The organism is Pseudomonas sp. NPDC098740 (genome assembly GCF_044760065.1).
GTDB lineage: Bacteria > Pseudomonadota > Gammaproteobacteria > Pseudomonadales > Pseudomonadaceae > Aquipseudomonas > Aquipseudomonas rossensis.
Genome location: NZ_JBIWAM010000010.1, coordinates 118,323 through 207,272, shown reverse-complemented (window position 1 = coordinate 207,272; position 88,950 = coordinate 118,323). Strand labels below are relative to the sequence as shown.

General features: G+C 59.7%; 78 protein-coding genes and 2 pseudogenes (1 of these 80 cut by a window edge). 48 read left to right on the top strand and 32 right to left on the bottom strand.

Features of this window, described 5'->3' with window-relative positions:
• The first annotated feature begins 348 nt into the window (after positions 1-348).
• Together rhtA and ACIQU2_RS15325 are read left to right on the top strand one after the other, a co-directional pair.
• The gene (gene rhtA / locus ACIQU2_RS15330) at positions 349-1,236 is read left to right on the top strand and encodes a threonine/homoserine exporter RhtA (RefSeq protein ID WP_283181087.1); all 888 of its coding nucleotides are present in this window, start codon (positions 349-351) and stop codon (positions 1,234-1,236) included.
• Positions 1,237-1,404: 168 nt separating this feature from the next.
• Positions 1,405-1,686 carry a hypothetical protein gene (locus ACIQU2_RS15325; protein ID WP_008156219.1) on the top strand — a complete coding sequence of 94 codons (282 nt, stop codon included), beginning with the start codon at positions 1,405-1,407 and terminating at the stop codon, positions 1,684-1,686.
• Positions 1,687-1,701: 15 nt separating this feature from the next.
• On the opposite strand, the gene ACIQU2_RS15320 is transcribed toward ACIQU2_RS15325, so the two are convergent.
• Positions 1,702-2,262 (bottom strand): TetR/AcrR family transcriptional regulator, encoded by a 561-nt coding sequence (locus ACIQU2_RS15320; RefSeq protein ID WP_347806170.1) that lies wholly within the window; start codon positions 2,260-2,262, stop codon positions 1,702-1,704.
• A gap of 92 nt (positions 2,263-2,354) precedes the next feature.
• Here ACIQU2_RS15320 and ACIQU2_RS15315 point away from each other — a divergent pair, with 92 nt between their 5' ends.
• The 3 genes and pseudogenes from ACIQU2_RS15315 to ACIQU2_RS15305 all read left to right on the top strand — a co-directional run.
• Complete coding sequence (locus ACIQU2_RS15315; protein ID WP_347806169.1) at positions 2,355-3,083, top strand: SDR family oxidoreductase; 729 nt, start codon at positions 2,355-2,357, stop codon at positions 3,081-3,083.
• A gap of 36 nt (positions 3,084-3,119) precedes the next feature.
• The gene (locus ACIQU2_RS15310) at positions 3,120-3,710 is read left to right on the top strand and encodes a 2-hydroxychromene-2-carboxylate isomerase (protein ID WP_347806168.1); all 591 of its coding nucleotides are present in this window, start codon (positions 3,120-3,122) and stop codon (positions 3,708-3,710) included.
• A 26-nt stretch (positions 3,711-3,736) separates the two neighbouring features.
• Positions 3,737-3,982, top strand: a pseudogene (locus ACIQU2_RS15305) (LysR substrate-binding domain-containing protein); the annotation flags it as partial.
• Here the strand turns inward: ACIQU2_RS15305 and ACIQU2_RS15300 are convergent.
• The 4 genes from ACIQU2_RS15300 to ACIQU2_RS15285 all read right to left on the bottom strand — a co-directional run bounded on the left by ACIQU2_RS15300 (position 3,975) and on the right by ACIQU2_RS15285 (position 8,196).
• Positions 3,975-5,783, bottom strand: coding sequence for an aminopeptidase P family protein (locus ACIQU2_RS15300; RefSeq protein ID WP_403142149.1), 1,809 nt, complete (start codon positions 5,781-5,783; stop codon positions 3,975-3,977). The pseudogene ACIQU2_RS15305 and the gene ACIQU2_RS15300 sit on opposite strands and share 8 nt — an antisense overlap.
• Positions 5,784-5,848: 65 nt before the next feature.
• A complete protein-coding gene (locus ACIQU2_RS15295; protein ID WP_403142147.1) occupies positions 5,849-7,006 on the bottom strand; it encodes a cysteine desulfurase family protein in 1,158 nt (385 codons plus the stop codon).
• Positions 7,007-7,210: 204 nt separating this feature from the next.
• The gene (locus ACIQU2_RS15290) at positions 7,211-7,825 is read right to left on the bottom strand and encodes a LysE family translocator (RefSeq protein ID WP_403142145.1); all 615 of its coding nucleotides are present in this window, start codon (positions 7,823-7,825) and stop codon (positions 7,211-7,213) included.
• A gap of 101 nt (positions 7,826-7,926) precedes the next feature.
• A complete protein-coding gene (locus ACIQU2_RS15285; RefSeq protein ID WP_347806164.1) occupies positions 7,927-8,196 on the bottom strand; it encodes a hypothetical protein in 270 nt (89 codons plus the stop codon).
• 422 nt (positions 8,197-8,618) lie between these two features.
• On the opposite strand from ACIQU2_RS15285, the gene msuE reads away from it, so the two are divergent.
• The 4 genes from msuE (at position 8,619) to ACIQU2_RS15265 (ending at position 12,796) form a co-directional block, all read left to right on the top strand.
• The gene (msuE, locus tag ACIQU2_RS15280; protein WP_403142141.1) at positions 8,619-9,182 is read left to right on the top strand and encodes an FMN reductase; all 564 of its coding nucleotides are present in this window, start codon (positions 8,619-8,621) and stop codon (positions 9,180-9,182) included.
• Positions 9,183-9,192: 10 nt separating this feature from the next.
• Positions 9,193-10,338, top strand: coding sequence for an FMNH2-dependent alkanesulfonate monooxygenase (gene ssuD / locus ACIQU2_RS15275; protein ID WP_403142138.1), 1,146 nt, complete (start codon positions 9,193-9,195; stop codon positions 10,336-10,338).
• Between the two features lie 143 nt (positions 10,339-10,481).
• Entirely contained in the window at positions 10,482-11,669 is a 1,188-nt protein-coding gene (locus ACIQU2_RS15270) for an acyl-CoA dehydrogenase family protein (protein WP_403142136.1), read from the top strand.
• A 23-nt stretch (positions 11,670-11,692) separates the two neighbouring features.
• On the top strand, positions 11,693-12,796 hold the full coding sequence (locus ACIQU2_RS15265) for a sigma-54 dependent transcriptional regulator (RefSeq protein WP_347805445.1): 1,104 nt from the start codon (positions 11,693-11,695) through the stop codon (positions 12,794-12,796).
• Here ACIQU2_RS15265 and ACIQU2_RS15260 read toward each other — a convergent pair.
• On the bottom strand, positions 12,793-13,158 hold the full coding sequence (locus ACIQU2_RS15260; RefSeq protein ID WP_347805444.1) for an antibiotic biosynthesis monooxygenase: 366 nt from the start codon (positions 13,156-13,158) through the stop codon (positions 12,793-12,795). The two genes, ACIQU2_RS15265 and ACIQU2_RS15260, sit on opposite strands and share 4 nt — an antisense overlap.
• 95 nt (positions 13,159-13,253) lie before the next feature.
• Between ACIQU2_RS15260 and soxR the strand changes: the two genes are divergently transcribed.
• Entirely contained in the window at positions 13,254-13,721 is a 468-nt protein-coding gene (soxR, locus tag ACIQU2_RS15255; protein ID WP_403142131.1) for a redox-sensitive transcriptional activator SoxR, read from the top strand.
• Positions 13,722-13,830: 109 nt separating this feature from the next.
• Here soxR and ACIQU2_RS15250 read toward each other — a convergent pair whose 3' ends face one another.
• Both ACIQU2_RS15250 and ACIQU2_RS15245 read right to left on the bottom strand, forming a co-directional pair.
• A complete protein-coding gene (locus ACIQU2_RS15250; protein ID WP_403142128.1) occupies positions 13,831-14,565 on the bottom strand; it encodes a MetQ/NlpA family ABC transporter substrate-binding protein in 735 nt (244 codons plus the stop codon).
• Positions 14,528-14,989, bottom strand: a pseudogene (locus ACIQU2_RS15245) (acyl-CoA dehydrogenase family protein); the annotation flags it as partial. The pseudogene ACIQU2_RS15245 and the gene ACIQU2_RS15250, both read right to left, overlap by 38 nt.
• 342 nt (positions 14,990-15,331) lie before the next feature.
• Between ACIQU2_RS15245 and ACIQU2_RS15240 the strand changes: the two are divergent.
• The 9 genes from ACIQU2_RS15240 (at position 15,332) to ACIQU2_RS15200 (ending at position 22,471) form a co-directional block, all read left to right on the top strand.
• Positions 15,332-15,790 carry a VOC family protein gene (locus tag ACIQU2_RS15240; protein WP_347805441.1) on the top strand — a complete coding sequence of 153 codons (459 nt, stop codon included), beginning with the start codon at positions 15,332-15,334 and terminating at the stop codon, positions 15,788-15,790.
• A 387-nt stretch (positions 15,791-16,177) separates the two neighbouring features.
• Positions 16,178-17,377, top strand: a complete 1,200-nt coding sequence (locus tag ACIQU2_RS15235) for a PepSY-associated TM helix domain-containing protein (protein WP_403142167.1) — start codon at positions 16,178-16,180, stop codon at positions 17,375-17,377.
• On the top strand, positions 17,374-17,916 hold the full coding sequence (locus ACIQU2_RS15230; RefSeq protein WP_403142124.1) for a thiamine pyrophosphate-binding protein: 543 nt from the start codon (positions 17,374-17,376) through the stop codon (positions 17,914-17,916). The genes ACIQU2_RS15235 and ACIQU2_RS15230 overlap by 4 nt, the downstream gene beginning before the upstream one ends.
• A complete protein-coding gene (locus ACIQU2_RS15225; protein ID WP_347805439.1) occupies positions 17,913-18,242 on the top strand; it encodes a hypothetical protein in 330 nt (109 codons plus the stop codon). The genes ACIQU2_RS15230 and ACIQU2_RS15225 overlap by 4 nt, the downstream gene beginning before the upstream one ends.
• Positions 18,239-18,811 carry a DUF6162 family protein gene (locus tag ACIQU2_RS15220; RefSeq protein ID WP_403142121.1) on the top strand — a complete coding sequence of 191 codons (573 nt, stop codon included), beginning with the start codon at positions 18,239-18,241 and terminating at the stop codon, positions 18,809-18,811. Before ACIQU2_RS15225 ends, ACIQU2_RS15220 begins: the two co-directional genes overlap by 4 nt.
• A 35-nt stretch (positions 18,812-18,846) precedes the next feature.
• Positions 18,847-19,773 (top strand): metal ABC transporter substrate-binding protein, encoded by a 927-nt coding sequence (locus tag ACIQU2_RS15215; protein WP_403142118.1) that lies wholly within the window; start codon positions 18,847-18,849, stop codon positions 19,771-19,773.
• On the top strand, positions 19,770-20,648 hold the full coding sequence (locus ACIQU2_RS15210; protein WP_403142115.1) for a metal ABC transporter ATP-binding protein: 879 nt from the start codon (positions 19,770-19,772) through the stop codon (positions 20,646-20,648). Before ACIQU2_RS15215 ends, ACIQU2_RS15210 begins: the two co-directional genes overlap by 4 nt.
• Positions 20,648-21,547 (top strand): metal ABC transporter permease, encoded by a 900-nt coding sequence (locus tag ACIQU2_RS15205; protein WP_003226663.1) that lies wholly within the window; start codon positions 20,648-20,650, stop codon positions 21,545-21,547. Before ACIQU2_RS15210 ends, ACIQU2_RS15205 begins: the two co-directional genes overlap by 1 nt.
• Positions 21,548-22,471 carry a metal ABC transporter solute-binding protein, Zn/Mn family gene (locus tag ACIQU2_RS15200; protein ID WP_347805435.1) on the top strand — a complete coding sequence of 308 codons (924 nt, stop codon included), beginning with the start codon at positions 21,548-21,550 and terminating at the stop codon, positions 22,469-22,471.
• A 149-nt stretch (positions 22,472-22,620) separates the two neighbouring features.
• Here the strand turns inward: ACIQU2_RS15200 and ACIQU2_RS15195 are convergent, their stop codons facing one another.
• From ACIQU2_RS15195 to ACIQU2_RS15175, 5 genes are all read right to left on the bottom strand, one after another.
• Positions 22,621-22,848: an MbtH family protein gene (locus ACIQU2_RS15195; RefSeq protein ID WP_008152757.1), complete on the bottom strand. Its 228-nt coding sequence runs from the start codon at positions 22,846-22,848 to the stop codon at positions 22,621-22,623.
• Between the two features lie 81 nt (positions 22,849-22,929).
• On the bottom strand, positions 22,930-24,342 hold the full coding sequence (locus ACIQU2_RS15190) for an aspartate aminotransferase family protein (protein WP_347805434.1): 1,413 nt from the start codon (positions 24,340-24,342) through the stop codon (positions 22,930-22,932).
• Between the two features lie 77 nt (positions 24,343-24,419).
• Positions 24,420-24,905, bottom strand: coding sequence for a GNAT family N-acetyltransferase (locus ACIQU2_RS15185; protein ID WP_403142109.1), 486 nt, complete (start codon positions 24,903-24,905; stop codon positions 24,420-24,422).
• Positions 24,906-25,119: 214 nt separating this feature from the next.
• Positions 25,120-26,445 (bottom strand): ATP-binding protein, encoded by a 1,326-nt coding sequence (locus tag ACIQU2_RS15180; protein ID WP_403142106.1) that lies wholly within the window; start codon positions 26,443-26,445, stop codon positions 25,120-25,122.
• The gene (locus ACIQU2_RS15175; protein WP_074878741.1) at positions 26,442-27,125 is read right to left on the bottom strand and encodes a response regulator; all 684 of its coding nucleotides are present in this window, start codon (positions 27,123-27,125) and stop codon (positions 26,442-26,444) included. The genes ACIQU2_RS15180 and ACIQU2_RS15175 overlap by 4 nt, the downstream gene beginning before the upstream one ends.
• Positions 27,126-27,278: 153 nt before the next feature.
• On the opposite strand from ACIQU2_RS15175, the gene dsbD reads away from it, so the two are divergent.
• Genes dsbD through dsbG form a run of 3 tightly spaced genes read left to right on the top strand, consistent with a single transcriptional unit; the run spans position 27,279 to position 30,627 of the window.
• Positions 27,279-29,015 (top strand): protein-disulfide reductase DsbD, encoded by a 1,737-nt coding sequence (dsbD, locus tag ACIQU2_RS15170; RefSeq protein WP_403142103.1) that lies wholly within the window; start codon positions 27,279-27,281, stop codon positions 29,013-29,015.
• Positions 29,015-29,881 (top strand): prolipoprotein diacylglyceryl transferase family protein, encoded by an 867-nt coding sequence (locus tag ACIQU2_RS15165; protein WP_403142100.1) that lies wholly within the window; start codon positions 29,015-29,017, stop codon positions 29,879-29,881. Before dsbD ends, ACIQU2_RS15165 begins: the two co-directional genes overlap by 1 nt.
• Entirely contained in the window at positions 29,857-30,627 is a 771-nt protein-coding gene (gene dsbG / locus ACIQU2_RS15160; RefSeq protein ID WP_403142097.1) for a thiol:disulfide interchange protein DsbG, read from the top strand. The genes ACIQU2_RS15165 and dsbG overlap by 25 nt, the downstream gene beginning before the upstream one ends.
• A 94-nt stretch (positions 30,628-30,721) precedes the next feature.
• Here the strand turns inward: dsbG and ACIQU2_RS15155 are convergent, their stop codons facing one another.
• Positions 30,722-31,534: an alpha/beta fold hydrolase gene (locus ACIQU2_RS15155; protein ID WP_403142095.1), complete on the bottom strand. Its 813-nt coding sequence runs from the start codon at positions 31,532-31,534 to the stop codon at positions 30,722-30,724.
• A 155-nt stretch (positions 31,535-31,689) separates the two neighbouring features.
• On the bottom strand, positions 31,690-44,673 hold the full coding sequence (locus ACIQU2_RS15150; RefSeq protein WP_403142093.1) for a non-ribosomal peptide synthetase: 12,984 nt from the start codon (positions 44,671-44,673) through the stop codon (positions 31,690-31,692).
• Between the two features lie 373 nt (positions 44,674-45,046).
• Between ACIQU2_RS15150 and ACIQU2_RS15145 the strand changes: the two genes are divergently transcribed.
• A complete protein-coding gene (locus ACIQU2_RS15145; protein ID WP_149417501.1) occupies positions 45,047-45,595 on the top strand; it encodes an RNA polymerase factor sigma-70 in 549 nt (182 codons plus the stop codon).
• A 156-nt stretch (positions 45,596-45,751) separates the two neighbouring features.
• On the opposite strand, the gene ACIQU2_RS15140 is transcribed toward ACIQU2_RS15145, so the two are convergent.
• The 3 genes from ACIQU2_RS15140 to ACIQU2_RS15130 all read right to left on the bottom strand — a co-directional run bounded on the left by ACIQU2_RS15140 (position 45,752) and on the right by ACIQU2_RS15130 (position 48,390).
• The gene (locus tag ACIQU2_RS15140; protein ID WP_403142089.1) at positions 45,752-46,765 is read right to left on the bottom strand and encodes a GNAT family N-acetyltransferase; all 1,014 of its coding nucleotides are present in this window, start codon (positions 46,763-46,765) and stop codon (positions 45,752-45,754) included.
• A gap of 100 nt (positions 46,766-46,865) precedes the next feature.
• On the bottom strand, positions 46,866-47,672 hold the full coding sequence (locus ACIQU2_RS15135) for a substrate-binding periplasmic protein (RefSeq protein WP_403142087.1): 807 nt from the start codon (positions 47,670-47,672) through the stop codon (positions 46,866-46,868).
• Between the two features lie 91 nt (positions 47,673-47,763).
• Entirely contained in the window at positions 47,764-48,390 is a 627-nt protein-coding gene (locus ACIQU2_RS15130; RefSeq protein ID WP_403142085.1) for a TetR/AcrR family transcriptional regulator, read from the bottom strand.
• A gap of 190 nt (positions 48,391-48,580) precedes the next feature.
• Between ACIQU2_RS15130 and ACIQU2_RS15125 the strand changes: the two genes are divergently transcribed.
• The 8 genes from ACIQU2_RS15125 to ACIQU2_RS15090 all read left to right on the top strand — a co-directional run bounded on the left by ACIQU2_RS15125 (position 48,581) and on the right by ACIQU2_RS15090 (position 57,833).
• A complete protein-coding gene (locus ACIQU2_RS15125) occupies positions 48,581-50,371 on the top strand; it encodes an acyclic terpene utilization AtuA family protein (RefSeq protein WP_403142082.1) in 1,791 nt (596 codons plus the stop codon).
• 12 nt (positions 50,372-50,383) lie between these two features.
• The gene (locus ACIQU2_RS15120) at positions 50,384-51,253 is read left to right on the top strand and encodes an SDR family oxidoreductase (protein ID WP_403142080.1); all 870 of its coding nucleotides are present in this window, start codon (positions 50,384-50,386) and stop codon (positions 51,251-51,253) included.
• 3 nt (positions 51,254-51,256) lie between these two features.
• Positions 51,257-52,873: a geranyl-CoA carboxylase subunit beta gene (gene atuC, locus ACIQU2_RS15115; RefSeq protein ID WP_403142078.1), complete on the top strand. Its 1,617-nt coding sequence runs from the start codon at positions 51,257-51,259 to the stop codon at positions 52,871-52,873.
• A gap of 23 nt (positions 52,874-52,896) precedes the next feature.
• Positions 52,897-54,054, top strand: coding sequence for a citronellyl-CoA dehydrogenase (atuD, locus tag ACIQU2_RS15110; protein WP_403142075.1), 1,158 nt, complete (start codon positions 52,897-52,899; stop codon positions 54,052-54,054).
• Positions 54,051-54,848 carry an enoyl-CoA hydratase/isomerase family protein gene (locus ACIQU2_RS15105; RefSeq protein WP_403142072.1) on the top strand — a complete coding sequence of 266 codons (798 nt, stop codon included), beginning with the start codon at positions 54,051-54,053 and terminating at the stop codon, positions 54,846-54,848. Before atuD ends, ACIQU2_RS15105 begins: the two co-directional genes overlap by 4 nt.
• A gap of 55 nt (positions 54,849-54,903) precedes the next feature.
• Positions 54,904-56,865 (top strand): acetyl/propionyl/methylcrotonyl-CoA carboxylase subunit alpha, encoded by a 1,962-nt coding sequence (locus tag ACIQU2_RS15100; RefSeq protein WP_403142070.1) that lies wholly within the window; start codon positions 54,904-54,906, stop codon positions 56,863-56,865.
• Positions 56,866-56,936: 71 nt separating this feature from the next.
• Positions 56,937-57,479: an exonuclease domain-containing protein gene (locus ACIQU2_RS15095; RefSeq protein ID WP_403142068.1), complete on the top strand. Its 543-nt coding sequence runs from the start codon at positions 56,937-56,939 to the stop codon at positions 57,477-57,479.
• Between the two features lie 69 nt (positions 57,480-57,548).
• Entirely contained in the window at positions 57,549-57,833 is a 285-nt protein-coding gene (locus tag ACIQU2_RS15090; RefSeq protein ID WP_007940055.1) for a pyrimidine/purine nucleoside phosphorylase, read from the top strand.
• An 84-nt stretch (positions 57,834-57,917) separates the two neighbouring features.
• Here ACIQU2_RS15090 and ACIQU2_RS15085 read toward each other — a convergent pair whose 3' ends face one another.
• Positions 57,918-58,724 (bottom strand): MOSC domain-containing protein, encoded by an 807-nt coding sequence (locus tag ACIQU2_RS15085; RefSeq protein ID WP_403142065.1) that lies wholly within the window; start codon positions 58,722-58,724, stop codon positions 57,918-57,920.
• Positions 58,725-58,815: 91 nt separating this feature from the next.
• Positions 58,816-59,751, bottom strand: a complete 936-nt coding sequence (locus ACIQU2_RS15080; protein ID WP_046049189.1) for a chemotaxis protein CheV — start codon at positions 59,749-59,751, stop codon at positions 58,816-58,818.
• 462 nt (positions 59,752-60,213) lie between these two features.
• On the opposite strand from ACIQU2_RS15080, the gene ACIQU2_RS15075 reads away from it, so the two are divergent.
• The 3 genes from ACIQU2_RS15075 (at position 60,214) to ACIQU2_RS15065 (ending at position 62,576) form a co-directional block, all read left to right on the top strand.
• Positions 60,214-60,684 carry a hypothetical protein gene (locus ACIQU2_RS15075; protein WP_347804896.1) on the top strand — a complete coding sequence of 157 codons (471 nt, stop codon included), beginning with the start codon at positions 60,214-60,216 and terminating at the stop codon, positions 60,682-60,684.
• Positions 60,685-61,026: 342 nt separating this feature from the next.
• A complete protein-coding gene (locus tag ACIQU2_RS15070; RefSeq protein WP_347804905.1) occupies positions 61,027-61,920 on the top strand; it encodes a sensor histidine kinase in 894 nt (297 codons plus the stop codon).
• Positions 61,917-62,576 carry a response regulator gene (locus ACIQU2_RS15065; protein ID WP_403142057.1) on the top strand — a complete coding sequence of 220 codons (660 nt, stop codon included), beginning with the start codon at positions 61,917-61,919 and terminating at the stop codon, positions 62,574-62,576. The genes ACIQU2_RS15070 and ACIQU2_RS15065 overlap by 4 nt, the downstream gene beginning before the upstream one ends.
• On the opposite strand, the gene yegS is transcribed toward ACIQU2_RS15065, so the two are convergent.
• Entirely contained in the window at positions 62,560-63,477 is a 918-nt protein-coding gene (gene yegS / locus ACIQU2_RS15060) for a lipid kinase YegS (protein WP_347804897.1), read from the bottom strand. The genes ACIQU2_RS15065 and yegS overlap by 17 nt on opposite strands.
• A 228-nt stretch (positions 63,478-63,705) precedes the next feature.
• Between yegS and ACIQU2_RS15055 the strand changes: the two genes are divergently transcribed.
• Positions 63,706-64,020 carry a hypothetical protein gene (locus ACIQU2_RS15055; RefSeq protein ID WP_347804898.1) on the top strand — a complete coding sequence of 105 codons (315 nt, stop codon included), beginning with the start codon at positions 63,706-63,708 and terminating at the stop codon, positions 64,018-64,020.
• Positions 64,021-64,080: 60 nt separating this feature from the next.
• Here the strand turns inward: ACIQU2_RS15055 and glp are convergent, their stop codons facing one another.
• Together glp and moaB are read right to left on the bottom strand one after the other, a co-directional pair.
• Positions 64,081-65,307, bottom strand: coding sequence for a gephyrin-like molybdotransferase Glp (gene glp / locus ACIQU2_RS15050; protein ID WP_403142051.1), 1,227 nt, complete (start codon positions 65,305-65,307; stop codon positions 64,081-64,083).
• Entirely contained in the window at positions 65,291-65,830 is a 540-nt protein-coding gene (moaB, locus tag ACIQU2_RS15045) for a molybdenum cofactor biosynthesis protein B (RefSeq protein WP_403142048.1), read from the bottom strand. Before moaB ends, glp begins: the two co-directional genes overlap by 17 nt.
• A gap of 81 nt (positions 65,831-65,911) precedes the next feature.
• Here moaB and mobA point away from each other — a divergent pair, with 81 nt between their 5' ends.
• Positions 65,912-66,514: a molybdenum cofactor guanylyltransferase MobA gene (mobA, locus tag ACIQU2_RS15040; RefSeq protein ID WP_149629240.1), complete on the top strand. Its 603-nt coding sequence runs from the start codon at positions 65,912-65,914 to the stop codon at positions 66,512-66,514.
• A gap of 76 nt (positions 66,515-66,590) precedes the next feature.
• Complete coding sequence (locus tag ACIQU2_RS15035) at positions 66,591-66,812, top strand: YgdI/YgdR family lipoprotein (protein ID WP_282380102.1); 222 nt, start codon at positions 66,591-66,593, stop codon at positions 66,810-66,812.
• Positions 66,813-66,899: 87 nt separating this feature from the next.
• Here the strand turns inward: ACIQU2_RS15035 and ACIQU2_RS15030 are convergent, their stop codons facing one another.
• From ACIQU2_RS15030 to ACIQU2_RS15020, 3 genes are all read right to left on the bottom strand, one after another.
• Positions 66,900-67,790 carry a pseudouridine synthase gene (locus ACIQU2_RS15030; protein ID WP_347804902.1) on the bottom strand — a complete coding sequence of 297 codons (891 nt, stop codon included), beginning with the start codon at positions 67,788-67,790 and terminating at the stop codon, positions 66,900-66,902.
• A gap of 71 nt (positions 67,791-67,861) precedes the next feature.
• Entirely contained in the window at positions 67,862-68,179 is a 318-nt protein-coding gene (locus ACIQU2_RS15025; RefSeq protein ID WP_046049178.1) for a hypothetical protein, read from the bottom strand.
• Between the two features lie 169 nt (positions 68,180-68,348).
• Positions 68,349-68,585: a glutaredoxin family protein gene (locus ACIQU2_RS15020; RefSeq protein ID WP_111452360.1), complete on the bottom strand. Its 237-nt coding sequence runs from the start codon at positions 68,583-68,585 to the stop codon at positions 68,349-68,351.
• A gap of 208 nt (positions 68,586-68,793) precedes the next feature.
• On the opposite strand from ACIQU2_RS15020, the gene ACIQU2_RS15015 reads away from it, so the two are divergent.
• Positions 68,794-70,506: a monovalent cation:proton antiporter-2 (CPA2) family protein gene (locus ACIQU2_RS15015; RefSeq protein WP_347804904.1), complete on the top strand. Its 1,713-nt coding sequence runs from the start codon at positions 68,794-68,796 to the stop codon at positions 70,504-70,506.
• Here the strand turns inward: ACIQU2_RS15015 and ACIQU2_RS15010 are convergent.
• Complete coding sequence (locus tag ACIQU2_RS15010) at positions 70,503-71,711, bottom strand: ammonium transporter (RefSeq protein WP_403142038.1); 1,209 nt, start codon at positions 71,709-71,711, stop codon at positions 70,503-70,505. The genes ACIQU2_RS15015 and ACIQU2_RS15010 overlap by 4 nt on opposite strands.
• 306 nt (positions 71,712-72,017) lie before the next feature.
• Here ACIQU2_RS15010 and ACIQU2_RS15005 point away from each other — a divergent pair, with 306 nt between their 5' ends.
• The 9 genes from ACIQU2_RS15005 (at position 72,018) to ACIQU2_RS14965 (ending at position 83,855) form a co-directional block, all read left to right on the top strand.
• Entirely contained in the window at positions 72,018-72,332 is a 315-nt protein-coding gene (locus ACIQU2_RS15005; protein ID WP_046049174.1) for a YqjD family protein, read from the top strand.
• A 1-nt stretch (position 72,333) separates the two neighbouring features.
• Positions 72,334-72,723, top strand: coding sequence for a phage holin family protein (locus ACIQU2_RS15000; protein ID WP_008145878.1), 390 nt, complete (start codon positions 72,334-72,336; stop codon positions 72,721-72,723).
• Positions 72,720-73,061 carry a hypothetical protein gene (locus tag ACIQU2_RS14995; RefSeq protein ID WP_140683436.1) on the top strand — a complete coding sequence of 114 codons (342 nt, stop codon included), beginning with the start codon at positions 72,720-72,722 and terminating at the stop codon, positions 73,059-73,061. The genes ACIQU2_RS15000 and ACIQU2_RS14995 overlap by 4 nt, the downstream gene beginning before the upstream one ends.
• Positions 73,062-73,184: 123 nt before the next feature.
• Positions 73,185-74,348 (top strand): EAL domain-containing protein, encoded by a 1,164-nt coding sequence (locus ACIQU2_RS14990; protein ID WP_403142032.1) that lies wholly within the window; start codon positions 73,185-73,187, stop codon positions 74,346-74,348.
• Between the two features lie 69 nt (positions 74,349-74,417).
• Positions 74,418-75,746 carry a deoxyguanosinetriphosphate triphosphohydrolase gene (locus tag ACIQU2_RS14985; RefSeq protein WP_403142029.1) on the top strand — a complete coding sequence of 443 codons (1,329 nt, stop codon included), beginning with the start codon at positions 74,418-74,420 and terminating at the stop codon, positions 75,744-75,746.
• Positions 75,747-75,929: 183 nt separating this feature from the next.
• Positions 75,930-76,322, top strand: coding sequence for a response regulator (locus tag ACIQU2_RS14980; RefSeq protein WP_347805576.1), 393 nt, complete (start codon positions 75,930-75,932; stop codon positions 76,320-76,322).
• A gap of 255 nt (positions 76,323-76,577) precedes the next feature.
• Positions 76,578-77,204, top strand: a complete 627-nt coding sequence (locus tag ACIQU2_RS14975; protein WP_111452367.1) for a response regulator transcription factor — start codon at positions 76,578-76,580, stop codon at positions 77,202-77,204.
• Between the two features lie 8 nt (positions 77,205-77,212).
• A complete protein-coding gene (locus ACIQU2_RS14970; protein WP_403142023.1) occupies positions 77,213-80,857 on the top strand; it encodes a transporter substrate-binding domain-containing protein in 3,645 nt (1,214 codons plus the stop codon).
• Positions 80,858-80,906: 49 nt separating this feature from the next.
• The gene (locus ACIQU2_RS14965; RefSeq protein WP_403142021.1) at positions 80,907-83,855 is read left to right on the top strand and encodes an HD domain-containing phosphohydrolase; all 2,949 of its coding nucleotides are present in this window, start codon (positions 80,907-80,909) and stop codon (positions 83,853-83,855) included.
• On the opposite strand, the gene ACIQU2_RS14960 is transcribed toward ACIQU2_RS14965, so the two are convergent.
• Together ACIQU2_RS14960 and ACIQU2_RS14955 are read right to left on the bottom strand one after the other, a co-directional pair.
• The gene (locus ACIQU2_RS14960) at positions 83,856-84,338 is read right to left on the bottom strand and encodes a GAF domain-containing protein (RefSeq protein WP_403142012.1); all 483 of its coding nucleotides are present in this window, start codon (positions 84,336-84,338) and stop codon (positions 83,856-83,858) included.
• Complete coding sequence (locus tag ACIQU2_RS14955) at positions 84,335-85,225, bottom strand: ATP-binding protein (RefSeq protein ID WP_403142009.1); 891 nt, start codon at positions 85,223-85,225, stop codon at positions 84,335-84,337. Before ACIQU2_RS14955 ends, ACIQU2_RS14960 begins: the two co-directional genes overlap by 4 nt.
• Positions 85,226-85,391: 166 nt before the next feature.
• Between ACIQU2_RS14955 and ACIQU2_RS14950 the strand changes: the two genes are divergently transcribed.
• A complete protein-coding gene (locus ACIQU2_RS14950) occupies positions 85,392-87,713 on the top strand; it encodes a response regulator (RefSeq protein WP_347804681.1) in 2,322 nt (773 codons plus the stop codon).
• On the opposite strand, the gene ACIQU2_RS14945 is transcribed toward ACIQU2_RS14950, so the two are convergent.
• The 3 genes from ACIQU2_RS14945 to msrB form a co-directional block, all read right to left on the bottom strand.
• Positions 87,697-88,158: a MarR family winged helix-turn-helix transcriptional regulator gene (locus ACIQU2_RS14945; RefSeq protein ID WP_403141997.1), complete on the bottom strand. Its 462-nt coding sequence runs from the start codon at positions 88,156-88,158 to the stop codon at positions 87,697-87,699. The genes ACIQU2_RS14950 and ACIQU2_RS14945 overlap by 17 nt on opposite strands.
• Complete coding sequence (locus ACIQU2_RS14940; RefSeq protein WP_008002671.1) at positions 88,155-88,640, bottom strand: glutathione peroxidase; 486 nt, start codon at positions 88,638-88,640, stop codon at positions 88,155-88,157. Before ACIQU2_RS14940 ends, ACIQU2_RS14945 begins: the two co-directional genes overlap by 4 nt.
• Positions 88,641-88,853: 213 nt before the next feature.
• On the bottom strand, positions 88,854-88,950 hold the final stretch of the coding sequence (gene msrB / locus ACIQU2_RS14935; protein WP_403141993.1) for a peptide-methionine (R)-S-oxide reductase MsrB. The gene runs 299 nt beyond the window's last position; the window shows 97 of its 396 coding nt (coding positions 300-396); its start codon lies off the right edge, out of view; the stop codon is at positions 88,854-88,856.

Below are 88,950 nucleotides of genomic sequence, written 5' to 3'. Positions count from 1 at the left end.
GCGTTACTCGCTGCTGTCAACACCTCTTTTACACCGCTTTCGACCGAGAAGATCGAATCGTTAAAAGAGCCAAACAACACCACTCTTTCAACTCCCTTCTGGGCTTCGATAACCTGAAGCAACTCGCTGTCGAAAACTGCGCAACTCATTGTTTACCAAGGAGTTTTCCATTTCGACTGCGCCGGAAGTGGGGCGAATTATAGACTTCCAGAATCTGCCGTCAACCCTTAATTACGCTTTTCTATAAGGATGCTCAAAATCGCTGCTTATATATAGACGCGCCCGCCATGAATGCGCAGTATATTGCCCAATAACACTCTCGCTTCCTACTTCGGACGATGCCACGCCATGAATGACCAACCTCGCAGCCTTGCCTCGACCCTGTTTTCGGTTGGCCTGCTATTGATAGCCATGGCATCAATCCAGTCGGGAGCCTCCCTCGCTAAAAGCATGTTCCCCATTATCGGTGCGCAAGGGACCACCACCCTGCGGCTGATCTTCGCCAGCGTGATCATGATGTTGATACTGCGCCCCTGGCGAGCGAAGCTCACCGCAAAATCCCTGCGCACCGTCATCGTCTACGGAATGGCGTTGGGCGGCATGAACTTCCTCTTCTACATGTCCTTGCAAACCGTCCCCCTCGGTATCGCGGTTGCGCTGGAATTCACCGGCCCACTGGCGGTAGCCATCTATGCCTCACGTCGCGCGATCGACTTTTTGTGGATCGCCCTGGCAGCCGTCGGCTTACTGCTGTTAATACCTATGGGAGAAACGACCGCGGGGATCGATCTGGTAGGCGCCGGTTATGCATTGGGCGCAGGTGTCTGCTGGGCGCTGTACATTCTGTTCGGCCAAAAGGCCGGCGCCGACAATGGCGTGCAGACCGCGGCACTGGGGGTGATGATTGCGGCACTTTTTGTAGCCCCTATCGGCATCGTCCATGCTGGCGCCGCGCTGCTCACTCCCTCACTGATCCCCGTGGCCATCGCTGTCGCCATTCTGTCCACCGCCGTGCCCTACACGCTGGAGATGGTCGCCCTCACCCGAATCCCGACCCGGACATTCGGCACGTTGATGAGCATTGAACCTGCGATCGGCGCACTGTCAGGCCTGTTGTTTCTCCATGAGTACCTTTCACTGTCACAATGGATGGCCATCATGTGCATCATTCTGGCTTCCATAGGCGCGACCATGACCATGGGGAGTGCAGCCAAGCCTGCTGTCGCTGCAGATTGAGACAGGATTTGACGAGGGTCTGGTATTTGCCGCGCAATTAGGCCATGTTTAGACCCGTAACCCAGTGTCAGACATGGATTTTTCAGATAGGGATATCAGAACGCTTCAAGCGAAAGCGAATGCAGCCAAACCCGGGCGCAAAGATCCGGGGACGCTATAAGGACAGTAATGAAACGAATTTTGATACTGATCGCCGTACTTGCGGTTGCGGGCTGCGCGGCGACATCGAAAACCCAGGTAAAACACGGCAAGAGAGGGCTGCATATCAACTGTTCCGGGCTCTCGTCATCCTGGGACAAGTGCTACACCAGCGCTGCCAACTCGTGCGCTCCCAAAGGTTACAAGGTCATCGCCAAGTCAGGGGACGCTGTGGAAGAACCAGGCGATTACCCGTTCGGCCTCAACCCTGCAGGCTATACCAGCCGCAGCATGATCGTCATTTGCAAATAGATTGATGCCGTCTTGTCACGTTCGTGGACCTGCGATCTGGCGGCCAATCTCATCGTAACTGGACTTCAATACCGCGCGCTGAATGTCCGGCGTGGCCAGCATTCGCGCAATGACCAACGCACCGATACATTGCGACAGAATCGCCCATGCCAGGCTGTCGCTATCCAGAACTTGCGCCCAACTCTTCTGAAGCCGGCAAATCCAGTTCTCCGCCTGCTGACGAATCATCACGTCTGAACGTGCAATCTCAGCCCCCAATGCCGGCAAAGCACAACCGGATTCCGGGTGTTCGACATGAGCCATGCTCAGGTAGTGTTTCAGGCAGCGCTGGAACTTCTCAGGATTCTGATCCGCCCCTAAACGCTCCAGGCTTTGAGACAGCTCACGCTCGACGATTGAAGCGAACAGCTCATCCTTCGACGAAAAGTGACTGTAGAAAGCCCCGCCACTCAAGCCGATCGCCTTCATCAAACCGTCGACACCAACCGTTGAAAAACCAGACTTCTTGGCCGACACCGCACTGCTTTCAAGTAGTTTCTCTTTGGTTTCCAGTTTGTGATTGGCCGAGTAACGCATTGCCTTGCCCTCAGGATTGATCGCCTTGACGCTTGCCGAATCTTAGCATAACGTTCGTTTAGTTAACGATCGTTTAGCAAAGGGATCTACTCATGAATAACAAGAAGGTCGTACTGGTTGTAGGTGCCGGGGATGCCACCGGCGGCGAAATTGCAAAACGCTTTGCGCAGGAAGGTTTTGTGGCGTGTGTCACCCGCCGCAGCGCAGACAAACTCCAGCCGCTGGTGGATGCCATCAAGGCCGATGGCGGTGAAGCCCACGGGTTTGCCTGTGATGCGCGCAAGGAAGAGGACGTGATTGCGTTAGTTGAGCAGATCGAAAGCCAGATCGGCCCAATCGAAGCGTTCGTTTTCAACATTGGCGCCAATGTGCCTTGCAGCATTCTCGAAGAAACCGCGCGCAAATATTTCAAGATCTGGGAAATGGCCTGCTTCTCAGGATTTCTCAACGCTCGTGAAGTGGCCAAACGCATGGCCAAGCGTCAACGCGGGACTATCCTGTTCACCGGCGCTACCGCCGGCCTGCGTGGAGCCTCAGGATTTGCGGCGTTCGCTGGCGCCAAGCACGGGATTCGTGCCCTGGCGCAAAGCATGGCGCGTGAACTGGGGCCGATGAACATTCACGTCGCCCATGTTGTAGTCGACGGCGCCATCGATACCGATTTTATCCGCGAGAGTTTCCCCGAAAAGTACGCGACCAAGGACCAGGACGGCATTCTCAATCCAGAGCACATCGCCGAGAACTATTGGTACCTGCACAGCCAGCCCCGTGACGCATGGACCTTCGAGCTGGACCTGCGCCCCTGGAGCGAACGCTGGTAAGCCGTCCCCCACAATAATAAGCAGAGCACATTGACCATGAGCAAAACCGTGGAGTTCTATTTCGACCTCGGCAGCCCCGCCACCTACCTGGCCTATACCCAACTGCCGAAGATCTGCGAGCGGACCGACAGCCAGTTGATCTACATACCAATCTTGCTGGGCGGCGTCTTCAAAGCCACTGGTAACGCCTCCCCCGCGACCATCCCCGCCAAGGGCCGCTACATGTTCCAAGACCTGGACCGCTATGCCAAGCGCTATGGCGTGCCACTGAAGTTCAATCCCCACTTTCCTATCAACACCCTGATGCTGATGCGCGCCGTCACCGGCATGCAGTTGCGCCATCCCGAACGCTTTCAGGCATTCATCGATTGCCTGTTTCACGCCCTCTGGGTTGAAGGCCGCAGCCTCGATGACCTCGCAACCGTCGCGTCAGTACTGACACAGAACGGTTTCGATCCAAATGAGGTGCTGGCCCTGACCGCCGACGAGGAAGTCAAAGCCGCTCTCAAGGACAACACAGAGAAAGCGGTGCAACGGGGCGTATTCGGTGCCCCGAGCATGTTTGTCGATAATCAGCTGTTCTTCGGCCAGGATCGCCTGGACTTTGTCCTTGAAGCCCTGAGTTAAATCTCGACAACCAACCGCCCCTGCGCAGCTCCGAGGCACTCCGCGAGATGGTATTGGGGGGACTGGGGATTGCGCTGTCGCCGGTTTGGCTGTTCAGCGAGGACTTGAAGGCGGGACGCGTGACAGCGATTTTGCTGGAATACAGCGCCCAGTCGCTGCCGATTCATGCCGTGTCCCCGGCGAATCGTCGCCAATCCGCCAGGGTCAAAGCCTTTGTCGACTACATGAGCCAAGCGCTCGAAGAAGCGCCTGAACTCCAACCGATCAAATAGCCGCAGTGCGGGTGTTCAACCACTCAAGGGCTGCGCCGTCGAGCAACGGGCTCAAGCGCTGGCGCACCTCGGCGTGGTAAGCGTTGAACCACTGCTTTTCGTCATCGGTCAGCAGCGACGGTTCCAGGCAGCGAGTGTCGATCGGGCACAAGGTCAGGGTTTCGAACTTCAGGAACTCACCGAACTCGCTTTTGCCCGCCTCACGGTTCAACACCAGGTTCTCGATCCGCACACCCCAGCGCCCCGGACGGTAAGTACCCGGTTCGATGGACGTGATCATGCCCGGCTGCATGGCGGTTTGCGGTGACGCGGCGGCCTGATAGGCGATGACCTGCGGGCCTTCGTGCACGTTGAGGAAGTAGCCGACGCCATGACCGGTGCCGTGACCGTAATCAACGCTTTCAGCCCAGATCGGCGCGCGGGCAATCGAATCGAGCAACGGCGAGAGAATGCCACGGGGGAACTGCGCACGGGACAATGCAATCACGCCTTTGAGCACCCGCGTGCAATCGCGCTTCTGCTCAGCGGTCGGCGTACCGACCGGCACCATCCGCGTGATGTCAGTGGTGCCGCCCAAGTACTGGCCGCCGGAGTCGATCAACAACAGACCGTCGCCTTCGATCACCGCGTGTTCTTCTTCGGTGGCGTGGTAGTGCGGCATCGCGCCATTGGCGTTGAACGCAGCAATGGTGTTGAAGCTCAGCGATACATAACCCGGACGTCGGGTACGCGCGGCCGTCAGGTGTTCGTCGATGGTCAGTTCGGTGATGCGTTCACGACCCAACGCAGTGTCCAGCCAGGTGAAAAATTCGCACAGGGCCGCGCCGTCCTGCTCCATGGCCTGACGAATGTGCTCGGCATCGGCCAGGCTTTTCTGCGATTTGGCCAACGTCGTCGGGTTCAGGCCTTCGACCAGTTTCACGCCGCTATCCAGGTTATCCAGCAAGCCGGCGGTGACGCGCGCCGGATCGACTTGCAGACTCGCCCCGCTCGGTACGGCGAGCAAGGCGGCGGCCACTTCGCTGTAGTCGCGCAGGGTCACGCCGTCCTGTTCGAGAACTGCACGCAGCTCGGCATCGACCTTGCTCAGCGCCACGAACAGGGTGGCCTGCTGCTGGCTGATCAAGGCAAAGGAAACAAACACCGGGTTGAATGACACGTCACCGCCGCGCAAGTTGAACAGCCAGGCGATGTCATCAAGCGTGGCGATGAAATGCCAGTCGGCACCGCGATCTTTCAAAACCTCACGCAGCTTGGCCAGTTTCTCGCCGCGGCTGACAGTCGCCTGAGGCGGCAGGTGTTGATAGATCGGTTCGTTTGGCAGCGTCGGACGGTCGCTCCAGACTTCGCTCAACACATCGATGTCAGTGCGCAGACGAGCGCCGCGTTCTTCGAGCTTGCCACCCAACGTACGCGCCGAAGCCACGGCCATTACCGCACCATCTACCGCGACGACACCCCCTTCAGGGGTTTGCTCGGCCAGCCAGTCCAGCGGGCCGGGCTGACCCGGTTGCAGCTTGACCAGTTCGATCCCGCTGCCCTTGAGTTCCTTGGTCGCCTGTTCCCAGTAACGGCTGTCGGCCCAGACGCCGGCAAAGTCCGGCGTAACGATCAGCGTGCCGACCGAGCCATGGAAGCCCGACAACCATTGCCGCCCTTGCCAGTAACCCGGCAGGTATTCCGAAAGATGCGGGTCGGCCGACGGCACCAGCAGAGCGTGAATGCCCTCCCGGCTCATCAGTTCGCGGGTTTGCGCCAGGCGTTGGGGCACCGATCCATTGATCGAAGGCTGCGTACTCATCATGTCTCCTGCTAATCACTTCATCATTATTGTTGAGTGTCGATCAACGCCGACACTTTCAGATCTTATTGCCAAAATGCCGGAGCACTGGCGCAGGCCGCTTTAATCAGGTGTACCGCTTGGTCGATGTCTTGCTCGGTGGTGAACCGGCCGAGACTCAAGCGAATGGTGCGACTCGCCGAGCGGGCGTCATGCCCCAGGGCCAGCAGCACATGGGAGGGCGCATTGCTGGCGGAGTTGCAGGCCGAGGTCGCTGAAAACGCGATCGAGGTGCTCAACGCCGCGGAATTGAACTCGCCTTCGTTGAAGGTCAGGCTCAGGGTATGGGGGATGCGCTGGGTCGGACTGCCATTGAGGCGAACCCCGGGAATACTCAGCAGCTGTTCGAGCAGGCGCTCGCGCAACCGGACGATCGTGGCTTTCTCTTCATCGAACGAGGCGGCCGCCAACGCGAAGGCCACACCCATGGCGGCAATCTGGTGAGTCGCCAGGGTGCCGGAACGCAAACCGCCCTCGTGACCACCGCCGTGGATCTGCGCCTGCAAACGCTGTTGCGCGCGCGGGCCGACATACAACGCACCGATGCCTTTGGGACCATAGAGCTTGTGGGCGGAAAACGACATCAGGTCCACCGGCCACTCGGCCAGATCGATCGCCACTTTGCCCGCGCCCTGAGCCGCGTCGACATGGAACAACGCATCGCGATCACGCACTACCTGACCGATGGCCGGAATGTCGTTGACGGTGCCCAGCTCGTTGTTGACCAGCATCAGCGACACCAGAAAGGTGTCTTCGCGCATCGCTTCGCTGACCGCTTGCGGGGTAATCAGACCCTCGGCGTCAGGCACCAGATAAGTCACCGCAACACCGGCATCCTGCAACTGCTTCGCCGTGTCGAGAATCGCTTTGTGTTCGATCTGGCTGGTGATGATGTGGCCGCCAGAAACGCCGCGAGCCTGGGCCACGCCCTTGAGGGCAAGGTTGTTCGATTCAGTGGCGCCGGAGGTCCAGACGATCTGCTCCGCCTGGGCGCCGACCAGTTCCGCGACCTGGCGCCGCGCCTGCTCAACCGATTGTCGGGCCTGCTGACCGAACGCATGGGAGCTGGACGCCGGATTGCCGAAGTTGCCGGTAAAACCCAGACACTCGACCATGACCTTGATGACCCGCTCATCCACCGGCGTGGTGGCGGCGTAGTCGAAATACAGAGGACGTTTATTCATAGAAGACTCGCAGAGCATGTTCCGGGATCAGGAGGCTCGTCACTGAAACGTCAAAGCGCAGCCTCGTGAGCTGCGCCGATCGTACAGAGCGTTAGAAATACCTGATCGGAGGCCGTTAAAGAAGAACAACTTCATTTAAAAGTGCGTAGGAACGCTCCTGAAGTCGAGCTTAACAGGCATCGGGCAACCGGTTGAAGCAATGCGTCAGCTGAAGCTTTCGAGCAACAACGGATACAGCGAAGCCACGAGCAGCAAGGCCATGCCCCAGTTGAACAGCCGCAACCAGCGGCGATCTTTCAGCACGTTGCGCAACAACGTGCCACAGCCTGCCCAGACACTGACGCTCGGCAGGTTGATCAAGGCGAACACCGCCGCAATCACGATCACGTTGGTGAAATAACCCTGCATTGGCGTGTAGGTGCTGATAGCACCGATGGCCATGATCCACGCCTTGGGATTGACCCACTGAAACGCTGCGGCGCCCAAATAGCTGATCGGCTTACTCTCGCCCTTTTCACTCTCGGAAACCGGTCCCGAATGGGCAATCTTCCACGCCAGATATAGCAAATACGCCGCGCCGACGTAACGCAGCACGCTGTAGAGCAATGGATTGGTTTGAAACACTGCGCCCAAGCCGAAACCTACCGCCACCACAAGCACGAAAAAGCCGCAGGTGATGCCAAGCATGTGGGGGATGGTGCGGTTAAAGACGAAGTTCACGCCCGATGCCAGCAACATCGTGTTGTTGGGGCCGGGAGTAATCGAGGTGACAAGCGCAAACAGGGCGAAGCCCAGCAGCAAATCGAGCGAGAGCGTCATGGGTGGCAGTCCATTGGGGTCAGTCAGGTGTTGACCCTATCGCAGGCCTTCAGGGAAACCCACGGACAGTTGCGTGAAACTTCGAGCGGTACAGTTTTCGATCAGCTAGGACGACCGTGAAGCTGTACAGCACGTTCGGCGTTCATCTCGCCTTGTTTGTCGAAACTGAATGATTTTTGCGGTTGGCCGAGCAATTCGGCTTTTTTTGCGTGGTACTCGTCGAAGGACAAACCGCGACGATTCAAGTCTTCCAACGCCAGTTCCTTGCTTTCTTCGGCGGTGTACGGCCGCAATTCCGGTGAAACATGGCTGGCACATCCAGCGAGAACGGAGACCGCGAGCAGCAAGAAAGTGGCGATTAGAGGTTTCATGTCTGGCGTCCTGGCATCTGAGTTCGGGGCAATGAACACAGGCTACCCGCACCCTTCGACGGGCAGAAATCAACGCTCTCGATAGTGGGTATCAGGGTTGGCCAAGATCAAAAGATCGCAGCCTTCGGCAGCTCCTACAAAGGCCTTTTATATACCTACAAGATCTATAAATATCTTTTAATGATCTTTTACGGAATAACAGCAAGCCTTTATAACAACTCCATCGCATCACGCACTGTTGCCTACGCAACTGTTTGTCACGCAACAGTCATTCAACAAACAGCCCTGCTAATCGAACAGCATCTACGGTTCAACACGCTGAAAGCCCCGTAAATCGAGGCTCCGAGGGATTGGTACAGCTCTTGCTCTCTGTCAGTGACTAGTCACTGATCCCTGAGCAACTGTTTAAAAAGGAACTGATAATGTCGCGTCCATTGAAAGTCGTTGCCCTCTCCGGCGGTACCTGGCGTCCGTCTCGCACATTGGTGCTGACCCAGGCGCTGTTGGCGCAACTGGCCGAGCAATTGCCGATTGAAAGCAAGCTGATTGAACTGGGTGACATCGCCCGACCATTGGGCGCCGCACTGTCCCGCCAAGAATTCAGCGCCGAGATCGAAGCCGAGCTGCAAGCGATCGAGAACGCCGACCTGCTGATCGTCGCCGCGCCGGTTTATCGCGGTTCCTACCCTGGACTGCTCAAGCATCTGTTCGATCTGATCGACCTCAACGCGCTGATCGACACGCCGGTATTGCTGGCCGCCACCGGTGGCAGCGAACGTCATGCGCTGGTGCTGGATCACCAGTTGCGGCCGCTGTTCAGTTTCTTCCAGGCATTGACCTTGCCGATTGGCGTCTACGCCACCGAAGCTGATTTCTCCAATTACCAAATAACCAGTGAACTTCTCAAGGCCCGCATACAACTGGCTGCAGAACGCGCCGCGCCGTTGTTTGGCGTGTACCCCAAAAATCTGCTGAAAATCGCTTAAGGATTTTTTCATGGATGTTTTCTGGTTTCTGCCGACTCACGGCGACGGCCATTACCTGGGCACCACTCAGGGCGCTCGCCCGGTGACACTCAGCTACCTGAAACAAGTGGCTCAGGCGGCCGACAGCCTCGGCTACCACGGCGTGCTGATTCCCACCGGGCGCTCCTGCGAGGATTCGTGGGTGATTGCTTCGGCGCTGGTGCCGCTGACCGAACGTCTGCGTTATCTGGTAGCGATCCGGCCGGGAATCATCTCGCCGACGATCTCGGCGCGCATGGCCGCGACACTGGATCGACTGTCCAATGGCCGTTTGCTGATCAACGTGGTCACAGGCGGTGACCCGGATGAAAATCGTGGCGACGGCATCTTCCTCGATCACAGCGAACGCTACGAAGTGACCGACGAATTCCTGCAAATCTGGCGCCGGGTGCTGCAAGGCGAATCGGTGGATTTCGAAGGCAAACACCTGCAAGTGCAGAACGCCAAGGCGCTGTATCCGCCGGTGCAAAAACCCTATCCGCCGCTGTACTTCGGTGGCTCTTCCGAGGCAGCCCATGAATTGGCCGCCGAGCAGGTTGATGTCTATTTGACTTGGGGCGAACCACCGGCCGCCGTGGCGGAAAAACTGGCCGATGTGCGTGAACGTGCCGCGCGAAACGGTCGCACGGTGAAGTTCGGGATTCGCTTGCACGTGATCGTCCGCGAGACCGCCGAAGAGGCCTGGATAGCGGCTGACAAACTTATCGAGCACATCAGCGACGAGACCATCGCGGCAGCGCAGAAGTCGTTCTCGCGTTTCGATTCCGAAGGTCAGCGGCGCATGGCGGCGTTGCATGACGGGCGTCGTGACAATCTGGAAATATCCCCCAACCTCTGGGCCGGTGTCGGTCTGGTGCGTGGCGGCGCCGGGACGGCGTTGGTGGGCGATCCGCAGCAAGTGGCGGCGCGAATCAAGGAGTACGCGGACCTGGGAATCGAGAGTTTTATCTTCTCCGGCTATCCGCACCTCGAAGAGGCTTACCGTTTTGCCGAGCTGGTGTTCCCGTTGTTGCCTGAGCCGTACGCCAGCCTGGCCGGGCGCGGCGTCACGAATCTTACCGGGCCGTTTGGCGAAATGATCGCCAATGATGTGCTCCCGGCTCACGCCAAAGCCTGATCCTGCCCGCCGGATCCGCCCCGCCCCTGTAGGAGCTGACGAGTGAAACGAGGCTGCGATCTTTTGATGTTAAAGATCAAGACCAAAAGATCGCAGCCTGCGGCAGCTCCTACGGTGGTCCATCGACATATAGGAAATTCCGTGTGACTGCCAAGCCGCAAAGCGCCCTGATATCCCCCTTGCAGACCGCCCGCCGATTGGCCGCCGAGTTTGCCCTGACCGCTGTCGAGCGCGATGAACGTGGCGGTACGCCCAAAGCCGAACGTGATGCCTTGCGCCACAGCGGTCTGCTCGCGTTAAGCATTCCCACCCAGTATGGCGGCCTCGGCGCCAGCTGGAGTGACACCCTGACCATCGTGCGCGAATTCGCCAAGGTCGACAGTTCAATTGCCCATGTCTTCGGCTTCCATCACCTGATGCTCGCCACCGTGCGCCTGTTCGCCCGCCCCGAGCAGTGGCAGCCATGGTTCGAACAGACCGCACGCAAAAACTGGTTCTGGGGTAACGCCCTGAACCCGCTGGACACCCGCACCGTGGTGAAGAACCTCGGTGACTGGCGTGAATTTTCCGGCAAGAAAAGTTTCTGCTCCGGCGCCAGCGATTCGCAAATGCTGATTGCCTCGGCGGTGGACGAAAGCGCTGGCGGCAAGCTGTTGATCGCCGCGATTCCCAGCGGTCGCAGCGGCATCACCTTGCATAACGACTGGAACAACATGGGCCAGCGCCAGACCGACAGCGGCAGCGCGACATTCGAACGGGTACGAGTCGAAGAGTCGGAACTGCTGCTCGATCCGGGTCCGCTGAGTACGCCATTCGCCTGCCTCCGGCCGTTGATTGCCCAGCTGACCTTCACACACATGTTCCTCGGCATCGCCGAGGGTGCCTTCGAAGAAGCGCGGCAATACACCCTCACCGAGACCCGTCCGTGGCACAAATCCAATGCTCAGGATGTGCGTCAGGATCCTTATGTACTCGGCCACTACGGCGAATTCTGGGTCGCCCTCGAAAGTGTTCGACTGCTGGTGGAGCGCGCTGCCGGGTTGCTCGACAAGGCCTGGGCCAAAGGCCCGAACCTCAGCGCCGAAGAGCGTGGGCATCTCGCTACTGCCATCGCCACGACCAAGGTCGCTGCCACCCGCAACGGTCTGGAACTCTGTAGCCGGTTGTTCGAAGTAACCGGCGCCCGTTCAACTCATGCCTCACTGCGACTGGATCGCCACTGGCGCAACCTGCGCACGCAAACCCTGCATGACCCGGTGGACTACAAACTCCATGAACTGGGTGACTGGGCGCTCAACCAGTCCCTGCCGATCCCGACTTTCTATTCATAGCCTTCTATTCATGGAGCTTGCCCATGCAACTGCTGACCTTACCGCCCTCGCCCGCTCTGGCCACCTCGATCCGCGCCACGGCGCAGGTGTTCGAAGACCCTAAATCCCAAGCCTTGCTCGCCCACATTCAACAAGTCGCACCGAGTGAAGCCAGCGTGCTGATCATCGGCGAAACCGGCACCGGCAAGGAGTTGGTGGCGCGACATATCCACAACCTCAGCGCCCGCCGTAACCGGCCTTTTGTGGCAGTGAACTGCGGCGCGTTCTCTGAATCCCTGGTGGAGGCCGAGTTGTTCGGCCATGAAAAAGGTGCCTTCACCGGTGCGCTGAGCGCCAAGGCCGGCTGGTTCGAGGAGGCCGATGGCGGTACGTTGTTCCTCGATGAAATCGGCGATTTGCCGATGGCGATTCAGGTCAAGTTGTTGCGGGTGTTGCAGGAGCGCGAAGTGGTGCGACTGGGTTCGCGCAAGAGCATTCCTATCAATGTGCGCGTGCTGGCGGCGACCAACGTGCAATTGGAGAAAGCCATCAACGCCGGGCATTTCCGTGAGGATTTGTACTACCGCCTCGACGTGGTCAGCCTGGAATTGAGCCCGCTGCGCGACCGCCCCGGCGACATCCTGCCGCTGACCCGACACTTCGTCGAAGCCTACAGCCAGCGCCTCGGCTACGGCACCATCACCATCAGCAAAGACGCCGAACTGAAACTGCGCAGCTACAGCTGGCCGGGCAACATCCGCGAACTGGAAAACGTCATTCACCACACCCTGTTGATCTGCCGTAACGGCGTGATCGAACGCGACGACCTGCGGCTGTCGAACATGCGCATCGAGCGTCAGGACGATTACCACAGCAACGTCGACGATTCACCGGAAGCCCTGCTCGATCGGGCCTTTCAAAAACTCTTCGAAGAACAGGCCGGTGCGCTGCACGAGAAAGTCGAAGACGCGTTGCTGCGAGCCGCCTATCGCTTCAGCCATTACAACCAGGTGCACACCGCTGCGCTGCTGGGGTTGAGCCGCAACGTAACCCGCACGCGACTGATCAAGATCGGCGAACTGGCGGTGAACAAGCGCCGGGCCACGGAAAACCTTCAGGGCGAGCGTGTCATGCAGCTGTCGATCTAACCCACCAGATTGCAGTGCAGTGCGTTGTCGTGGCTGCGTTCCAGGCTGTGCAGCACCTGGAACGAGCCGAAGGTCACGGTTTTCGCCTGATGGGCGCGGATCAGTTGCCAGAAATCCTGCTCGCCGCTTTCAAAGCTTTTGAACGCGGCCTCTCCCGCCTCTCGTGTTTGCCATTGCAGATAGTTGAGCACCCGCCGGCCATCGTCGCTGGCCTGGATGCTGGCACTCAGAAAACCGCTGTAACCCTGGGCGAGACGCTCGGTCTGCTTCGAAAGCGCCGACACCAGTGCGGGCTGTTGATGGGGTTCAATCTCGAATTCAATCAATTGGGTGAAGCTGCGATTTTTCTCTGACAGTTGCATGAATAGTCCCCACTCACCTGTAAGCCGGATCTTGCGATCCGAAGGCCGGCAGGGTAAAACCTCGAGTTAACTTGAGGTCAAGAGGCATTTTTTAAATGATCACCTCGGAAAATCTGCATAAAGAACTCACCGTCGGCCAAGTGGCTGCGCGTAGCGGCGTCGCGGTCACCGCACTGCACTTTTACGAATCCAAGGGTTTGATCAAAAGTAATCGCAACCAGGGCAACCAGCGGCGTTTTCCACGGGAAGTGTTGCGGCGGGTGGCGTTGATCAAAGTGGCTCAGCGATTGGGCATTCCGTTGGCGGTGATTGGTGAGGCATTGAAATCGCTACCGGACAATCGGGCGCCGACGGCGGCGGACTGGAAGGTGTTGTCGGCGCAGTGGAGTCGGGATCTGGATGAGCGGATCAATCAGCTCGTGCTGCTGCGGGACCGGCTCAATGGCTGCATCGGGTGTGGATGTTTGTCGATGGAGGCATGCCCGTTGCGCAACTTTGGCGATGTGCTGGGGGAACAGGGGCCGGGGGCGCAGCTGCTGGAACCCGGGACAGGTCCGAAATAGCGGTGCGGCCTTCGCGAGCAGGCTCGCTCCCACACTGGATTTGTGAACGCCACAGATCAAATGTGGGAGCGAGCCTGCTCGCGAAAGCGGCCTGTCAGTCGATGAGTTTTTAGAACCCCGGTGCAATCTGCCCTTTGTAGCGAGTCAGGATGAACTGCCGAACCTCATCGGAATTCAGCGCCTTTGCCAGTTTCTGCAAGCCTGGGTCGTTGATGTTGTCCGGCCGCGCGACCAGAAACTCGATGTACAAACTCTTGCCCTTCTCGACGATCAACGCGCTGTTGGTGTCGATTCCCGCTTCCAGGGCGTAGTTGGCGAAGACAAACGCCAGGTCCACCTGACTCACCGAACGGGCCAGCAGCGCACCTTCCAGTTCACGTATTTTCAGGTGCTTGGGGTTTTCGATGATGTCCCGTTGAGTCGCCAGGGTGTTGCTCGGTTCCTTGAGTTTGATCAGGCCGGCTTCGTGCAACAGCACCAGTGCGCGACCGGTGTTCACCGGGTCATTGGGAATCGACACCGTGGCGCCATCCTTCAGTTCGGCGATGCTTTTGATCCTGGTCGAGTAAGCACCAAACGGTTCAATGTGCACACCGACTACCGGCACCAGATTGGTATGGCGGGTTTTGTTGAAGTCATCGAGAAATGGCCGGTACTGGTAATAGTTGGCGTCGAGGTTCTTTAACGCCAATTGCTGGTTGGGCTGGATGAAGTCAGTGAAGACCTTGATGTCGAGGTCCACGCCTTCCTTGGCCAGGGTCGGCTTGACGAATTCGAGGATCTCCGCGTGGGGCACCGGGGTGGCGGCCGTCGCCGTACCGGCGGAGGGTCGCCTGAATATCATGCACGTTCTTGCCGCCGGTTTCCGACAAGGCATTGGCAAAGCGGTGACCTTGCAGCGCCAGCCCGAAGAAGTGCGTTTGCTGCTCAGGTGTGCCTTGCAGGCGAATGTCTTCCAGCAGGCAATAGTGGTTTTGCGGGATTTGCCCCAGGGACGGATCGGCCGCCGAGATGATCGCGATGACCTGCGCCAGCACCGCATAGGACACCTGCGCGCCGCCAAATGCTTTCGGCACGCTGATGCCCCACAAACCGCTGTTGGAATACAGATCGACGATCTCGGCGGGCACTTGGCGGGTGCGGTCGCGCTCGGCGTCTTGCTCCAGTAACACCGCGGCAATACGTTCGGCGACGCGTAAGGCTTCGGCTTCGTTGGCGATCCGATGGGCGGCCGGTGGGTTGATCGGATAAACGGCAGATTGAGGCATACAAGTCTCTCGGCACCAATGTTTAGCAGAGGGCATTGCAGCTTCTGTGCCTGACCGTCCGAGCCAATGTTTTCGGGGGTTATGGGCCGCTCAAAGGTTTTTTTTCATCAGCAACCCGGGCAATCTGCTGCTTCGCTGTTGATGGCTGAACAGTGGCGTTGTTATGCCTTACACCCTCTAGGAGCTGCCGAAGGCTGCGATCTTTTGATCTTGATTTTTCGTCGGCCGCACCGCAGCCAAGGTCAAAAGATCGCAGCCTTCGGCAGCTCCTACTACTCTTCACAGGTTGTAAATCGGCGAAGGACCACCTTCATCCCAAAACAAAAAACAGGGAGAACCATCATGAGCGTCAAACCCATTCCAGAGGGTTATCACAGCATCACCCCGTATCTGGGCATTCAAAAAGCGGCCGAAGCCATCGAGTTCTACAAGAAAGCTTTTGGCGCCACCGAAGTCATGCGCCTGTCCATGCCCGATGGCGGCATCGGCCACGCCGAACTGCGTATCGGCGATTGCCCGATCATGCTTGGCACGCCGTGCGATCAGGGGCCATTGAGCAATCCGGACAAGTCGCCGTCCGTGGGGCTGCATCTGTATGTGAACGATGTGGACAAGTCTTACAAACAGGCGATTGCGGCTGGCGGCACGGTGGTGTCCGAGGTCAAGGATCAGTTTTATGGCGACCGCTCGGGGACCCTGAAGGATCCCTATGGGCATCTGTGGTTTCTGGCCACGCGCAAGGAGGATCTGACTCAGGAGCAAATTGAGCAGCGGGCGAAGGAGATGTTCAAGCAGAGTTGAGCCCTTCTGTGACTGACAGGGCCCCATCGCGAGCAAGCTCGCTCCCACAAGGATCTTCTGTGATCACATTGTTTGTGAACACCCAAGATCAACTGTGGGAGCGAGCTTGCTCGCGATGGCGTCCGAACAGGCACCGCATATCCCCTTGAACACACTTCATGAACGAGCACACCACGCTTTGCGCCTTGCGCACAACGCTCCTACAGAAACCAGCCAAGTGATATCGCGAAACATTTACTTTCATATCCCCCTTCGGGATTTTCGATGCTCATCCGTCTTATTTAGATGCAGTCGGTCCGCGTAGGCAAAAGCCACGGTTCGGCCTTTCATGGACCTCATCGCTGGGAAGCCCGCAGCAGAGGCCCTCTCATCGAAACAAGACCTTTAATCATGTCGAAATCCCGTTCAAAACTCTGGTTTCTGGTCCACAGCTGGCTGGCATTGCCGATCTGGTTTTTCGTACTGATCGTCTGCGTGACCGGCACCCTGGCGGTGGTCAGCCAGGAAATCGTCTGGCTGGCCAACCCGCAAATGCGCGCCAGCCAACCCTCGGACGATGCGCCGCTGCTCAGTTACGACCAAATCATCGCCGCGATCAAAAAAGCGGAGCCGAACACACTGGTCGAAGGCATCAGCCGGCCCGATGAATCGCACTTCGCCCTCGATGTGGACGTCAGCTACCCCGACGGTCGCTCGATGACGGTTTACGTCAACCCCTACAGCGGCGTCATTCAGGGCACTGCCCCGCAATTCAATTTCAAGGCGTTTACCCGCGCCCTGCATGGCTGGTGGCTGGTGCCGTTCACCAACGGTTACAGCTGGGGCTGGTACCTGGTGTCATTCCTGAGCTTGCCGCTGCTGGCGTCGTTGGTCACCGGGCTGGTGGTCTACAAGCGCTTCTGGAAAGGATTCTTGCGACCGACCTTGCGCATTCGTCACGGTGCACGGATTTTCTGGGGCGACTTTCACCGCCTCAGCGGCATCTGGTCGATCTGGTTCATCGCGGTGATTTCCATCACCAGCACCTGGTTTCTGATTCAGGCGTTCATGTTCGATAACCAGATTTCGATTTCCACTGCGCCGGTGGCTGCTGTGGTCCCGCGTGAAAGTGTCCCGCTGACTGCCGACGGTTCGCCAGCGCCGATGATCAGCCTGGAGACGGCGATCCGCGAAGCCAAGGAACGTATTCCCGGCCTGGACGACAGCTTCGTCAGCCTGCCTGCCAATGCCTATAGCTATCTCTCGGTAGGCGGACGCAGTTGGTATCCGCTGATGTTCCAGACCGCGGACATCAACCCGTATACCGGCGACATCGCCGCCACCCGCCTGTTGTCGGACCGTTCCGGCCTGGAGCTGGTGACCGAATCCATGCGTCCGCTGCACACCGGGGATTTCGGCGGCATCTGGATCAAGCTGATCTGGTTCTTCTTCGGCCTGATCCTGAGCATGATGGTTCTCAGCGGCCTGTTGATCTGGACCAAGCGCACCGCCCTGGCCACGGCCAACGCCCTCAAGCGCAGCAACAAACGCCCGCGCAGTCAGACCGCTCCGGCCAACAGCCGTGAAACCACGGAGGTCAGCCAATGAGTCTGTTCATCGCTGATAAACCGGCTTCGAAACTGAGTCGTTTGTGGCACAAATGGCGCTTCCACATCAATGTTCTGCTGTTGCTGGTGCCGCTGGGTTTTATGCCCAAGTACTTCGCCGACGCTGCGCTGTTTCGCGGTGACACCGGCCTGGGTGAGCGGGAAATCGGCGAGGTTCAGGTGGGGCCCTGGAGCCTGCGCCTGGCCGAGTTGCGCAACGAAGCACCGACCCTCGATGGTCCGGCCGGCTATATGAAAAGCTTCAACGCGGCGCTGTGCGACACCTGTCGCGATCAGGTCAAGGCGACGTACCTGCGCATTGGTAAACCGCGCAGCCTGCGGGCTGCCGGGGTGATTTTCTTCGGCACGCCGTACCGCATGGGCGCGATGTTGCCGATCCCCGAGAAGACCAAAGCCGACGCCGAGCTTTGGATCACCATGGAAGGCTGGGACGGCGCCATGCATCAGGCCTCCGTCCCCCTGAGCCAGGCATCCCCGGCCACCCTCGCCTGGCTGAACCAACAAGGAGGCAAACCATGATCAACGTTATACGTCCTCTAAGTGCCGTGCTACTGGTGCTCTGCGCCGGTTTCAGCGCCAGCGCCCTGGCCCACAACCCGATGTGCGAATGCACAGCCATCGACGCCGAGCAGATCAAATGCACCGGCGGTTTCTCCGACGGCAGCGGCGCGCCGGGGGTGACCCTGGACGTGATCGGCTATGACGAAACCATCCTGGTGCCGGGCAAGCTCGGCGCCGATTCAACCCTGACTTTCAAGAAGCCCGGCGCCGAGTTCTACGTGCTGTTCGATGCCGGCCCCGGCCACGTCGTCGAGATTGACCAAGCGGACATCGAAGCCCCATGAGTACGCCGACTACGCAAATCGTCCGCCCGGCCGGTGCCGGCCATGAAACCCTCTATGTGTTGCTGTTGTGCCTGATGATCCTCGCTGTTGCCGGCTCGGTGGTCGCCTGGCGCGGTGAGTCTCAGGGAGTCAGCAGCGTTGGCAGCCATCAACTGGATGCCCGCCGTGACTTGAGCGCGTCCGAGCAAGGCATCTACGCCGACCTGCGGGTGACGCTCGACGAAATTCATCTGCTGCGTCAGGAGCAACAGGCGCTACCCGCCCCCGCCGCCCTCGCCGATGAGGGTTTTGCGCCGTTCGCCCAGGACGCCAGTTCCGTCAGCCGCGGCGGTCATGCCTGGCAATTGCTCGACGCCAAGGCTTACTTCGGCCAGAGCCAGACGCCCACCGTGGCGGGTTCGTTTCTGATGCGCTTGACCGCTGACGACGATGCGCCGGACGTCTGGCTTAACCGCGGCAAAGCCCTCGCGGCCCCGACCGATCTCACCGACGCCGCGCTGGAAAGCGCCGGCTGGCAGCAGATCGTCGCGCAATTCGATGCCGGCGTGACCCGCCAGCACCGGCACTGAACCCTCGCCTTCACCCGAGAGAAGACCGCTTTCCCATGCCTATTTCATCTCAACGTTCTTTCTTGCGCCTGATGTTGGTCGGCTTACTGGCTTGTCTGCTGACCCCGCTGGCCAGTGCCGACGAAGCCAAGCGCCTGCGCATCGGCATCACCCTGCACCCTTATTACAGCTACGTGGCGAACATCGTCGGTGACAAGGCCGAGGTGGTGCCGCTGATTCCGGCCGGTTTCAACCCGCATGCCTACGAGCCGCGCGCCGAAGACATCAAGCGCATCAGCGGTCTGGACGTGGTCGTGCTCAACGGCGTCGGCCATGACGACTTTGCCGACCGCATGATCGCCGCCAGCGAAACCCCGAACATCCCGGTGATCGAAGCCAACGAAAACGTGCCGTTGCTGGCCGCCACCGGCGTCGCCGCTCGCGGCGCCGGCAAGGTCGTGAACCCGCACACGTTCCTGTCGATCAGCGCCTCGATTGCCCAAGTCAACAACATCGCCCGGGAACTGGGCAAGCTCGACCCGGCCAACGCCAAGATCTACACCCAGAACGCCCGCGCCTACGGCAAACGCCTGCGGCAGATGCGCGCCGACGCCCTGGCGAAGCTGACCCAGGCGCCGAACGCCGAACTGCGAGTGGCCACGGTTCACGCGGCGTACGACTATTTGCTGCGCGAATTCGGCCTGGAAGTGACCGCTGTGGTCGAACCGGCCCACGGCATCGAACCGAGCCCGAGCCAGTTGAAAAAAACCATCGATCAACTGCGTGAACTGGACGTGAAAGTGATCTTCTCGGAGATGGATTTCCCGTCCACCTACGTCGGGACCATCCAGCGTGAATCCGGGGTGAAGCTGTACCCGCTGTCGCACATTTCCTATGGCGAATACACCGCCGACAAGTACGAAAAGGAAATGACCGGCAACCTCAACACCGTGGTCCGGGCAATTCAGGAGTCCGGGGCATGACGGCGAAAGAAACACTCAGCACACCGAACCCCATCCTGAAGGAATCTGAATCCCCTGTGGGAGCGAGCTTGCTCGCGATAGCGGTGGATCAGTCGCCATCAATGTTCGATGACACTCCGCTATCGCGAGCAAGTCGAATCGTCGCACCGTCGCTCCCACAGGTTTCGGGGCCGACGCTGGATTTTGCGGAGGTCAGCCTGACGCTGGGCCGCACGACGATCCTCGACAACGTCACGTTTCAGGTCCAGCCCGGCAGCGTGCATGCGCTGGTCGGCCCCAACGGTGGCGGCAAGAGTTCGCTGATCAAGACCTTGCTCGGGCAGATGCCGCATCAGGGTCGCTTGAGTCTGCAATGGCCCGGCACCCCGGGAACCATCGGCTACGTGCCTCAAGCTCTGGAATTCGACCGCGGCCTACCAATGACCGTCGACGACTTCATGGCCGCGATGTGCCAGCGGCGTCCGGCGTTCCTCGGATTGAGCAAGCATTACGCCGCCGCGATTGGCGAAGCCCTGGAACGGGTCGGCATGCAGGACAAACGCAGGCGGCGCATGGGTGCGTTGTCCGGCGGTGAGCGTCAGCGTGTGTTGCTGGCTCAAGGGTTGATTCCGGCGCCGCAATTGTTGGTGTTGGATGAACCGATGTCGGCTTTGGATGAGGCGGGAATTCAGGTGTTCGAACGGCTGCTCGGCGACTGGCGTCAAAGCGGAATCACCGTGCTGTGGATCGAGCATGATCTGGAAGCGGTTGGACGGCTGGCAGATCGCGTCACCGGGCTCAATCGCCGGGTACTGTTCGATGCCTCGCCGAAACAGGCACTGACTCCGGAACGATTGCTGACTCTGTTCTCGACCCATCCACGGAGCGCTGCCTGATGAGTTACGAAGCCTTTCGTTTGATGGTCCAGGGGTGGGCCTCGTCGGGTTACTTGCCCGAGGCGCTGGCCTATGGATTTGTGGTCAACGCATTGCTCGCCGGCTTGCTGATCGGCCCGGTGCTGGGCGGTTTGGGGACGTTGGTGGTGGTCAAGCGTTTCGCATTTTTCTCTGAAGCGGTAGGCCACGCAGCGTTGACCGGCGTGGCCATCGGCATTCTGCTGGGCGAACCTTACACCGGACCTTACGGCAGCCTGTTCGGCTACTGCTTGTTGTTCGGCATCTTGCTGAACTACCTGCGCAACCGCACGGGTCTGGCGCCGGATACGTTGATCGGTGTGTTTCTGTCGGTGTCGTTGGCGCTGGGTGCCAGTCTGCTGCTGATTCTGGCGGGCAAGATCAACGTACACATCCTTGAAAACGTGCTGTTCGGTTCGGTGCTGACGGTGAACGGCAATGATTTGCTGGTGTTGGCCATCGTTGGTTCGCTGGTCATGGCGCTGGCCTTGCCGCTGTACAACCGCATCATGCTGGCCAGTTTCAACCCGCAACTGGCGGCGGTTCGCGGTGTGGCGGTGAAGACGCTGGATTATCTGTTTGTGATTCTGGTGACGCTGATCACCGTGGCCGCGGTGAAAGTCATCGGCGCGATTCTGGTCGGCGCCCTGTTGGTGATTCCAGCGGCGGCGGCGCGTTTGCTCAGCCAGTCGCTCAAGGGTTTTTTCTGGTGCTCGGTGCTGATCGCCACGGTCAGCACGCTATGCGGGATTCTCGCGCCGATTGTCTTCGACCTGCCTATCCCGTCCGGCGCCGCGATCATTCTGGTGGCCGGTATCGCCTTCGCTCTCGCCGCCATTGCGCGTGGCGTTGTCCCCAGTCTGAAAGGGAATCTCGGATAAATGTCTTTTTCTCTGCGTCAATTGACCCTGGCATTGACCTTCACATTGACCTTGTACGGGCTGGTCAACACAACTTTTGCGGCTGACAGCGCCAAACCGTTACGCGTGCTGGCGTCCTTGCCGATCACTTATGGCCTGGGCGAAGTCCTGCTCAAAGGCACCGACGTCAACCTTGAACGTGCCGCGCCGGCGAACCTGCCCGGTAGCCGTCAGACCGCGTACTTCACAGGTCGTGGCGCTCCGGCGCTGGCCAAACTGGCGACCGACGCCGATGCAGTGATTGGTCTGCGTTCGCTGTGGGCGGATGATCCGCTTTACCCGATCTCCCGGCGTAACAACATCCGCATCGTCGAGGTCGACGCCGCCCGCCCGGTGGACGGCGCCCTGCCCGGCATCGCCGTGCAGCCGGGCAACAAGGTTGATGGATTGAACAGTCAGCCGTGGTTTTCCAGCAACAACATGGGGCGGATGGCGGACGTCATGGCGGCGGACCTGGTGCGCCTGGCGCCCGAGGCCAAGCCGAAGATCGAGGCCAACCTGGCGGCGCTCAAACAGCGCTTGCTCAAGTTCAGCGCCGACAGCGAAGCGCGGCTGGCCAGTGTCGACAACCTCAGTGTGATGAGCCTGAGCGATCACTTTGGCTATCTGATCGGCGGCCTCAACCTGGAGCTGATCGGCCTAGATGCGCGGCCGGATGCCGAGTGGTCACCTGAAGCGCTCAAGCAATTGGGTGCGACGCTCAAGGACAATGATGTTGCGGTGGTGCTGCATCACCGACAACCGTCGGATGCGGTGAAAGCGGTGATTGCTGAGGCTGGGAGTCGCCTGGTGGTGTTGAGTGTGGATGCGGCGGATCCGGTGGCCGAGCTGGAGGGGAATGTGGATTTGCTGATCAAGGAGTTGAGTGACGGGCCTTCGGCCTAAGATCAAAAGATCGCAGCCTTCGGCAGCTCCTGCAGGGTGTACATCAATCCCAATGTAGGAGCTGCCGAAGGCTGCGATCTTTTGACGTTCAAAAACCAAAAAGCCCGCTGACCTATATCGGTTCAGCGGGCTTCTTTTTGCGCGGTGACTTAATGAGCCACAGCCGCTTGTTCCTCCATCTTCTGGCGCAAGCTCAGCGGACGCATGTCAGTCCAGGTTTCTTCGATGTAAGCCAGGCATTCCTTCTTCAAGCCGCTCTTGCCCACGGTGCGCCAGCCTGCAGGCACGGCTTTGTAGTCGGGCCAGATCGAGTACTGCTCTTCGTGGTTGACCACGACCTGAAAGAGGATGTCCTCGCGGTCGAATACTGAAGTCATGGTGTTTCTCCATCGCTGTAGGGTGGGCTGCACTGCGTGCGCAGCCGTTATGTAGAAGGAACGTGTCAGAGACTGACAAATTTAGAGGCTGGCGGTGGCAGCAGCCATGGCCCGGCCGAATATCTCGGCCACCCGATCGATTTCCGAAGCGGTAATCACCAGCGGCGGCAGGAAACGCACCACGCCGCCATGACGACCACCCAGTTCAAGAATCAAGCCGCGCTTGAGGCATTCACGCTGCACCAGCGGCGCCAGACGACCGAAAATCGGTGGATGACCCAGCGAATCCAGCTCGCCAGTCGGATCGACCAGTTCAACACCCAGCATCAAGCCGCGACCGCGGATATCACCCAGTTGCGGGAAGTCCCGCTGCAGGATGTGCAAGTGTTCGCTCAGGCGTTCGCCCATGGCGGCAGCGTGCTCGCAGACCTTGTGTTCGGTCAGGTAACGCATCACCGCAGAACCTGCGGCCATGGCCATTTGATTGCCGCGGAAGGTCCCTGCATGGGCGCCCGGCAGCCAGGTGTCGAGCCAGTCGCGATAGACCACCACGGCCAGCGGCAGACTGCCGCCGATGGCTTTGGACATGACCACCACGTCCGGAATGATCCCGGCGTGCTCGAAGGCGAACATCTTGCCGGTGCGGGCAAAACCGCTCTGAATCTCGTCGACGATCAGCGCGACACCGGCCTTTTCGGTAACCCGCCGCAGGCCGCGCAGCCAGTCGAGATCGGCCGGGATCACCCCGCCCTCGCCCTGCACCACTTCGACGATCACCGCTGCGGGTAACTGCACGCCGGCTTCTGGATCATTGAGCAGGTTTTCCAGGTAGTTGAGATTGACCTTCACACCTTGCGCGCCGCCGAGCCCGAACGGGCAGCGGTAATCATAGGGATACGGCATGAACTGCACGCCGCTGCTGAGCAAGGCGCCCAAGGGTTTCTTCGGCCCCAGACTGCCCATCAGGCTCAGCGCGCCCTGGCTCATGCCGTGATAACCGCCCTGGAACGACAGCACGGTGCTGCGTCCGGTGGCAGTGCGCACCAGTTTCAGCGCGGCTTCCACCGCGTCGGTGCCAGTCGGGCCGCAGAACTGGATCTTGGCTTCAGCGGCCAAAGCCAGCGGCAGCAGACCGAACAGGTCCTGGACAAATTGATCCTTGACCGGGGTGGTCAGGTCGAGGGTGTGCAGTGGCAGTTCATCGGTCAGCACTTGCTGGATCGCTTCGATCACCACCGGATGGTTGTGTCCAAGGGCCAACGTCCCTGCGCCGGCCAGGCAGTCGATGAAACGACGGCCTTCGACGTCTTCGACATAAATGCCCTTGGCCCGTTTGAGGGCCAGGGGAATGCGTCGCGGATAGCTGCGGGCATTCGATTCCTGCTGGTTTTGACGGGCCAGCAGCGGCGATTCGTTGAACTGATAAAGCGTCTCGGTCGGCGCCGGAGTGATCCGGGCCGACTGATCTTCCATAAGGCTGGTAGCGACTGACATCTCTCGACCCCTCAATAAGGTTTTCCTGTTCTGGAAACGCATCAGGGCGCCGAGGATTTAGACCCTCGATCAGCTTTCTATGAAGGTGGTGGCAGCGCTTTGTGCATGGGAATCGCGTGGAGCCCGGCTACGGCGAAGGTTTCGGCGCAAGGCTGGTAACCCAGATGACGGTAAAACGCTTCACTGGTGCGGGTGCTGTTGAGTCGGGCCTGGCGCAAACCCTGATCGGTCAACCAGCCTTCAAGGTTGTGCACCAGCGCTTGCCCGGCCCCGCGACGAAACCATTCCGGTTGCACGTAACAAAACGCGACCTTGCCGCTGATCGCAGCCATCGCGACGCCGACCGGTTTGTCCTGCAACAGGGCAATGTTCAGGTACAACCGCGGGTCGCTCAGCCAGGGCTGCACGTGTTCGATGGTCTTGTTGTGGGTCCAGGTGGCGACGGTGAGCGGATCGTTGCGATGGTCAAGCGCGCAACCGACGCGGATGGATCGCTCGACGATGCGGCTGATGATGCCGGCGTCGGCGGGGGTTGCCTTGCAAATGTGTAGGGGTGCATCCATGGCGCTGTTACCTCAATCCATTGAGAAAAAGCTGCCGGGGACGATAGCGCCGGGGACGGCTTAAATGCCAATGGAGAGAAGTTACATTTGATGTGCGACATAGAACCCCTGTGGGAGCGAGCTTGCTCGCGATAGCGGCGGCACATCCAGTATTGATGTGACTGACAGACCGTCATCGCGAGCAAGCTCGCTCCCACAGGGAATTGGGGGGTGATCAGATGGGTTGCAAAGGCATCGTCAACTCAACCCGCAACCCATCCGGCCGACTGTCGAAATGCAACGTACAGCCGCAACGTTGGACAATCGCCTGGACAATCGCCAGACCCAGGCCGCAGCCAGTGCTCTGGCCGTTGCGCCAGAAGCGTTGGGTCAAATGTTGCAGATCGTCTTCGGCAATGCCCGGCCCATGGTCCCGAACCACAAACTGCACGCGGTTGCCGGTGGTTACCAGACTCAGCTCCACCGCGCCGTCGCCCGGGGTATGCCGCAGCGCGTTGTCCAGCAGGTTGCGCAGCGCGGCAATCGACAGCACGGCGGGCATTTGCACCGGGGCGTGAGAGATCTTCGGCGGCATCTGAAATTTGATCCGCTGACGATCACCGCTGGCGGCGTCCTGAATCGCCAGTTTCGCCACCTGCTCGGCGCTGCATTGCACGCCGTCATCGAATGACAGACTGCCCTCGACCCTCGCGAGCAACAGCAATTGCTCAAGGGTCCGGTGCAGGCGATCGGCGCCCTCTTCGGCCCGGGCCAAGGATTGATCCCGGGCCGCGCCGTCGGTCATGCGCGCCACTTGCAGGTGGGTCTTGATCGCTGTTAGTGGGCTGCGCAATTCATGGGCAGCGTCACCGGTCAGACGGCGTTCCCGTTCGATGGTCTTGCCGATGCGCAGGAACAACTGATTCTGGGTGTCCAGCAACGGTTGCAGTTCGCTGGGCAGCGGCTGGATTTGCAAGGGTTCGAGAGAATCGGCGCTGCGGCGCATCAAGGCATCGCGCATGCGGTTGAGTGGCGCCAGCCCCTGGCCGATCCCCAGCCAGAGCAGGCACAGGCAACCGAGCAAGGCCACGCCCACCGGCACCGAAGCGGCCAGCAGGATCGACATGTTCAGCGCCTCACGCTCGATCTGCCGGTCGGCGGTGGTGATGCGCACGTCGCCACGGGCCAGGGTGAAACTGCGCCACGGTGCGCCGTCGATCATCTGGTCGTGAAAGCCCATTTTCTCGGCTTCCAGGGTTTGTTGCGGATCGGTGTGACTGCGGGCGAGGATTTCGCCACGTAGCGAACTGACCTGACAGGCCATGCCACCGGGGATATTCAGTTGTTCAGCGCTGAAATGGGTGCCCTCGCCCTTGCTCGGCAATGCCGGCAACTGCTCCATCAGGCCGGCGACCATCCGCGCCGACGCTACAAGCCGCTGGTCGAGGGAAAACATCATCTGATTGCGCAAATCGCTGAGCATCCAGGCCGCCGCCAGGGCCCAGATCAGCGCAAAAGCGGCGCCGAGTGTCAGGCTCAGGCGCAAACGCAGGCTCATCACTTTTTCAATTCCTCTGCGCCATCGGCCGGCCCCAGGCGATAGCCCAGGCCGCGCACCGTCTCGACAATGCCATTGCCGAGTTTGCGCCGCAGGTGATGGATATGCACGTTGAGGGCATTGCTTTCCAGCTCATCGTTAAAACCATAAACGCTGTCTTTCAATTGCTCGGTCGACAGCACCCGGCCCCGGTTATGCAGCAAGGCCTGCAACAGCGACTGCTCACGACGGGAAAGGTCCACCGGCTGGCCGCCAAGCATGGTTTCACGGCTGCTTGGGTCATAAGTCAGGCGACCGTGCTCGATCAGGTTGACGCTGCGCCCCGCCACCCGTCGCAGCAGGGTATGCAGGCGCGCGGCGAGTTCGCGCAGGTCGAACGGTTTGAGCAAGTAATCGTCGGCGCCGGCTTGCAAGCCGTCGACGCGGTCGGTGACTGAATCCCGGGCGGTGAGGATCAACACCGGGATTTCCAGACCGCTGTGTCGCAACTGCTGTAGCAGCTTCAAACCGTCTTCATCGGGCAGACCGAGGTCGAGCACCATCACATCGAACTCGGCGACCTTGAGCATCGCCCGGGCAGACGACGCGGTGGCGACATGTTCTACCGTCAGGCCCTGAGCGGTGAGGCCGGCGACAATGCCGCTGGCGATCAACTCGTCGTCTTCGCAAACCAGTACGTGCATGGTGAGACCTGTTGAAAAAAGGTGATTAGGCCGGTGGCCGATTAAGCGGACATTATGCCGCAAACGCCAATGCCACAAGGCCACCGCGGTTAATCATCGGTTAATCGACGCCGCCCATTGTGCACTTCACTTGCACAGGGACAAGGCTTACCCATGCGTCGACTGTTTCTATTCTTTGTTCTCCTGATCTCGGGTCTGGCCCAGGCAGGGGCTGATCCGTTCGCGACCAAACCCGACTTTCTACCCGTCGGCAAGGCGTTCATCTTCACCTCCGAACGCCTTGATTCCGGTGAAACCCAGCTCTATTGGCAGATCGCCGACGGTTATTACCTCTACCAGCAACGCCTGAAATTCGATGGCTTGCCCGCGGAACACAAGCCTGTATTGCCTGACGGCGAAGCGCACAGCGATGAGTTCTTTGGCGAACAGCAGGTCTATCGCCAAGGCCTGGAACTGAAGATCCCGGCTGGTGCCACGGGGCAAATCAAAGTGGGCTTCCAGGGCTGTGCCGATGCCGGCTTGTGTTATCCGCCGCAAACTCAGGTCGTGGATCTGGGCGGCAAATCGACTACCGCAGCGATAAACGAAGCGCCGGACCAAGCCTTGGCCAGCGACCTGCAACAGCGGGCGCTGGGTTGGAGCTTGTTGGTGTTCTTCGGTCTGGGGCTGTTGCTGGCCTTCACGCCTTGCTCGCTGCCGATGCTGCCGATTCTGGGCGGTTTGATTGTCGGCAGTGGCGCCACGCCCAAGCGCGGTTTCGCCTTGGCCACCAGCTATGTCGTGAGCATGGCGCTGGTGTATGCGGCGATGGGCGTTCTGGCCGCGCTGCTGGGGGCGAATCTGCAGGCGTTGTTGCAGAACCCTTGGTTGCTGGGCAGTTTCGCGGCTGTGTTTGTGTTGCTGGCGTTGCCGATGTTCGGCTTCTTCGAGTTGCAACTGCCGGTGGCCGTGCGTGATCGATTGGAAAATGTCTCGCGCAATCAGCGCGGCGGCAGCCTGTTCGGCGCCGGTGTGTTGGGTGCCTTGTCCGGTTTGCTGGTGGGCCCGTGCATGACCGCCCCGCTGGCGGGCGCCTTGCTCTACATCGCTCAAAGCGGCAATGCACTGCATGGCGGGCTGATTCTGTTCGCCATGGGCATCGGCATCGGCGTACCGCTGCTGCTGTTGGTCACCGTCGGCAATCGCTTCCTGCCCAAACCTGGCGCCTGGATGAACCTGCTCAAGGGCGTGTTCGGCTTCCTGTTCCTCGCTACCGCGTTGCTGATGCTGCGTCCGGTGCTGGATGAATCAATGTGGATTGGTTTGTGCGGTGCGTTACTGTTGATTGCCGCGTACAGCGCCTGGAAACAGTCGGAAGGTTTCGGTCGCGTAGCCCATGTGTTCGGCGCCAGCTCACTATTGCTGGGTGTGTGGGGTAGCCTGCTGATGATCGGTGCCGCTGGCGGCGGCGACGACCTGTTGAAGCCATTGCAGGTCTACAGCGCTTCAAACTCGAGCAGCACCGCAAACCCGGTTGGCCACGACGCATTCACCACGATCAAGGACCCGGCAGCTCTGCAACGGGAGCTAGACGCGGCACAGGCTCAGGGCCAATGGGTGCTGCTGGACTACTACGCTGACTGGTGCGTGTCGTGCAAGGTCATGGAAAAACAGGTGTTCGGCAAAGCCCACGTACTGGAAGCCTTGAGCGATGTGCGCTTGCTACGGCTGGACGTCACCGCCGACAATGCCGCGAGCCGCGAACTGCTCGGCCGTTATAAAGTGCCGGGGCCACCGAGCCTGCTGTGGATCGGCGCCGACGGCATCGAGCGTCGCAGCCAGCGCATCACCGGTGAGGTCGATGCCGGCACCTTCCTGCAACGCTGGACCACTACCCGAGACGCCCGTTAATGCTGACCTTTACCCTCGGCACTTTTGCCATCGCGCTTAATCACCTGCTGCTGATCAGTGCCCTGGCGCTGGCGACATTCATCGGCTGGCGGGTGGCCAAGCGTGGCGGCGAGAACCCGGAGTCGGTGCTGTTCAGCCTGTTCCTGCTGGGCATGCTGGCCGCCCGAATCAGCTTCGTGATCGCCTACTGGGCGCAGTACCGCAACGATCCGTGGCAGATCATCGACCTGCGCGACGGCGGTTTCCTCGCCTGGCCGGGTGTGATCGTGCTGCTGCTTGCCGCGTTGTATCGAGGCTGGCGTCGCCCGGGCTTGCGCCGGCCGTTGGGCTTTGGCGTGGCCAGCGGCCTGGCGTTCTGGCTGCTGGCGACCTTCTCTCTGACCATTTACGAACAAGGCACACGCCTGCCGGAAATTACCCTGCGCAATGCCGCCGGTGAAACCGTGCAACTGGCGGACTACAAGGGCGGCCCGTTGGTGATCAATCTCTGGGCCACCTGGTGTCCGCCATGCCGCAGGGAAATGCCGGTGCTGGAAAACGCCCAGCAACACCGCCCGGACCTGACGTTCCTGTTCGTCAACCAGGCTGAAAGCATGCAAAGCGTCAGTACTTTTCTGGAAACCCAGGGCCTGAGCTTGTCCAACGTACTTTTTGACGGCAGTGGCCGATTGGGCCAGGCCGTCGGTTCCATGGCGTTGCCGACTACGCTGTTCTATAGTCCCGACGGTCGCCTGCTGGGCAGCCATCTGGGTGAGCTGTCGGAAGCCAGCCTGGCCCGCGCCCTGGAAAACTTCGACACCCCGAATCCTGCCGTACCGGCCACCTCTTCAAGGAAATTGCCATGCCCCGCCTCCGCCACCTGCTGACATTGACCCTGGGCGCCGCCCTGCTGCATCTACCGTCGGTGCAGGCCGCCGAAGAATTGCCCGAAGCGATCAAGAAAATCGAAGCCAAGGGCGCAAAAATCGTCGGCCAATTCGACGCTCCCGACGGCTTGCGCGGTTATGCGGCGCAGTACCAGAACCGTGGCATGGCGCTGTACCTGACCCCGGATGGCAAGCACGTACTGCTCGGCAATCTGTACGACGCCGACGGCAACGACCTGACCAGCGCGCCGTTGCAGAAGATGGTTTACGCACCAATGGCCAAGGAAGTCTGGGGCAAGATGGAAGCCAGCAACTGGATCGGCGACGGGAAGAAAGATGCACCGCGGATCGTGTACCTGTTCAGCGATCCGAACTGCCCTTATTGCAACGTGTTCTGGGAACAGGCGCGGCCATGGGTCAAGGCTGGCAAGGTGCAGCTGCGGCACATCATGGTCGGCATCATTCGCGAAGACAGTCCGGGGAAATCGGCTGCGCTGCTGGCCGCCAAGGATCCGCAGAAAGCGCTGGAAGACCATGAGAAGTCAGGCAAGAAAAGCTCGCTAAAAGCCCTGAAAAACGTGCCTCCGGCGATTCAGGCGAAGCTGGCGGCCAACATGCAGTTGATGGAAGACCTGGAGCTGCAGGCCACCCCGGCGATTTTCTACATGGACGACAAGGGCGAGCTGCAACAACAGCAAGGCGCGCCGTCGCCGGACAAGCTGGTGCAAATTCTCGGGCCTAAGTGACCCCACCGACCCCATCGCGAGCAAGCTCGCTCCCACAGTTGATCGCCTATCCCTGTGGGAGCGAGCTTGCTCGCGATGGCGTCAGTAAGATCGACTAAGTTATGTCAGCCACAAACTTCAGCAGTGCTTCGGTGACGAACTGCGGATTCTCCAGATTGGAGATATGCCCCGCCTCCGGCACCAGCACAGATGGGCAACCGATCAACTCGGCCATCTCCCTCGTCTCGGATGGCGGCCGCGGTTTGTCCTGATCGCCACACATCAACAGCGTGGTGTCAGGATTCAACTCGCCCAGACGCGGCAACAGATCATCCCGCCCAAACGTAATCCGCCCCATCGGCACGATGCTCTCGCGCAGACGCTCCGGCGGCAGTGCGGCCAGTTTGGCGCGGAAATCCTGATACAGCGCCGACTGCGGATCGATGCCCGGACGGAAGAAGATCGGCACGACGATATCGAGCAGCGGCGGCGCAATCACGCCGGTGTCTTCGATCTGTTTGAACAGCGAGAAATAGTACTGGCGAGTCGGTTCGGGTTCGACGCCGACGTAGGTATCCATTAGCACCAGACCGTTGATCCGCTGCGGTGCCGACAGCGCCAGACGCACGCCCCACATGCCGCCGACCGAGAGACCGACCAGCGTGACACGGTCGATGTCCAGATGATCGAGCAGCGCCAGTGCCTGGCGCGCTACGTCATCCAGCGACCTTGTGCACTCGGGCATCCGCCCGGATTCACCATGGCCCCACAGGTCCAGAGCAATTACCCGGTATTGCTGCGACAGAGCGGCAATCTGCGGCGCCCACATGGCCTGGTCCCACAGATAACTGCCGGCCAGCAGAACGGCAGGGCCGGTGCCTTGATCAATGTAGTGAAGGGGTTGTCCATCAACCGTAACGAAGGGCATTGACTGTCTCCTCTGGCAAAAAATGGAGCAGGCAGACTGTGCCGGAGTCGTTCCACAGTCAACCTGCCAAAGATCAAAAGATCGCAGGCTTCGCCAGCTCCTACAGGGGTCTAAGTACACCCGTAGGAGCTGCCGCAGGCTGCGATCTTTTGACTTTAAAGCCCCTCCAACTCCGCCATCAGGTCATTGAGGCGATCCACCTTCTCCTCGGTGATGTCGCTCGCCGCCAATCCGTCGATGTATTCGGCCAACTCCGCCACCGTGCTGCATTCAAACATCGCCCTCAGCGGCACATCACGTTGCAGGGCTTTCTGCACCCGCGAAGCGATCTGCGTCGCCAGCAATGAATGCCCGCCCAGCTCGAAGAAGTTGTCGCGAGTACCGACCTTCTCGACCTTCAGCACCTCGGCCCAGATATCCGCCAGCGTCTGCTCCAGTTCATTGCGCGGCGCCTGGTAGTCCTGGCTCTGCAACTGGCCGATCTCCAGCACTGGCAGCGCCTTGCGATCAAGCTTGCCGTTGGCGTTGAGCGGCATGCGATCCAGCCATAGCCAGTGCAACGGCACCATGTATTCCGGCAGTTCAGCGCGCAGACGTTGCTTGATGCGTTCCAGTCGCTCCGTTGAATTGATCAAAGAATCAGCCGCTACCAAATAGCCGACCAGATGTTTGCCGTTGACGCCTTCCTGTACGCCGACCGCCGCTTCGCGCACTTGCGGTTGCTCATGCAGACGCGCTTCGATTTCACCCAGTTCGATGCGGTAGCCGCGGATCTTCACTTGATGGTCGATCCGCCCGACGTATTCCAGCACGCCGTCACTGCGACGACGGGCCAGATCACCGGTGCGATACAGACGATCCCCCGGCGCGCCAAATGGGTCAGGCACAAACACTTGAGCCGTGCGCAACGGATCACTGACGTAGCCACGGCCGACCCCGGTTCCGGCGACACACAACTCGCCCACCGCACCCAACGGCACCAGTTCCAAGGCACCATCAAGCAAGTACAAACGGTTGTTGTCGGTCGGCGTACCGATCGGCAGATAACTGCCACGAGTCGACGCCATGTCGACGCGGAAGAACGCCACGTCGTCCGAGCATTCCGCCGGACCGTAAGCATTCACCAGCCCGATCTCCGGGTAGCGCAGCAACCATTGGTGCGCCAGCTCCGGCGGCATCGCTTCACCGGTCGGCAGCATCCAGCGCAGGCCGTCGAGGCTCATGCGTTCCTGGGCGAGCATGCCCTGAATCAGCGACGGCACGCTTTCCAGCACGGTAATGCCCTGGGTCGACACATGCGCCAGCAACCCTTGCGGATCATGGGCGATGGTGTTCGGCACGATGTCCACCCGAGCGCCGAACAGCGGTGCGGCGAGGAACTGCCAGACCGAAATGTCGAAACTTTGCGAAGCAGTCTGCGCGATCACGTCGGCATCGCTCAGGTTCAGGTACGGCACCTTGCTCAACTGGTTGTTGAGCATGCCGCGCTGTTCGACCATCACGCCTTTCGGCAGGCCGGTCGAACCCGAGGTGTAGATCACGTAGGCGAGGTTGTCCGGGCCGCTGTAGATGCCCGGGTTGGCAACCGAAACATCGCTCGCCTGCACCTCTTCCCAGACCAACAACGTGGGCCGGTTGGCGCAACCAAACTCATCCAGCAGCGCCAACGCTTGCTCGCGGCAGGCCTGAGAACACACCAGCAACGGCGTGCGGCTCAGGTCGATGATCCGGCTCAGACGCTGACTCGGCAGGCCCGGGTCCAGTGGCAAGTAACCGGCGCCCGCCTTGAAGCTGCCGATGATCATGCCCAGCAGATCGAGGTTACGTTCAGCCAGCAACGCCACCGGTTGATCCAGCCTCACACCAGCGGCGATCAAGGCGTGACCTAGACGGTTACTGCGCTCATTCAGCTCAAGGTAGCTGTGCTGCTGACCCAGGCAACTGGCAGCCATCCGCTGAGGATGCTGAGCAACCTGAGCCTCGAACAGTTCGACGTAACTCTGCTCCAGCGGGTACTCGTGTTCGTTCTGGTTGCACCCGTGGATCAGGAAGTCTTGCTCTTCAAAGCCCAGCAACGGCAGATCGGCCATGTCGCCGTGGAATCCTTCGACCAGCGCCAGCAGCAATCGCTTGAACTCGCCGAGCATGCGCTCGACGGTCGACTCATCGAAATAACGCTGGTCGTAAGACAGGTGCAAGCCCAGGTCATCGCCCGGATAGCAGACCGCCGTCAGCGGGAAGTTGGTGTGGGTGCGGCCCGAATCCGAGGTCGCGTTGAGGCTCTGCGCACGGTCCAGCACCGAGACTTCCACCGGGGCGTTTTCGAACACGAACAGGCTGTCGAACAACGGCTGGCCCTTGGGCAGTTCGCTGTTTTCCTGAATGCTCACCAGCGGCAGGTATTCGTATTCGCGCAGTTGCATGTTGCTGTCGAGCAAACCGCTCAACCATTGACGAACACTGCAACGCTGATCGTCTTCCGGCATTTTCACCCGCAGCGCGATGCTGTTGATGAACAGCCCGACCGTGCGCTGCATCTGCGGCATGTCCACCGGACGCCCGGCCACTGTGACACCAAACAGCACGTCGCGATCACCGCTCAAACGGCGCAGCACTAACGCCCACGCCGCTTGGGCAAAGGTGTTGATGGTCAGCTGATGGGCCTGAGCCAGTTCGCGCAGTTGCGCACCGTCACGGGCATCCAGCCGTGTGTAGCGGTCGCCGACGATCATGCCGCCGCTTTCGCCGGCATGTTCGCGCAGGAACGGCCGGTCGCTCGGAATCGGCGTGGTCCGCTCGAAACCTTGCAGGTTGGTTCTCCACCACTGCCGCGCCTCGGCCAGGCTCTGGCGTTGCAGCCAGCCGATGTAGTCGCGATAACGCGACACAAGCCCAAGCTGCGCTTCCCGGCCTTCGCCGAGGGCGGTGTAGATTTCGAAGAAATCGTTCATCAGCAGCGAACGGCACCAGGCATCGATGAGGATGTGGTGGTTGCTCATCATGAACCAGTAGCGCGCCGCGCCGACCTTGATCAGACGCAGGTGGAACGGTGCCTGATTGAGCAGATCGAACCCGGCCTCGCGCTCGCTTTTGAGCAACGCCTGCAACTTCGGCTCCTGCTCGACTTCGGCGATTGCGCTCCAGTCCAGGTACTCGATTGGCGTGCTGCCCGGCTTGTGGATAACTTGCAGCATGTCTTCGCCCACGTTCCAGCAGAACGACGCGCGCAGGGCTTCGTGGCGGGCGATCACCGCTTGCCAGGCCTGGGCAAAACGCTGCGGGTCGAGCTCGCTGTTGATGCGGTAGCGATCCTGCATGTAGTAGAGGCCGGTGCCCGGTTCCAGCAAGGTGTGCAGCAGCATGCCTTCCTGCATCGGTGTCAGCGGGTAGACGTCTTCGATGGCGGCGGCCGGGATGGGCAACGCGTCGAGTTGCGGCTGGGTCAGTTTCGCCAACGGGAAGTCCGACGGCGTCAGGCCTCCCGCATCGGCGCGCAGGCAATGCTCGATCAGGCTCTGCAATTCGCCGAGGTAAGCGTCTGCCAGCTCAGTGATGGTCCGCAGATCGTGGCGTTCGGCACTGAAGGTCCAACGCAGCACCAGCTCACCGCCATAGACCTGACTGTCGACACTCAGCTCATTGGGCAGCGGCGCGCGAGGATCATGGGCCGCGCCGACCGCTTCATCGAGAGGACGGAACAAGGCGTCCGCGCCGAAGCTCTGGTCGAACTGACCGAGGTAGTTGAAGGTGATCGGCGCCACCGGCAAGGCAGCCATGGTCTGCCGGCTCGAGTCATCGGCGAGATAACGCAGCACGCCATAACCCAGACCTTTGTGCGGCACCGCGCGCAGTTGTTCCTTGATCGCCTTGATCGCGGCGCCCTGCTCGTTCTCCGGCGTCAAGCGCAGCGGATAAGCGCTGGTGAACCAGCCGACGGTACGGGTCAGGTCGATCTCGTCGAACAGCGTTTCGCGGCCGTGACCTTCGAGTTGAATCAGCGCCGATTCGTGACCGCTCCAGCGGCACAGCACGCGGGCCAATGCGGTCAGCAGCAAGTCGTTGACCTGAGTGCGATAGGCGCTCGGTGCCTGTTGCAGCAGTTGGCGAGTGCGCTCGACATCGAGGCGCACGCTGACGGTTTGCGCATGACGATTCTGCCGGCCACCCTCGGGGCGATCACACGGCAATTCGACGCTTTCACCGGCCAGTTGCGACTGCCACCAACTCAATTCTTCACGCAGGGATTCGCTGCCGGCATACGCCTGCAAGCGTGCGGCCCAGTCCTTGAAGGCACTGGTTTTCGCCGGCAGTTTTACCGACTGCCCCGCGTCCAGTTGGCGATACACCGTTTGCAGGTCGTCCAGCAGCACCCGCCACGAAACGCCGTCCACCACCAGGTGGTGAATGGCAATTAACAGCCGTTGTTGGCCCTCGGGACCGTCGACCAGCAGCGCCCGCATCAGCGGCCCTTCCTCAAGGTCGAGGCTGCGCTGGGCATCGGCGAACAGCGCCGCGCATTTGTCCATGGACGAAACGCGCACTTGCCACAACACCGGCGCGTCGGAAACCGCCTGGTGCTCGGCTTGCCATTGCCCCGCAATCTCAGAGAAACGCAAACGCAAGGCGTCGTGCTGTTCGATCACAGCCAGCAGCGCTTGCTCCAGGCGATGGGGCTCAAGCGCCACAGTGGGTTCCAGCAGCAACGCCTGGTTCCAGTGTTGGCGCTGGGGGATGTCGGTGTCGAAGAACCAGTGCTGGATCGGCGTTAGACGCGATTCGCCGGTCAGCAAACCTTGCTCGGCCGTGATTTGCACGGTGCGGGTCGCCACGGCGGCCAGGGTTTGCACGGTCTGGTGCTGGAACAGGTCACGCGGGCTGAAGTGAATACCCTGCTGCCGCGCACGGCTGACCACCTGGATCGACAGAATCGAATCGCCGCCCAGTTCGAAGAAGTTGTCGTTGAGGCCGACCTGCAGAACGTTCAAAACTTCGCACCAGATGGCGGCCAGCGTCAGTTCAAGCTCGTTGCTCGGCGCCACGTACTGCTGACGGTTCAGCTCCGGATCCGGCGCCGGCAATGCGCGGCGGTCGAGTTTGCCGTTGGCGGTCAGCGGCATGCTGGCCAGCAGGATCAAATGCGTTGGCACCATGTAATCCGGCAACTGGGATTTGAGGTGCGCCTTCAACGCTTCACGCAGAGTGTGTTGTTGCACTTCGTCTTGCCCGGCGACTTCAGTCACCAGATAGCCGACCAGTTGTTTACCGCTCGGGGCATCCAGCGCCAGCACCACGGCTTCACGGATCGATTCATGCTCCAGCAGACGGGTCTCGATCTCACCCAGTTCGATGCGGAAACCACGAATCTTCACTTGATGGTCAATACGGCCGAGGTACTCCACCAGACCATCGGCGCGCTGGCGCACCAGATCGCCGGTGCGGTAAAGACGCCCGCCATTGGCGGCGAACGGATCAGCCACAAAACGTTCGGCCGTCATACCCGGACGCTGGTGATAACCCTGCGCCAGACCGGCGCCGCCGACGTACAACTCGCCGGTCGCGCCTTGCGGCACCAGCGCCAGATCAGTGTCTAGGATGTAGGCCACCCGCGCGCCGATCACGCTGCCGATCGGCACGCTGCCGAGGCCTTCTTCCAATTGCTCGGGCGCCAGACTGGCCAGCGGCATGACCACGGTTTCGGTCGGGCCGTAGGCGTTGAAAAACAGGCTCGGCTTGAACGCTGCGCGAATCCGCGCCAGATGCTCGCCGGTCAGCGCTTCACCGCCGGTGATGCACATCCGCACCGGCAACGTCTCGCCCTGAGTCGCCAGCCATTGCGCCAACTGGCTGCCGTAGCTTGGAGTGAAGCCGAGGATATTGATGTTGTGGCGGCGAATCAGACCGCAGATTTCTTCCGCGTCCCACTGGCCTTGAGCGCGCAGAACAACTTGAGCACCACTCAACAAAGGCACCAGCAAACGCTCGGTCGCGGCGTCGAAGTTGATGGAATAGAAGTGCAGCTCGCAGTCGTCCGGACGCATGCCGAAACGCTCGATCACCGCACGGCAGTGCATGGCGATTTCACCGTGGGACACCACCACGCCTTTCGGTTTGCCGGTAGAGCCCGATGTGTAAATCAGGTACGCCTGGTGTTGCGGCAGGCTGATAAACGGCAGCTCGGTGGCCGGGTAGTTGGCCAGTGTGGCGGCATCCTCCTCGAGGCACCAGCGAGCCACGGTTGGCGGCAGCTCGCCAAGCGCTTCGAACATCGCCGCATCGCTGAGCAGCAAACCGATGCCGCTGTCTTCGATCATGTAGTGCAAACGGTCCAGCGGATATTCCGGGTCCAGCGGCACGTAGGCGCCGCCGGCCTTGAGGATCGCCAACAGGCCGACGACCATTTCCAGTGAACGCTCAAGCGCCAGCCCCACCCGAATCTGCGGCCCGACGCCCCGCTCGCGGAGCATCCAGGCCAGGCGATTGGCGCGGCTGTCGAGTTCGGCGTAGCTCAGGGTTTGCCCGGCGAATGTCAATGCCGGTGCATCTTTTCGGGTCAGGGCCTGCTCGCTGAACAGGTGATGAATGCACTGGTCGAGGCGATGTTCGCCCGGCTCGACGCCGAGGTTGTCGAGCAGGTTTTGCTGTTCGGTGGCGTCCAGCAGCGGCAGTTCACTGAGGCGCTGTTGCGGATCGGCCAGCAGCGCTTCCAGCAGGTTGCGCCAATGCCCGGCCATCCGAGCAATGCGCGGTTCATCGAACAGATCGGTGCTGTAGGTCAGGCAGCAACCCAGGCGATGGTCGAGGTCGGTGACTTCCAGGTTGAGGTCGAACTTGGTTGCGCGGGCATCGTTGGCCAGGTACTGGACGGTCATGCCAGCGAGTGTGCGGCTCTGCTGGAATTCCCAGCGCTGCACGTTGCACATCACCTGGAACAACGGGTTGTAAGCCGCGCTACGCGGCGGCTGCAAGGCTTCCACCAAATGATCGAACGGCAAGTCTTGATGGGACTGGCCTTCGATCACGGTGTGGCGAACCTGCTCGAACAACTCACCCACGGACATCTGCCCGTCGAGCTGGCAACGCAGCACTTGGGTGTTGAGGAACGCACCGATCAGCCCTTCACTTTCCGGACGAATCCGGTTGGCCACCGGCGCGCCGATGCGCAGGTCGGTCTGGCCGCTGTAGCGGTAAAGCAGCACGGCCAGCGCGGCGGTCATGGTCATGAACAGGGTCAGACCATTTTGCGCATTGAAGGCGCGAACCCGTGCGGCAAGCTCATCGCTCAGGTCGAAACGGAACAATTCGCCTTGATGGCTTTGCACGGGAGGACGTGGACGGTCGGCGGGCAATTCCAGCAGCGGATGTTCGCGGCCCAGTTGCGCGGTCCAGTAGTCGAGTTGGCGCTGACGTTCGCCGGACTCCAGCCACTGGCGCTGCCAGACGCTGTAATCCAGGTATTGCACCGGCAGCGGTTCCAGCGGCGATTCGCGGTCATCGACGAAGGCCTCGTAGAGCGCGCTCAGTTCCCGGGCGAAGATGTCCATCGCCCAGCCTTCGGTGACGATGTGGTGCAGGGTCAGCACCAGGTAGTGCTCCTGCTCGGCGGTCTTGACCATGCAGGCGCGCAGCAGCGGTCCGGTCTCCAGATCGAAGGGTTTATGTGCCTCGTCGTCGGCCAGTTGCTGGACGCGTTGTTCGCGGCGATCAACGTCGAGCGCGGAGAAGTCCTTCCAGTCCATGCGCATGCCGGTGTCCGGGTGAACCCGTTGCTGCGCCACGCCATCGATGCTCGGGAACGTGGTGCGCAGGGTTTCGTGACGCATGATCAGCGCTTGCAGCGCGGCTTCGAAGCGCCCGACATCGAGCACCCCGCGCATCCGCGCCATGCCGCCAACGTTGTAGGCCGGGCTGTCCGGTTCCATCTGCCAGAGGAACCACATGCGCTGCTGGGAATAGGACAAAGGCACCGGGTGGCTGCGATCGACTTTCTCGATGGGCGGTTGCTGGTTGGTTTTGCCGCTGGCCTGGATCAGTTGAACCTGTTCGGCAAAGGCGCCCAACTCACTGTTTTCGAACAGCGCGCGCAGCGGCAACTCGACGTCGCAGGCCTGACGAGTGCGGGAGATGATTTGCGTGGCCAGCAAGGAATGGCCGCCGAGTGCGAAGAAATCGTCGCGCAGACCGATTTTCGCGAGGCCCAATACCTCACGCCAGATGCCGGCGATTTGTTGTTCCAGCGCGGTAACCGGTTCGACGTGTTCGCGCACTTGCCATTGCGGTTCCGGCAAGGCGCGACGATCGAGTTTGCCGCTCGGGCTCAGGGGCATTTCGTCCAGACGCATGAGTTGCGCCGGGACCATGTATTCCGGCAACTCGGCGGCTAGCGCAGCTTTCAGGCGTGCGGTTTGAGCATCAATATCTTCTGTGGAATCGGTTGCGGTGTAGTAACCGATCAACTGTCCACCGGCCGCCGTCTCGCGCACCAACACCACGGCTTGAGCGACACCGTCCTGAGCCAGCAATCGTGCTTCGATTTCTTCCGGTTCAACGCGGAAGCCACGCAGCTTGACCTGCTGATCGAGACGGCCGAGGTATTCGATCACACCGTCAGCGGTCCAGCGTGCACGGTCACCGGTGCGGTACAGACGCGCGCCCTGCTCGCCCAATGGATCGACGACAAAACGTTCTGCAGTCAGACCCGGACGCCCCAAATAGCCACGGGCCAAACCGATACCGCTGATGCACAGTTCACCCGGCACACCGGCCGGAACGGGATTGAGTGCCTCATCGAGCACGCGGCACAGCACATTGCCCAGCGGACGACCAATCGGCGAGCGTTCGCCATCGGCCGTTGTGCAGTGCCAATGAGTGACGTTGATCGCGGTTTCGGTCGGGCCGTAGCGGTTGTGCAATTGCACGGCTGGCAGTTGTTCCAGCACGCGGTTGCGCAATTCGGCGGGCAAGGCTTCGCCACCGGAGAATACGCGGCGCAGGCTGGTGCATTCGGCAGTCAGCGGTTCCTCGATGAACAACGAAAGCAGCGGCGGCACAAAGTGCAGCGTGGTCACGCCGAACTGTCGAACCAGTTGCGCAATACGATGCGGATCGCGGTGTTCGCCGGGGCCGGCGATCAGCAAGCGTGCACCGGTAATCAGCGGCCAGAAACACTCCCACACCGACACGTCAAAACTGATCGGCGCCTTTTGCATCAGCACGTCGGTGTCGTTCAAACGATAGGTGTTCTGCATCCATTGCAGGCGCTCGGTGAGGGCTGCGTGGGTGTTGCCGACGCCCTTCGGCTGGCCAGTGGAACCGGAGGTATAAATCACGTACGCCAGGTTGTCGCCGTGCAAGTGCAGGCCCGGTGCGTGGCTCGGCCAGCTCTCCAGATGCAAGGCGTCCATGGCGATCACGCTGACGCCATCGGTGGCCGGCAAGCGGTCAAGCAATTGGGTTTGGGTCAGCAGCAACTCGACGCCGCTGTCGCTGAGCATGTAGGCCAGGCGTTCGGCCGGGTAATCCGGGTCCAGCGGCACGTAGGCGCCACCGGCCTTGATGATCGCCAGCAGGCCGATCAGCAGTTGCGGCGATCGCTCCGCGGCGATGGCCACGCAGACGTCCGGGCCGACGCCTTTGTCGCGCAGGTAATGGGCCAGGCGATTGGATTGGGTGTGCAGCTCAGCAAAATCCATGGTGCCACCGTCCCACATCAGCGCAGTGCGCTCAGGGGTCAGGCGAGCCTGTTCGTTGAGCAGTTCCGGCAGCCATTGGCTGGCCGGTGTGCACGGAGCGGCGCTCCACGATGTTTGCTGATCGTGTTCACTCGGGGTCAGCAGTGGAAGGTCGCCGATGGCGGTTTTCGGTTGTTCGCAAACGGCTCGCAGCAGGTTGCTGAAATGCTCGGCCAGACGCTCGATGGTCGCGGTGTCGAACAGTTCGCTGGCGTAGTCGAAGGACAGGCTCAGGCGACCATTTCGGTCTTCCTCGCTGTGCAGTTGCAGGTCGAACTTGGCTTCGCGGCTGTGCCACGGCAGCTCTTCAGCCAGCAGCCCTGGCAGGCGACGCAATGCGCTCAAATCCCGCTGCTGGTGGTTGAACATGACCTGGAACAAACCTTGTTCGCGGGCTTGCGGGAAGGCTTCGAGCAATTGTTCGAACGGCAGATCCTGATGCGCTTGTGCGCCCAACGCGGCCTGACGGGTTTGCGCCAGCAGCTCGACGAATGGCAGCTGCGAATCCAACTCGGCGCGCAGCACCTGGGTGTTGATGAAGAAGCCCATCAGCCCTTGGGTTTCCAGGCGCGGACGGTTGGCGTTCGGCACGCCGATGCGGATGTCGCGTTGGCCGCTGTAGCGGTGCAGCAGGCTCTGGAACGCGGCGAGCAACAGCATGAACGAAGTGGATTCATGGGCCTGGGCGGTCTGGCGAATGGCATCGCTCAGGGTCGCGCCCAGCTTCACGCAATGGCGGGCAGCACTGTGCGTGTGTTGCGCCGAGCGCGGATGGTCGGTGGCCAAGTTCAGGGTTGGATGCTCATCGCCCAATTGCGCTTTCCAGTAAGCCAGCTGACGCTCGCCCTCCCCTTGCGCCAGCCATTGACGCTGCCAGCTGCCGTAATCGGCGTACTGGGTCGGCAATACCGGAAGCGTCGCCTTTTGTCCTTGGGACGCGGCGGCATACAGGCGCGAAAACTCATCGATCAGCACGCTCAGCGACCAGCCGTCGGCGATGATGTGATGCAGCGTCACCAACAGTTGATGGTCCTCTTCATCGAGGCGCACCAAGGTCACCCACAGCAGCGGGCCTTTCTCCAGATCGAATTGAGTACGGGCTTCGTCTTCACGAATGTGTTGCGCGCGCGCTTCACGCTCGGCAACCGGCAGGTCGCTGATATCGATGAGTTGCAGGTTGAATTCGCTTGCTGCATCGACCTGTTGCAGCGCCACACCATCACGTTCGAAGAACCGCGTACGCAGGGATTCGTGACGCTCGATCAGCTGTTGGAAACTGGCGCGCAAGGCGTCTTCATCCAGCTCGCCGCGCAGGCGCAAGGCGCCGGGAATGTTGTAGGCGCTGCTCTGCGGGTCGAGTTGCCAGGTGATCCACAGACGGTTTTGCGCAAGCGATTGCGGCATGGCTTCGGTGCGCGACAGCGGGGTGATCGCGCCTTGGGCGAGTCCGCCGTCCTGTTGTTGCTGAGCGACTGCGGCGGCAAACGCGCCAAGGGTCGGCGCTTCAAACAGCAGGCGCAGGTTCAGCTCCAGACCGAGTGCTTCGCGCAGACGCGCGACCACCTGAGTGGCGGCAATGGAGTTGCCACCGAGCAGGAAGAAGTGATCGTCGGCGCTAACCTGTTTGACGCTCAGCTGTTCGCACCAGATCTGGCCAATCAAGGTTTGCAGTTCGGAACCTGATTCGGTCGCGGATTTACTTTCGATGTCTGACGACGGGAACAGTGCATAGCTGTCGAGGCTGCCGTCCGCCAGACGATTGCGGCATGCCGAGCGTTGCAATTTGCCGCTGGAGGTCTTGGGCAACGCGCCCGGATTGAGCAGCACCACCACGCTTGGCGCTTCCTGATACGCCTCGGCCACGGCTTGGCGGATGGCTTTGATCAGGGCGTCGGGCGGGAGGATTTTTTGCACGCTGCGGCTGATTTCCGCCGCAATGCCGATGCCTTCCTGCCCCTCGATGTTCACGGCGAAAGCGGCGACACGACCTTTGCGCACCACCTCCACTTCGCGCTCGATGGTCTGTTCGATGTCTTGCGGATAAAGGTTGTGGCCACGGACGATCAGCATGTCTTTCAAGCGTCCGGTGATGAAGAGTTCACCGTTGCGCATAAAGCCCAGGTCGCCGGTGCGCAGCCAGGTACGGCCAGCGTGTTGCACGAAGGTTTGGGCGCTGGCTTCCGGGTTGCGCCAGTAACCGTGGGCGATACTTGGCCCGGCGGCCCAGACTTCGCCGACCGTGTTGTCAGCCAACTCGTTGAGGGCTGTCGGATCGAAAATCAGCACCGCGTGATCCGGCTGACTGATGCCGCAACTCATGATCGCGCTGCCCTCGCCTGGCTCGGCACGGTTTTGTGCCAGGGCTTGATCGTCTACGCGCAGGTTGCCAATGCCCTGACCGCGAGGGCTGCCGGCCACGAATAGCGTCGCTTCGGCCAATCCGTAGGACGCCATGAAACTGTCCGGGGTGAAACCGCAGGTCGCGAACTTCTCGGCGAAGCGATCCAGCGTATCGAAGCGAATCGGTTCGGAACCGGAATACGCCACACGCCAGCCGCTCAGATCGAGGCGTTCCAGGGCCGATTCACTGACCCGCTCGCTGCACAACCGATAGGCAAAGTCCGGCCCGCCGCTGATGGTGCCGCCGTACTCGCTGATCGCTTCCAGCCAGCGCAACGGCCGGCCGAGGAAATACGCCGGCGACATCAACACGCACGGCACGCCGCTGAAAATCGGCTGCAACAGACCGCCGATCAGGCCCATGTCGTGGTACAGCGGCAACCAGCTGACGATCACGTCGTCAGGATTCAGATCAATGCCGAAGCCGTGGCGAATCAGCAGTTCATTGGCCACCAGGTTGCCGTGGCTGACTTGCACCCCTTTAGGCAACGCGGTGGAACCGGAGGTGTATTGCAGGAACGCGATGTGGTCGTCTGCAAGGTTCGGCGCCGCCCAACGTTCGGCCAGGGCGCTGTCGAGGGTGTCGACACACAGCAACGGCGGCGCTCCGTCGATTTGCAGCAACGCATCGCGCAGAGCGGCGCTGGTCAGCAGCAAACGCGGTTCGGCATCGCTAATGATCGACAGCAAACGCTCCTGATGATGACGACGAGCCGACTCCGGCGGATAGGCCGGCACCGCGATCACACCGGCGTACAGGCAGCCGAAGAACGCCGCGACGTAATCCGGGCCGCTGGGAAACAGCAGCACCGCGCGATCGCCAAACGCAGCCTCGGCCTGCAACGCGCCAGCAATGGTCCGCGCCCGCTGATCCAGCTCGCGATAACTGAGCACCACAGCCTGATCCTGGGTTTCGGCGAGAAAACGCAAGGCCACCCGGTCCGGCGTCAGGGCCGCTCGGCGCTGAAGGGCTTGGACCAGTGTGCTGGGGAGTTCGAACGCGTCGGTCATGAGGTTTCCTGCCTGAATTCGGCTTGCAAGTGGAATCGGTTTTCTGACGTCACGCCCCTTCCGGGGCATGCAGCGCGCGGTCTTCGCCGACCGCGCAAGGCTTGGGAATGCTGCTTTGGCCGCGGCCGCTACCCGGAACCATTCACCAATGAGAACGGTTGACGTCTTGAAATAATTAGTCGGTAAGCCTGATCGCCAATGGGGCTGCGGTGCGTCAGCGTGTCGCAGTTCTCACTCTGCACCTTTGCGGAGTATTAGTTCTATTTCTCATTTGACAATCATTATCATTCAGAATAATTTGTCGCTCGATGTGTTGGACGGCTCAGCCCCCGCGTGCCGCCCCACGAACCTATTGGCAGCAAGGTGATTTCCAATGACGGAACAAGTGTCCACAAGCAGGTGCGATTCACCGCTACTTCAGGCATTCGTCGACAATCGACTGATTCTGGTCAAGATTGCAGCCCGCATTACCGGCTGCCGGTCGCGTGCTGAAGACGTGGTGCAGGATGCGTTCTTCCGGCTGCAATCCGCGCCGCAGATCACGTCCTCGTTCAAGGCTCAGCTCAGCTACCTGTTCCAGATCGTGCGCAACCTGGCGATCGATCACTACCGCAAACAGGCGCTGGAGCAGAAGTATTCCGGCCCTGAAGAGGAAGGCCTGAACGTGGTGATTCAAGGTGCTTCGCCGGAAACCTCGCACATCAACTTCTCGACGCTGGAACACATCGCCGACGCGCTGACCGAGCTGCCCAGCCGCACCCGCTACGCCTTCGAGATGTATCGCCTGCACGGCGTGCCGCAAAAGGACATTGCCAAGGAGCTTGGCGTCTCGCCGACCCTGGTGAACTTCATGATTCGCGATGCGCTGGTGCACTGCCGCAAGGTGTCGGGCAGCCGCGTGGATACCTATGCCCGTCGCTAAGATCTGAAATCTGCGTCGCCCCCAATCGCGAGCAAGCTCGCTCCCACATGGGATCTATTGTGAACACACAGTTTGTGAACACTGGAGATCAACTGTGGGAGCGAGCTTGCTCGCGATGGCGGACTCAAGACCGCAACAGATCTTGAGCCTTACGCATCAAGCCAACGCACACCGATCAAAAAACCGCTCACGCCCCAGCACCATCAACGCCGCGCGCTTGTGCGGGAAGTCGAACGCTTTCTCGCAATGGAAACCCTGGTTCTGCATATGCCCGATCATCTTCGCGTTGTCGGCGCGAGGCTCGGCAACCACTCGCTGAGTGCGTGGATCGTCGAGAAACAGGTAATGCGTCAACGCCGATAACCAGCTCGCCACCTTATGCGGGCCTCGGTGATTTTCTTCACCCACCAGCATGTGAATACCGCGGTCGTAATCGCCGGCGTCATAGAACGGCGCGATGCGATCTTCCTTGGCCCAATAGGCTTCAAAGTAGGCGAACGGCTGATCATCGAAACAACCGATCAGCGTCAAAGTGTGGGGATCGGCTTCAAGTTTGCTCAGGTACTCGTGATGCTGCTCGAGGCTGCCCTCCTCCTGCCAGAAACTCGCCACGCGCGGGCTGTTCTGCCAACGATTGAATCGCGCCAGGTCCAGGTCGATGTTCACCGTGCGCAGGGAAATCCAGGCACCGAGGCGCGCATCAAAACGCCGATAGACTTCACCCCGCGGTTTCACCGGCCGCAGCGGATGACGCTTGCCGCCGCTGATGACCATTTGCTGCGGATAACTCGGTGTCAGTGACGCGCCCAGCCAAGGCTGAGGCAACTGCCAGAACAGCGTGCGTTCGCAAAGATACTGGCCGACGATTTCGTCAGGGATCAGCAACCCGCTGAGCAATGCTTCGGTGGAGGCTTCATCGAGATGCCAGGTCAGGCGCTGGCAGGCCGGGTCACGGGCAAACAGCCAATAACAGGCCGCCCAGACGGCACGATTATCGGCGTGGTCGAAGCGCTCTTCTACTTGCACTTGCAGCGCGGGCTCGCGAGTCAGACGCAACTGAATCAGCGGCTGCCCTTCAAGGCTGAGACACAGGCGGCTTTCGGTTTCATCAGCTACAAGACGGCTTCCTGTCGGCAAGGCCAGGGCAGTCAGGTCATTCAGAGTGGACATGGGTCGGGCTCACGTTAATCGTCGACAGTTCAACGAGGTGACGTGAGCCAGTGCGGGAAATTTAAGAGAAGTCGGTAAATACGCGACCTGTGGCGCGATCTCAGCTACTCGGGACCGGCACCACGGCGATCTTGTAGGGATCGAAAATCTTCAGCATCTGGCCATTGTCCCGCAACCCTTTCAGCAACTTGCCAAATGCCTCGCCACTGATCGGTGCGGCCGGCCGGAGGATGGCGTAGTGGTGATAAACCTGATCGATACGCTGGGACACCAGCAACTGATCGGCGACTTTCTCGTTGCGCAGCAGGTAATCGCTCAGATACGAGCGCGTCACCAGAGCAACGTCGGCACGCCCGCGCAGCACCATCAGCAGGTTACTGTCATGGGAATAGGTCAGCGTTGCGTTGTAGTTTTGCGCGAGGAATTTTGGATCGGCATTGAAGTTGGCGAATTCGTAGTGATAGCCGCTGAACAGCGCCAGACGCTTGCCGGCGAGGTCGGCAAAATAATTCTGCTGACGAACCGGCTGTCCATCGGGCTGGCGTTGCGCGACAAAAATCTCGGCGTCTTCCAGCCCCATGTCGACAGTGGTGTGCGGGATGTCCTTCCAGCCCCAGTCCGGGTTCTCGAAAATCGCCATGTCCACCCGGCCTTGCTTGAAGTCACCGAAACGCCGGGGAATGGAAGTGGGCACCAACACAAACTGATAGCCGCTCTGCAAGGCATTGAGCGCCTCGACCAGCTGCGGCAGCAAACCGGTGTCGGCACCGGATTCCGGGCGCACGGTATAGGGGGGGAAATGTGCGGCACCGACCCGCACCAGCTGTGCGGCCTGGGTCGGAACCACGCATAACGCCGCAAGCGTTGCCAGCAAAAGCCGCGAAACCGTCCGAATTGGCGAAGACATCAAAACAACCCACTCCCCAAAAAATACACTTCAATGCATTCAAGCTAGGCGGTTTCGGCCACTTAGCCAGTTTCCTGCGACCTGAATAAACTTATTGCTTCTCTTCCAGCACCAGAATCAACGCCTCATCGGCCAATTGATCGAGGCTCATGCTGCCGCTGGCGCGATACCAGGTAGTAGTCCAGGACAACGCACCGGTCAGAAAACGGCGGGTGATGAACACATCCCCGCGGATAAAACCGGCCTCCTTGGCCTCGCCCAGCACCTGAAGCCAGAGTTCTTCATAAATGTCGCGCAGCGCCAGCACCTGCGCCTGCCCGTCTTCGGACAGCGAGCGCCATTCATACACCAACACCGCCATGGCCTCGCCGCTGCCGCCCATGATCGACTGCAACTCACAACGAATCAGCGCCAGTACCCGCTCGCGCACACTGCCGGCTTCTGCCAGGGCTGCACGCATCAACGCAGTGTTGTAGCGAATGGTTTCTTCCATCACCGCCCGCAGGATCTCGTCCTTGCTTTTGAAGTGATGAAAAATGCTGCCGGACTGAATCCCCACGGCGCCGGCCAGATCGCGCACGGTGGTGCGTTCGTAACCTTTGTTGCGGAACAGGTGAGCCGCCACTTGCAGCAGTTTGCCGCGGGCGCTGTCCGGGTCGGTCAATTGGCCGCTGTCGACCAATTCGCGCATCACCCTCAGGGCATTTTGCTCGTCCACCCGTTCTCTCCTACAGTCGATCAATCAAATACGCCGCTCGCCGCTAAAACTGCGGGGTTGCGCGGGCAATTTAAGCTGGCGTGGGCAACCAAGCAAGCGCTCGGGCAGAAGATATTTATGCCGTTTACAAACCAAGCGCTTGCTTGGTAGTCTCGATGCACTTCTATCGGAGGTGGCTATGGAGTTGACTGTGCCAAAAACAATCCGCATCGGTTGCGCCAGCGCCTTCTGGGGCGACACCTCGACCGCCGCCGCGCAATTGGTGGAAGGTGGGCGTCTGGACTATCTGGTCTTCGATTATCTGGCCGAAATTACGATGTCGATCATGGCCGGCGCGCGGATGAAAGATCCCCGGGCCGGTTACGCCAGCGACTTCATCGAAATCCTCAGCCCGCTGTTGGGTCAACTCGCCGAACAGAAAATCCGCGTCATCAGCAACGCCGGCGGGGTCAATCCGCAAGCCTGCGCCGCCGCCCTGCAAGCGGCCTGCGACAAGGCCGGAGTGGCGCTGAAAATCGCCGTGCTGCTGGGCGATGACTTGCAGCCGCAGCTCAAACAGCTGGGCGGCAGCGGTATCCATGAAATGTCCAGTGGCGCCCCCTTGCCGCCGATGTGCGTCTCGACCAACGCCTACCTCGGCGCACCGGGCATCGTCGAAGCCCTGCGTCTGGGCGCCGACATCGTCATCACCGGACGCGTGGTCGACAGCGCCGTGGTCAGCGCCGCGCTGGTGCATGAATTCGGCTGGTCCTGGCACGACTACGACAAACTCGCCCAGGCCGCACTGGCCGGGCACATCATCGAATGTGGTGCCCAGTGCACCGGCGGCAACTTCACCGATTGGCGCGAGGTGCCCGACTACGAACACATCGGCTTCCCCATCGTCGAAGTCAGCGCCGACAGCCAGTTCATCGTCAGCAAACCCGAAGGCTCCGGCGGACTGGTCACACCGCTGACGGTCGGCGAGCAGATGCTGTATGAAATCGGCAACCCGCAGGCGTATCTGCTGCCGGACGTGGTCTGCGATTTCACTGAAGTCAAACTCGTGCAACAAGGCAAAAATGCGGTCCAGGTGCACGGCGCAAAAGGCTTGCCGCCGACCGATCAGTACAAGGTCAGCGCGACGTACCCGGACGGTTTCCGCTGCACCGCCAGTTGTCTGATCGCCGGGATCGATGCGGTCGACAAGGCGCGTCGAGTCAGCGAAGCCATCATCAACAAGACATCGGAAATCTTCAGCCAGCGCGGTTGGCCACCCTACAGCGAAGTGAACATCGAACTGCTCGGCTGCGAGGCCACTTACGGCCCCCACGGTCAGCGTCAGGACAGCCGCGAAGTGGTCATCAAACTCGCGGTGCGCCATCCGGGTAAACAGGCGTTGATTGTGTTCTCCCGGGAGATCGCCCAGGCCGCCACCGGCATGGCGCCGGGACTGACCGGGATTGTCGGTGGACGGCCGACGGTGTATCCGCTGATCCGGCTGTTCTCGTTCCTTATCGACAAAACCGCCTGCACGCTGGAAATTGATCTCAAGGGCCAGCGCCACCCCTGCGCCTTGCCCGCCGTTGATGTACTCGACACCGCCGACCTGCCCGTGGCGTGCGCCCCACCGAAACCTTCAGACCGGGCCGATGCCAGCGTGGCCCTGGTCAAACTCGCCGTGGCGCGCTCCGGTGACAAGGGCAACCACAGCAACATCGGCGTCATGGCCCGCGAGCCGGAGTACCTGCCGTGGATTGCCGAAGCCTTGACGCCGGAAGTGATCGTCGACTGGATGAGTCATGTCCTCGACCCGATCCACGGACGTGTCGAACGCTGGTACCTGCCGGGCACCCACAGCCTTAATTTTCTGCTGGAAAACGCCCTGGGAGGCGGTGGCGTGGCCAGCCTGCGGATCGATCCGCAAGGCAAAGCCTTCGCCCAGCAACTGCTGGAAATCCAGATACCGGTGCCTCAGCGCATCGCCGACCAGGTCAACTAGAGGACTGTCGCCATGGCTTACGATTCGATTTTCAAAGCCGATTTGTTTGCAGGCCAAAACATCATCGTCACCGGTGGCGGCAGCGGCATCGGCCGTTGCACCGCGCACGAACTGGCGGCCCTCGGCGCCCATGTGCTGCTGCTCGGGCGCAAGGCCGACAAGCTGAAAAACGTCGCGACCGAGATCGCCGAAGATGGCGGCAAGGCTGACTGGATGGTTTGCGATATTCGTGAGGAAGAAGCGGTCAAGCATGTGGTCAGCGAGTTGATCCGCAAGCACGGACCGATTCACGGCCTGGTCAACAATGCCGGCGGGCAGTACCCGTCGCCGCTGGCGTCGATCAATCAAAAAGGGTTCGATACGGTGTTGCGCACCAACCTGATGGGCGGCTTCCTGATGGCCCGCGAAGTGTTCAACCAATCCATGAGCACGCACGGCGGCGCCATCGTCAACATGCTCGCCGACATGTGGGGCGGCATGCCCGGCATGGGCCACTCGGGCGCGGCGCGTTCAGGCATGGACAACCTCACCAAGACCGCCGCGTTCGAATGGGGTTATGCCGGGGTGCGGGTCAATGCCGTGGCGCCGGGCTGGATCGCGTCCAGTGGCATGGACACCTACGAAGGCGCGTTCAAAGCGGTGATCCCGACGTTGCGCGAGCACGTTCCGCTGAAACGCATCGGCACCGAATCGGAAGTCAGCGCCGCGATCGTTTTCCTGCTCAGCCCGGCAGCGGCATTTGTCAGTGGCAGCACCTTGCGCATCGACGGTGCCGCCAGCCTGGGCGGGCGCGCCTGGCCGATACACAAGGCGCAGATCAGCGAGTCATATAACGGTTTTCACCGTGCCTACCTCCCTGACGTGCTCAAGGACAAGGAATAAGTCATGCCGGTGATTCAGTCGCAAGTGGACCCGTTCAGCGAACAGTTCGCCCGCAATCGCGCGGCGATGCTGGTCGGCATCGAGCACGTCCGCCAGCTCGAGCAGATCCTGCTGAACAAGGCGGCCGAAGCCAAACCCAGGTTCGACAAACGCGGGCAACTGCTGCCCCGGGAACGCCTCAATCTGCTGCTGGACCCCGGCGCCCCGTTCCTCGAACTGGCGAGCCTGGCGGGCTACAAGCTGCATGACGACAAAGACGGCAGCTCGGCAGGCGGCGGGTTGATCGCCGGGATCGGCTACGTGTCCGGCGTGCGGGCACTGGTGGTGGCAAACAACAGTGCGATCAAGGGCGGGACCATTTCCCCCAGCGGTTTGAAAAAATCCCTGCGCCTGCAACAGATCGCCATGGAGAACAAACTGCCGGTCATTACCCTGGCCGAAAGCGGTGGCGCCAACCTCAATTACGCGGCGGAGATTTTCGTCGAAGGCGCCCGCAGTTTTGCCAATCAGGCGCGGATGTCGGCCATGGGCCTGCCGCAAATCACCGTGGTCCATGGCTCGGCCACGGCGGGCGGCGCCTATCAGCCAGGGTTGTCGGATTACGTGGTGGTGGTGCGTGGCAAGGCCAAGCTGTTTCTGGCCGGCCCGCCGCTGCTCAAGGCTGCCACCGGCGAAGTCGCCACCGATGAAGCACTGGGCGGTGCCGAGATGCATGCGCAAATCGCCGGCACCGCTGAATACCTGGCCGAGAACGATGCCGATGGCGTGCGGCAGGTGCGCGAGATTGTCAGCCTGTTGCCGTGGAATGATCAGTTGCCCTGGGTACCCGAACGTCGGTGGGAAGAACCGCTCTACCCCATCGACGAGTTGCTCGGGCTGATTCCTGACGACGCGAAAAAACCTTACGACGTGCGCGAAATCATCGCGCGGATTGCCGACGGATCGAACTTTCTCGAATTCAAGGGCGAGTTCGATCAACAAACCGTCTGCGGCCATTTGCAGATTCAAGGCCGCGCCTGCGGGTTCATTGGCAACAACGGGCCGATCACGCCCAAGGGTGCGAGCAAGGCGGCGCAGTTCATTCAGCTCTGTGACCAGAGCCAGACGCCGCTGCTGTTTTTTCACAACACCACCGGGTTCATGGTCGGCACCGAGTCGGAGCAGCAAGGCGTGATCAAACATGGCGCGAAAATGATTCAAGCGGTGGCCAATGCCCGCGTGCCTAAACTGACCATCGTCGTCGGTGGCTCCTACGGCGCCGGCAACTACGCGATGTGCGGCCGCGGCCTCGACCCGCGCTTCATTTTTGCCTGGCCCAACAGCCGCACGGCGGTGATGGGCGGCGCCCAGGCCGGCAAAGTGCTGCGAATCGTCACCGAGGGCAAGCAGGCCAAGGACGGCCTGGTGCCCGACCCGAAAATGCTCGACATGCTGGAACAGGTCACCGCGCAGAAACTCGACAGCCAGTCCACCGCGCTGTACGGCAGCGCCAGCCTGTGGGACGACGGGTTGATTGATCCTCGCGATACCCGGACCTTGCTCGGGTACTTGCTGGATATTTGTCATGAAGCCGAAGTGCGACCGCTGCAATCCAACAGTTTTGGCGTAGCCCGTTTCTAAGGGCGCTCAGGAGAACAATAAAAATGATCTTCACCCAGGAACACGAAGCACTGCGCCGCACCGTCCGCCAATTCGTCGATCACGAGATCAATCCTCACGTCGAGGCATGGGAAAAGGCTGGACGCTTTCCGATCCACGAGATCTTCCGCAAGGCCGGCGACCTCGGCCTGCTGGGGATTTCCAAACCGGAAAAGTTTGGCGGCATGGGGCTCGATTACAGCTATTCGATCGTCGCGGCTGAAGAGTTCGGCACCATCCACTGCGGCGGCATTCCGATGTCCATCGGCGTGCAGACCGACATGTGCACCCCGGCGCTGGCGCGTTTCGGCTCCGATGAACTGCGCGAAGAGTTTCTCCGTCCGGCGATCACTGGCGAGCAGGTCGGCTGCATTGGTGTTTCCGAAGTCGGCGCCGGTTCCGACGTGGCCGGTTTGAAAACCACCGCCCGCAAGGACGGCGACGACTACGTGATCAACGGCAGCAAGATGTGGATCACCAACTCACCGAGCGCCGATTTCATCTGCCTGCTGGCCAACACCTCGGACGACAAACCGCACATCAACAAGTCGCTGATCATGGTGCCGATGAACACCCCTGGCATCAGCCTCAGCTCGCACCTGGACAAGCTCGGCATGCGCAGTTCAGAAACCGCTCAGGTATTTTTCGACAACGTGCGCGTGCCGCAACGCAACCGCATCGGCCATGAAGGCGCAGGGTTCATGATGCAGATGCTGCAGTTCCAGGAGGAACGGCTGTTCGGCGCGGCGAACATGATCAAGGGCCTGGAGTACTGCATCGACAGCACCATCGAGTACTGCAAGGAGCGCAAAACCTTCGGCAATGCGCTGATCGACAATCAGGTCATCCATTTCCGCCTGGCCGAACTGCAAACCGAAATCGAATGCCTGCGGGCATTGGTCTATCAGGCCACCGAGCAGTACATCAAAGGCCAGGATGTCACCCGTCTGGCGTCAATGGCTAAACTCAAGGCCGGGCGTTTGGGCCGGGAAGTCAGCGACAGCTGCCTGCAATATTGGGGCGGCATGGGCTTTATGTGGGACAACCCGGTGGCCCGCGCTTACCGCGATGTGCGACTGGTGTCGATCGGCGGCGGTGCCGACGAAATCATGCTGGGCATCATCTGCAAACTCATGGGCATCCTGCCGGGGAAAAAGAAATGAGCACCCTGCCCGTTTGCCAGACCTTGCTGCTCGAACCGCATAACGGTGTCCTGCACATCACCCTCAACCGCCCGGAAAGCCGCAACGCCATGAGTTTGCAAATGGTTGCCGAACTGCGTGCGGTGCTGGCGGCGGTGCGTGACGACCGAGCCATTCGCGCGCTGGTGATCGGTGGTGCGGGCGGGCATTTTTGCGCCGGTGGCGACATCAAGGACATGGCCAATGCACGCGCTCAGGGCCCGAGCGCCTATCGCGACTTGAATCGCGCGTTCGGTGCGCTGCTGCAAGAGGTGCAACACGCGCCGCAAGTGGTGATCACGGTGCTGCAAGGCGCGGTGCTCGGCGGTGGTTTTGGTCTGGCCTGCGTCAGCGACGTCGCCTTGGCCGATCACCTGGCGCAATTTGGTCTGCCGGAAACCAGCCTCGGCCTTCTGCCTGCGCAGATCGCGCCGTTCGTGGTGCAGCGCATCGGCCTGACTCAGACTCGCCGACTGGCGCTGACCGCTGCACGTTTCGATGGCACGCAGGCACGACGCATGGGGTTGGTGCATTTTGTCGAGCATGACGCGCAAGCGTTGGCCGAGCGTCTCGATGAAATTCTGGCCCATGTGTTGTGTTGCGCACCGGAGGCGAATGCGACGACCAAAAAGCTGTTGCTGGCGAGTGCCGGACAGCCATCGAATGCGTTGCTGGATGAAGCGGCCGACTGGTTCAGCGAGGCGGTGACCGGGGCTGAAGGTATTGAGGGGACCATGGCCTTCGTGCAGAAACGCAAACCGGGTTGGGCTATTTAAGAGCCTGCTCGCGAAGAGGCCGTCACTTTCACCGTACAACTTCAGAGAAGACCCAATGCCCGGACTAAGCAAAATCCTGATCGCCAACCGCGGTGAAATCGCCTGCCGCATCCAGCGCACCGCCCAGGCATTGGGCTATCGCACGGTCGCGGTGTTCAGCGATGCCGACGCCGATGCGTTGCATGTGCAGATGGCCGACGAAGCCGTGAACATCGGCCCGGCCCCGGTGCAGCAGTCCTATCTGAGTATCCCGGCCATTCTCGACGCCGCCCGGCGCACGGGCGCTGACGCGATCCATCCGGGCTATGGCTTCCTCTCGGAAAACGCCGGCTTCGCCCGCGCCTGCCAGGATGCCGGCATCACCTTCATCGGCCCCAGTCCCGAAGCCATCGATCTGATGGGCAGCAAACGCCTGTCGAAACTCGCCATGCTCGATGCCGGTGTGCCGTGCATCAAGGGTTACCAGGGCGAAGAACAGGACGACGCAACCCTGAGCCGCGAAGCCGCACGCATCGGGTATCCGCTGATGATCAAGGCCAGTGCCGGCGGTGGCGGGCGTGGCATGCGCCTGGTGCACGAGGCCAGTGATTTGCTCGAACAACTGCGCACCGCCCGCTCCGAAGCGCTGCATGGGTTTGGCAGTGACGAACTGATTCTCGAGCAAGCGCTGATCGACCCGCGTCACGTCGAAGTTCAACTGTTCGGCGACCAGCACGGCAACCTGATCTACCTTGGCGAGCGCGACTGTTCGATCCAGCGTCGCCACCAGAAAGTCATCGAGGAAGCACCCTGCCCGGTAATGACCGCCGAGTTGCGTCAGGCCATGGGCGAAGCGGCGCTCAAGGCGGGTCGCGCAGTAAATTACGTCGGCGCTGGCACTGTCGAGTTCCTGCTGGATACGCGTGGGCAGTTTTACTTTCTGGAGATGAACACCCGACTCCAGGTGGAGCACCCGGTGACCGAATTGATCACCGGCCTCGATCTGGTGGCCTGGCAGTTGCACGTCGCCGAAGGACTGCCTCTGCCCTTGCGACAGGAGCAGGTTCAGCTCAGCGGCCATGCCATGGAAGTCCGTTTGTACGCCGAAGATCCGGCACACGGTTTTCTGCCGCAAACCGGTCGCATCACCGCCTGGGAGCCTGCGTTGCAGCGCGGCGTGCGGATCGACCATGGCCTGATCGAAGGCCAGACAGTCAGCCCGTTTTATGACCCGATGCTGGGCAAGATCATCGCCCACGGCGCCACCCGCGAAGAAGCCCGGCGCAAATTGCTGCGGGCGGTGCAGGACAGCGTGCTGCTCGGCGTGCAGAGCAATCAGCGCTTGCTCGCCAGCCTGCTCGAACACCCGCAGTTCATCAGTGGCGAGTTCAGTACGGGATTCATCCATACTCACTTTGCCAAGCATCCCTGCCTGCATGCGCATGTGCCGAGTGCCGAAGAACTGGCCATCGCTGCTGCATTGTTCTATCAAGCCTCGGCGCAGGTTCATCACGTGCCACTGGCCGGTTGGCGCAACAACGCCAGCGTACCGTTGCACTATCGAATCGGCCTTGAGGATCAGGATTGGCCGGTGGAATTGAACGCTGTGCCGGGTGAACCGTATCGGATTCAAGTCGCAACAACGCCCTTTGAATTGAAGATCATCCAGTGCGACGGACGCTGGGCCAGCCTGGAAATCAACGGCATCCGGCGACGCCATGCTTATCGTCTCGAGGCAGGACAACTCTGGCTGTTCACCCGTCCCGGCAGTGTGCGGCTGGTGGACCGGACGCAGGCCTTGGTCAGCAGTCAGGCCAGTGTCAGCACCGGCACCCTCAAGGCCCCGATGGACGGGGCGATCGTCGACGTGCTGGTGACTGAGGGCAGCCCGGTCAGTAAAGGCCAGTTGTTGGTGGTGCTGGAGGCCATGAAAATGGAGCATCCGCTCAAGTCGGGCATCGACGGCGTGCTCAAACGCTTGCAGGTCAGGGTCGGTGACCAGGTGAAAAATCGTCAAATTTTGTTGGAGGTCGAATAAGCCGCTAGGCGGATCCGCCGGGTTTGGCTACGCTCAAGCCCTATCAGGACGCGGATACCAGGAACCCTGCGATGCCTCACTGGCTGGTCATTGATCTAGAAGCCACCACCGATGAGGGTGGTTGGCCAGTAACAGAAATGGAAATCATCGAAATCGGCGCCACCCTGGTGGACCGAAATGGCCGAGAACTGGATAGCTTTCAGCGCTTCGTGCGTCCGACGCGTCGGCCTTTGCTGACGCCGTTTTGCCGGGAACTGACCCGCATCACCCAGGCCAACATCGACGCCGCACAGCCTCTGAGCGAGGTCTGGGCGTCGTTCGAACACTGGCTCGGCCAGCATCACTCGCGCCTCGAAGGCTGGGCCAGTTGGGGCGATTACGATCGCAAACAGTTGGTTCAGGAGTGGGAGCACCTGCAACTCGACAGCGCCCTGAGCCGGGTGCCGCACATGAACCTCAAACAGCGCTTTGCCAAGGCTCGCCGGCTGGAACGCCCGCTGGGGCTTAACGGCGCGCTGCAACTGGCGGGCATGCAGTTCAGTGGCCAACAACATCGGGCGCTGGAAGATGCGCGCAATACCGCACGATTATTGCCACTGGTTCTTCCGCTTTAGAGAGGTGACGCCGGCATGGGCCTTGTGCATACTGGCCGGCCCTTTTTAGCCCTTTTCGAGGAATCGCCCATGTTTAAAGTCAACGAGTACTTCGACGGCACCGTCAAGTCGATCGCCTTTGGCACCGCTGAAGGTCCTGCGACCATCGGCGTCATGGCACCGGGCGAATACGAATTCGGCACCAGCCAGCGTGAAATCATGCACGTGGTGTCCGGCGCCCTGACCGTCAAACTGCCGGACAGCAGCGACTGGGAAACCTTCGCCGCCGGCAGCCAGTTCAACGTGCCCGCCAACAGCAAGTTCCAGCTGAAAGTGGCCGTCGACACCGCTTACCTGTGCGAATACCGCGGCTAAACCCCTGGGTGTTCACAGCGACAAAAAATGCCCGTGTCCTTGGACACGGGCACTTTTTGTTCAAGGGCAGTCATTCAAATTGTCTTATTCCAGGACCGTCACCGGTATACCGACTTCGAGTTGGCCATTGCTGTCGTTGACCAGGTTCTGTCCGAACATCGCGCCGTCGGCTTCGGCACGGTATTTCTGCAACGTAGCCAGAGGTTCGCGATCTTCACTGCGCTCGCCGGTTTGCGGGTCGATGGTGGTCAGAATGCAGCGTGAACACGACTTGACCACGCGGAACTCGACATCGCCGATGCGGATGCGCTTCCAGCCATCTTCGGCATACGCCTCGCTGCCCTCGATCACCAGGTTGGGCCGAAAGCGCAGCATTTCCAGCGGGCGGCCGACTTTTTGCGACAAGTCCTCCAGTGAGGCCTGTCCGATCAGCAACAGCGGAAAGCCATCGGCGAAGGCCACCTGATCATTCTCCTTGCCGTAGCCGGCCTGGGTGGTCCGTGCGCGATCAAGAGGTACTTGTACCAGGCGAGTCGGTTTACCAATGAACTCACTGACCCAGGCACCCGCCTCGTCACCGGCATCCGGCACACGCAACGTATCGCGCCAAATGGTCACGCCACGCAGTTCCGCGTCGCTGGCAGGCAAGGCGATATCGATCGGTGAGCGGCCCGGCGCACTGAGGGTCAAGCCACCGTCGGCATTCCACAACGCCGACAGCTGACTCATCTGCGCCACCGCACGTTGAGTCAGAAAGCGCCCGCTGGCCTCGTCCACCAGCATCCAGCGTCGATCACCGTCCAGGCCCAGCTTGTCGAGGCTGACCTGCTTCAGGATCTCACCCTTGCCGGATTTCAACGGATAACGATAAAGCGCGCTCAGACGCAACATGGCCAGCTCCCTGGTGGGCAAAAAACGCCACCCTATACGAGCTTGGTCGCCGAATCAAAGGTTGACGTCAAGTCAGCCTTTGCGGGTGGTGTCAGGCAGGCACTTCATCAAGCATCAGACGCTGGCGCACCACATCAACGAGTTTGTCCGGCTGGAATTTGGAGAGGAAGTTGTCGCAGCCGACCTTCTTCACCATCGAGTCGTTGAAGCTGCCGGACAACGAGGTATGCAGAACCACATAAAGGCCACGCAGACGCGGGTCGTTGCGGATTTCCGTGGTCAGGCGATAGCCGTCCATCTCCGGCATTTCCGCGTCGGTGAAGATCATCAGCAGTTTGTCGGTCATGTTCACACCGGTATCGGCCCAGGCCTTGAGCATGTTCAGTGCCTTCAAGCCATCGCTGGCGATGTGCATCTTCACGCCCAACTGACCCAGGGTGTCACGCAATTGCGACAGCGCCACGTTCGAGTCGTCCACCAGCAGCACTTCACGGCCACGGGCACGCTCGAGAACCGGATCGTCGAGTTTGTCGCGCGAGACCTTGGCGTTGTACGGAACGATTTCCGCCAGGACTTTTTCGACGTCGATGATTTCCACCAACTGATCGTCGACCTTGCTGATGGCCGTCAAATAATGCTGACGACCTGCGCTGGCCGGCGGCGGCAGAATGGCTTCCCAGTTCATGTTGACGATACGGTCCACACCACCGACCAGGAACGCCTGCACCGAACGGTTGTACTCGGTGACGATGATCGTACTGGTCGGGCTTGGCACCAGCGGACGCATACCAATGGCCTGGGACAGGTCGATCACCGGCAGGGTCTGGCCACGCAAATTAACCACACCGCAGACAAACGGATGACGCTGGGGCATCAGGGTCAGCTTCGGCAGTTGCAGCACTTCCTGCACTTTGAACACGTTGATCGCGAACAATTGCCGTCCGGCCAGCCGGAACATGAGAATTTCCAGGCGATTCTCACCCACCAGTTGCGTGCGTTGGTCTACCGTGTCGAGAATGCCGGCCATCAATGACTCCTGGGCTTGTTCTGATGAATTCACTAAAGGGGGTTATCGGCTGTTTTTGCCGGACCTTGACCCCCGTGTAAAATGCCACGACCAAACATTGATGTCACATTAACATCATGCTTTACTGGCCAGGCGATTTCATCTGCCCCATTGCCTGCCGCGAGACCTCGTTTCGTTCGGTTGGTTCCCCCGTGTAAGGGATTCCCCTAGTAACAATCAGGCCCAACCTGATATTCGCAACATCCAATAGCCATTAATGTGACGCCATTCTCATTGCATGAACGGAGTCAGGCTTTTGTGTGCGATCGCAGGTAAGTGGCCATCCACCCTATCGAGTTCCCCAGCCTGCAGCCAGACAGGCCGGCGCGCGATCTCACGACGGCATGGCAATGCGGGGACTCTGACCGTCCCCGTCGACACACTCGACATCCCCTCATTTGACATGACGTTGTGGAGATAAGCATGCCGAACGATCGTAAAGAGTGGGCTCAACGGCTCCCTGAGTTTCTCGTCGAAGCAGAGACACTCCTGGTCAAAACCGAGGAATGCCTGAGTCATTTGCAACTGATCAGCAATGACAAGGATGCCATCGACTGCATGCTTAGCACCCTGCTCAAACTGGCCAACAAGGCTGATGCCCTCGCTCTGGCAGCCGTTTCGGAGTTTTCGTTGCACATTCATGGTTTGCTGAGCCATGCCCAGAATCACATGGATTTACACGACCAGGCCCTGAGTGCGCTGAAAGACTGCCTGACGTTGATCGCCTGGCAACTCGAGCTTATCGATCAGAAGACCGGCCAACTCAGCCTTGATGACAGCGAACAGACATCCCTGATCGAAGCCTTCGCCTTTCAGGTCGGACACAGTCAGTTTCAGCCCCCCGCTAATTCCAAACCGTTCACACTCGTTTCCTTTGCAGGTCGGCAAGCCTGAATTATCGAGCCCCTATGCCGTGCTGTGAATTTTTATTGCCATGACTGCCCTTCCAACTTTAGCGGGCTCATGTCGCATTTGAATATTCCATACCTACCTACGACATCTCGAAACAAATAAACCATTCTTGCCACCCAACTTTTTCCATTATGGAACTGCTGTCCATAAATGCTTGTTTCCTGACTCTGCAGACCTATATACCAAACGCGACCAACGGTATCTTAAGTGGTATTATGCCGCCCATTAGTTGACGTCAATTAATGGCAGAGTGACTCCAGACAGAGACCCGTCATCCTCGATGCCCGGTCTTCCCGCAGCGAACATCCATTGGCTCCATCCGCTATGTACGCCAGCCTCAAGTCAATCACCCCAAGGCCACCCTCCCCAAAAAACGCACGCCTGGTCACGCTTATGTTGTGTACCTGCTCGGCGCTTGGCTGCCTGCTGATTTATAGCCTGTCCACTCCTCTGCCGCTGAGTCTGCTGGTACTCAATATTGCGGCATTGACCTGCGTCTGGGTGCAGTATTGTCTTTCGCGCAAGTCGATAAAGTTTCAACCCCAGGAGTTGGCTGACCGGCTGTTGGAGGTTCAGGAAAACGAACGCCACCGGCTCAGTCGGGAACTGCATGACGACATCGGCCAATTGCTGACCGCGGCAAAACTTCAAAGCGACTGGCTCAAACGCCGAATGCCCGAAGAACTTCAGGGCCAGTGTTCGGTGCTCTGCGACACGCTGGAAGAAACCCTGGCCAAAGTGCGAGACGTATCGGCCATTCTCAATCCGAGGCAGCTGACCAGTCTCGGGCTGGAAGCCAGTCTGCGGGCGCATTTACTCAAGACGCTGGCCAACACGCCGGTGCACTGGAGCCTGGAATGCCATCAGCGTTTGGCCGGTATACCGGAGGAAATGACGGTGGCTGCCTTTCGAATCACTCAGGAAGCGGTGACCAATATATTGCGCCATGCCGAAGCGAAAAATCTGTTGGTCCGCCTGCAACGTCTGCCGCAGGGCCTGACACTGTTAATCAGTGACGATGGCCTGGGATTCGCGCCAGCGAACGATCCAGGTCGTGAGGGGCAACGTGGAATGGCAGGGATGTCGGAACGGATCAATCAGCTGGGAGGCACACTGAGCGTGACCAGCGAGCCGGGCAAAGGCACTCAAATCGAAGCACTCTTCCCCTGGGCGCCTCGTGCGCTCGAACGGGCCAGTACGAATAAGGTTATGCGTTGACTTGTAACTTACTTCTGGTGGATGACCACTCGCTTATCAGGGCAGGCGTGCGCGCTCTGGTGCTGGATATTCCCGGCTACGCGGTAATCGGTGAGGCCAATGACGGCTCGCAGTTGCTCGAGATGGTCGAGCATCTGTCCCCCGACATCATCCTGCTGGATATTTCCATGAAGGAAACCAGTGGCCTTGACGCATTGCAGCGACTCAAGCGAGTACGCCCGCAGAGCAAGGTGCTGATCCTGTCGATGCACACTGATCCAGCACTCATCATGCAGGCACTGGAATCCGGTGCACATGGCTACCTGCTCAAGGACACCACGGCTACCGAGCTTGAACATGCCCTGGATGCCTTGCGTAACAACGAACGCTACCTGAGCCCGGCCATCGCCCACACCGTCATCAACCAGGCGCTGACCCGAACTCAGAAAAACCAGCCGGAACCTGCAGACTCGCACAACCTGACAGCGCGTCAGCTGGAAATCCTTCGGCTGATCGTTCGCGGAAAATCCACCCGGGAAATTGCCAATGGCCTGGGCCTCAGCATCAAGACCGTTGAAACCCACCGTTCGCAGATCATGAAGCGCTTGCAGATCTACGATGTGGCGGGCCTGGTGCTGTTCGCCGTGCGCGAGCAGATCATCAGCCTGGATGATTGATCAATTGCGATGACCCCAGCAGCGGCGAGTTTTCAGGTAAATGCACGCGCAGTGCCGCTGGACGTGTCGAGAAACGCAAGTTGTCACCTTCCAGAGGTTCGCCATCGAGGTTGATGTAGAGGCCTTCCGCAACCTTGATTTCGACCCAGGGCAATCGGACTCGTACAAACATGTTATCGATGCCGAAGCCATCGGTCAGCAGGCTTTTCAAAGTCCCGACGACTTCCTGCGGAGCAGGCAGAATACTGATGTCCAGCAGGCCATCGTCAGCCAGCGCTTCTGGACACAACACATGTCCACCGCCGGCCTGCCGGCCATTGCCGATGCCCAATGCCAACAGCTCGCCACTCCACTGGAAATCAGGCCCCTGCAACTCGCCATAGGCTGCGTGCAACTCACTGAAGCGCGATAAACCGGTGAACAGGTAAGCCGCGCCCCCGAGGATTTTTTTCAAGTCCTCCGAGGTGTTTGCCGTGACCTGACTGCCAAAACCGCCCGTGGCCATATTCAGGAACACCTGCCCACCGACCTCCCCCAGATCAATGGCGCTCGGCGCAGTGTCAAGAAGATCCAGCGCCTGATCGGGCTCCAGAGGCACGCCGGCGGCACGAGCAAAATCATTGGCGGTCCCCAAGGGCATCAGTATCAGGCTGGCCTGCGTCGTATGCGACGCCATAGCCTCGGCAATATCACGCAAGGTGCCATCACCGCCGCCGGCGATGATCTGCATGTAGCCTGCCGCCAGCGCTTCATCCACCAGCCGCTGGGCGTCGCCGGCCTCCCAGGTCACTCGAACGGCCAGCTCCCAACCCTGTTGGCGCTTGCCCTCCACGGCAGAACGGACCGCCTCGTTGAGCGCTTGCTTGCCATGCAGAATCAACAGTGCCTTGCGTTCGCTCATTGCTGTCACTCCCAAGATTGAATTCCGTATGGGAGATGTTGACCTCATCTCGTCACATAAAAGTCGAAAGAATTTGAATTATTTGAAGTCGAGCAGTATGGCGTCCTACAAGGCGGGACTTTTTCTTACAAGATGTGAGGAATCGGCTCAATTGACCGACCCATGCGATTGGTACACCTTGGCGCCTGCAGTTATCAAACATCAGCAGGAACTACACAGGGACGTGCCATGCAAAACCATGAAATCAGGTCACCGGACATCCCGGTCATACCGTTCGCAGAAAAACGCGTCAATCATCAAGCTGAATTCAAAAACAGCGCAAAGCCCATTGGAGAAGCTGCTATGGAATCTCGCGTCGTTGAATTGGAGACACACCTCAAATACATCCGACGAGACATGGATGAAATCCGTAGTGACGTCAAATCCATAAAACACAGGCTTGCCTATTCGGCTATCGGAACAGCCGTCGTCATCGGGGTTCTGGTCTGGATCGCCAATAGCCGTTTCGACCAGGTCGTGACACTCCTGGCTCACCAAGGGTAAGCCAGGAACGCAAAACCCGGTTCGATCAACCGGGTTTGCGCAGTAAGCCCGCGGCAGGAGTCAGCTCAGGACTTCGCTCAGCGGGATGAAGTCCACGTAGTCACCTTCGATCAGCGTGCGATCCTCCAGCACCTCAACCAGGCCATCAGCCCAGGCAGCGCTACGCAGTACACCAGAACTCTGATTACTGTAGATAATTGCCCGGCCATTCTCCAGACGTCCGCGCAAGTACTCGCGTCGATTGCCTGATTTTGGCCATGCAAACCCTGCAGGCACCTGAAACTTCAGGGGCTCAACCTCTTTTACACCCTGTCGGCGCAAGAGATAGGGCCTTGCCAACAAAGCAAAGGTCACCAACGTTGAAGCCGGATTGCCAGGCAAACCAATCACAGGTACGCCGCGAAAATGCCCGAATGTCAACGGTTTGCCGGGTTTGATGGCGAGTTTCCACAACGTCAACTCACCCTCTTCACGCAAGGCAATGCCCAGAAAGTCAGCCTCTCCTACCGAGACACCACCGGTGGAAAGGATCAGATCGACATCTTTCAATTCACCCAGTCGAGCGCGGGTGGTCGCTAAATCATCCGGAAGAATTCCGGCATCGATCACCTCACAGCCCAGGCGCTGCAACCAGCTGCAAAGCAACACTCGATTGCTGTTGTAGATCTGTCCCGGCCCCAGAGCCTGACCCGGTTCAATCAGTTCATCCCCGGTGGACAGAACAGCAACGCGAACCTTGCGAATCACGTCCAGTTCTGCGCATCCCAGCGATGCAGCCAACCCCTGTTCGATCGGCCCGAGGCGCGTGCCGGCCGGCAGAATCAATTCACCAACAGTAGCTTCCTGGCCTTGAGGACGAATGTTTTGTCCTGGAGTCATGGTTTCGGTGAAACGTACTCGCTCATCCGCCTGAACCTCGGTGTTTTCCTGCATCTCGACGCAATCTGCACCTGCGGGCACTGGCGCACCGGTGAAGATTCGTGCACAGGTGCCAGGCTTCAAGGGCTCCGGAGCCTGACCGGCAAAAATCTTCTGGCTGACCACCAATGGCTCTCCAGTCCAGTCGGCCATGCGCAAGGCATAGCCGTCCATGGCACTGTTGGGCCAAGGTGGCAGATCAAGCGTCGAGACCAGGTCATCGGCCAGCACCCGGCCCTGAACCTGCGCCAATGGCAAGCGTTCACGCTCACAAATCGGTGAGGCTTCGGCCATTGCCAGCAAGCGTGCCAGTGCCACCTCGACAGCCATCAGACTGCCAGTCTTGCCTGGCTTACCCGCGGGATTCACAGGGTGCCGCCTGTTTGAGATGAGCGACGAAGTTGCACGGGCGGTGCCGCGAATCCAGCTGCTCGGCAAGAATGCCATCCCAGCCGGTGCGCACGGCATTGGTCGAACCCGGTAAACAGCAGACCAGCGTGCTATTGGACAAGCCGGCCAGGGCACGGGACTGAACAGTAGAGGTGCCAATATCCGCCAACGATATCTGCCTGAACAGCTCACCAAAACCGTCGACCTGTTTATCCAGCAGGCAACTCACCGCTTCCGGAGTGCTGTCGCGTCCCGTGAAACCGGTACCGCCAGTGATCAGCACCACCTGCACGACATCGTCGGCAATCCAGTGGGCGACTTGCGCGCGAATTTTGTAGAGATCATCTTTGAGCAGAACCCGGGCCGCCAGGTTATGGCCGGCAGCGCTCAAACGGTCGACGAAGACCTGTCCTGAGGTATCGGTTTCCAGGGTACGGGTATCGCTGACCGTCAGCACCGCGATATTGAGCGGTGCGAAAGGTACATCAGCCTTGGCTTTCATAGGCTCATCCAGTTGTAGGAGAAACAGCCCGGTGTTATATCACAGCGCCTCATTTTTTCGCCGCCCCCATGGAGACCTGCCATGACCTCGAATACACATCTGCCGCCCTGTTCCATTCTGCTCCTGGCAGGTGGTCGTGGCCAACGCATGGGCGGTCAGGACAAAGGGCTGCTGGAATGGCACGGCGAGCCATTGATTGCCCACTTGCACCGCAAGACCCGTTCCCTGAGCGATGACCTGATCATCTCCTGCAACAGAAACCTGGAAAAGTACGCGCCCTACGCCGACCAGCTGGTTCATGACGATGAAGGCGACTTTCCTGGCCCCCTGGCCGGTATTCGCGCAGGCCTGAAGGCCGCCCGCCATGCGCATTTGCTGGTGCTACCGTGTGACGTACCACGCATAGACGCCGCGCTGCTCAATAGCATGCGCGACTCCGCCAGCCAGCACCCGGACCAACCGCTGATGCTGCGCCATGGCGAACACTGGGAACCTCTGCTGTGCATCATCCCCGTGGCGCTCTCGGCCGATATCGAAAGCGCCTGGAACGACGGTGAACGCAGCCCGGGGCGCCTCATGCGCAAACTGGGCGCTACCGCCCTGCAATGCCCCGACAATGATCCACGCCTGGCAAACCTCAACACACCAGAACTGTTAAGTGCCCACAACTCTGTGTCAGACTGACAGGAGAAGGAACTTGCACGCGCTGTACACGTCTCAAGCTCAGTAACCAAAAGAATTCATATTCGGAGACACACTCATGACTCAACGGACCCTCGCCACTTTCATGCTCGCACTGGGCCTCGCTACCCTCGCCGGTTGCGCATCGCCTACAGTGATCACCTTGAATGACGGTCGAGAAATCCAGGCTGTCGACGCGCCACAGTTCGATAAAGATTCGGGTTTCTACGAATTCGAACAACTGGATGGCAAGCAGACCCGCATCAACAAGGATCAGGTTCGTACCGTTAAAGAGCTGTAATTTTTGCGGTGACAACCGGATATGGAAAAGCCCGCTTTATGCGGGCTTTTTCGTGGCTGAAGATCAGCTGATTTGCTGAACTCGCGATCACCACTGCAGGGTGATGGTGCTTTCGAATGCTCTTTCCTGGCCGGTGACCGGGTCCACAAACCGTAGCCCCTGAGCGAGCAGTTTCAAAGGATTGGCATAGTCATCCTCAACATCCTTGAGTACGTGAGGATAAAACGGATCGTTGCAGATGCTGGCGCCCAAGGCTGTCATGTGCACCCGCAATTGATGCTTCTTGCCCGTCACCGGGTAAAGCGCATAACGCCAGAGGTCACCGTTCTTCTCCCTGACTTCGACAGCCGTTTCGGTATTGCTGACGCCCGGACCTTCCTGCATGCGGAAGAAAGGCTCGCCATCGATGAGTCGGCTCTTATGGATCAATGGAAAAGAGAGTTCAGGCAACGCTCGCGCAATTGCCTCGTAGCGCTTTTCGATCTGCCGCGTAGGAAACAACGACTGATAGGCAGAACGGCTCTGAGGGTTGGCGGAAAACAGCACCAGCCCCGCGGTGTGCCGGTCAATGCGATGCAAAGGCACCAGATGCGGGTTATCGAGTCGACGGATCAGCCGCCGCAACAGGGTCTGCTCCACGTATTCACCCGCCGGAGTCACCGGCAGAAAATGCGGCTTGTCCGCCACGACCAGATGCTCATCCGCGTACAGAATCGACTCAACCACCGGGATCGGCTTTTCGTCCGGCACCTCACGGAAATAATGAATCCGCAAGCCTTCCTTGTAAGGCAGATCAAGGGCGATCGGCATGCCGTGACCGTCGAGGACACGACCGCGAGCGATTCTGTCCAGCCATTGTTCACGACCGATGGCGCTGAAATGTTCGCACAGACAATCGAGTACGGTCTGCCACGGACCAGGCGGCAAGTAGAGCGTGCTGGCCTGGTTGTGTGCAGCAGAAAAAGATGAAGTGGACATACGAAAGTTCTAACCCTCAATACAGGGCAGCATTATCCAACAGCGGCCGGAACGAACCTAGAAGAGAATCCTCAAGCCGGTATCTGCGCGCGCGCTGCCGCTTCGGTGAACTCCTTGAGCCAGCGCAGCACATCGACTGCCTCCCAGCGACCAGGATCATAAAGCGCATACAACAAACCCTGATAACCCACGACATCCAACTGCCGGTGATAACCCGCGCGCTGGAACAAGGCTTCGATTTCGGCGAAACAGGTATTGAAATGCAGTTTATTGAAGGGAGTTTTTCCTTCTGTCACCAGGCCATCCAGACGCAATTCGAGGACAGCCTCGCGCACCACGTCCGCCGACATCCGGTTCACGCTGTTCTTCAATTGTTCGACATTGACCACGATTCATCCCTCTCACGCCCGGACCGCCTGCCCAAACCCGAAAACCAGGGGTGCAAGGCAGGTATCACGAATAACTGTATACGCATACAGTATCCGATCAGCACCGGTAAAGCCAAGAGGATCCATCGCAAAGTTCGACAGGCGGGAACACCGCCACCGCAACCACCGCTTAACGCAGGAACGCCACTACCTGATCGGCACTGAACGGCCAGCCCAGCTCAGCACCAGTATCGACCCGCCGTAATACCGGAATACGCAGACTGTAAGCTTCGAACCATGTTTCGTCGTCCGCGATATCCACCAGCTCCACCAGCAAACCGCGCTCGACAAATTCCATCAGCATGGCTTCGGCGACTTCACAGAGATGACACCCAAGGGTGCCGAACAGCTGACATTCAGGAAGCATGAGCGCTCAACCGAAAAAATTAAGTCACCATTCTAGGCCTGCCCCGAAAAGCCGTCGAGCCATTGAATGCTCTACCCTTGGGCCATAACGGCAACGGATCACGGCAATACGCTGACGCACATCAGTCGTCTTCAATACCCATTGCGCGATGCTCACGGATTATTTGCCTCTACGCTTGAATTGCCAGCGTCCATCACCGGAGTTTTTTGTGTTCGCCAACCTGTTGATCATCCTCGCCTCCTCCCTGGTGATGATTGCACTGTTCCAGCGCCTGCGATTGCCACCGGTGCTGGGTTACCTGTGCGTGGGACTGATGATCGGGCCGACAGCATTCAACTGGGTGAATGAAAGCGAAGAGCTGCCGGACCTCGCCGAGTTGGGCGTGGTGTTTCTGTTGTTCTCCCTTGGGCTGGAATTTTCCCTGTCAAAAATGCTCGTGTTGCGCCGAGTGGTGTTTGGGCTTGGCAGTCTGCAGGTGCTGTGCTCCGGGATGCTGCTAGGTGGTTTGCTGATGCTGCTCGGCATGCCGATCACGCCTGCGCTGTTACTCGGCGCCGGCCTGTCGCTGTCTTCCACGGCCATTGTCAGTAAAGAGCTGAGCAGTCTCGGCGAGATTTTCAGCAGCCACGGCCAGAATGCCATTGCCGTGTTGCTGTTCCAGGACGTCGTCGCGGTATTGCTGCTGACCCTGGTGCCGGTGTTCGCTGGCAGCAGCGATCAGGCCTGGTATTGGGCGCTGCCACTGACGCTGGGTAAAACCGTCGTGTTGTTCGTCGGCCTGTTGCTGGCCAGTCGCTGGTTACTGCCGCGGCTGTTCCATGAAGTGGCGGCTGCCCGTTCCCCGGAACTGTTCGTGCTACTGGCGCTAGTCATTGTTCTGCTGACGGCGTGGCTGACGCACCTGCTCGGTCTCTCGCCTGCCCTGGGTGCGTTTCTCGCCGGCATGCTGCTGGGGGAAAGCCATTACCGGCACCAGATCGAGGCCGACATCCGCCCGTTCCGCGACATCCTGCTCGGGCTGTTCTTCGTCAGTATCGGCATGCTGATCGACTTGCAGTTGTTCGCCAGCCACGGCCTGCTGATTCTCGGTCTGACCCTGGGGTTGTTGCTGCTCAAGGGCAGCGTCGTTGCGCTGCTGGTCAAATGGCGTGGCAGCGATGGCGAAACCGCCTGGCGCAGCGGCCTGGCATTGGCCCAGGGCGGCGAGTTCTGCTTTGCGCTGATGGCACAGATGCAGCAGAACAAACTGATGCCCGCGGATTTTGGTGGCCTGTTGCTGGCGGCGACCTTCTGTTCGATGCTCGTCACGCCGTTGTTGCTGCGCGCCGCGCCCCACATCGCCACACGCCTGCATCGCAAACCCAACGAAGAAGCAAAACTTGAAGAAATCAGCGCGCTCAATGCCGGGTTACACAACCATGTCGTTATATGTGGCTACGGTCGTGTAGGTCAGTCAATCGGACGCGCACTACGCAACGCGCAGCAACCCTACATCGCACTGGATACTGATCCGGTGCGTGTCCACGAAGCCGCCGTTGGTGAAACCTGTGTGCATTATGGCGACTCACGTCGCGGTGAACTGCTGGTCGCGATAGGGCTGGAGCGCGCCAGGCTGTTGGTGATCGCCGTGGATCAGGCCGACATCGCGTTGCTGATCCTCAAGGAAGCGCGGCGACTCAACGCGACCGTGCCGATTCTGGTGCGCACGCGCGACGACAGCCAGTTGGCCGAGTTGAAGGCAGCCGGCGCCAGCGAAGTCGTGCCTGAACTGCTGGAGTCGAGCCTGATGCTCGCCTCCCATGCGCTGATCATGCTGGGATTACCTGCGCATCAAGTGCAGGAGCGGGCCGACCAGATACGGCACGACCGCTATCGTCTGCTGCACGGTTTCTATCCAGGCGCTGACGACGAAGAGACCTAGTCCTGGCTCACAGAGCCAATCTTGTGCACCGACAAGTCAGCGCCGTAATACTCTTCTTCCTGACTCAGGCGCAGACCATGGAACGCCTTGATCGCGCCATACACGGCAAAGCCACCAGCCAGCGCCACAACCACCCCCAACGCAGTGCCGATCAACTGGCTGATCAGACTCACGCCGCCCAGCCCACCCAACGCGCTTTGGCCGAAAATGCCGCAGGCGATTCCGCCCCAGACGCCACACAAACCATGCAACGGCCAAACTCCCAGCACATCGTCGATGCGCCATTTGACTTGAGCCGCAGTGAAGCACCAGACAAACAATGCCCCGGCGATGACGCCAGTGATCAGCGCGCCCACCGGGTGCATCAGATCGGAACCGGCGCAGATCGCCACCAGCCCGGCCAGCGGGCCGTTATGCAGAAAGCCCGGGTCATTGCGCCCGACGATCAGCGCCGCCACGGTACCGCCGACCATGGCCATCAACGAGTTCACCGCCACCAGCCCGCTGACACCTTGCAGGGTTTGCGCGCTCATCACGTTGAAACCGAACCAGCCAACGATCAGGATCCACGACCCCAGCGCCAAAAAGGGAATGCTCGAGGGCGCGAACGCCACCAGTCGCCCTTCGCGATAGCGACCATTGCGCGGCCCGAGCAACAACACCGCCGCCAGAGCCAGCCAACCGCCCATGGCGTGGACCACCACCGAGCCGGCGAAATCATGGAAGCTGGCGCCAAAGTGCTCCAGCAACCAGGCTTGCAGGCCAAAGTTGCCGTTCCAGATCATGCCCTCGAAGAACGGATAGATGAATGCCACGATCAGTGCCGTCGCGCACAACTGCGGGACAAACCGGGCACGCTCGGCGATGCCTCCGGAAATGATCGCGGGTATCGCCGCAGCAAAGGTCAGCAGAAAGAAAAACTTCACCAGCCCATAGCCATGATCAGCATTGATCACAGCCGCCGGTTGCATGAAGGTCACCCCATAGGAAATCCAATAGCCTATAAAGAAGTAGGCCAGGGTCGAAATGGCGAAGTCGCTGAGAATCTTCGACAAGGCATTGACCTGGTTCTTTTGTCGAACCGTGCCGACTTCAAGAAAGGCGAAACCGGCGTGCATCGCCAGCACCATGACCGCGCCGATCAGAATGAACAACGTATTGGAGCTATGGACCAGACTGTCCACAGCGCTTTGCAGATTTTCCATGGGGTGGGCAGACCTGAAGGCTAAAAAAGCACCAAAGCAGTTCGCGCAGACAATTCATGCACCAAGTTGCACCTTGCCGAGATCAGCAGATTGATCCCGATGAGCCGCTTTGGCGCACAAGGTTGGAACCTTTGCGCGAGTTTTCATTATTTGAGATAAGGTTTTGCTCGAATCCTGCCCAGCAACAGCGCAACGGCGCAGGCAGACGCACCACGACATAGCAAAAGTTGTACCAGTCATTTGTACTGAACCTTCACGCAAGGCTCATACTCGAACGCTTCAGAAGCCACTTACGGAGATCCACCCATGGCCAGCATCAAGGCAAAGACTGCTCAAGAAATCCTGATGAACGATTTTCAGACTCTGGTCAGCGACACCGAACGCTTGCTGGAACACACCGCAACGCTGGCCGGCGATCAGGCTGATGAGTTGCGCGAGCAAATCCACGACAGTCTGCTGCGTGCGCGCGAAACCTTGAAATTGACCGAAGACTCCCTGCGCGAACGCAGCAAGGCCGCCGTTACCGCCACCGAAGACTACGTCCAGGCCAACCCATGGCAATCGGTCGGGATCGCGGCCGGCGTGGGTTTCCTGCTTGGCTTGCTGGCCACTCGGCGCTGATATGGCGATCGGCGAATCCGGCTCGTCCGCGACGGGCCCAAGCTCCTCACCGCGGCGCCTGGGTGCCGCTTTTCTTGGACTGTTGCACAGCCATGTCGAACTGTTCGGCATCGAATTGCAGGAACAAAAAGCCCGCACGGTAAGCCTGTTGCTATTCGCAGGCCTGGCGCTGGTTTTTGCCTTGCTGTTGCTGGTGGGGTTGTCGACGCTGGTGTTGATCCTGTTTTGGGACACCTACCGTCTGGCGGCCATCATCGGGCTCTGTGTTTTCTACACACTTGCGGCCATTTTCTGTGCGATGCGCTTGAGAGCGGCGATTTTCGATGAATCGTCGCCCTTCCACGGCACCCTGGAAGAGTTGGCCAACGATCGGGAGCGTCTGCTGCCATGAGCCTGCCTGAACTGCCTCACAACAGCTCGCGCACCGAAATGCGCAAGGCACTGATCCGCCTGCGCATGGAAATGCATCGTCAGGAAATCCGACATGAATCCGCACAATTGCTGCAACCTTTGCAGCGCGTGCGCGGGATGACGCAAAACCTGCAGGATGGTTTCGGCATCAAGCACGCACCGCTCTGGGGCGTGGCCGCCGTGACCTTGCTGGGCTTTCTGACGGGTAAGGGCGCCAAGAGCGGTGGCGTCAGCAGCCTCACTCGACTGGTTCGTCTGGGCGCCACGCTGGGGCCATTGATCAAGCTGGTCATGCAAGGCTCTTCGCGTCACCACTAAGGCCGTTATCTGGCTGCATTCTTGCAAAATCGGGATTGAACCTCTTTATCGAGGGGTTCAATCCTGCGTGCCTACCCGGTGAACAGGTTTTATCCAATAACAAGACCTGACCAAGGAGGCCCCGTGATCGACGGGCAACCGCTCGCCTGTTTTCAGCCATTCATCGATACCGCCACCGGCCGTATCGCTGGTGTCGAGGCACTGGGAAGATTGCGCCAGGCCGACGGTCAACTGACCTCGGTGGGGCCGCTGTTCGCCGACCCGCGAACGCCCGCCATCGCGCTGCGTCGCCTGGATCGCCAGATCCGCGATAACGCGCTGAGCCGTCTACATGAAGCGGACTCGGACTGGTTTCTGAGCCTGAACATATCGCCACGCTGGATCAACCGCTTGCGGCCGGGCCAGGCTCTACCGAGCCTCAAGCAATTGAGCAGGCACAACGTCGATCCGCAACGCATTGTCTTCGAGATCACCGAATTGGGAGGCGATATTCAGCGCCTGGCCGACGTCGTGGCACGCTACCGACAGGCCGGCGCGAGGATCGCCATCGATGACTTCGGTGCCGGATACTCTCAACTTGATCGCGTACTCGCGCTGCAACCGGACATTCTCAAACTCGACATGCGCCTGTTCCAGGACGCTGCGTTAGGTGGACCGAGCAGCGACGTGGTCAAGGCTCTGGCGCAAATGGCGGAAAAAACCGGTTGCTGGATCATCGCCGAAGGGGTGGAAACCGAGGCTCAACTGAGTTTTGCCCTGGAGTGCGGTTCGCGCTACGTTCAGGGTTTTTTGTTCGCCCGGGCCCAAGTCGATTTCTTTGCCACGGACGCCTTCGTCGAGCGCTTCGCGCAACTGCGTCAGCGCTATGTTCTGCAGAAGCTGGATGAGCGCGGTCGCCTGATGATCATGCGCCAGCAACTCAGCGAGCTGATGACCATCCTGCAGGCATGGGCACAGGCCCGCGCGCCGCTCAGCGCCTTGCCACAACTGGATGCATTTCCCTGGCTGCTGCGCTTCTACCAATGCGACCGTCACGGCACGCAGCTGACGCCCAACCTTGAATGGCGCAACAACGGCTGGGAGGCCGACAATCGTTACCTGGGCCACAACTGGTCATGGCGCCCCTACTTCTATCACCTGCTGGCAGAGGGTTGGGAAGAACGCAGGCTAACGCTCTCCAACACTTACCGCGATGCCACCAGCAACCAGTACTGCCTCACCGCCGGGCAATTTTTCGACCACGGCGAACGACTGCTGCTCATCGATATCGACGCCGTCGGGCTGTAGTTCCGCTTGCAGGTCCGGACGCGAACCCGGAAGCTTAAGCAATCAGTCACCTGACGGAGAGAACCAGCCTTGGATTGGCAAACACTGCTTACTCGCGAACGCCTCGGAAAGCCTCTGCACAGCCCGGAAGAACTCGGCCGCAGTCCTTTCCACAAAGACCACGACCGGATCATTTTCTCGGGCGCGTTTCGCCGCCTCGGGCGTAAGACCCAGGTCCATCCGGTCACCAGCAACGATCATATCCACACGCGCCTGACCCACTCGCTGGAAGTCAGCTGCGTCGGCCGTTCGCTGGGCATGCGCGTCGGAGAAACCATCCGCAGCGCCCTGCCCGACTGGTGCGAGCCCAGCGACCTGGGCATGGTGGTGCAATCGGCTTGCCTGGCCCATGACATCGGCAATCCGCCCTTCGGCCATTCCGGCGAAGACGCGATTCGCCACTGGTTCCAGCAAGCCGCCGGTCGTGGCTGGCTGGATGCAATGAGCGAAGTCGAACGCAATGACTTCCTCAACTTCGAAGGCAATGCCCAAGGCTTCCGGGTACTCACCCAGCTGGAATATCACCAGTTCGACGGCGGCACCCGGCTGACCTACGCCACGCTGGGTACTTATCTGAAATACCCATGGACGGCAAAACACGCGGATTCTCTGGGCTACAAGAAACACAAGTTCGGTTGCTATCAGAGCGAATTGCCGCTTCTGGAACAAATCGCCCATAAACTCGGCCTGCCGCAACTCGAGGAACAGCGTTGGGCGCGCCATCCGCTCGTGTATCTGATGGAAGCTGCCGATGACATCTGTTACGCGCTGATCGATCTGGAAGACGGTCTGGAAATGGAGTTGCTGGAGTACGCCGAAGTCGAGTCCCTGTTGCTGGATCTTGTGGGTGACGATCTGCCGGAAACCTATCGCCAGCTTGGTCCACAGGATTCGCGCCGGCGCAAACTGGCAATCCTGCGAGGCAAAGCCATTGAACACTTGACCAATGCCGCAGCACGGGCCTTTGTCGAGCAACAGGACGCGTTGCTGACCGGCACGCTGCCCGGTGATCTGGTGGAGCACATGCACGGCCCTGCCAAGCGTTGCGTACTGAACGCCAAGGACATGGCGCGGAAAAAAATCTTCCAGGACAAGCGCAAGACCCTGCATGAGATCGGCGCCTACACCACACTGGAAATCCTGCTCAACGCCTTCTGCGGCGCAGCACTGGAACAGCACAACGGTCGAACGCCGTCCTTCAAGAGTCGTCGAGTCCTCGACCTGTTGGGGAACAGTGCGCCCAATCCTCACGGCTCATTGCACGCCTCGTTTCTACGGATGATTGACTTCATCGCCGGCATGACCGACAGCTATGCAAGCGAAATGGCGCTGGAGATGACCGGTCGTTCGAGCCGCTGATGAGCCCCCGGTAATCAGCCATTACGCCGCCTGCAATGGTTGATTTACCTCTCACAGCCCAAGTGCGCTCAACGTTCGCCGAATCCCCCTACAACATGCGCTGAGCAAACTGATCGATTATTCGGTAACCTCGCGAAATAATCTCGCTTCCTTCAGCTCGACAGAAGAAGCGTGAATACTCCTATGTTCAAAGACGATCTGCGCATCTTGATAGTGGAAGATCATCCCTTCCAACTCCGGGCGACTCAATACCTGCTTGAGAGTTACGGTTTCACCCAACTGACCACCACCGACAGTGCAGATGGCGCCTTGAAACAAATGCTCAAGGCTGTGCAACCGTTTGATATTCTTTTGTGCGATCAATGTCTGCCCGACCTCTGCGGGCTTGATCTGGTCGAATTCGCCAGCCACCGGGGGATGATTAGACAGGCCATTCTGTTAAGCAGCCTGACATCCGCTGAACTGGATGAACTTGAAAAAAAGGCCAACGAACACGGACTGCCATTATTAGGGTACTTGATCAAACCGCTGAAACAATCCGAATTTAGAAACTTGTTGACCTTGGCCTCATTGTAAAAAATCGCATAACAAATGCACTAAAAATTCAGCCCAAAACCAACTCAAAACTCACAATTAAATACTTCCAACCTCTCGACTAACTATCAACAACCTTTACCCTTCTTCATAAAAAACCTAGTTGATACGTAGTCCCGTTCTTCTTCAGCTGTAGGATTGTTCCTATATTGCCGCTGCAGGTCCGTCAGCTCATGCGTCGCCTCAACTATCTGAGCTAAGGTGCGCGCTTTATTAGAGCTCGTATGGGATTTGATTATGAACTCCGTTTTTATTGTCGACGATCACCCGGTCATCCGCCTTGCCGTCAGAATGTTGCTTGAACATGAAGGTTACAAAGTCGTCGGCGAAACTGATAATGGGGTCGACGCCATGCAGATGGTTCGCGAATGCATGCCTGACCTGGTCATTCTCGACATCAGCATTCCCAAACTGGATGGACTGGAAGTTCTCGCCCGTTTCAACGCAATGAGTACCCGCCTGAAAACATTGGTATTAACAGCACAGTGCCCAACACTTTTTGGTATTCGCTGCATGCAATCCGGAGCATCGGGATATGTGTGTAAACAGGAAGACCTGAGTGAACTGGTCAGTGCTATAAAAGCCGTATTGTCAGGTTACAACTATTTCCCAAGCCAGGCCTTGAATCCTGTTCGCAGTGATGACGCGCGTTTCGCCGACCTGGAACTGTTCAAGTCAGTCAATGACCGGGAACTGATGGTATTGCAACTCTTTGCCCAAGGACGCACCAATAAAGAAATTGCCAAAGGCATGTTTCTGAGCAACAAGACTGTCAGCACTTATAAAAAACGCCTCATGCAAAAACTCAAAGCCAAATCCCTGGTTGAACTCATCGATATGGCAAAACGTAACGCGTTAGTGTGAGAGACAGGATGCCCAGTCGTATAAAGGATTATCTGACACTCATGGCCGCAGGTTTATGCCTGAACACCTCAGTGGCCGTTGCGCAGACCGTCAGCGAGAACTACACCCTGATGAGTCGCTCGATGGCCGGACACCAGGAAGTCCAACTGGATAAATCACAACGACAATGGATTGAGAATAAACGGGAACTGATCCTTGGCACTTCAGCCCCGGACTACCCCCCTTTCGACCTGACCATCAGTGGTCACGACTACGAAGGTTTTACCGCCGATTACGCAGGTATCCTTGGCAAAACCACCGGTTTGCCAATCAAGGTTCTGCGCTTTGCGTCCCGGGAGGCCGCGATCGAGGCACTCGAAAGCGGCGAGATCGATTTGCTGGGTACCGCCAATGGATTCGAAGCTCACAACGCTGACATCGTACTTTCCACCCCCTACGCCGTAGACCAGCCGGTTCTGGTGACACGCGAAGGTGAAACCAGATCCTTGACCGATGGCCTGGCCGGTCTACGGCTGAGCATGGTGTATCACTATTTGCCACTGGAGGAGGTCAAGGCAATGTATCCAGGGGCGATCATCACGTCCTTTCCGTCCTACCAGAATGCAATCAATGCCGTTGCCTTCGACCAGGCTGATGTTTTTCTGGGTGACACCATTTCCACCCATTACATGATCAACAAGGGGTATCTGAACAACATCCGCATGGCCAACTTCGGCAAACACGAAGCACACGGTTTCAGCTTTGCCGTGCACAAGGACAACCCGCAACTGCTCGGGATCATCAACGCAATGCTCATGGCCATCCCCACCAGCGAACGAGACAACATTGCCAAGCGTTGGAGTGCCGGCAGTGACATGCTGCTCACCGATCAAAAACTGCAGCTCACCCACAACGAGGAGCGCTGGCTGGCGCAACACCCGGTAGTGCGTGTGGTGGTCAATGAGGCTTTTGCGCCGCTGACATTTTTCGACAGTGATGGCAACTTTCGTGGGGTTACCGCGGACTTGCTCGAGCTGATCAGATTGCGCACCGGTTTGCGCTTCGACGTCCGTCGCAGCCGCAGTGATGACGAGATGATCGAGCAGATCAGGGACAATAAGGCCGACTTGATCGCCGCCATGCTCCCCAGCGCCCAACGTGAAATGACGCTGAACTTCACCCGCCCCTATCTGCAAAACTCCTTTGTCCTGTTGACTCGCAAAGCCGCCGACAGCCCGACAAGCCTTGCGCAGTTGCAGGACAAACGCCTGGCAATTGCCCAAGGCAATCCCCTGGTGGATTACCTGCGCAACGAGTTCCCGCGGATCAGGCTGATTGAAACCCCGGACACGTTCAGCGCCGTGGAGTTGCTGGCCGAGGGCAAGGCAGAAGGTGCGGTGAACTCACTGGTGATTGCCAACTACTTCATCTCATCGCAACTCTTCGAGCAAACACTTCAAATCACTACGACCATCGGTACCCGGCAGGCCGCGTTCTCCCTGGCCACAGGCCGGGAAGCCAAAGAACTGAACGCCATCCTCAACAAGGCACTGCTGAGTATTGCGCCGGAAGAACTGGGCATCATCAACAGCCGTTGGCGCGGCTATTCGGCGTCCTCGCAAAGTACCTGGCGCAACTATCACCGACTGTTCTACCAAATCGTCATCGGTGCCGGGGTGCTGCTGCTGATTTCCGTTGCCTGGAACGCTTACATGCGTCGCCAGATAAAGCAGCGTCAGGCAGCCGAGCGTGCATTGAACGATCAACTCGAATTCATGCGATCACTGGTCAACGGGACGCCTCATCCCATCTACGTGCGCGATCGCCAGGGACTGCTGCAAAGCTGCAACGACAGTTACCTGGAAGCCTTCTGCGCGAAACGTGAAGACGTGATCGGTAAAAGCGTCATGCAGGGCAACATGAGCAATGCGTTCGAAGCCCGGGAATATCAGGCCGATTACCAGCGCGTCGTAGCCGAGGGTATACCGCTGATTCTCGATCGCGCGCTGCACATCGGCGGCCGCAGACTGACGATTTACCACTGGGTTCTTCCCTACCGTGATTCGAGCGGTGAAGTGCAAGGCATCATCGGCGGCTGGATCGACATCAGCGAACGGCGCCAACTGTTCGATGATCTGCGCTATGCCAAAGAGCGTGCCGATGAAGCCAATCGAGCCAAAACCACTTTTCTGGCAACCATGAGCCATGAGATCCGCACCCCGATGAATGCGGTCATCGGCATGCTCGAACTGACGCTGAAACGCATCGATCATAAGCACCCGGATCGCCCGGCCATCGATGTGGCGTACAACTCGGCGAAGGACCTGCTGGAGCTGATCGGAGACATTCTCGACATTGCACGGATTGAATCCGGACGGCTGAGCCTGAGCCCTGAACGGGTCAATCCAAGTGAAATCGTGGCCTCGGTGGTGCGGGTCTTCGATGGACTGGCGCGCCAGAAAAGTCTCCGGCTGCTGCTGGAATTTCGCCCTGCCAATCCGGGGTTTGATGTCCTGTTGGACCCGATGCGCTTCAAGCAGGTCTTGTCCAATCTGGTCAGCAATGCCATCAAGTTTACGGAGCAAGGCCAAGTCAGAATCATCGTCGACCTGCATCCGACCGCCGAACCTGAGCGGGTCCGGATGCTGTTGCAGGTTCACGACAGCGGCATAGGGATCAGTGAACAGGATCAGCGGCGGTTGTTCGAACCTTTTGCTCAGGCCGATCACTCCGGGCAGTTAGCCAGAGGCGGTGCGGGGCTTGGACTGGTGATCAGCCGCAACCTGTGCGAAATGATGGGCGGCAGCCTGCAATTGAGCAGCCAGCCGGGTGTCGGCACTCAAGTCGAGGTGTCGTTGCACCTGGCAACACTGCCGCTCGAGCAGAAGCCAGAGACTGTTGAAGCGCAAATCCACACCACGACGCCCCCCTTGAATGTTTTGGTGGTTGACGATCACCCCGCCAATCGCTTGCTCATGTGCCAGCAACTGGAGTTTCTGGGCCACCGATTCAGCGTCGCGCCGGATGGCCAGGCGGGATTTCAGGCATGGGAAGCCGAGCCGTTCGATCTGGTGATTGTCGATTGCAACATGCCGATCATGAACGGATACGAACTGGCCCGCGCCATTCGCCGGCATGAACAACAAACGTACCGCCCGCCTTGTACCGTGCTGGGTTTTACCGCCAACGCACAACCGGAAGAAATACAACGCTGCAAACAAGCCGGGATGGACGACTGCCTGTTCAAGCCCCTTACCCTGACAGCCTTGAGTCAGTGGGTTGAAGGCATCAGGCCGAGCCTCCGCGATCCGGCGTTCAGTCTGCAAGGACTGCGTCTTTTGACCGGTGGAGATCCGGTATTGGACCAGCGATTGTTGACCGAACTGTTGAACAGCAACCGTCTGGACCGACAGGAATTGCTGGCGCTGTCCCCCTCCATAGAGCCTCAGTCATTTCTCGACGTCGCCCACAAAATCAAGGGCGCCGCCCGAATCGTCCAGGCCTCCCGGGTAATCGACAGCTGCGAGGCGCTGGAAAAGGCCTGCCATGAAGTATTCCATCACGACGAAGTGGCCGAATGCAGCAAGGCTATAGAGCGCGCCATGCTCGAACTGGAGCAAGCGTTGCAGCAACAGATCGGCAAACACGACAAAAGCAGAATGACAGAGCCTTAACTATGCTTGGACGCTGAGCAGTGCGTTAACCATCATGGAGAGACCTGCAATGCCCAGCCCACTGCGCCCGGATCAACGGCGGTTTCCCCTGCACGTCCATATCAGCGTGATGTTCACGTTCCTGCTGTTGCTGACTGGCGTGGTGCTGGGCCTTTTCAACTACCGGCAAACCACGCAGATCATTCTTTCCAGCAGTGAAAAGCTCTTCAACCGCATCGAGCAGGACGTCCGTCTCGACCTGCACGCCACCTATGAGCCGATTCGCCATCTGCTGTCCCTGCTGGCGGAATATCCGGCGACCCAGGCAACTGACCTTGAGCAACGCCTGGCGCTACTCAAACCCTTCAGCCAGTCGCTCAAGGACAACCCCGACCTGGCCTCGTTGTATCTGGGCTATGGCAACGGTGATTTCTTCATGGTTCGGCCCTTGCGAACCCCCGACCTGAAAACGCTCCTCAAGGCACCGGACACTGCGGCTTATCAGGTGTGGAGCATTGAGCGAACAGGCAACAGCGGTCAGGTCCGTTCCCAATCATTGTTTTTCGATCAGGATCTTGCCCTCGTCAGCCGCCAGGACAACCCCAACGAAACCTACGATCCGCGAACCCGCGCCTGGTATGCCAACGCCCGCAGCGACAGCGATCAGATCACCACCGAACCCTACATCTTTTTCTCCACCCACAATGTCGGCACTACCCTGGCCCGGCGCAGTGGCGAACAGGCTGTCATGGGTGCCGATCTGACCCTGGCGGAACTCTCCGCAACCCTGGCCAAACATGTCGTGACCCCCAGTACCGAAATCGTGCTGTTCGATGCTGAAGGGAATGCCATCGCCTATCCCGACAGCAGCAAATTGATCATCGACGATCAGACTGCCCGCCTGATCAAAGCCGCTGACCTCAGCCCCAGCCTCGGCGCATTGCTCAACAATCCCCCCGAAGGTAACCGCCTGGATGTCGCCGGTCGTCAATGGATCATTGCCCGCAGCAGCATGCAGGAAGGCGGCCCCCAGGGACTGCAACTGGCGCTGCTGGTGCCGGAAGATGAGTTACTCGTCGATGCCTACCGCATGCGTTGGCAAGGCGCGCTGATTACCCTGGCCACGTTGTTGCTGTGCCTGCCGCTGGGCTGGCTGACCTCGCGGATTCTGGTCAAGCCCCTGCGCGCGCTGGTAAGGGAGGCCGATGCGGTTCGCAGTTTCGACTTCAACTTTCCGGCCTCACGTCGCTCTCCCGTGCTCGAAGTCGACCAACTGAGCGTGTCGATGACACGTATGAAAGACACCCTGGCGAGTTTTTTCCAGATCACCGACAGCCTGAGCGCCGAGACCCGCTTCGCACCCTTGCTCGAACGGGTATTGTTTGAAACCGTCAAAATCGGTCAGGCCCAGGCCGGTCTGATCTACCTGCGCGAACGTGATGGCGATCGCATGGAGCCCCATGGTCTGGTCATCAACGGCACCTCACAGGCATTGCCATCATTTGGTCTTCGAGGACACGAACTCCAGGCTCCGCAAAGCCCTGCATGGCTACAACAGCTGTCGAAAGCCGACAACGTCGTCACCACGCTTGGTTTTGAACAGGCTGGGGATTTGCAGAAGGTGTTGCTTGCGCTGGAGTGTCCCCGCGTTCATCTGATCGGCATTCGGCTGCACAATCGTCATAACGAAACCGTGGGCCTGCTGATCCTGCTGTTGGCCGATACGGGCAACCAGAGCGATCTGGAAAAACTTCGTCCGGACCGCATCGCGTTCCTCCAGGCCGTGTCCGGCGCGGCCGCCGTGAGTATTGAAAGCCAGCGTCTGCAAGCCAAACAAAAACAACTGCTGGATTCCTTCATTCAACTGCTGGCGGGGGCGATTGACGCCAAAAGCCCCTATACCGGCGGTCACTGCCAGCGAGTGCCAGCACTGACCCTGATGCTCGCTCAAGCTGCCGCTGCCAGCCAGGACCCGGCCTTCAGTGGCTATCAACCCACCGAAGATGAATGGGAAGCGCTGCACATCGCCGCCTGGCTGCACGACTGCGGCAAGGTCACCACTCCGGAATACGTGGTCGATAAAGCCACGAAGCTGGAAACCCTTAACGACCGTATTCACGAAATCCGCACCCGCTTCGAAGTGCTCAAGCGCGATGCCTGGATCAGCTATTGGCAAGCCATGGCCCTGGGCGGTAACGAGCAGCACCTGGCCGAACTGCGCAACGCCACGCTGGCGGGGCTGGACGATGATTTTGCGTTCATTGCCCGATGCAACCTGGGTGGCGAGGCGATGGCCGAGTCCGACCTGCAACGCCTGCGCAGCATCGCCCAACGCACCTGGACCCGAACCCTGGATGACCGGCTGGGCGTTTCCTGGGAAGAGAACCGGCGTCAGGCGCGGACCCCGGCTCCGACACTGCCGGTCAGCGAGCCATTGCTGGCGGACAAACCCGAGCACCTGTTCAAACGGCCCGAGGCCGAACTGATTCCGGAGGATAATCCGTGGGGGTTCAAGCTCGATGTACCGCCCTACAAGTACAACCGGGGCGAGCTCTACAACCTGAGCGTTGCCCGAGGCACCCTGACCCGCGAGGAGCGTTACATCATCAATCACCACATGGTGCAGACGATTCTGATGCTCAGCCACCTGCCCTTCCCCGGCCACCTCACCAACGTCGCGGAGATCGCCGGCGGCCACCACGAGAAAATGGACGGCACCGGGTATCCCAAACAGTTGAAGCGCGAAGAAATGAGCCTGCCGGCGCGGATGATGGCGATTGCCGATATTTTCGAAGCACTGACCGCTGCCGATCGCCCCTACAAGAAAGCCAAGTCCTTGAGCGAAGCGCTAGGCATCATGGCAACCATGTGCCGGGATGCCCACATCGATCCTGAGTTGTTCGGGCTGTTCATCAACGCGCAAATCTACTTGCAGTACGCCGATCGATTCCTCGATCCCCAACAGATTGATGCGGTTGATCCGGCAAGCCTGCTGGTCAAGGCAGGCTTGAGGGCATGATCAGCAGTCGGTCAGGCGCAGGAAGATCGCCGCCAATTGCTCGATACCGGCCTGATCTTCAGCGGTAAAACGCGCCAGTTTCGGGCTATCGAGGTCCAGCACGCCGATCAGGCGACCGTCTTTGACCAGTGGCACAACCAGCTCGCTGTTCGACGCGCTGTCGCAAGCGATGTGTCCGGGGAACGCGTGCACGTCCTCGACCAACTGGGTCTGCAAGGTGGCCGCCGCCGCTCCGCACACCCCCCGGCCGAACGGAATCCGCACGCAGGCGATTTGTCCCTGAAACGGGCCAAGCACCAGTTCTTCGTTGCGATTGAGGTAGAACCCGGCCCAGTTCAGGTCATCGAGCAGGTTGAACAGGAACGCAGAAAATTGCGCGGCGTTGGCAATGAAATCCCGCTCGTCCGCCAGCAATGACTCCAATTGCGCGCACAGCATGCCGTAGCCTTCGAGGCCCTGGCCGCTCTTTTGTAAATCGATCATGCCTTGTGCTCCAACAGCTTCAGCCCGACCCAATAGCGGGCAAATTGATACGCGCAACGTCCGTTGCGATTGCCCCGGCCCGTAGCCCAGCGCACCGCGAGGATGTCCAGCTCTTCGTCTCGCTGCCACTTAAGGCCCGCCTTGTCGGCCAGTTGACCGACCCAGTGTTGGACGACGTTGAGGAAGTGCTCCTGGGTAAACGGATAGAACGACAGCCACAATCCGAAACGGTCTGACAGCGCAATCTTGTCCTCCACCGCTTCGCTGGGATGGAGTTCGCCATCGACCCTTTTCCAGTTTTCGTTATCGCTTTCCTTTTCCGGGACCAGATGGCGACGGTTGGACGTGGCGTACAGCAAAACGTTATCCGGCGCCTGTTCGAGAGAGCCGTCGAGCACGCTCTTGAGCACCCGGTAATCGCCTTCGCCCGACTCGAACGACAGGTCATCGCAGAACAGCACGAAACGCTGGGGCAGCTTGGCGATCTGTTCGACCACTCGCGGCAGGTCCGCCAGGTGATCGCGTTCGATCTCGATCAGCCGCAGACCGGCCTTGGCGTGTTCGGCCAGCAAGGCGCGCACCAGCGACGATTTACCGGTGCCGCGCGCGCCCCAGAGCAATGCGTGGTTGGCCGGCATGCCATCGAGGAACTGCTGGGTATTTCGCCCCAGTTGCTCCAGTTGCCGGTCGACACCGATCAGGTCGGACAAACGCATGTCGAGGCTGACTTCCAGCGGCAACAGAAATCCGCTGCGCCCCTCGCGTTGCCAGCGCGCGGCAAGGCAATGATTCCAGTCGATAACTTGCCGAGGGGTGGGCAGCAACGGTTCGATACGAGCCAAAACGGCATCGGCGCGTTCAAGAAAAGCATTTAATCGGGAATCCACGTCTTCTCCTCGGGCACGTTCACAGTAATGATGGCGATACAGCGACGAAACACAGCGTTCGGTGTTCGGTTCACCCCTTTGCACAAGGGCTCGCGAGAACATCGGTATCCATGCATGATCGACTATGCTTGAGCAGCGAAGGGAAACGGAAGTGGTTCGACACCCCATGGATATCAAGTTCACCAACCGGCTGTCCTACAAGCAAGCCAGGCTTACTGTGCTGGTCGGTTTCATTCTGGGCACGCTGCTCAGTCTGCTGCAAATAGGCATCGATTATGCCAGTGAAGACGCCTCCATCAACCGAGAAATCCTGTCTTTGCTGGAAATCAGCCACAACCCCGCGTCCCGCATTGCCTATAACATCGACGCCGAACTCGCTCAGGAACTGACCCTGGGCCTGTTGCGCTCGCCGGCGATCATCGGCGCGCAGTTGACCGACAACACCAGTACCGTGCTCGCCAGCGTCAAACGCCCGGGCGTGCAAAGCGGTTATCGGGTGATCAGCGACTTCCTGTTCGGCGCCAACCGGCAGTTCGAAGACCGTCTCTACCTGGATCACTTGCCGACCGAATCCCTCGGCACCCTGAGCCTGGACGTCGACACCTATTCATTCGGCAACCGGTTCCTGCGTCGGGCCGAGGTAACCCTGCTCAATGGCTTCGCTCGCAGCCTGCTGCTGACCGGCATCCTGCTGGCGCTGTTCTATGTGATGCTGACCAAGCCGTTGGTGCGGGTCATCCGTGAACTCAGCAGTCGCGATCCGCGCAGCGCGGAGTCGACGTCGCTGGAGTGTCCGACGGACCATGAAAACGATGAAATCGGTGTACTGGTCAAGGTTGCCAATCAACAATTCGAAAACATCGCCACCGAAATCCAGCAGCGACGCAACGCCGAAAACCGCCTGACCGACTACCTCGGGCAACTGGAGAACATCGTCTCGGCCCGCACCGCGGAACTCAAGGCGATCAACTCCCGGCTCAGCCAATCCAATGAGGAACTGGAAGTCGCCCGCAGCACCGCCCTGGACATGGCCGAAGCGCGCTCGGTGTTCCTGGCCAACATGAGCCACGAGATCCGCACGCCGCTCAACGGTCTGCTGGGGATGATCGCGCTTTCCCTGGACGGCCCGCTCAACGCCGAGCAACAGCAACAGCTGTCCATCGCCCATGACTCGGGCAAAGTACTGGTGGAACTGCTCAACGATATTCTCGATTTGTCGAAGTTCGATGCCGGCCAACTGGAGCTCGAACATATTCCGTTCGACCTCGGCTCGCTGATCGAAGACACCGCCAACCTGCTGTCGCAAAACGCCGCGCCGAGTGTCGAGCTGAGCTGCCTGATCGACCCGCACTTTCCGGCCCTGGTGCTCGGGGATCCGACCCGGGTCCGACAGATCGTCAGCAACCTCTTGTCCAACGCCCTCAAGTTCACCCGCTTCGGTCGCGTCGATGTGCGCCTGTCGACGTTCGAGGACGGCGTCAGAATCAAAGTCTGCGACACCGGCATCGGTATCGCCCAGGACGCCCAGGTCAAGATCTTCCAGCCCTTCACGCAAGCGGGTGCCGGCATTACTCGGCAATTCGGCGGGACCGGGTTGGGCCTGGCACTGACCTACAACCTCTGCGAAGCCATGCAAGGGCGCCTCACCATCAGCTCGGAAGCAGGCTTTGGCAGCCAGTTCTGTGCGGATCTGCCGCTGCCCAGCCACACCCGCGCCCTTCCCCCGGCCTCTTTACAGGGCAAGGTCATCGCAATCACCGCCGCCAGCAGCGGTCTGGCAGAACTGTTGAACAGTGTGTTGCCCGGCTGGGGGCTCGACTATGAGCAGCGTTCCATCGATGACTCATTGCTGGGCCTGAACCCGGATGTGCTGATTACCGATTGCCCCGAATGCCTGTTTGGCCTGCGCCCCTCGTGTACAGCCCCCATTCTGCTGGTCAGCGCTTACGGCAGTTTCATGCCCAGCGAAGAAGCCATCGCCCTCGCCCCTTTGCAACAACAGGCGCGGCCTCTGGCGCGCAACGCGCTGTACCAGACACTGCGGCGAACCCTGCAGCCGGAACTCAACACGATCAACGGTGCCCGGCTCGACGCCCTCTCCCCACAACGACGCGGACGCGTGCTGCTGGTGGAGGACAATCCGGTCAACCAACTGGTGGCCAAGGGGATGCTCGGAAAACTCGGTTGCGAGGTGATTGTCGCCGGTCACGGTGGCGAGGCGCTGGATCAGCTGGAGCAGAGCGAATTCGATCTGGTGCTGATGGACTGCAACATGCCGGTGATGGACGGCTACGAGGCCAGTCGGCAAATCCGTCGCAGCGGACGCTGGCCACAGCTGCCCATCGTCGCCCTGACCGCCAACGCCATGTCCGAAGAGCGCGAACGCTGTCGTGCGGCAGGCATGAGCGATTACCTGGCAAAACCCTTCCGCCGGGAAGAGTTGGCTGCCCTGCTGGACTTGTGGGTCCCTACTACGACAGTGCTTTGATTTGCCCCAAAAGGTGATCAAGGCCATCGCGCAGATCATTCAGGCGATCCAGATTCACACCGCTGTCGCATAACAGACGGGCTTTGAGCGGCCCGACCTGATCGCGCAAAGCCTTGCCGGTTGGCGACAGGCTCAAATGCACTTCACGCTCGTCCCGCGCCGAGCGCTGACGCTGAACCAGTTGCAGTTGCTCAAGACGCTTGAGCAACGGCGTCAGCGTGCCGGAATCCAGTGCCAGGCGTTCGCCCAATGCCTTGACCGTCGGTTGCTCAGGGGCCGCCTCCTGCCATTCCCACAACACCAGCATCGCCAGGTATTGCGGGTAGGTCAGGCCGAGCTGATCGAGCATCGGCTTGTAGGCGCGGATCACCGCCCGGGAAGCGGCGTACAGCTTGAAGCACAGTTGACTGTCAAGCTTCAGGGAATCGACTGACAAGCTGTTCATTTGAGCAGGGCTTCGATCTCGCGGGTCAGGTCCTGCGGCTTGGTCGCGGGGGCGAAGCGCTTGACCAACTGGCCATCCTTGCCGATCAGAAACTTGGTGAAGTTCCACTTGATGCCTTGGGAACCCAGCACACCCGGCGCACGCTTTTTAAGTTGAACGAACAGCGGATGGGCACCGGCGCCATTGACTTCAATCTTTTTGAACAGCGGAAAACTGACGCCGAAGTTCAACTCGCAGAACTCGGAAATCGCCCCTTCGTTGCCTGGCTCTTGCTTGCCGAACTGGTTACACGGAAAACCCAGCACCACCAGACCTTGATCCTTGTAGGTCTGCCACAACTCTTCAAGGCCTTTGTACTGCGGGGTGAAGCCGCATTTGCTCGCGGTATTGACCACCAACACGGCCTTGCCGGCGAAATCCGCCAGGGTCTTTTGCTCACCCTTGATGGTGGTGCAAGGGATGCTCAGCAGGTTGTCGCTCATGGTTCGGACTCTAAATGAGGGAAGATGAGACAAACATAGCGAGCAATTGAATTGCATGCAATTTAATAAATCAATTGCCGATTAACTGTAGGAGCTGCCGAAGGTTCGGGCCGCGTTCGGACGATCTTTTCGGGTTCACTTGAAATCAAAGCGAAAGATCAAAAGATCGTCCGAACGCGGCCCGAACCTTCGGCAGCTCCTACAGGGCTCGCATTACGAGCGCGGCGCCAGGTCCAGGCACACTGAGTTGATGCAATAACGCAGGCCGGTCGGCGGCGGGCCGTCCGGAAACACGTGCCCCAGGTGAGCA

Bases quoted from the DNA above. Each gene is read 5' to 3' on its own strand.
- rhtA (WP_283181087.1), top strand. From the start codon at position 349: ATGAATGACCAACCTCGCAGCCTTGCCTCGACCCTGTTTTCGGTTGGC.
- ACIQU2_RS15325 (WP_008156219.1), top strand. From the start codon at position 1,405: ATGAAACGAATTTTGATACTGATCGCCGTACTTGCGGTTGCGGGCTGC.
- ACIQU2_RS15320 (WP_347806170.1), bottom strand. From the start codon at position 2,262: ATGCGTTACTCGGCCAATCACAAACTGGAAACCAAAGAGAAACTACTT.
- ACIQU2_RS15315 (WP_347806169.1), top strand. From the start codon at position 2,355: ATGAATAACAAGAAGGTCGTACTGGTTGTAGGTGCCGGGGATGCCACC.
- ACIQU2_RS15310 (WP_347806168.1), top strand. From the start codon at position 3,120: ATGAGCAAAACCGTGGAGTTCTATTTCGACCTCGGCAGCCCCGCCACC.
- ACIQU2_RS15300 (WP_403142149.1), bottom strand. From the start codon at position 5,783: ATGAGTACGCAGCCTTCGATCAATGGATCGGTGCCCCAACGCCTGGCG.
- ACIQU2_RS15295 (WP_403142147.1), bottom strand. From the start codon at position 7,006: ATGAATAAACGTCCTCTGTATTTCGACTACGCCGCCACCACGCCGGTG.
- ACIQU2_RS15290 (WP_403142145.1), bottom strand. From the start codon at position 7,825: ATGACGCTCTCGCTCGATTTGCTGCTGGGCTTCGCCCTGTTTGCGCTT.
- ACIQU2_RS15285 (WP_347806164.1), bottom strand. From the start codon at position 8,196: ATGAAACCTCTAATCGCCACTTTCTTGCTGCTCGCGGTCTCCGTTCTC.
- msuE (WP_403142141.1), top strand. From the start codon at position 8,619: ATGTCGCGTCCATTGAAAGTCGTTGCCCTCTCCGGCGGTACCTGGCGT.
- ssuD (WP_403142138.1), top strand. From the start codon at position 9,193: ATGGATGTTTTCTGGTTTCTGCCGACTCACGGCGACGGCCATTACCTG.
- ACIQU2_RS15265 (WP_347805445.1), top strand. From the start codon at position 11,693: ATGCAACTGCTGACCTTACCGCCCTCGCCCGCTCTGGCCACCTCGATC.
- ACIQU2_RS15260 (WP_347805444.1), bottom strand. From the start codon at position 13,158: ATGCAACTGTCAGAGAAAAATCGCAGCTTCACCCAATTGATTGAATTC.
- soxR (WP_403142131.1), top strand. From the start codon at position 13,254: ATGATCACCTCGGAAAATCTGCATAAAGAACTCACCGTCGGCCAAGTG.
- ACIQU2_RS15250 (WP_403142128.1), bottom strand. From the start codon at position 14,565: ATGATATTCAGGCGACCCTCCGCCGGTACGGCGACGGCCGCCACCCCG.
- ACIQU2_RS15240 (WP_347805441.1), top strand. From the start codon at position 15,332: ATGAGCGTCAAACCCATTCCAGAGGGTTATCACAGCATCACCCCGTAT.
- ACIQU2_RS15230 (WP_403142124.1), top strand. From the start codon at position 17,374: ATGAGTCTGTTCATCGCTGATAAACCGGCTTCGAAACTGAGTCGTTTG.
- ACIQU2_RS15225 (WP_347805439.1), top strand. From the start codon at position 17,913: ATGATCAACGTTATACGTCCTCTAAGTGCCGTGCTACTGGTGCTCTGC.
- ACIQU2_RS15220 (WP_403142121.1), top strand. From the start codon at position 18,239: ATGAGTACGCCGACTACGCAAATCGTCCGCCCGGCCGGTGCCGGCCAT.
- ACIQU2_RS15215 (WP_403142118.1), top strand. From the start codon at position 18,847: ATGCCTATTTCATCTCAACGTTCTTTCTTGCGCCTGATGTTGGTCGGC.
- ACIQU2_RS15210 (WP_403142115.1), top strand. From the start codon at position 19,770: ATGACGGCGAAAGAAACACTCAGCACACCGAACCCCATCCTGAAGGAA.
- ACIQU2_RS15205 (WP_003226663.1), top strand. From the start codon at position 20,648: ATGAGTTACGAAGCCTTTCGTTTGATGGTCCAGGGGTGGGCCTCGTCG.
- ACIQU2_RS15200 (WP_347805435.1), top strand. From the start codon at position 21,548: ATGTCTTTTTCTCTGCGTCAATTGACCCTGGCATTGACCTTCACATTG.
- ACIQU2_RS15195 (WP_008152757.1), bottom strand. From the start codon at position 22,848: ATGACTTCAGTATTCGACCGCGAGGACATCCTCTTTCAGGTCGTGGTC.
- ACIQU2_RS15190 (WP_347805434.1), bottom strand. From the start codon at position 24,342: ATGTCAGTCGCTACCAGCCTTATGGAAGATCAGTCGGCCCGGATCACT.
- ACIQU2_RS15185 (WP_403142109.1), bottom strand. From the start codon at position 24,905: ATGGATGCACCCCTACACATTTGCAAGGCAACCCCCGCCGACGCCGGC.
- ACIQU2_RS15175 (WP_074878741.1), bottom strand. From the start codon at position 27,125: ATGCACGTACTGGTTTGCGAAGACGACGAGTTGATCGCCAGCGGCATT.
- dsbD (WP_403142103.1), top strand. From the start codon at position 27,279: ATGCGTCGACTGTTTCTATTCTTTGTTCTCCTGATCTCGGGTCTGGCC.
- ACIQU2_RS15165 (WP_403142100.1), top strand. From the start codon at position 29,015: ATGCTGACCTTTACCCTCGGCACTTTTGCCATCGCGCTTAATCACCTG.
- dsbG (WP_403142097.1), top strand. From the start codon at position 29,857: ATGCCCCGCCTCCGCCACCTGCTGACATTGACCCTGGGCGCCGCCCTG.
- ACIQU2_RS15155 (WP_403142095.1), bottom strand. From the start codon at position 31,534: ATGCCCTTCGTTACGGTTGATGGACAACCCCTTCACTACATTGATCAA.
- ACIQU2_RS15150 (WP_403142093.1), bottom strand. From the start codon at position 44,673: ATGACCGACGCGTTCGAACTCCCCAGCACACTGGTCCAAGCCCTTCAG.
- ACIQU2_RS15145 (WP_149417501.1), top strand. From the start codon at position 45,047: ATGACGGAACAAGTGTCCACAAGCAGGTGCGATTCACCGCTACTTCAG.
- ACIQU2_RS15140 (WP_403142089.1), bottom strand. From the start codon at position 46,765: ATGTCCACTCTGAATGACCTGACTGCCCTGGCCTTGCCGACAGGAAGC.
- ACIQU2_RS15135 (WP_403142087.1), bottom strand. From the start codon at position 47,672: ATGTCTTCGCCAATTCGGACGGTTTCGCGGCTTTTGCTGGCAACGCTT.
- ACIQU2_RS15120 (WP_403142080.1), top strand. From the start codon at position 50,384: ATGGCTTACGATTCGATTTTCAAAGCCGATTTGTTTGCAGGCCAAAAC.
- atuC (WP_403142078.1), top strand. From the start codon at position 51,257: ATGCCGGTGATTCAGTCGCAAGTGGACCCGTTCAGCGAACAGTTCGCC.
- atuD (WP_403142075.1), top strand. From the start codon at position 52,897: ATGATCTTCACCCAGGAACACGAAGCACTGCGCCGCACCGTCCGCCAA.
- ACIQU2_RS15105 (WP_403142072.1), top strand. From the start codon at position 54,051: ATGAGCACCCTGCCCGTTTGCCAGACCTTGCTGCTCGAACCGCATAAC.
- ACIQU2_RS15100 (WP_403142070.1), top strand. From the start codon at position 54,904: ATGCCCGGACTAAGCAAAATCCTGATCGCCAACCGCGGTGAAATCGCC.
- ACIQU2_RS15095 (WP_403142068.1), top strand. From the start codon at position 56,937: ATGCCTCACTGGCTGGTCATTGATCTAGAAGCCACCACCGATGAGGGT.
- ACIQU2_RS15090 (WP_007940055.1), top strand. From the start codon at position 57,549: ATGTTTAAAGTCAACGAGTACTTCGACGGCACCGTCAAGTCGATCGCC.
- ACIQU2_RS15085 (WP_403142065.1), bottom strand. From the start codon at position 58,724: ATGTTGCGTCTGAGCGCGCTTTATCGTTATCCGTTGAAATCCGGCAAG.
- ACIQU2_RS15080 (WP_046049189.1), bottom strand. From the start codon at position 59,751: ATGGCCGGCATTCTCGACACGGTAGACCAACGCACGCAACTGGTGGGT.
- ACIQU2_RS15075 (WP_347804896.1), top strand. From the start codon at position 60,214: ATGCCGAACGATCGTAAAGAGTGGGCTCAACGGCTCCCTGAGTTTCTC.
- ACIQU2_RS15070 (WP_347804905.1), top strand. From the start codon at position 61,027: ATGTACGCCAGCCTCAAGTCAATCACCCCAAGGCCACCCTCCCCAAAA.
- yegS (WP_347804897.1), bottom strand. From the start codon at position 63,477: ATGAGCGAACGCAAGGCACTGTTGATTCTGCATGGCAAGCAAGCGCTC.
- ACIQU2_RS15055 (WP_347804898.1), top strand. From the start codon at position 63,706: ATGCAAAACCATGAAATCAGGTCACCGGACATCCCGGTCATACCGTTC.
- moaB (WP_403142048.1), bottom strand. From the start codon at position 65,830: ATGAAAGCCAAGGCTGATGTACCTTTCGCACCGCTCAATATCGCGGTG.
- mobA (WP_149629240.1), top strand. From the start codon at position 65,912: ATGACCTCGAATACACATCTGCCGCCCTGTTCCATTCTGCTCCTGGCA.
- ACIQU2_RS15035 (WP_282380102.1), top strand. From the start codon at position 66,591: ATGACTCAACGGACCCTCGCCACTTTCATGCTCGCACTGGGCCTCGCT.
- ACIQU2_RS15030 (WP_347804902.1), bottom strand. From the start codon at position 67,790: ATGTCCACTTCATCTTTTTCTGCTGCACACAACCAGGCCAGCACGCTC.
- ACIQU2_RS15020 (WP_111452360.1), bottom strand. From the start codon at position 68,585: ATGCTTCCTGAATGTCAGCTGTTCGGCACCCTTGGGTGTCATCTCTGT.
- ACIQU2_RS15010 (WP_403142038.1), bottom strand. From the start codon at position 71,711: ATGGAAAATCTGCAAAGCGCTGTGGACAGTCTGGTCCATAGCTCCAAT.
- ACIQU2_RS15005 (WP_046049174.1), top strand. From the start codon at position 72,018: ATGGCCAGCATCAAGGCAAAGACTGCTCAAGAAATCCTGATGAACGAT.
- ACIQU2_RS15000 (WP_008145878.1), top strand. From the start codon at position 72,334: ATGGCGATCGGCGAATCCGGCTCGTCCGCGACGGGCCCAAGCTCCTCA.
- ACIQU2_RS14995 (WP_140683436.1), top strand. From the start codon at position 72,720: ATGAGCCTGCCTGAACTGCCTCACAACAGCTCGCGCACCGAAATGCGC.
- ACIQU2_RS14980 (WP_347805576.1), top strand. From the start codon at position 75,930: ATGTTCAAAGACGATCTGCGCATCTTGATAGTGGAAGATCATCCCTTC.
- ACIQU2_RS14975 (WP_111452367.1), top strand. From the start codon at position 76,578: ATGAACTCCGTTTTTATTGTCGACGATCACCCGGTCATCCGCCTTGCC.
- ACIQU2_RS14970 (WP_403142023.1), top strand. From the start codon at position 77,213: ATGCCCAGTCGTATAAAGGATTATCTGACACTCATGGCCGCAGGTTTA.
- ACIQU2_RS14965 (WP_403142021.1), top strand. From the start codon at position 80,907: ATGCCCAGCCCACTGCGCCCGGATCAACGGCGGTTTCCCCTGCACGTC.
- ACIQU2_RS14960 (WP_403142012.1), bottom strand. From the start codon at position 84,338: ATGATCGATTTACAAAAGAGCGGCCAGGGCCTCGAAGGCTACGGCATG.
- ACIQU2_RS14950 (WP_347804681.1), top strand. From the start codon at position 85,392: ATGGATATCAAGTTCACCAACCGGCTGTCCTACAAGCAAGCCAGGCTT.
- ACIQU2_RS14945 (WP_403141997.1), bottom strand. From the start codon at position 88,158: ATGAACAGCTTGTCAGTCGATTCCCTGAAGCTTGACAGTCAACTGTGC.
- ACIQU2_RS14940 (WP_008002671.1), bottom strand. From the start codon at position 88,640: ATGAGCGACAACCTGCTGAGCATCCCTTGCACCACCATCAAGGGTGAG.